The 115,343-nt window shown below is 41.5% G+C and carries 107 protein-coding genes and 4 pseudogenes (1 of these 111 cut by a window edge); 56 read left to right on the forward strand and 55 right to left on the reverse strand.

Translation table 11 applies throughout. From position 1 onward, the window contains the following. A protein-coding gene (locus myaer_RS02775; RefSeq protein WP_046660868.1) for a 1-acyl-sn-glycerol-3-phosphate acyltransferase crosses the window boundary here: on the forward strand, positions 1-559 show its 3' portion. Its footprint begins 815 nt before the window's first position; the window shows 559 of its 1,374 coding nt (coding positions 816-1,374); its start codon lies beyond the left edge, outside the window; the stop codon is at positions 557-559. Positions 560-945: 386 nt separating this feature from the next. Then, positions 946-1,407, forward strand: coding sequence for an Hsp20/alpha crystallin family protein (locus myaer_RS02780; RefSeq protein WP_046660869.1), 462 nt, complete (start codon positions 946-948; stop codon positions 1,405-1,407). A 102-nt stretch (positions 1,408-1,509) separates the two neighbouring features. On the opposite strand, the gene myaer_RS02785 is transcribed toward myaer_RS02780, so the two are convergent. The 3 genes from myaer_RS02785 to myaer_RS02795 all read right to left on the reverse strand — a co-directional run bounded on the left by myaer_RS02785 (position 1,510) and on the right by myaer_RS02795 (position 3,646). Next, positions 1,510-2,724 (reverse strand): DUF790 family protein, encoded by a 1,215-nt coding sequence (locus tag myaer_RS02785; protein ID WP_046660870.1) that lies wholly within the window; start codon positions 2,722-2,724, stop codon positions 1,510-1,512. A 77-nt stretch (positions 2,725-2,801) separates the two neighbouring features. Next, the gene (locus tag myaer_RS02790) at positions 2,802-3,146 is read right to left on the reverse strand and encodes a hypothetical protein (RefSeq protein WP_046660871.1); all 345 of its coding nucleotides are present in this window, start codon (positions 3,144-3,146) and stop codon (positions 2,802-2,804) included. Between the two features lie 305 nt (positions 3,147-3,451). Next, positions 3,452-3,646 carry a hypothetical protein gene (locus myaer_RS02795; RefSeq protein ID WP_046660872.1) on the reverse strand — a complete coding sequence of 65 codons (195 nt, stop codon included), beginning with the start codon at positions 3,644-3,646 and terminating at the stop codon, positions 3,452-3,454. Positions 3,647-4,005: 359 nt separating this feature from the next. Between myaer_RS02795 and myaer_RS02800 the strand changes: the two genes are divergently transcribed. From myaer_RS02800 to myaer_RS02810, 3 genes are all read left to right on the forward strand, one after another. Further along, positions 4,006-4,356 (forward strand): STAS domain-containing protein, encoded by a 351-nt coding sequence (locus myaer_RS02800; protein WP_046660873.1) that lies wholly within the window; start codon positions 4,006-4,008, stop codon positions 4,354-4,356. 292 nt (positions 4,357-4,648) lie between these two features. After that, positions 4,649-5,578, forward strand: a complete 930-nt coding sequence (locus myaer_RS02805; RefSeq protein WP_046660874.1) for a CoB--CoM heterodisulfide reductase iron-sulfur subunit B family protein — start codon at positions 4,649-4,651, stop codon at positions 5,576-5,578. A gap of 22 nt (positions 5,579-5,600) precedes the next feature. Next, a complete protein-coding gene (locus tag myaer_RS02810) occupies positions 5,601-5,933 on the forward strand; it encodes a BON domain-containing protein (RefSeq protein WP_046660875.1) in 333 nt (110 codons plus the stop codon). Positions 5,934-6,147: 214 nt separating this feature from the next. Here the strand turns inward: myaer_RS02810 and myaer_RS02815 are convergent, their stop codons facing one another. Continuing rightward, positions 6,148-7,335 carry a glycosyltransferase gene (locus myaer_RS02815; protein WP_046660876.1) on the reverse strand — a complete coding sequence of 396 codons (1,188 nt, stop codon included), beginning with the start codon at positions 7,333-7,335 and terminating at the stop codon, positions 6,148-6,150. 151 nt (positions 7,336-7,486) lie between these two features. Here myaer_RS02815 and myaer_RS02820 point away from each other — a divergent pair, with 151 nt between their 5' ends. From myaer_RS02820 to myaer_RS02840, 5 genes are all read left to right on the forward strand, one after another. Continuing rightward, positions 7,487-8,710, forward strand: coding sequence for an NAD(P)/FAD-dependent oxidoreductase (locus myaer_RS02820; protein ID WP_046660877.1), 1,224 nt, complete (start codon positions 7,487-7,489; stop codon positions 8,708-8,710). Between the two features lie 30 nt (positions 8,711-8,740). Then, a complete protein-coding gene (locus myaer_RS02825) occupies positions 8,741-9,955 on the forward strand; it encodes an S-layer homology domain-containing protein (protein ID WP_080949703.1) in 1,215 nt (404 codons plus the stop codon). Between the two features lie 183 nt (positions 9,956-10,138). Then, the gene (locus myaer_RS02830; RefSeq protein ID WP_080949704.1) at positions 10,139-12,358 is read left to right on the forward strand and encodes a heavy metal translocating P-type ATPase; all 2,220 of its coding nucleotides are present in this window, start codon (positions 10,139-10,141) and stop codon (positions 12,356-12,358) included. A gap of 90 nt (positions 12,359-12,448) precedes the next feature. Beyond that, a complete protein-coding gene (hemE, locus tag myaer_RS02835; RefSeq protein ID WP_046660879.1) occupies positions 12,449-13,513 on the forward strand; it encodes a uroporphyrinogen decarboxylase in 1,065 nt (354 codons plus the stop codon). Positions 13,514-13,932: 419 nt separating this feature from the next. After that, on the forward strand, positions 13,933-14,880 hold the full coding sequence (locus myaer_RS02840; RefSeq protein ID WP_046660880.1) for an NAD-dependent epimerase/dehydratase family protein: 948 nt from the start codon (positions 13,933-13,935) through the stop codon (positions 14,878-14,880). A 189-nt stretch (positions 14,881-15,069) separates the two neighbouring features. Here the strand turns inward: myaer_RS02840 and myaer_RS02845 are convergent, their stop codons facing one another. Both myaer_RS02845 and cysC read right to left on the reverse strand, forming a co-directional pair. Next, positions 15,070-16,797 (reverse strand): ABC transporter ATP-binding protein, encoded by a 1,728-nt coding sequence (locus tag myaer_RS02845; RefSeq protein ID WP_046660881.1) that lies wholly within the window; start codon positions 16,795-16,797, stop codon positions 15,070-15,072. Between the two features lie 560 nt (positions 16,798-17,357). Then, positions 17,358-17,903 (reverse strand): adenylyl-sulfate kinase, encoded by a 546-nt coding sequence (cysC, locus tag myaer_RS02855; RefSeq protein ID WP_046663584.1) that lies wholly within the window; start codon positions 17,901-17,903, stop codon positions 17,358-17,360. Between the two features lie 210 nt (positions 17,904-18,113). Here cysC and myaer_RS02860 point away from each other — a divergent pair, with 210 nt between their 5' ends. Together myaer_RS02860 and myaer_RS02865 are read left to right on the forward strand one after the other, a co-directional pair. After that, positions 18,114-20,282, forward strand: coding sequence for a transglycosylase SLT domain-containing protein (locus myaer_RS02860; RefSeq protein WP_046660882.1), 2,169 nt, complete (start codon positions 18,114-18,116; stop codon positions 20,280-20,282). A 55-nt stretch (positions 20,283-20,337) separates the two neighbouring features. Beyond that, the gene (locus myaer_RS02865; protein WP_046660883.1) at positions 20,338-21,168 is read left to right on the forward strand and encodes an energy-coupling factor transporter transmembrane component T family protein; all 831 of its coding nucleotides are present in this window, start codon (positions 20,338-20,340) and stop codon (positions 21,166-21,168) included. Between the two features lie 9 nt (positions 21,169-21,177). Here myaer_RS02865 and coaE read toward each other — a convergent pair whose 3' ends face one another. Further along, positions 21,178-21,759 (reverse strand): dephospho-CoA kinase, encoded by a 582-nt coding sequence (gene coaE, locus myaer_RS02870; RefSeq protein ID WP_046660884.1) that lies wholly within the window; start codon positions 21,757-21,759, stop codon positions 21,178-21,180. 61 nt (positions 21,760-21,820) lie between these two features. Beyond that, the gene (purC, locus tag myaer_RS02875; RefSeq protein WP_080949797.1) at positions 21,821-22,546 is read right to left on the reverse strand and encodes a phosphoribosylaminoimidazolesuccinocarboxamide synthase; all 726 of its coding nucleotides are present in this window, start codon (positions 22,544-22,546) and stop codon (positions 21,821-21,823) included. Between the two features lie 336 nt (positions 22,547-22,882). Between purC and myaer_RS02880 the strand changes: the two genes are divergently transcribed. Next, positions 22,883-23,179 (forward strand): DUF7219 family protein, encoded by a 297-nt coding sequence (locus tag myaer_RS02880; RefSeq protein ID WP_046660886.1) that lies wholly within the window; start codon positions 22,883-22,885, stop codon positions 23,177-23,179. Between the two features lie 87 nt (positions 23,180-23,266). Here myaer_RS02880 and thrS read toward each other — a convergent pair whose 3' ends face one another. Beyond that, positions 23,267-25,066 (reverse strand): threonine--tRNA ligase, encoded by a 1,800-nt coding sequence (gene thrS / locus myaer_RS02885; RefSeq protein WP_046660887.1) that lies wholly within the window; start codon positions 25,064-25,066, stop codon positions 23,267-23,269. Positions 25,067-25,200: 134 nt separating this feature from the next. Here thrS and myaer_RS02890 point away from each other — a divergent pair, with 134 nt between their 5' ends. Further along, the gene (locus tag myaer_RS02890) at positions 25,201-26,121 is read left to right on the forward strand and encodes a metal ABC transporter solute-binding protein, Zn/Mn family (RefSeq protein ID WP_046660888.1); all 921 of its coding nucleotides are present in this window, start codon (positions 25,201-25,203) and stop codon (positions 26,119-26,121) included. 302 nt (positions 26,122-26,423) lie between these two features. On the opposite strand, the gene myaer_RS02895 is transcribed toward myaer_RS02890, so the two are convergent. Together myaer_RS02895 and myaer_RS02900 are read right to left on the reverse strand one after the other, a co-directional pair. Beyond that, positions 26,424-27,515 carry a CobW family GTP-binding protein gene (locus myaer_RS02895; RefSeq protein ID WP_046660889.1) on the reverse strand — a complete coding sequence of 364 codons (1,092 nt, stop codon included), beginning with the start codon at positions 27,513-27,515 and terminating at the stop codon, positions 26,424-26,426. 102 nt (positions 27,516-27,617) lie between these two features. Further along, on the reverse strand, positions 27,618-28,055 hold the full coding sequence (locus tag myaer_RS02900; protein ID WP_046660890.1) for a DUF4079 domain-containing protein: 438 nt from the start codon (positions 28,053-28,055) through the stop codon (positions 27,618-27,620). A 4-nt stretch (positions 28,056-28,059) separates the two neighbouring features. Between myaer_RS02900 and myaer_RS02905 the strand changes: the two genes are divergently transcribed. Further along, complete coding sequence (locus myaer_RS02905) at positions 28,060-30,696, forward strand: M1 family metallopeptidase (RefSeq protein ID WP_103672688.1); 2,637 nt, start codon at positions 28,060-28,062, stop codon at positions 30,694-30,696. Between the two features lie 283 nt (positions 30,697-30,979). Here myaer_RS02905 and myaer_RS22625 read toward each other — a convergent pair whose 3' ends face one another. The 4 genes from myaer_RS22625 to myaer_RS02925 all read right to left on the reverse strand — a co-directional run bounded on the left by myaer_RS22625 (position 30,980) and on the right by myaer_RS02925 (position 33,214). Continuing rightward, a complete protein-coding gene (locus myaer_RS22625; protein ID WP_080600724.1) occupies positions 30,980-31,066 on the reverse strand; it encodes a PEP-CTERM sorting domain-containing protein in 87 nt (28 codons plus the stop codon). Between the two features lie 115 nt (positions 31,067-31,181). Next, positions 31,182-31,547, reverse strand: coding sequence for a DUF5615 family PIN-like protein (locus myaer_RS02915; RefSeq protein WP_046660891.1), 366 nt, complete (start codon positions 31,545-31,547; stop codon positions 31,182-31,184). Further along, positions 31,547-31,837 (reverse strand): DUF433 domain-containing protein, encoded by a 291-nt coding sequence (locus tag myaer_RS02920; RefSeq protein ID WP_046660892.1) that lies wholly within the window; start codon positions 31,835-31,837, stop codon positions 31,547-31,549. Before myaer_RS02920 ends, myaer_RS02915 begins: the two co-directional genes overlap by 1 nt. Positions 31,838-32,020: 183 nt before the next feature. After that, the gene (locus tag myaer_RS02925; RefSeq protein ID WP_046660893.1) at positions 32,021-33,214 is read right to left on the reverse strand and encodes an HAF repeat-containing PEP-CTERM protein; all 1,194 of its coding nucleotides are present in this window, start codon (positions 33,212-33,214) and stop codon (positions 32,021-32,023) included. 454 nt (positions 33,215-33,668) lie between these two features. Between myaer_RS02925 and myaer_RS02930 the strand changes: the two genes are divergently transcribed. The 3 genes from myaer_RS02930 (at position 33,669) to myaer_RS02940 (ending at position 36,892) form a co-directional block, all read left to right on the forward strand. Beyond that, the gene (locus tag myaer_RS02930; protein WP_046660895.1) at positions 33,669-34,094 is read left to right on the forward strand and encodes a DUF29 family protein; all 426 of its coding nucleotides are present in this window, start codon (positions 33,669-33,671) and stop codon (positions 34,092-34,094) included. 310 nt (positions 34,095-34,404) lie between these two features. Continuing rightward, positions 34,405-35,529, forward strand: coding sequence for an IS4 family transposase (locus myaer_RS02935; RefSeq protein ID WP_235614767.1), 1,125 nt, complete (start codon positions 34,405-34,407; stop codon positions 35,527-35,529). Positions 35,530-35,593: 64 nt separating this feature from the next. Next, positions 35,594-36,892: an AAA family ATPase gene (locus myaer_RS02940; protein WP_419178819.1), complete on the forward strand. Its 1,299-nt coding sequence runs from the start codon at positions 35,594-35,596 to the stop codon at positions 36,890-36,892. Between the two features lie 72 nt (positions 36,893-36,964). Here myaer_RS02940 and myaer_RS02945 read toward each other — a convergent pair whose 3' ends face one another. From myaer_RS02945 to psbA (myaer_RS02965), 5 genes and pseudogenes are all read right to left on the reverse strand, one after another. Beyond that, positions 36,965-37,252, reverse strand: a complete 288-nt coding sequence (locus myaer_RS02945) for a type II toxin-antitoxin system YafQ family toxin (RefSeq protein ID WP_046660898.1) — start codon at positions 37,250-37,252, stop codon at positions 36,965-36,967. 2 nt (positions 37,253-37,254) lie between these two features. After that, positions 37,255-37,461: a hypothetical protein gene (locus tag myaer_RS02950; RefSeq protein WP_080949705.1), complete on the reverse strand. Its 207-nt coding sequence runs from the start codon at positions 37,459-37,461 to the stop codon at positions 37,255-37,257. Between the two features lie 175 nt (positions 37,462-37,636). Then, positions 37,637-37,843, reverse strand: a pseudogene (locus myaer_RS02955) (type II toxin-antitoxin system YafQ family toxin); the annotation flags it as partial. Positions 37,844-37,848: 5 nt separating this feature from the next. Continuing rightward, entirely contained in the window at positions 37,849-38,064 is a 216-nt protein-coding gene (locus myaer_RS02960; RefSeq protein ID WP_002799384.1) for a hypothetical protein, read from the reverse strand. An 89-nt stretch (positions 38,065-38,153) separates the two neighbouring features. Continuing rightward, positions 38,154-39,236: a photosystem II q(b) protein gene (psbA, locus tag myaer_RS02965; RefSeq protein WP_002731626.1), complete on the reverse strand. Its 1,083-nt coding sequence runs from the start codon at positions 39,234-39,236 to the stop codon at positions 38,154-38,156. 185 nt (positions 39,237-39,421) lie between these two features. On the opposite strand from psbA (myaer_RS02965), the gene cynS reads away from it, so the two are divergent. Then, entirely contained in the window at positions 39,422-39,859 is a 438-nt protein-coding gene (gene cynS, locus myaer_RS02970; RefSeq protein WP_046660900.1) for a cyanase, read from the forward strand. A gap of 576 nt (positions 39,860-40,435) precedes the next feature. Here the strand turns inward: cynS and myaer_RS02975 are convergent. Continuing rightward, on the reverse strand, positions 40,436-40,870 hold the full coding sequence (locus tag myaer_RS02975) for a hypothetical protein (RefSeq protein ID WP_046660901.1): 435 nt from the start codon (positions 40,868-40,870) through the stop codon (positions 40,436-40,438). 88 nt (positions 40,871-40,958) lie between these two features. Next, positions 40,959-41,345: a hypothetical protein gene (locus myaer_RS02980; protein ID WP_052734156.1), complete on the reverse strand. Its 387-nt coding sequence runs from the start codon at positions 41,343-41,345 to the stop codon at positions 40,959-40,961. A gap of 453 nt (positions 41,346-41,798) precedes the next feature. Here myaer_RS02980 and myaer_RS02985 point away from each other — a divergent pair, with 453 nt between their 5' ends. Next, positions 41,799-43,169: an ATP-binding protein gene (locus tag myaer_RS02985; protein ID WP_046660902.1), complete on the forward strand. Its 1,371-nt coding sequence runs from the start codon at positions 41,799-41,801 to the stop codon at positions 43,167-43,169. 238 nt (positions 43,170-43,407) lie between these two features. Here myaer_RS02985 and myaer_RS02995 read toward each other — a convergent pair whose 3' ends face one another. Together myaer_RS02995 and myaer_RS03000 are read right to left on the reverse strand one after the other, a co-directional pair. Next, complete coding sequence (locus myaer_RS02995) at positions 43,408-45,219, reverse strand: sodium:solute symporter family protein (RefSeq protein ID WP_046660903.1); 1,812 nt, start codon at positions 45,217-45,219, stop codon at positions 43,408-43,410. Between the two features lie 43 nt (positions 45,220-45,262). After that, the gene (locus myaer_RS03000) at positions 45,263-45,631 is read right to left on the reverse strand and encodes a hypothetical protein (protein WP_046660904.1); all 369 of its coding nucleotides are present in this window, start codon (positions 45,629-45,631) and stop codon (positions 45,263-45,265) included. Between the two features lie 153 nt (positions 45,632-45,784). Here myaer_RS03000 and myaer_RS21500 point away from each other — a divergent pair, with 153 nt between their 5' ends. Beyond that, positions 45,785-45,958 carry a hypothetical protein gene (locus myaer_RS21500; protein ID WP_002739017.1) on the forward strand — a complete coding sequence of 58 codons (174 nt, stop codon included), beginning with the start codon at positions 45,785-45,787 and terminating at the stop codon, positions 45,956-45,958. Positions 45,959-45,969: 11 nt separating this feature from the next. Here the strand turns inward: myaer_RS21500 and myaer_RS03005 are convergent, their stop codons facing one another. Continuing rightward, entirely contained in the window at positions 45,970-46,572 is a 603-nt protein-coding gene (locus tag myaer_RS03005; protein ID WP_046660905.1) for a chromophore lyase CpcT/CpeT, read from the reverse strand. 239 nt (positions 46,573-46,811) lie between these two features. On the opposite strand from myaer_RS03005, the gene myaer_RS03010 reads away from it, so the two are divergent. Beyond that, positions 46,812-47,960, forward strand: coding sequence for a substrate-binding domain-containing protein (locus tag myaer_RS03010; RefSeq protein WP_046660906.1), 1,149 nt, complete (start codon positions 46,812-46,814; stop codon positions 47,958-47,960). Positions 47,961-48,420: 460 nt separating this feature from the next. Here the strand turns inward: myaer_RS03010 and myaer_RS03020 are convergent, their stop codons facing one another. Further along, positions 48,421-49,650 (reverse strand): site-2 protease family protein, encoded by a 1,230-nt coding sequence (locus myaer_RS03020; RefSeq protein WP_046660908.1) that lies wholly within the window; start codon positions 49,648-49,650, stop codon positions 48,421-48,423. Positions 49,651-49,713: 63 nt separating this feature from the next. Here myaer_RS03020 and ruvA point away from each other — a divergent pair, with 63 nt between their 5' ends. The 4 genes from ruvA (at position 49,714) to myaer_RS03040 (ending at position 52,329) form a co-directional block, all read left to right on the forward strand. Next, entirely contained in the window at positions 49,714-50,343 is a 630-nt protein-coding gene (gene ruvA, locus myaer_RS03025; RefSeq protein ID WP_046660909.1) for a Holliday junction branch migration protein RuvA, read from the forward strand. A 541-nt stretch (positions 50,344-50,884) separates the two neighbouring features. After that, on the forward strand, positions 50,885-51,370 hold the full coding sequence (locus myaer_RS03030) for an allophycocyanin subunit alpha (protein WP_002739012.1): 486 nt from the start codon (positions 50,885-50,887) through the stop codon (positions 51,368-51,370). Positions 51,371-51,449: 79 nt separating this feature from the next. Further along, a complete protein-coding gene (gene apcB, locus myaer_RS03035; RefSeq protein WP_002738786.1) occupies positions 51,450-51,935 on the forward strand; it encodes an allophycocyanin subunit beta in 486 nt (161 codons plus the stop codon). 190 nt (positions 51,936-52,125) lie between these two features. Beyond that, positions 52,126-52,329 carry a phycobilisome linker polypeptide gene (locus tag myaer_RS03040; RefSeq protein WP_002739162.1) on the forward strand — a complete coding sequence of 68 codons (204 nt, stop codon included), beginning with the start codon at positions 52,126-52,128 and terminating at the stop codon, positions 52,327-52,329. Positions 52,330-52,381: 52 nt separating this feature from the next. Here myaer_RS03040 and msrB read toward each other — a convergent pair whose 3' ends face one another. Beyond that, complete coding sequence (msrB, locus tag myaer_RS03045) at positions 52,382-52,798, reverse strand: peptide-methionine (R)-S-oxide reductase MsrB (protein ID WP_080949706.1); 417 nt, start codon at positions 52,796-52,798, stop codon at positions 52,382-52,384. A gap of 276 nt (positions 52,799-53,074) precedes the next feature. On the opposite strand from msrB, the gene psbA (myaer_RS03050) reads away from it, so the two are divergent. From psbA (myaer_RS03050) to myaer_RS03070, 5 genes and pseudogenes are all read left to right on the forward strand, one after another. Further along, positions 53,075-54,157 (forward strand): photosystem II q(b) protein, encoded by a 1,083-nt coding sequence (psbA, locus tag myaer_RS03050; RefSeq protein ID WP_002731626.1) that lies wholly within the window; start codon positions 53,075-53,077, stop codon positions 54,155-54,157. 89 nt (positions 54,158-54,246) lie between these two features. After that, the gene (locus tag myaer_RS03055) at positions 54,247-54,462 is read left to right on the forward strand and encodes a hypothetical protein (RefSeq protein ID WP_002799384.1); all 216 of its coding nucleotides are present in this window, start codon (positions 54,247-54,249) and stop codon (positions 54,460-54,462) included. A gap of 5 nt (positions 54,463-54,467) precedes the next feature. After that, positions 54,468-54,674: pseudogene (locus tag myaer_RS03060) on the forward strand (type II toxin-antitoxin system YafQ family toxin); the annotation flags it as partial. A gap of 199 nt (positions 54,675-54,873) precedes the next feature. Then, positions 54,874-55,080: a hypothetical protein gene (locus tag myaer_RS03065; protein ID WP_002799381.1), complete on the forward strand. Its 207-nt coding sequence runs from the start codon at positions 54,874-54,876 to the stop codon at positions 55,078-55,080. Positions 55,081-55,082: 2 nt separating this feature from the next. Next, positions 55,083-55,370 carry a type II toxin-antitoxin system YafQ family toxin gene (locus myaer_RS03070; RefSeq protein ID WP_012264535.1) on the forward strand — a complete coding sequence of 96 codons (288 nt, stop codon included), beginning with the start codon at positions 55,083-55,085 and terminating at the stop codon, positions 55,368-55,370. Positions 55,371-55,442: 72 nt separating this feature from the next. Here the strand turns inward: myaer_RS03070 and myaer_RS03075 are convergent, their stop codons facing one another. Then, positions 55,443-56,807 carry an AAA family ATPase gene (locus myaer_RS03075; RefSeq protein ID WP_046660910.1) on the reverse strand — a complete coding sequence of 455 codons (1,365 nt, stop codon included), beginning with the start codon at positions 56,805-56,807 and terminating at the stop codon, positions 55,443-55,445. A 248-nt stretch (positions 56,808-57,055) separates the two neighbouring features. Here myaer_RS03075 and myaer_RS03080 point away from each other — a divergent pair, with 248 nt between their 5' ends. From myaer_RS03080 to myaer_RS03090, 3 genes are read left to right on the forward strand one after another with little or no spacing between them, the layout of a single operon-like run. After that, positions 57,056-57,856, forward strand: a complete 801-nt coding sequence (locus tag myaer_RS03080) for a vWA domain-containing protein (protein WP_046660912.1) — start codon at positions 57,056-57,058, stop codon at positions 57,854-57,856. Positions 57,857-57,873: 17 nt separating this feature from the next. Then, positions 57,874-59,499 carry a PP2C family serine/threonine-protein phosphatase gene (locus tag myaer_RS03085; RefSeq protein ID WP_046660913.1) on the forward strand — a complete coding sequence of 542 codons (1,626 nt, stop codon included), beginning with the start codon at positions 57,874-57,876 and terminating at the stop codon, positions 59,497-59,499. Then, positions 59,496-60,827, forward strand: coding sequence for a protein kinase domain-containing protein (locus myaer_RS03090; RefSeq protein ID WP_046660914.1), 1,332 nt, complete (start codon positions 59,496-59,498; stop codon positions 60,825-60,827). Before myaer_RS03085 ends, myaer_RS03090 begins: the two co-directional genes overlap by 4 nt. A 26-nt stretch (positions 60,828-60,853) precedes the next feature. On the opposite strand, the gene myaer_RS03095 is transcribed toward myaer_RS03090, so the two are convergent. Both myaer_RS03095 and myaer_RS03100 read right to left on the reverse strand, forming a co-directional pair. Then, positions 60,854-61,276 carry a DUF29 family protein gene (locus myaer_RS03095; RefSeq protein ID WP_046660915.1) on the reverse strand — a complete coding sequence of 141 codons (423 nt, stop codon included), beginning with the start codon at positions 61,274-61,276 and terminating at the stop codon, positions 60,854-60,856. A 54-nt stretch (positions 61,277-61,330) separates the two neighbouring features. Continuing rightward, positions 61,331-62,233, reverse strand: a complete 903-nt coding sequence (locus myaer_RS03100; RefSeq protein ID WP_046660916.1) for a hypothetical protein — start codon at positions 62,231-62,233, stop codon at positions 61,331-61,333. A 177-nt stretch (positions 62,234-62,410) separates the two neighbouring features. On the opposite strand from myaer_RS03100, the gene psbA (myaer_RS03105) reads away from it, so the two are divergent. The 4 genes from psbA (myaer_RS03105) to myaer_RS03120 all read left to right on the forward strand — a co-directional run bounded on the left by psbA (myaer_RS03105) (position 62,411) and on the right by myaer_RS03120 (position 64,951). Next, the gene (psbA, locus tag myaer_RS03105) at positions 62,411-63,493 is read left to right on the forward strand and encodes a photosystem II q(b) protein (RefSeq protein ID WP_046660917.1); all 1,083 of its coding nucleotides are present in this window, start codon (positions 62,411-62,413) and stop codon (positions 63,491-63,493) included. Positions 63,494-63,602: 109 nt separating this feature from the next. Continuing rightward, positions 63,603-64,190, forward strand: coding sequence for a Uma2 family endonuclease (locus myaer_RS03110; RefSeq protein ID WP_046660918.1), 588 nt, complete (start codon positions 63,603-63,605; stop codon positions 64,188-64,190). 63 nt (positions 64,191-64,253) lie between these two features. Then, the gene (locus tag myaer_RS03115; protein ID WP_046660919.1) at positions 64,254-64,517 is read left to right on the forward strand and encodes a hypothetical protein; all 264 of its coding nucleotides are present in this window, start codon (positions 64,254-64,256) and stop codon (positions 64,515-64,517) included. Beyond that, positions 64,514-64,951 carry a putative toxin-antitoxin system toxin component, PIN family gene (locus tag myaer_RS03120; RefSeq protein ID WP_046660920.1) on the forward strand — a complete coding sequence of 146 codons (438 nt, stop codon included), beginning with the start codon at positions 64,514-64,516 and terminating at the stop codon, positions 64,949-64,951. Before myaer_RS03115 ends, myaer_RS03120 begins: the two co-directional genes overlap by 4 nt. A gap of 40 nt (positions 64,952-64,991) precedes the next feature. On the opposite strand, the pseudogene myaer_RS22420 reads toward myaer_RS03120, so the two are convergent. Then, positions 64,992-65,171 (reverse strand): annotated as a pseudogene (locus tag myaer_RS22420) (ATPase); the annotation flags it as partial. A gap of 110 nt (positions 65,172-65,281) precedes the next feature. After that, positions 65,282-67,519, reverse strand: coding sequence for an MASE1 domain-containing protein (locus tag myaer_RS03130; protein ID WP_046660921.1), 2,238 nt, complete (start codon positions 67,517-67,519; stop codon positions 65,282-65,284). 257 nt (positions 67,520-67,776) lie between these two features. Here myaer_RS03130 and myaer_RS03135 point away from each other — a divergent pair, with 257 nt between their 5' ends. Further along, positions 67,777-68,409, forward strand: a complete 633-nt coding sequence (locus myaer_RS03135; RefSeq protein WP_046660922.1) for a response regulator — start codon at positions 67,777-67,779, stop codon at positions 68,407-68,409. A gap of 19 nt (positions 68,410-68,428) precedes the next feature. Here myaer_RS03135 and myaer_RS03140 read toward each other — a convergent pair whose 3' ends face one another. Next, positions 68,429-69,106 (reverse strand): alpha/beta hydrolase, encoded by a 678-nt coding sequence (locus myaer_RS03140; protein ID WP_046660923.1) that lies wholly within the window; start codon positions 69,104-69,106, stop codon positions 68,429-68,431. Positions 69,107-69,244: 138 nt separating this feature from the next. Here myaer_RS03140 and myaer_RS03145 point away from each other — a divergent pair, with 138 nt between their 5' ends. After that, the gene (locus myaer_RS03145) at positions 69,245-70,138 is read left to right on the forward strand and encodes a ferritin-like domain-containing protein (protein ID WP_002800898.1); all 894 of its coding nucleotides are present in this window, start codon (positions 69,245-69,247) and stop codon (positions 70,136-70,138) included. A 163-nt stretch (positions 70,139-70,301) separates the two neighbouring features. After that, complete coding sequence (locus myaer_RS03150) at positions 70,302-71,366, forward strand: pentapeptide repeat-containing protein (protein ID WP_046663589.1); 1,065 nt, start codon at positions 70,302-70,304, stop codon at positions 71,364-71,366. A 7-nt stretch (positions 71,367-71,373) separates the two neighbouring features. Here myaer_RS03150 and myaer_RS22260 read toward each other — a convergent pair whose 3' ends face one another. Next, positions 71,374-71,499, reverse strand: a complete 126-nt coding sequence (locus tag myaer_RS22260; protein WP_268807309.1) for a hypothetical protein — start codon at positions 71,497-71,499, stop codon at positions 71,374-71,376. A 305-nt stretch (positions 71,500-71,804) separates the two neighbouring features. On the opposite strand from myaer_RS22260, the gene myaer_RS03155 reads away from it, so the two are divergent. The 6 genes from myaer_RS03155 (at position 71,805) to myaer_RS03180 (ending at position 75,395) form a co-directional block, all read left to right on the forward strand. Continuing rightward, positions 71,805-72,140, forward strand: a complete 336-nt coding sequence (locus myaer_RS03155) for a hypothetical protein (RefSeq protein ID WP_046660924.1) — start codon at positions 71,805-71,807, stop codon at positions 72,138-72,140. Beyond that, entirely contained in the window at positions 72,137-72,748 is a 612-nt protein-coding gene (locus myaer_RS03160) for a class II aldolase/adducin family protein (protein ID WP_046660925.1), read from the forward strand. Before myaer_RS03155 ends, myaer_RS03160 begins: the two co-directional genes overlap by 4 nt. Positions 72,749-72,854: 106 nt before the next feature. Then, positions 72,855-73,058 (forward strand): hypothetical protein, encoded by a 204-nt coding sequence (locus myaer_RS03165; protein ID WP_080949707.1) that lies wholly within the window; start codon positions 72,855-72,857, stop codon positions 73,056-73,058. A gap of 169 nt (positions 73,059-73,227) precedes the next feature. Next, complete coding sequence (argH, locus tag myaer_RS03170) at positions 73,228-74,616, forward strand: argininosuccinate lyase (protein WP_046660926.1); 1,389 nt, start codon at positions 73,228-73,230, stop codon at positions 74,614-74,616. Positions 74,617-74,716: 100 nt separating this feature from the next. Beyond that, complete coding sequence (locus myaer_RS03175) at positions 74,717-75,172, forward strand: NUDIX hydrolase (protein ID WP_046660927.1); 456 nt, start codon at positions 74,717-74,719, stop codon at positions 75,170-75,172. Positions 75,173-75,212: 40 nt separating this feature from the next. Further along, a complete protein-coding gene (locus myaer_RS03180; protein ID WP_103672887.1) occupies positions 75,213-75,395 on the forward strand; it encodes a hypothetical protein in 183 nt (60 codons plus the stop codon). Between the two features lie 698 nt (positions 75,396-76,093). Here the strand turns inward: myaer_RS03180 and myaer_RS03190 are convergent. The 5 genes from myaer_RS03190 to myaer_RS03210 form a co-directional block, all read right to left on the reverse strand. Continuing rightward, a complete protein-coding gene (locus tag myaer_RS03190) occupies positions 76,094-77,101 on the reverse strand; it encodes a DnaJ C-terminal domain-containing protein (protein WP_046660928.1) in 1,008 nt (335 codons plus the stop codon). 70 nt (positions 77,102-77,171) lie between these two features. Beyond that, a complete protein-coding gene (locus tag myaer_RS03195; protein ID WP_002801244.1) occupies positions 77,172-77,822 on the reverse strand; it encodes a TVP38/TMEM64 family protein in 651 nt (216 codons plus the stop codon). Positions 77,823-77,994: 172 nt separating this feature from the next. Further along, positions 77,995-80,364, reverse strand: coding sequence for a glycogen debranching protein (locus myaer_RS03200; protein ID WP_046660929.1), 2,370 nt, complete (start codon positions 80,362-80,364; stop codon positions 77,995-77,997). 477 nt (positions 80,365-80,841) lie between these two features. Then, positions 80,842-83,085: a Piwi domain-containing protein gene (locus tag myaer_RS03205; protein WP_046660930.1), complete on the reverse strand. Its 2,244-nt coding sequence runs from the start codon at positions 83,083-83,085 to the stop codon at positions 80,842-80,844. 3 nt (positions 83,086-83,088) lie between these two features. Beyond that, on the reverse strand, positions 83,089-83,880 hold the full coding sequence (locus tag myaer_RS03210) for a PD-(D/E)XK nuclease family protein (protein WP_046663590.1): 792 nt from the start codon (positions 83,878-83,880) through the stop codon (positions 83,089-83,091). Between the two features lie 196 nt (positions 83,881-84,076). On the opposite strand from myaer_RS03210, the gene myaer_RS03215 reads away from it, so the two are divergent. Beyond that, positions 84,077-84,433, forward strand: a complete 357-nt coding sequence (locus myaer_RS03215) for a helix-turn-helix domain-containing protein (protein WP_046660931.1) — start codon at positions 84,077-84,079, stop codon at positions 84,431-84,433. Between the two features lie 5 nt (positions 84,434-84,438). Then, positions 84,439-85,104: an ImmA/IrrE family metallo-endopeptidase gene (locus tag myaer_RS03220; protein WP_046660932.1), complete on the forward strand. Its 666-nt coding sequence runs from the start codon at positions 84,439-84,441 to the stop codon at positions 85,102-85,104. A 40-nt stretch (positions 85,105-85,144) separates the two neighbouring features. Here myaer_RS03220 and myaer_RS03225 read toward each other — a convergent pair whose 3' ends face one another. The 4 genes and pseudogenes from myaer_RS03225 to myaer_RS03240 form a co-directional block, all read right to left on the reverse strand. After that, the gene (locus tag myaer_RS03225) at positions 85,145-86,140 is read right to left on the reverse strand and encodes a LysR family transcriptional regulator (protein ID WP_002801237.1); all 996 of its coding nucleotides are present in this window, start codon (positions 86,138-86,140) and stop codon (positions 85,145-85,147) included. An 876-nt stretch (positions 86,141-87,016) separates the two neighbouring features. Then, a pseudogene (locus tag myaer_RS03230) lies at positions 87,017-87,399 on the reverse strand (transposase family protein); the annotation flags it as partial. Between the two features lie 178 nt (positions 87,400-87,577). Continuing rightward, entirely contained in the window at positions 87,578-88,132 is a 555-nt protein-coding gene (locus myaer_RS03235; protein WP_002747783.1) for a YqeG family HAD IIIA-type phosphatase, read from the reverse strand. Positions 88,133-88,248: 116 nt separating this feature from the next. Further along, a complete protein-coding gene (locus tag myaer_RS03240; RefSeq protein ID WP_046660933.1) occupies positions 88,249-88,872 on the reverse strand; it encodes a class I SAM-dependent methyltransferase in 624 nt (207 codons plus the stop codon). A 119-nt stretch (positions 88,873-88,991) separates the two neighbouring features. Here myaer_RS03240 and hemH point away from each other — a divergent pair, with 119 nt between their 5' ends. Next, positions 88,992-90,155 carry a ferrochelatase gene (gene hemH / locus myaer_RS03245; RefSeq protein WP_046660934.1) on the forward strand — a complete coding sequence of 388 codons (1,164 nt, stop codon included), beginning with the start codon at positions 88,992-88,994 and terminating at the stop codon, positions 90,153-90,155. A gap of 90 nt (positions 90,156-90,245) precedes the next feature. On the opposite strand, the gene myaer_RS03250 is transcribed toward hemH, so the two are convergent. Then, on the reverse strand, positions 90,246-90,497 hold the full coding sequence (locus tag myaer_RS03250; protein WP_002739055.1) for a hypothetical protein: 252 nt from the start codon (positions 90,495-90,497) through the stop codon (positions 90,246-90,248). Positions 90,498-90,647: 150 nt separating this feature from the next. Here myaer_RS03250 and myaer_RS03255 point away from each other — a divergent pair, with 150 nt between their 5' ends. Next, positions 90,648-92,066, forward strand: a complete 1,419-nt coding sequence (locus tag myaer_RS03255) for an ATP-binding protein (protein WP_046660935.1) — start codon at positions 90,648-90,650, stop codon at positions 92,064-92,066. Positions 92,067-92,284: 218 nt separating this feature from the next. Here the strand turns inward: myaer_RS03255 and prfB are convergent. Both prfB and myaer_RS03265 read right to left on the reverse strand, forming a co-directional pair. After that, a protein-coding gene (gene prfB / locus myaer_RS03260; protein ID WP_103672689.1) for a peptide chain release factor 2 occupies positions 92,285-93,392 on the reverse strand; the annotation gives its coding sequence in 2 pieces (ribosomal slippage) (positions 92,285-93,319 and positions 93,321-93,392; 1,107 coding nt in all). 265 nt (positions 93,393-93,657) lie between these two features. Then, positions 93,658-94,794 (reverse strand): DUF3747 domain-containing protein, encoded by a 1,137-nt coding sequence (locus myaer_RS03265; protein ID WP_046660937.1) that lies wholly within the window; start codon positions 94,792-94,794, stop codon positions 93,658-93,660. A 160-nt stretch (positions 94,795-94,954) separates the two neighbouring features. Between myaer_RS03265 and murD the strand changes: the two genes are divergently transcribed. Both murD and myaer_RS03275 read left to right on the forward strand, forming a co-directional pair. Further along, on the forward strand, positions 94,955-96,304 hold the full coding sequence (murD, locus tag myaer_RS03270) for a UDP-N-acetylmuramoyl-L-alanine--D-glutamate ligase (RefSeq protein WP_046660938.1): 1,350 nt from the start codon (positions 94,955-94,957) through the stop codon (positions 96,302-96,304). 164 nt (positions 96,305-96,468) lie between these two features. Beyond that, positions 96,469-99,096: a glycoside hydrolase family 10 protein gene (locus myaer_RS03275; protein ID WP_046660939.1), complete on the forward strand. Its 2,628-nt coding sequence runs from the start codon at positions 96,469-96,471 to the stop codon at positions 99,094-99,096. A 168-nt stretch (positions 99,097-99,264) separates the two neighbouring features. Here the strand turns inward: myaer_RS03275 and rpsU are convergent, their stop codons facing one another. The 6 genes from rpsU to sufB form a co-directional block, all read right to left on the reverse strand. Next, on the reverse strand, positions 99,265-99,447 hold the full coding sequence (gene rpsU / locus myaer_RS03280; protein WP_002738938.1) for a 30S ribosomal protein S21: 183 nt from the start codon (positions 99,445-99,447) through the stop codon (positions 99,265-99,267). 172 nt (positions 99,448-99,619) lie between these two features. Then, positions 99,620-101,125, reverse strand: a complete 1,506-nt coding sequence (locus myaer_RS03285; protein ID WP_046660941.1) for an RluA family pseudouridine synthase — start codon at positions 101,123-101,125, stop codon at positions 99,620-99,622. A gap of 34 nt (positions 101,126-101,159) precedes the next feature. Beyond that, on the reverse strand, positions 101,160-102,422 hold the full coding sequence (locus tag myaer_RS03290) for a SufS family cysteine desulfurase (RefSeq protein WP_046660942.1): 1,263 nt from the start codon (positions 102,420-102,422) through the stop codon (positions 101,160-101,162). Positions 102,423-102,477: 55 nt separating this feature from the next. Then, the gene (gene sufD, locus myaer_RS03295) at positions 102,478-103,803 is read right to left on the reverse strand and encodes a Fe-S cluster assembly protein SufD (protein WP_046663591.1); all 1,326 of its coding nucleotides are present in this window, start codon (positions 103,801-103,803) and stop codon (positions 102,478-102,480) included. A gap of 243 nt (positions 103,804-104,046) precedes the next feature. After that, positions 104,047-104,817: a Fe-S cluster assembly ATPase SufC gene (sufC, locus tag myaer_RS03300; RefSeq protein ID WP_046660943.1), complete on the reverse strand. Its 771-nt coding sequence runs from the start codon at positions 104,815-104,817 to the stop codon at positions 104,047-104,049. Between the two features lie 197 nt (positions 104,818-105,014). After that, positions 105,015-106,457 carry a Fe-S cluster assembly protein SufB gene (sufB, locus tag myaer_RS03305; protein ID WP_046660944.1) on the reverse strand — a complete coding sequence of 481 codons (1,443 nt, stop codon included), beginning with the start codon at positions 106,455-106,457 and terminating at the stop codon, positions 105,015-105,017. A gap of 223 nt (positions 106,458-106,680) precedes the next feature. Between sufB and sufR the strand changes: the two genes are divergently transcribed. After that, entirely contained in the window at positions 106,681-107,319 is a 639-nt protein-coding gene (gene sufR / locus myaer_RS03310; protein ID WP_012265479.1) for an iron-sulfur cluster biosynthesis transcriptional regulator SufR, read from the forward strand. 46 nt (positions 107,320-107,365) lie between these two features. Here sufR and myaer_RS03315 read toward each other — a convergent pair whose 3' ends face one another. The 3 genes from myaer_RS03315 to purD form a co-directional block, all read right to left on the reverse strand. Next, positions 107,366-108,922 (reverse strand): type II CAAX endopeptidase family protein, encoded by a 1,557-nt coding sequence (locus tag myaer_RS03315; protein WP_046660945.1) that lies wholly within the window; start codon positions 108,920-108,922, stop codon positions 107,366-107,368. A gap of 105 nt (positions 108,923-109,027) precedes the next feature. Beyond that, entirely contained in the window at positions 109,028-110,254 is a 1,227-nt protein-coding gene (locus myaer_RS03320; protein WP_046660946.1) for a glycosyltransferase family 4 protein, read from the reverse strand. Between the two features lie 208 nt (positions 110,255-110,462). Then, positions 110,463-111,728 carry a phosphoribosylamine--glycine ligase gene (gene purD / locus myaer_RS03325; RefSeq protein ID WP_046660947.1) on the reverse strand — a complete coding sequence of 422 codons (1,266 nt, stop codon included), beginning with the start codon at positions 111,726-111,728 and terminating at the stop codon, positions 110,463-110,465. Positions 111,729-112,426: 698 nt separating this feature from the next. Here purD and myaer_RS03335 point away from each other — a divergent pair. Together myaer_RS03335 and myaer_RS03340 are read left to right on the forward strand one after the other, a co-directional pair. Further along, entirely contained in the window at positions 112,427-113,791 is a 1,365-nt protein-coding gene (locus myaer_RS03335; RefSeq protein ID WP_046660948.1) for a UDP-N-acetylmuramoyl-tripeptide--D-alanyl-D-alanine ligase, read from the forward strand. A gap of 7 nt (positions 113,792-113,798) precedes the next feature. Beyond that, positions 113,799-114,749 carry a hypothetical protein gene (locus myaer_RS03340; RefSeq protein ID WP_046660949.1) on the forward strand — a complete coding sequence of 317 codons (951 nt, stop codon included), beginning with the start codon at positions 113,799-113,801 and terminating at the stop codon, positions 114,747-114,749. Positions 114,750-115,343 lie beyond the last annotated feature (594 nt).

Raw genomic sequence — 115,343 nt, forward strand, 5'->3', positions numbered from 1 at the left:
GCCTGTAGTACCTGCCAATGGCGATGATCCAAACGAAACCCTAGCCAAACGTTTAGCCAATTTATTAGATGTGGCCCTACAAACCGCAGAAAAGTATTTTAATATTTCTCCTAATGGTAATGTGATCGATCGCTGTCGTCGTTTGGAACAAGCAGGATGGGAACGCATTTATCGGGAAGAATTAAAACCCACTCATTCTATTTCTCCCCTTGAATTAGGATTAGCTGATCGCCTGGCCGATGAAGCTAATTTAAAAATGTGGCACATGAGAATTGTGGAAAGTTTTGTGTCAGTAACTGGTTATTATGTCAAGGAAAAACCCACTGTAGAAAGATTTGCCGAGACAATTTTATTACTCTGGGATTTAGTGACAAGAATTAAAGGAGGTAATCCCTTTTTCCGTCCCCAAATTGGTCAACAAAAAGCGATAATAACTATCGGTAAACCTATTTCCGTATCCGATCGCTATGGCGATTATAAAAGTGATCGACGCTCGGCCGTAGCACAATTAACCCAAGATTTACAAACCAGTTTAGAAAGTTTAATTATTCATCAGTAGATAATTAGGGTTTGCTGAAAAAGTTTGTTGGTGGAGTCAGTTATCAGTTATCAGTTATCAGTTATCAGTTATCAGTTATCAGTTATCAGTTCACTGAGAAAACACCCCACACCCCTAGGGTTAATTCATAGTAGGGTTAATTCATGGTAGGGTTAATTCATGGTAGGGTTGATTCATGGTAGGGTTGATTCATGAATCAACCCTACCCACACCCCACTTCCCGACGCAAAACTTTTTCACCTAGCTCTAGTATAGGAGATAGTACGGGAATCTGGAAAAACTCAGTACCGAAAACCCTACCCCGGTCAGAGAATCTTTTATCTATCCTAAAAGTGTAGAGATAAACCAACATCTCTAGCGTTAAGAAAACTTCGGAGGTGACTTATATGGCACTTATACGTTGGGAACCTTTCAGAGAAGTAGAAGGCCTACAAAAAGAAATGAATCGCTTGTTTGACCGTCTTGTGCCGACTCATTTGGGTGATGGTGAAAAAATGGGGTTATCCTTCATCCCAGCGGCGGAAATGACCGAAACGCCAGAGGCAGTTCAGCTTAAACTGGAAATACCTGGTATGGAAGCCAAAGACCTCAACGTGGAAGTAACAGCCGATAGTCTGACCATTAATGGTGAAAGAAAATCGGAAATTAAAACCGAAGAAGAAGGATTTACCCGCACTGAGTTCCGTTATGGTAAATTCCATCGAGTTATTCCTCTACCGGTTCAGGTTGATAATACTAACGTGACCGCTGAATACAAAGATGGTATTCTCAATCTCACCCTCCCGAAAGCGGAAGAAGAGAAAAATAAAGTGGTGAAAGTGTCCATCAGTCCTGCCATTGCTCAATGATGTAGCACTCATTGTCTGGTCTTGAGCGAAAGAGTTGACCTAGTCTGATTAAACCAAAGCGGGAGTATTAAATCATACTTCCGCTTTTAGCTTCCTAACCTTTTAATTTAAAACTTCTAACACTGCTTGGGGTGATAATTTATCTTTAAACCAGATAACCTGAGCGGGTAGATTTTGGAATTTAACTCCAGCTTTTTCGAGATTTAACCGTTCCGATACGGCTAAAATTAGATTATTTGCTTGGGCCGATTTAACCTGTAAAAATTTCTTTTGTAGGTATTCTGGTCGCCAATAACCAACAATTTCTAGGAGAAAAACGCGACCATCGGGATGCACTAAACGGAAATCGGGAATCATCACTCCTCCGGGTAAAGGCACTAAATCCACTTCCCTTTCTAACTGCCATTCAGTTTTTAACTGTAACCAACGTTTAGCGAAAGATTCCTCTAACATACTATCGTAGGGTTTACCCGGGGAATAGTGGGACACCAGACCACAGTTATCCTCTAAATTGAACTGTTGTTTTTTAATAGTTCCTGTGTAGGAATCTTTGTACTGTAATTGTGCCTTCAGATTCCAGTGAGTAACATGGAGTAAGGCAGGAATTAATTTAGCGATTTCAATGCCATAACGACTATTAGCTTTAAATAAACTGGTGGGACCATCGATAGTAATAGTAAATCCCGTGTCGGCATCCCCTTCGATATAAGTCATTAAACGAAATAGTTTTAGATAGCGAAAGAGATATTTATATTCCCCCGGATCGTTGCGGTGGACGTTGATAATTAAATAACTGGCCCGATAAAAAATCCCTTGAATTTGGGAGAGGTTAAAACGATGAATTAGGTTTTCGGGGGTGGGAGCATCAAATTGAGTGAGAATTTTATTCTCTGCTAAATCAGCATAGAGTCCTTTTTCTAGAGCCACTGGAAAAATTTCTTGATTTAATTCTTGGCTGAGTTGCTGGGCAATTTTTCCCAGAATTAGCGATCGATTTTGGGGAATAGGAACAAAGTTGGCCGCTTGTTCAAAAACTCTTTTTCTTAATTCCTGCGGTTCTAAGGGACTAATAATCTCAAAGGTGGCAAAATGATTGGTTAATAGGTGAGCAAATCCCCGTTTAATTTTATAATCGGGACTGTCTCCCTCCAAGATTAGGAGTTTTTGGCTTAATTCTCCCTTAGTTGCACCGATACTTTCCTGAAAACAGGTGATTTGTTCTTTGGCGATCGCCAGATAATCGCCAGCGAGGGGTAAGCGTTTAGGAATAATTGTCTCGCCATTTTGACGGGAAATCAATAAATCGGTCGGTAACATGGCAAGCTAGAGAGGAATAATCAGATGGGGAGAGGTGGGACGACAAGGAAAGTCGAAACCCCAAAAATCCCCCGCTTCTAACTATTTTGGTCGATATAACGCTCTAAATCTTCGATCACACGGGTTAATTCTGCTTCTGTGGTTAAGCGTAGGCGATCATCACGAACCGTTAGCAAAACTTTAGCCGAAAAAGGATTCGGATAAATATTGGGATTACAAAACACTTCCAGAAACACATCACCAGTGTGCTGATATTCCAGCGGTTTTTGGGGTTGGGGTTTACCCCCACTAGAGGCATTACTGGCGATCGCTTTTAGGCGATCGAGTAAAATGTTAATTTCCCTTTGCAAATCCAGAGCAGCACTGGGACTGAAACGAAAAGTAACGGAACCTTGCAAGAGATTAAGAGTTAAAGGAATCATGGAAAAAATCAGGTTAGGAGAAGGCCTGAAGTCAATTATATTAATTTGTGGAAATTTGGGGAAATTGGGTTTTGGGGGATTGTTCAGTCATCAGTAATCAGTAAACAGTAATCAGTGAGGTTCTTCGTTACTTGGTCTGGTTCGATCGGGTGATCGCTAAATGTCTTTCTCTATAATAGTTTCATCCCTTATAACCCCGTCCATTCCATAACAGGAACCGAAAGGCCATCAGTGAACTGAAAACTCACCACTGATAACTGATAACTGATAACTGATAACTGATAACTGATCACTGATCACTGAAGTTACCGACGCGGAACGAGATTAATCCGGCCTTCGTCCATTTCATCCATGAGTAACTCTAGGGCCTCGTAATCCACATCGGAAACGTAGCCAAGACGAGCGAGGAGTTCATTAATTCCATTCTCGATTTCTGGCGTGATTTGACGATAATATAGGGCTTTTTCCACTAATTGGCGGATAGTCGGCTGGGTATCCACAATTTTCTTACTCTAGTTCGATAAATCTAGTTTCCGTATCCTGCTTTACTTTATTTCAGCAAAAATACCGGTAGAATACTGGGTCATCGTCAGTCATTCGGGATTAGAGCTTAAACCTAGCGACTTTACCCTGATGTTCCCCCTAGTAAGCCTTGATAACTGTTCCTCTCTAGCGCCTGGATTATAAGGTTAACCTAAAAGTGGTTCCTACCTACAGGGGTCAAGATTAAAAAAAGATTAATCTTTTCAGGAGAGAGAAAATTGATCAAGACCGGGGTTGCAAAATCAGAAAGTTAGGACATAATAGCGGTATCTGATTTCCAGTTAAAAGGTTCATTTATGAATTTAAAAGCCAAGCCATGAAAAGTCGCGTAAAAGTCCCAGAAATAGCTCTATTTGAGCCAAGTGGCTATATTACCGCCGCTAACGTCCTAGAATTTCAAGAGCAGCTCACCAATCTGGTTAACCAGAGTAGCTCTGTCACTTTTCTCGTGGATATGAGTAGGGTGGAATTCCTCGACAGCGCCGGATTAATGGCTTTAGTTACCGCCTTTCGTCTGGCTCAAAGTCAAGAAAAATCCCTCAATATTTGTTCTATTCCACCTTCAGTCAAGATTATCTTTGAATTAACCCAACTGGACCGGGTTCTCTCGATTTTCCCTAGCCGTGCGGACTTTGATGCTGTCATCACCCTCCCCCAAGCGGCGTAAGCCGACAAAATAGCGTTTCTCGCCGTAATTTCTCGGCTACAATCTGAATTCTACCCGTAAATCACCTCTTGACCGGGCAGATTGCCATTTACATTACCGACTCCTCAGGACAACAATTTTTCTCAAGGAGAGCCATTATACTGTTGAGATGGCTCTCCTCCTTTTGGGATATTATTTCGGGGGGCAAACTACCATACACTTGTTGGGAGCAGCTCACAAAAGACTGTCTATTAAGAAATTCCATGACTTTAGTAATGACAGGGGGGAAGGGGGCCAAGATGGTAGATAGGTAATGAGTAGTAATTTCCTAGAATCCATGACAGTCAACAATCTCCAGTATGCTTATTTTCCCGGTTGTGTCGCTCAAGGTGCCTGTCGGGAACTATATTTATCCACGGCAGCCCTGACGGAAGCTTTGGGGATTAATTTAGTCGAACTCAAAAAAGCTGCCTGTTGTGGTTCGGGAACCTATAAGGAAGATTCGCAACTCTTGGAAGATGCCGTCAATGCGCGCAATATTGCCCTAGCGGAAGCCCTCAATTTACCCCTATTGACTCACTGTAGCACCTGTCAAGGAGTGATCGGTCATGTGGATGAGCGCTTGAAGGAAGCAAAGCATAATAATCCCAATTATGTTGAGGAAGTTAATAATTATTTACAGAAAGAACATTGTTCCCCCTACCAAGGTACGACGACGGTTAAGCACCTACTCTGGGCAATTGTCGGCGATTATGGCTTAGATAATCTGGCGGCCAAGGTAGTCCGTCCCTTATCAGGCTTAAATTGTGCCGGTTTTTATGGTTGTTATCTCTTGCGGGCCCAGGATACTCTCCCCTACGATAATCCTTTTCAGCCGGAATCTCTAGAAAATGTCTTTCGGGCCGTGGGGGCGAATCCGATTTATTATCAAGGACGCACCCAATGCTGTGGTTGGCCCCTGTCCAGTTATGCCACCACCCAATCGTTCCAAATGGCAGGAAAACACATTTTAGAGGCCATGGCAGCGGGGGCCGATTGTTTAGTCACCCCTTGTCCTTTATGCCATCTTAATCTTGATTCCCGACAACCGGAAGTGGCAAAAGTGATCGGTCGAAGTTTAGGTTTACCTGTGTTACATTTTTCCCAATTAGTCGCTTTAGCGCTCGGAGTCAGTCCTGATCGTTTAGGATTAGATCGACACATAGTTTCGACCAAATCCCTCTTAAAGAAATTGGGGTTTTAGAACTCAATCAGGAGTGTTAGCAATGGATTGGTTAAAAAGAATTTTTGGCTTAGATAAACCGGCCAATGCCTCTAGTGCGATCGCAGGTAAAGCTGCTGCTGCGGGTATTCCCCCCGAAAGAGTCGGATTAGACGGAAAATACGACGAAAGCGGCCTAGCTAAACGAGTAGTTTTAGCTTTTGACGAGACACCGGATTTAGCTGATGAAGACAAATTGTGGGTCGCTCAAACTGGCAGTAAAGTTGTACTAAAAGGCAAGGTTGCCAATCAGGCGACTTTAAATAAAATGGTGGCCATTGCCAGTAAAGTCCCTGGGGCAACCAGCGTCGATACCAGTCAAGTAACTATTGGGTGAAGTCGAACGGCTATATAGCAGTAATAGTAGGTTGATTCATGAATCAACCTACAAAGCACGACGTTTTGAAAAATTTTCAGATATTTATTCCGAGAAATCGACTAAAAACGTTGCCAGATAAGGATTTGAGAGAATGACATAAGAGAGAATGAAACAACCCTAGGGGGCAGGGGGGATCAAACCTAAAATCCATTTTTAATTTAATTATAACCAGCTAATTAGGATAAACTCGCCCTTTCCAACCTCCCCCTTGACCGCGCCAATAACGGAGGGCAGAATCCACAGTCATTAAACTATAAAAGAGGGCAATTAGGGGTAAAGTTAAAGCCCGCAGAGGGGATAATTTATATAGTCTTAAAGTCGGGCTATAGGAGAGGGCGATTAGTAATAAGGTGACGGCGCTAATTATAATAATTGATCTTTCTTTTAAGACCAATCCCCAGATTAAGCCCAAGGGGGCAGCTAAATAGGTTAAAAACATCCCGAAAATTGTCCCTATTAACCAAAGTATTGAGTAATTTAGTTGTGTAAAGGCGGTGCGTGCTACCATATTCCAAATGCTGGCTAAATCGGGATAGGGACGGAGACTATAGGTGGTTTCTGTTAATCCTAGCCAGATAGATTTATCGGTATTTTCGGGGTGATTTTGTAGATATTTTTTAACGGCAATTGCCAAGGAACAATCATCAATCAAAGCTTGTTTAAGAATCTCAATACCGCCAATTTTTTCTAGTGTATCTCGGCGAATTAAAATGCAACCCCCGGCGGCGGCTGCTATCGGGGAGTTAGGGTTATTAACTAGGGCAAAAGGATAGAGTTTCTCGAAGAAAAAAACAAAGGCAGGAATAAGAAATTTTTCCCAAAAACTGTCACAGCGTAGCAACACCATCAGGGAAACTAAAGCTTGTTTTTCTTGTACTGCTTTAGTAACTAATTGGGTTAAATTATCTGGTGCGTGGGCAATATCGGCATCGGTGAAGAGAAAATAATCGGGTGCAAATTTCTCGGTAGCCTCTGTTATTCCCTGTTTCATTGCCCATAATTTACCCGTCCATCCTATCTCTAAAGGTTGTCCATAAATAATAGTTATCTGGTCAGATTTATGAGATTGATCAGCAATTTTTTGAGCAACTTTTCCCGTACCATCACTGCTTTGATCGTCAATTAAAATAATGGAAAATTCTCCTTGATAATCTTGGTTAAAGAGGGAAGCTAAACTGATGGGTAAAACGTCGGCTTCGTTTCGTGCGGGGATAATTGCCGAGACTTTTGGATAATTTGTTAAAGGAGAAGTGACAGGATTAATTTTTTGGTTAGATAGCCAAAATTGTCCCCTAGCTAAGATTAAATATAACCAAATTATCAACGATAGAGAGGTAACTAATAATAAGAAAAATGTCATAAGATAGTCAGCTTTCGATGAGGAAATAGGGAAAAGGTCAAAAAGAGGATCAAATTTAGATGCACAAAAGCTTAACCAGTTTGGGGTTTAATAGAGGGCAATTTAGGGTAAAATAAAAGCAAGTTAGCAAGATTAACCGAGGGAGTAAATCATGGATTATGATGTAGTAATTATTGGGGGGGGACCGGCGGGAGGTCACTGTGGCAGATTATTAAGTGAAAAAGGTTATCGTGTTCTTTTAGTGGAACAACATTCTAGTTGGCAAGATAATAACTTTTCTAGTGCCGCTTCTCCCCTAGAAATTTTAGAACAATTCAATCTCCCCGAAACCGTAGTGGCTAGGTTTTGGAAAAATATCGAAATTATCTCCACTAGCATACATCATTTTTGGTCATCAGCGCAACCTTTAGGGGTAGTTTTTGATTTTGCCAAATTGCGAGAGTTTTTAGCGGCGGAAGTGCTGCGTTGGGGGGGAGAAGTTCGTTTAGGTTGTCGTTATCTGAAATATCAACAGACGGAGGATCAGCTAACTGTTTTCTTGAAATCAAAAGGCGAGAAAATCGAGACAGTTACTACTCGTTTATTGGTTGATGCTACTGGATACGCTAGAGCAGTTATGTATAAATATAGACGAGAAAAACCTGATTTTTTAAAGGGTTTAGGAATTGAATATTTAATTGCTGTGCCAGAAGGAGATTATCAAAAATATCAAGATAATTTAGTATTTTTTCTCGGTCATAAATGGAGTCCTAAAGGTTATGGCTGGATTTTTCCTATGGATAATCAGCAATTAAAAATAGGAGCTGCTTGGTTAGAGGGAGAACATCCTTATATTGATGAAGTTAAGCCTTTAAAAAGTTATATTACACAAATTATTCAAACCTATATGAATCTCTCTAAATATGATATAATCGACATTCATGGTTCTATTTTAGAATATTCGCTCAATCTGCAAGATATTTATTATCAAGAACCGAATATTATAGCGATTGGTGATGCGGTTTCTACGGTTAACTTTTTAGGAGGGGAAGGTATTCGCCATGCTATGAAAGGAGCCGAAATTGCTTGTCAATACATGGAGGAATATTTACAGGGAAAATCGAGTAGTTTTGTCGCTTATCAACAGAGGATGCAAGAATATTTTCAACCAAAATGGAATTTATCCGATCGCCTCAGTCGCAAAGTTTATTTAAAATATAGTGATGCGCGTATTGATCAAGGATTATCCTATCTCAAGCACCTTTCCACTCAGGATATAATCGACATTTTATTTTACTACAAATTTGAAAAATACACAAAAGGTTTAGGAGGATTTCTCCTGGGGAAATTACGTCAATGGTGGCGCAGAATTTTCCCTAGTCAAAAACCTGAGTAAATAGGCTAGGATAAAGCTAAGGAAACAATATTGGTAAAGACCGTGAGTAAGTTTATTCGCTACAGTACAATGATCACTCTGCTGGGCATTTTAGCAGCCTGTAGTGGCAATCCTGCCCTAGAAAATCGTCTGGCTGCCGATCCTAATCTACAAACAAATCCAATATCAGAAAACTCTCCTAATAACAAGCAATTACCCACAAATTTTCCCGCAGAAATTCCTCGATATAGTCAATCAGAATTATTATCCGTGCAGACAAATCCTGATAATACTGGTGGACAAACCCGTTGGCAATCCAACGATCCCAGCAATGCGATCGAGGCTTTTTATCAACAGGAATTAGTTAATAATAATTGGGAAATTATTACTCCCTTTTCTGGGGAGGGAGTCAATAGTACCCTAACGGCCCGTCGAGATAATTTAGAATTAACTATCACCATAACTGCCACTTCTCCCAATACCGAATATAGCCTCGATTATCGTCCAACGGGAACCCCGATTGCTTCCCCTAGTCCTTCCCCTATTTCTTCCCCTATTTCTTCCCCTTTACCCAATCTTAATCCCACCAGTTTTAACGATCTCGAATCCTTACCTAATCCCTTAAAAAGCCACATTCAAGACTTAGCTAGATTAGGAGTATTAACAGGTAATAACAATCAGTTTAACCCTAATGATACAATAACGCGCCGAGAATTTGCTCGCTGGTTGTTACAGGCTAATAATGCCATTTATGCTAATGTAGCGGGTAAACAAATCCGTTTAGCTACTCCCAATAGTTCCCCAGCTTTTAGTGATGTTAAAAATAACGATCCCGATTATATTTATATTCAAGGATTAGCGGAAGCGGGGTTAATTCCCTCTCCTTTAACGGGAGATAGTAGCGCCCTTTTATTTCGTCCCAATGCTCCTTTAACCCGGGAAGATTTAATCGCTTGGAAAGTGCCATTAGATATTAGAAAAGCTTTACCGAGTGCCAATCTTGATACGATTAAAAATACTTGGGGTTTTCAGGATACTAATAAAATTAACCCGCAGCTGGTGCGCGCTCTTTATGCCGATTTTCAAAATGCCGAACAAGCCAATATTCGGCGAGTTTTTGGTTTTACTACCCTATTTCAGCCAAAAAGACCAGTAACTCGCGCTGAAGCTGCCGCTACTTTATGGTATTTTGGTTTTCAGGGTGATGGTGTTTCTGCTGCCGATGCTTTGCAGGGTCAAGATACGCAACAGAGTGGGGTTAATTGAAATTTGTCCATAAAAATTAAGGGTGTGTTAGGAAAATACAAGCACTCTTTTTGACATTTCTTCATATCTATTCAGAAAAATTAACAAAGGATTCTTGACCCTGCAGCTAGGGGAATATTTTATCCTAAAGATATAACTCTGCTGCAGGGGATTTTCTTGCTGACTTCCGCTGCTATTAAAATTATGACCCATCAAACTCTCAAACTCGCCGGGATGAGTTGCGCTGGTTGTGCTGATTCGATCGAACGGATAATTAAATCTATCCCCGGAGTGATTCGATGTCAAGTTAATTTTGGCATGGAACAGGTGGATGTGGACTATGATCCCAAGCGTACCGATCTTAACACTATTCAAGCAAAAGTTAGTGATGCCGGTTTCCAAGCTACACCGATAACAGAAATTAATCTCGAATCCAGGCCAGAAAAAGAACTTCTCACCAAACTATCGATCGCTATTGTTATTAGTATTATACTTTTTATCGGTTCTTTGCCGATGATGACGGGTTTATCTCTATCTTTTATTCCCCACTGGTTACACGCTCCCTTATTCCAATTAATTCTCGCTACTCCCGTCCAATTTTGGTGTGGTCAAAGTTTTTATAAAAATGCTTGGAAAGCCTTTAAAAACCGCACTGCCACCATGGACACTTTAGTAGTTTTGGGAACCAGTGCCGCCTATTTTTATTCCCTGTTTTTAACCTTCGGGAGCGATTTTATCGAAAAACAGGGGTTTGATTCCCATGTCTATTACGAAGCATCAGCTATCGTCATTACTCTGATTTTACTCGGTCGTTTCCTCGAAAAACGTGCCAGAAAAGAAACGGCCGCCGCTATTAAACAATTAATGGGATTACAGGCAAAAACTGCTAGGGTAATTAGGGAAGAACAGACGCTAGATATACCAATAGAAGAGGTGAAGGTAGGAGATATAATTTTAGTGCGTCCGGGAGAAAAAATTCCCGTCGATGGCATAATTATCCAGGGCAGTTCTAGCATTGATGAATCGATGGTGACAGGGGAAAGTTTACCCGTGCGAAAAACCGTCAATCAACAGGTAATCGGTGCGACAATTAATAAAACCGGTAGCCTACAAATGCAAGCGTTACGGGTGGGAAAAGATACGGTTTTAGCTCAGATTGTCCAATTAGTACAAACCGCACAAGCATCAAAAGCACCTATACAAAGATTAGTCGATCGAGTGACCGCTTATTTTGTGCCGGTGGTGATGATTATTGCGGTAATAACTTTCTTATTTTGGATTCTCCGCACGGGTAATCTCACCCTCGCTTTGATTACAATGGTGGAAGTCCTAATTATCGCTTGTCCCTGTGCGCTAGGATTAGCTACACCTACCTCGATTATGGTGGGAACAGGACAGGGAGCAAAACAGGGAATTTTAATTAAAAATGCCGAAAGTTTAGAATTAGCCCATGGCATCACTACCATTGTCCTCGATAAAACGGGAACTCTCACCCAGGGTAAACCAACGGTGACGGACTTCTTGACTCGCGAGGGGGTGGGGGATGGACGGGAATTATCGCTGCTGCAGTTAGTCGTATCGGTGGAGAATCATTCTGAACATCCGTTAGGAGAAGCAATAGTTAAATATGGGCGGTTAAACGCCATTAAAACCCTAGAAGTAACCGAATTTGACTCAATAACTGGGGCAGGAGTGCAGGGAAAAGTCGGGTCGGATTTCGTGCAAATCGGTACACAACAATGGTTAGAACGTCAAGGAGTTGAAACAAAAGTTCTTAAAAAAGTCGCCCACGATTGGGAATGGCAGAAAAAAACCGTGGCTTGGATAGCGGTTAACGGGGGTTTAGAGGGGGTGATCGCCATTTCCGACGTTTTAAAACCTTTTTCTTCCTCAGTGGTCGCCAAGCTCAAAAAAATGGGCTTAGAGGTGATGATGATGACGGGGGACAACCTCGAAACCGCAGAGGCGATCGCCAGCGAGTTGGGTATCCGGCGCTTTTTTGCCGCACTCCGTCCCCAAGAAAAAGCCGAAAAAATTGAATATTTGCAGAAAAAAGGGAAAATTGTCGCCATGGTTGGAGATGGCATCAATGATGCGATCGCATTGGCGCAAGCGGACTTAGGTATTGCCATTGGCACAGGGACCGATGTAGCGATCGCCGCCAGCGATATAACCTTAATTTCGGGAGATTTACAGGGAATTGTGACCGCTATTGAGTTAAGTCGGGCAACAATGCGAAATATCAAAGAAAATCTCTTTTTTGCTTTTATTTATAACCTGATTGCCATTCCCATCGCTGCCGGAGTCCTCTATCCTTTTCTGCTCAATCCGATTATTGCCGGCGCTGCCATGGCTTTAAGTTCCCTTTCCGTGGTGACGAATGCCTTGCGATTGCGTCGAATTCACCCCAGGGTGGGGAGATAATTTTCGTTAACAATTCTTAAGGAAAAACCAGAAAAATTAGCTGTACGGGGGATGATACCGTAGAAAAGGCAATAGAATAATCATCCTGATATGACTGACTCCCCTGAAATACCTTATTTATTACGCGCTGCCAAAGGAGAAATCTTACCCCGTCCTCCCGTGTGGATGATGAGACAAGCAGGACGTTATATGCAGATTTATCGAGAATTGCGGGATAAATACCCCAGTTTTCGGGAAAGATCGGAAAATGCCGATTTAGCGATCGAAATCTCCCTGCAACCTTGGCGCGCTTTTCAACCGGATGGGGTGATCATGTTCTCCGATATCCTCACTCCCTTGGCGGGAATTGGTATTCCCTTTGATATTATCGAAAGTAAGGGGCCGATTATCGATTCTCCCATTCGTACTCAAGCGCAGGTGGACCAACTTAATCCCCTCGATCCCGATCAGTCTTTACCTTTTATCAAAACGATTTTAAAAACCCTGCGTCAAGAGGTGGGAAATAAATCCACTGTCCTCGGTTTTGTCGGAGCGCCTTGGACTTTAGCAGCATACGCAGTGGAAGGGAAAGGTTCTAAAAGTTATTCTGTGATTAAAGGGATGGCTTTTTCGGAACCCTCGGTACTGCACCAATTTTTAGATAAATTAGCGGATATGATCGCCACTTATGTCCGTTATCAAATCGATTGTGGGGCGCAAGTGGTACAAATGTTCGATTCTTGGGCGGGTCAATTAACTCCCCAAGATTACGATGTTTTTGCCTTACCCTATCAACAAAAAGTAGTTCGTTTGGTGAAAGAAACCCATCCCGATACACCGTTAATTCTCTACATTAGTGGCAGTGCCGGCGTTTTGGAAAGAATGGCTCAATCGGGGGTTGATATTGTCAGCGTCGATTGGACCGTCGATATGGCGGAAGCGAGACAGCGTTTAGGTAAATCGATGATGGTTCAAGGTAATATCGATCCGGGGGTTTTATTCGGTTCCCAGTCCTTTATTCGCGAGCGGATTCTTGATACTATTCGTAAAGCGGGTAATCAAGGTCATATTCTTAATTTAGGTCATGGTGTTTTGGTGGGAACTCCTGAAGATAACGTGCGTTTCTTCTTTGAAACTGCTAAACAAGCGGATAAATTATTAGCAGTTCACGCCTAGGATGTCGTGATCAAGGTTTAGGGAATAGGGGTTAGGAGGTAAGGAAATCGTCTCTAACACCCAACACCTAAGAGTGCATCTCATAATTGTAAATCTACTAAGTTGGGATTCTCTGATAACTTCTGTTGAAAAACTGTGCTTTCTAGGTTGTTTGTTTCCAACCCAGACTCTTGGGGGGTTCTACCCCCCAAACCCCCCGTCGGGGGACGAAGCGCCTCCCCCGAACCCCCCGCGCATTAGTTTTTTTGTGGGATACTTACACGCAGCTGCTGATATATTTGTAATAATTTAAGAGTCACTGACCATTACTCATTTTTGATATTTCTGCAAAGTTTAGATGCACCTCTCCAAAATCCAAACTCTTGATTCCCTTTTTACTTTCAAACTGTCCCCTAAATTCTGCCGTATCAATTAAAATAATGAAAAAAATATTTCTAACGGGTGTGAGTGGCTGTATTGGGCATTATATCGCTGAGATTTTACTGGAAAATCCCGACTATGAATTATATTTTTTAGTGCGTAATGCCGAGAAGTTAAAATTTAGTTACGAAGGGCGATCAAATGTTCATATACTTTTAGGCGATATGGAAAATATCGAGGTATATGCCGAGCTTTTAAAAACAATGAATATAGCGGTTTTAATCGCTACCAGTTGGGGAGGAGAGGAGGAAAGTTATCAGATTAATGTGGTAAAAACCCTAGAATTAATTAGTTATTTAGATGCTCAAATCTGCGAGAAAGTCCTCTATTTTTCTACTGCCAGCATTCTCAATCAAAATAACCAACTTTTGCCCGAAGCTGGGGAAATAGGAACTAATTATATCCGCACCAAATATATTTGTTATAGCAAATTTACTGACCTAGAAATTGCCGATAAAATTATCACTTTATACCCCACTTTTGTCTTAGGTGGTGACGAAAATAAACCCTATTCTCATATCTATGGTGGTTTACCGGATGTGTTGAAATATATCGGTTTAGTGCGTTGGTTTCAAGCTGATGGCAGTTTTCATTTTATCCATGCCAAAGATATAGCTCAAGTGGTGAATTATTTAATCGAAAATCCCGCACCAGAAAGCAAAATTGTCCTAGGCAATCAACGCACAACAGCTAACCAAGCAGTGGAGGAAATCTGTACTTATTTAAACAAAAAAATCTACTTTCGCATTCCTTTATCTTTAACCATTGCTAACTTTTTTATCAAAGTTTTTAACTTGCAGATGGAAGCATGGGACCGCTTTGCCATGAATTATCGCCACTTCACCCACATTAAAACCTATACTCCTGACGATTTTGGTTTAAAAAACTATTGTTCCACCCTCGATGATGTTTTAACCTTGCGAGGAATTCCCCGAAAAAAACCCTAAGTAGAGGGAACAGAAAAATATCGGCTCTCCCAGCTTTGGTGGGTAAAATGTATTCTAAGATACATTTCTCAAGAGCGAGGGGGTGGAACGAACCACAAAGACACAAAGGACACAAAGATCGATCGATCCTATGTCAATTAAACTTATCACACAGAACCTAGAAGAGCCCAACTCTTAATGCCAAATAGACTAATCTTGAAATTGTCTAGCATGAAATTGAGCGTAACGACCATTAAGATTTAATAACTCCTCGTGATTACCCACCTCAATAATTTCACCCTTTTCTAAAACTAAAATACGGTTAGCTTTTCTGACAGTTGCTAATCGGTGAGCAATAACAAATACCGTGCGCTCCGTCATAATTCTTTCTAAAGCTTCCTGCACTAAAGCTTCCGATTCCGAATCGAGCGCCGAAGTCGCTTCATCTAAGATTAAAATTCTCGGATTAGATAAAACCGCTCGCGCGATGGCGATTCTTTGTCTTTGTCCACCCGATAAATTAACACCCCTTTCTCCCACATAGGTATAGTAACCCTGGGAAAGTTCACCGATAAATTGATGAGCGTTGGCGATTTTTGCCGCTTTTTCCACCTCTTGCAGATTAAAATCTCCCTGACCAAAAGCGATATTTTGGGCTATAGTACCAGAAAAGAGAATATTTTCCTGTAAAACTACGCCAATTTGTCGCCGGAGACTTTTTAAAGTCACATCACGAATATCCACCCCATCGATTAAAATCTTGCCGGCAGTGGGGTCATAAAAACGCAATAAAAGATTAACTAAAGTGGTTTTTCCCGCTCCCGATGCTCCTACTAAAGCAATCATTTCGCCAGCGTGTGCAGTAAAATTAATATTTTTTAAAACCTGTCTGTCCTCATTGTAAGAAAAATTTACTTGACAATATTCAACTTCTTTGCTATGGAGTTGCAGATCGATCGCGTTGGGTTTTTCCGTAATTGTTGGCAAAATAGCTAACAATTCAAAAATCCGATCCATGGAGGCTTGACCCTGTTTAAATTGATTATAATTACTGGTAATATGGGCGATAGGATCGATTAACATTGCCACCGCTGCCACATAGCTAACAAAGTCAACACCAGTTAAATTCTTTTGGGAAATTTGCCAACCCGCAAGGAAGAATAAAAAGATAACTCCCATCGCTTGCAAAAATCCCACCACGACGTATTGTAAAGCTTTGGTGGATTCTGATAGGTATTGAGCGCGGCGATTTTCCTCCGCTTCTTGGGCAAAAAGCTCGGTTTGATAATCTTCAGCTGCGAAAGCTTGCACCACACGAATACCGCCAAAAACTTCGGTTAATAACGAAGAAAGATTAGATATTTTCGCCTGAGCGCGACGAGCATATTGTAATAATTTTTCACCAAAAAATCCCACCAAAACTCCTAACAAAGGAGCGATAATAATGACAGCGATTGTCAATTGCCAGTTAACAATAAACATATAGGCAAAGACGACAATTAACTGTAAGGCTGAGGGAATAAAATCATGGAAAAATTTGTTAATTACTTCCCCAATGCGATCGATATCTTCCGTTAAACGATAGGATAAATCACCGGTTTTTGCCGTTTCAAAGTAATTTAAGCCGAGGGTTTGCAGGTGTGCATAAACTTTTTTTCTTAATTCCAGGGCAATTTTTAAAGAAGCTTTTGCCATCAGGGAATCTTGCCCATACTGAGACATTCCCCGCAGCAAAAAAACCACTGCCCCCACCCCCGAAAGTGTGGCCAATGCTTGCACATTTCCCTCACCGATATATCTGGCCATTTGTCCAGCTAACCAAGCTAAAATCGGCCAAAATACCGTAAATCCGATCGTACAGATGAACGCCAAAATAATTGTTTGGGTTTGGGGACGGAGATAGGGAATGAGGTTCCAATAACTAGAGCGAGATTTCAAAATAATTTATCGCCTTTAAATATGTAGGTAGGTGTTAAAAACTGTCGGCACCCCCCTTATTAAGGGGGGATTAAGGGGGGATCAAAGGCAAAATCTATCTTCTCTTCAATTATAAATACTTACTTATTAAGTAGGTAGGCACAATTATTTGTAGGATGGGTTAGCGGTAGCGTAACCCATGCGGGCGTTGGGTTTCATGCTTCAACCCAACCTACGTTCATTTTATATTTAATTCCACCCACCTACTTAAGTATTCCTGCAAAATTAATTTGCTAGTCGAGACAGTTATCAGTTATCAGTTATCAGTTATCAGATTTAAGTTTTAAGTGAGCAGTATTAAATAGAAGTTTCCTACTGTCTTTTCACTGTTTACTGTTTACTGTTTACTGATCACTGTTTAGACAGTCTTGCACTTTAGCCAGAGATCTAATTAACTTTGCTTAGGTACTGAAAAAAAGGAGATTGACTAACAAATTGGCTTAAGGGGTTAATCGGGGAGTAGAGACGTTTTTAGTCCACGTCCCTACGATGTTTTTCAATAATACAAAGTTATGATGCGATTAAACCGCCACAGCTTGATGAATGTAGCCTAATTCCGTCAATTTGTTCCAGACTTTGGCGACACTTTCCTCTAAAGTCTCTAAATCGGTGCGGCATTCCACTTCTGGGTTAAAAGGTGGTTCATAGGGATCATCAATTCCCGTAAAAGACTTGATTTCGCCAGCACGCGCTCTTTTATATAATCCTTTCACATCGCGCTCCTCACAGACGCTTAAGGGAGCATTCACGAAAACTTCGACAAAACTGCCAATTTTACCCCTTACTTCCTCGCGAATCTCACGATAGGGAGAAATAGCTGAAACTAGGACAATCACACCGTGACGGGTGAGCAAATTAGACACAAAACCAATGCGACGGATATTTTCATCGCGATCCTCTTTACTAAATCCTAAACCTTTGGTTAGGTTCGTCCGTACTATATCGCCATCGAGAACTTCAATGGAATAGCCTTCAGCGATTAATTTTGCCTCTAATGCCTCGGTAATCGTGCTTTTCCCCGCACCGCTCAATCCCGTTAACCAAACCGTCACGCCGCGCTGTTTCATAGCAATCATTAATAATACTTAAATCCTGTTTAGCGTACCATATCTCAGGGATCAGTGATCAGTTACCAGTTATCAGATGGGAGTTTTCAGTTCACTGATTACTGATTACTGCTTACTGATAACTGAACAACCCCCAACCTGATTGAAACAAACAACCTGTCACCACGATCATTGATAATGTATGTTGAGCTACTGTCTTGAATTAAGGTAATGTTTAAGAAATTCCCCCCTCACACCCCGCTCCTTCTTGGACTAGGTTCTGGGGTTGCGCTTTTTACTCTCACCAGTCTCTTTCTCTTTCACCCGAAAATTCTCGCTTGGCTCGATCGCAATAGTGCCTCGCTTCCTAGCCAAGATCCTAACCAACCCTCTGCCGTGGTTGATAGCGCTTTCTTACCACAAACCGAGCGAGATGTCAAGTTAAAAGATGTGGCCGATGCCAATGCGCCCTCTTTAGATCGTAGTCGCGCCCGCTATCTCCTGGCTATGGATTTATTGAGAAAATATGAAGGGGGTCCGGCTTTAAAACAATTAGAAGGCTTAGAAAAACAATATCCTGTCCTCGCTCCCCAGATTCTCCTCAAACAGGGACGAGCCCAGGAATTAAGCAATGATAGTGAAAGAGCGCGAGAAATTTGGCAAAAATTAATTAAAACCTATCCCCAATCGCCCGTAGTGGCGGAAGCTTACTACTCTTTGGGCAAATACGACCCCAGTTATCAGGAAAAATTGCTCAAGGAATACCCCCGACACCCGCGCACTTTGGCTTTAATTCGCCAACGTCTTCAAGAAAATCCCGATCAATTTCCCCTATGGTTACAGTTAGCCAAGGCTAATCCTTTTGATCCTACCCTCAATCAAGCCCGCGATCGTTTGGTGAAAGACTACGCCGAGCAGTTGACTCCAGCGGATTGGGCAATGATTGGGGCGGGTTATTGGCAGTCTGGATTGTACGAAAAAGCCTATAAAGCCTACGCTAAAGCCACTCCTAGCCCCGAACAAGCCTATCGTTACGCCCGCGGGCTACAAATTGCCAAAAAACTGCCAGAAGCTCGCAGCGCCTACCAAAAATTAATTAAAACCTATCCCCAGGCCCCAGAAACCGGTTTAGGATTACTGCGACTCGCCCAGATTTCTCCTAACCGCGATGCCATAGCATATCTCGATCGCATTGTCAAGCAATTTCCCGATCGCGCTCCGGAAGCTTTGGAAGCGAAGGCCAAATTACTCAACTCAACTAATGCCCAGGCCGCTAGTCAAACATGGCAGACTTTATTAAATAAATACCCAAAATCCGACGAAGCCGCCGATTATCGCTGGTTAATGGCCCAAAGAGCCGCTAAATCCGGTGATTACGCCAAGGCGTGGCAGTGGGCGCAGCCAATTGCGGTTAATAATCCCGATAGTCAAACTGCCCCGAAAGCGGCCTTTTGGGTGGGAAAATGGGCGCAAAAACTCGGCAAAAACCAAGAAGCAAAACAAGCTTTTACCTACACTATTTCTCGTCATCCCCATTCCTATTATGCTTGGCGCTCGGCGGTTTTATTAGGTTGGGACGTGGGGGATTTTACCACTGTCCGCTCCTATAATCCTACCACCGTCAAACCCGCCACTCGTAACGATCCCCCCGCTGGTTCGGAAGCTTTCAAGGAATTATATCGAATTGGTGAAGATACGGATGCTTGGAATCTCTTCCAAGCAGAAATTGTCGATCCTTGGAATTTAACCGTTGACGAACAATTTAACCTCGGTGTCTATAAACTCTCTCGCAATCAAAATTTAGAAGGAATTAACCTGATTTGGCGCTTGCGAGAAAGAGATACCCCAGAGGAAAGGGAAGCATGGAAAGCCCTGCGACAAAATGATAAATACTGGCACGCTTTATTCCCCTTTCCCTACTACAATAGCATCCTACAATGGTCAAAAGATAGACAATTAAATCCCCTGCTCGTGACGGCTTTAATCCGGCAAGAATCCCGCTTTGAAAAAGAAATTCGTTCTCCTGTGGGGGCAGTGGGATTAATGCAAATTATGCCCGATACGGGTAAATATATCGCGGGTAATACTGGCAATAAAAGTTATTCTTTAACTAATCCCGAAGATAACATTATGATGGGGACATGGTATCTCGATTATACCCACGGCAAATTCGCTGGAAATTCACTTTTTGCCGTGGCTAGTTATAACGCCGGACCTGGGGCAGTTTCCAAATGGAAACAGCGTTTTGATTTTAGCGATCCCGATCAATTTGTCGAGAATATTCCCTTTAGAGAAACTAAGGGTTATATAGAATCGGTGTTTGGTAATTATTGGAATTATCTCCAGATTTATAACCCCGAAATTCAAGAGCAAATGAAGAGAATTACTAACCCTTCCTAGGGGATTGATGGGGATGGGTAATTAACTCATTCCCTTACTAACTTTTTTCTTAATTATGCAATCATTTAACTGGCAAACCGTCGATCAAGATTCTCCTTTTACTCGCCTAGATTTTCGGACAAAATTAACCATGATGATCGTGGTTACTCTCATCGCTTTTACTTGGGAAAGTCCCCTCGCTGGCGGTTTACTAACTCTTATTGTCGCTTTAGCTTGTCTCTGGGCGGGGGTAAAATGGTCTTATCTCCTCACCATTTTTAAATTCATGGCTCCTTTTTATCTATTCTTATTAATTACCATGGGATTTTTTAATGTGGAACAGGTAAAAGCTTTAACGGGAAAAACTGAATTAACTCCCTTATTAACTATCGGTTCTGCTCAAATGACTGTCGAGGGAACCCTCTACGGTTTAAATGTGATCTTTAAAACTCTCACCATGGTTTTAATTATTCCCCTCGCTATTTTTACCACTGATATAAATCAGATGATGGTGAGTTTAACTAAAGCCAGAATTCCCTACAAAATAGTCTTTATTTTTTCCTCTACCCTGCGTTTATTTCCTCTCCTAGTAGAAGAATCTCGCTCGATTATTTCTGCTCAAAGATTACGAGGATTAGCAATAGAAAAAATGGGTTGGTTACAAAAAGGAAAAATTTATGCTTCTATCGCTGTACCTTTAATTTTAAACGCTATGGCTAAATCGCAAAAATTAGAGGTAGTTCTACAGGCTAAGGCTTTCTCTGGTGATCCCGATCGCACATTTTTACAGGAATCAATCTTAACCAATAAAGACTATTTATTAATTATTGGCTTTCTATTTTTATTGGTTTTGGCAATTATTCTCTATGTAAAATTCGGGGTGGGAAAATTTGCCTGGTTGTTTTAAGATTAATCCCTATTGTATAGCTCGATCGATCTGGGGATATAAAGCTTCTAAATCCCCGGAATTGTCCAAAACAATATCAGCTAAGGCAATTTTTTCGGCTAAAGGCATTTGATTATTAATCCGAGCGATCGCTTGTTCCCTAGTTAAGTTATTTCTAGTCATTAAGCGTTGAATTTGTTGCTCTAAACCGCAGGAAACCACCCAAATCTCTGTGACTAAATAGGTTAATTTGGCTTCAAATAATAAAGGTATGGAAAAAACAACTATCGGGGCTTCTAACTGCTCTAAATGCCGCTTAAAACATTCTCTAACGTAGGGATGAATCTGACTTTCTAACCAGATTTTTTCCTCGGGATTATTAAAAATAATCTCTCCTAACTGTTGGCGATTAAGGGAATTATCCTCAGTTTTAACTTTTCTGCCATAACGCACAAAAATTCTCTCTAAAATTGCCGAACCCTTTTCCACTGCTTCCCGGGCATAAATATCCGCATCAAGGACGGGAATTTTGTAGATATTTTCTAAATAATTGGAAACCGTGGATTTACCACAGGCTATTCCCCCTGTTAACCCGATAATTCTTCTCGACATAAATTATTAAATTGCTAATCTCAATTAAGGTGCGTTACGCGCTCGCTAACACACCCTAAAGTTATAAACTCTCTATCTGTTGTAAAACTCTTGCTTGTACTTGTTGATAGGCAGTTTCCACATCTCCTAAATCGCGACGAAAACGATCCTTATCGAGAATACGCGCTTGGGCATCCTCTTGGGTTTTATCCCAGAGACGACAGGTATCGGGGCTAATTTCATCACCTAGATAAATTTTGCCCGTTTTATCAACTCCAAATTCTAACTTAAAATCGACGAGAATAATCTGGCACTTATCAAAAAATTCCTGTAGATATTGATTGATTTGCAGGGCTAAATCTCGTAACTGATTGACTTGCTCCTCGCTGGCAATATCGATCACTTTTATGCGATCGGGCGTTAACAAAGGATCGCCCAAAGCATCATCCTTGAGGTAAAATTCTACGAGAGGAAAAGGTAAAACTTTCCCCTCCTTTAATCCCGTTTGCTTGCACAAACTCCCAGCGGCGATATTTCTGACTACTACTTCCAAGGGAATGATTTTAATCGCCTTGACGCGCATTTCCCTAGAACTAGGGCGATCAATATAATGGGTAGCTATTCCTAGGGATTCTAACCATTGAAATAGGGCAGTGGAGACAGTACAGTTAATTTCTCCTTTGCCGACAATTTGCCCACGTTTTTGGGCATTAAAAGCGGTGGCATCGTCTTTGTAATAAGTAAGGAGAATATCGGGATCATCGGTTTGATAGAGAATTTTGGCCTTGCCTTCATAGAGTTTTTCCATAGTTATCATCCTCGGCAATTGATAAACGAAAATCGATGGTTAATCAGATAGCGGCAGCAGCAAATTTTGGCGATCAACCTAGACAAAAAATTTATATCATCGGGGAGATGATTGTTGAAAAAAATAATGTATAATTGCTGCTTAAAGATAACTGTCAACATTTTGCGACCGAATCTTAACCTATAACCAAAAAGTGTCACGATTTAAGTGTCAATTTTTGGCGAATCAGCAAAGTTTCTACTTAAATCCTCAATGATAGCCAACAACTGATATTATCTCCCATTACCATTACCGAAAAATCTAAAGAAATTCCGCAAAATTACCCGCCGTCGCCCTATGAATCAGAATCCTCCTAACGATGATAACCCGAATCTCCCCGATCGCCGCAAGGAGAATTTTCTCTATCCTCGCGCCCCCTACTATGGAGAATTTAAGCCAGAAAACTTGCTATTTAACGCCAATTTACAGGAATTTGCCCAAAAAGTCAGTTTTATTTGTAATCTGGAAACCGGGGGCAAAATCAGTTCTCTAGAAGCCTACCAAAAAATTAAAGCCCTCTGGAAAGACTTAAAACAGAGCAAAAAAGGCCTAGGCATTGGGGAAAATCCCTTTAAAAAAGATGATGATACCTAAAGGGTAATCAATAAAAATCTCCTGGGTTGATCAAAAATACTGGGACAGAAATATTTTCTGTCCCCATAGAATTAGATAAGCAAACGCTTAAAAATTACCGTGATTTTGGATGGCACTTTCTAATTTTGCCACCACTTCCTCGACGCTAATTACTCCTAAATCGCCCGTGGCACGGGTGCGAATACTTAAACTATTACTTTCCATTTCCTTTGCCCCCACCACTGCCATCACGGGGATTTTTGCGGTTTCAGCATTGCGAATCATTTTACCCAAACGTTCGCCACTGGTATCGGTTTCGGCCCGAATTCCTAACAATTGCATTTTCGCTGTCACCTCTTTAGCGTAATCCAATTGACTATCACTAACCGGTAATAATCGTATCTGGACAGGGGCTAACCAAAGAGGAAAATCCCCCGCGTATTCTTCGATTAAAATACCGATTAAACGTTCCAAAGAACCAAAGGGGGCGCGATGAATCATCACCGGACGTTTACGATTACCATCTTCGGCAACGTATTCTAGTTCAAAACGTTCGGGTAAATTATAATCTACCTGTACCGTTCCTAACTGCCATTCTCTTTCGAGGGCATCTTGGAAAATAAAGTCTAATTTTGGACCATAAAAAGCCGCTTCTCCAGGAGCCTCAAAATAATCCATCCCCAAAGTTTGCACCGCTTTTCTAATCGCTGATTGTGCCTTTTCCCAAGCGTCATCGGAACCGATATACTTATCCGATTCGGGGTCACGAAAACTCAATCGCGCCTTAAAATTCTTTAATTGTAAACTCTTAAACACCGTCAAAATTAAATCAACAACGCTTAAAAATTCCTTGTCTAATTGTTCGGGAGTGACAAACAAATGGGAATCATCGACGGTAAAACCGCGAACTCTAGTTAATCCTCCCAATTCTCCCGATTGTTCGTAACGATAAACTGTCCCGAATTCCGCCAAACGCATCGGCAATTCCCGATAGGATCTCAAATCACTTTTATAGATTTGAATATGAAAAGGACAGTTCATCGGTTTAAGCACAAATCCTATTTCCTTACTAGCAGATTCCTCATCGTCTGCCATCATGGGAAACATATCTTCTTTGTACTTTTGCCAGTGACCGGAAATTTTAAACAAATCCACGCGAGCAATATGGGGAGTAACTACGGGTAAATAACCGCGTTTTAACTGTTCTTTTTTCAGAAAATCTTCTAACAAAGAACGAATTAAAGTTCCTTTGGGTGTCCATAAAGGCAATCCAGGACCGACAGAATCAGAGAAAATAAATAAACCTAATTCTTTGCCTAATTTCCGATGGTCACGTTTTAGTGCTTCTTCCTTGCGGCGCTTGTATTCGGCTAATTGTTGGGGATTTTCCCAAGCTGTGCCGTAAATGCGCTGTAATTGGGCTTTATTTTCATCCCCGCGCCAATAAGCACCCGCTACCGTCTCTAATTCGATCGCCTTCGGGTCTAGTTCACTTGTATTATCTAGGTGCGGACCGGCGCACAAATCCCACCAAGCGTCCCCAAGATGATAAAGGGTGATGGGTTCTTGAATTCCCGCCAGAATTTCCAGCTTATAGGCTTCATTAATCGCTTTAATGCGCTTTTCCGCCTCTTCCCGAGAAACTTGCTCGCGAATCACTGGCAGTTTTTTATTGATAATTTTGACCATCTCTTTTTTGATTTCCTTGAGATCCTTATCGGTAAAAGGTTCTGGCACATCAAAATCGTAGTAGAATCCAGTTTCAGTCCAAGGCCCGATAGTAACTTGGGCTTTCGGGAATAATTTCTGCACCGCCATGGCCATCACATGGGAGGTGGTGTGACGAATGCGCTTGAGGTGGTCGGATTCGCTGGTTTTCGGGAGTTTAATCGGGGCTTGGTTATCCATGTCTTTTGAATTTACACCTTCTCTATTCTCTATTTTAATGGTAAAAGGAGTCTTTAGTCAGGAAAAAAATCAAGATAGATATCAATGCCATTTACCCTCATCTCTAACCCCTAAACCCTCATCTCTATTTCCCGATGAAAAAACTAATTTTATCCTGTTTATTTTTGGGATTGGTTGCTTGTAATCCCTCGGTTAATACCACCGATAACCAAAAACCCAAGGTAATCTCCACTAGCACAATTATCGCCGATTTAACCGCACGAGTGGGCGGTGAAGAAATTGACCATCAAGACATTTTAAAACCGGGGGATGATCCCCACGTTTATGAACCAGTTCCCGCCGATAGTGTCGCTTTAGAAAAAGCCGATTTAATTCTCTATAACGGTTATAATCTCGAACCGGGGTTAATTAAAATGATCAATTCTACGGGGATTAAGGCGAAAAAAGTGGCCGTGGGAGAAGCAATCAAGCCTTTACAACTGGCAAAAGAGGGGCAGAAAGTCCCCGATCCCCACGTTTGGGGTTCGGCGAAAAATGGGATAATCATGGTGGAAAAAATCCGAGATCAATTGATTGAATTAAGTCCCGAAGATAAAGGGATTTTTACTGCAAATGCCGCCCAATTAATCGCAGAATTAGAAAACCTTGATCGCTGGATTGCTGCGGCTATTGAAACTATCCCCCCTTCCCAAAGACAATTAGTCACCACTCATGACGCTTTTCAGTATTATGCTCATGCCTATGGTTTAAAAGTAGCGGGAACTTTAATTGGTATTAGTACCGAAGAACAACCTAGCGCCCAAACAGTGAAAAATCTAGCCGATGCTATTAAAAATCTCCAGGTTGCTGCTATCTTTGCCGAGACCACTATTAATCCCGCTTTAATTACCACGGTAGCGGAAGAAGCGGGGGTGAAATTAGCACCACAACAATTATATTCTGATTCGATCGGCGCGGTGGGTACTAGGGGGGATAGTTATGTAAAAATGCTGAAAGAAAATACGCGCTCGATCGTAGAATCTTTAGGGGGAAAAGTACCTCAAGAAGGTCAATAGACCTCTTGTAAAAATCAAAAAATTGTCCTTAGAGTCAGGAGTTAGGAAGGCAGAAATACCGACAATCAGCAATTATCGGTGACTTTTAGATGATGACAAATGGATCAGCAGCTGCCTGTAAGCATCCCACCGAAAAGCTAATGCGCGGGGGGTTTGGGGGCGGCGCCACGCCCCCAACGGGGGGTTTGGGGGGTAGAACCCCCCAAAAGCTTGGATTGAGGGAAAAAATCGAAAGTAACGCCCGACTTTAGCAGAGAGTTTCCCCTTAAAAATCCCAACTTAGTAGATTTACAAAGCGGGGTTTATTTCCCAAATCCTTTACCGCGATTGACAGCAGGTAAACTGAGACAATTGTTAATCTGTTCTTTTAGGGTTTCATGATCGAGATTTTGACCGATAAGAACTAGCTGATTTTTCGGACTACCTTTCCATTCGTCATCTTCGAGAGTGAAACGTTTACCACTAAGGTGGAAAATATGACGTTTAGGACTTTCATCAAACCAGAGAATACCCTTAGCGCGGAAAACGCTTTCCGGTAACTGATTATCGAGGAAATATTGGAACTTCCGAATCGAAAAAGGTTGGTCACTAGCAAAGGAAATAGAAGTAAATCCATCCACCTCTAAATGATTGGAATGGTCGTGATGATCATGATCGTGATCATGGTCGTGATCATGATCGCAATGGTCGTGATCGTGGTCGTGGTGATCATGGTCGTGGTGTTCTTCTTCTGTGTCGAAATATTTATCCGATTCAAATAGTCCGACGCTGAGAATTAAGGGTAAAGGGACTTGACTTTTGCTAGTACGAAGAATTCTCGCTCCTTCCTTCATGTCCCGGATTCTTATTTCTAAAGAATCCACATCCCCTTCATCCACTAGATCGGTTTTATTGAGAACAATAATATCACCGTAGGTGATTTGACTTAAGGCCGCTTGCGAGTTGAATAAATCGAGACTGAAATTGGCACAATCCACCATGGTGACAATGGAATCTAAACGGGTCATTTCGCGTAATTCCGTCCCTAAAAAGGTTAAGGCTACCGGTAAAGGATCGGCTAATCCTGTGGTTTCTACGACTAAATAATCGATTTTTTCGGGACGTTCGAGAATTTTATAAACCGCTTGAATTAAATCCTCGTTAATCGTGCAGCAAATACAGCCATTATTTAATTCTACCATGCTGTCATCACTGCTGATAATCAGTTCGTTATCGATACCGATTTCACCGAATTCATTGACAAGAACAGCAGTTTTTAATCCCTGTTGATTGCTGAGAATATGATTGAGAAGAGTAGTTTTACCACTACCCAGAAACCCAGTAATAATTGTTACCGGTAGCCCTTTTTTTGGCACTGACATCGTGTTAATAGCTTGTGATTCGACGGTTTGCATAATGATTTGGGGGTGAGTATTCTGTCACTAAAAAGCGATTTGTCGGGATGAGATGGCTAGTTTTTCTTGATCAAACAGTCTCCACTCGATCGCCGACTATTTTTATTGTAGATATTTTTGGACTACATCCCATCCTGTTAGGGTAACAAAAAGAAAACCAAGAAACAATAAAAGATTAGTGCCGATGTGGAGAGACCGCGCTAGAGGTGGACGAGTTGTAATGTTCAGGCCGCTAATTGCCGAAACAAAAACCAGAAAAACCACCGATAAACCCGCTATCAGGTGGGAAGAGTGGCCTAAACTGCCATAATGACCGATTGTTCCCACTAATCCGATTCCCAGCAGAATTAAGACCAAAGCAACCATGATCAGGCCGCTGAGGAGATGAAAGGATCTTAACCATTTTGGTCGAGATTGGCCCGCAAGTCGTCGATAACCCATGTTTACCCCCGAAACTGCCAGTAAAAAATAGGCAAAGAGGGCAAATCCCATCGACCAAGCGGCAATTTTCCATAACCAGAGAAAGGAGGGGAGATTCATAGGGGTGGGATTATTGTTAGCAAGGAAAGGGACGACCGATCGTGTTAATTTAAGTTTACCGGACAAAAATCAGCAAGTTAGGGCTAATATGTCTCATCTCACCATCGACACGGAAAATAATCAGCGTCAACCCTTTGAATTACCGGGGGCTAAACCCCATTATAACCCCGATCGACCCGGACAAGTTAATCATATTTTTCTCGATTTAATTATTGATATTCCCCAACAAAGTTTTCAGGGCAGCTGTCAGATTACCCTCACTCCCATTCGTCAGGGAATTAGCAGTTTAACTCTGGATGCGGTGGATCTAAATATTAATTCTGTGTTTATTGAAGGTATCAGTCAACCCTTTGACTATGATCGTTCTCTCCTGACCATTCATCTGTTACAACCCACCACCGATAAACCGATTATCCTGACGATTAACTATCAGGTTAAGCAACCACAACGGGGATTATATTTTATCGGACCTGATGAATATTATCCCGATAAACCGATTCAAGTTTGGACCCAGGGAGAAGATGAAGATTCTCGCTTTTGGTTTCCCTGTTTTGATTACCCCGGCCAATTAGCCACCTCCGAAATTCGGGTTAAAATTCCCCAACCCTATATCGCTATTTCTAACGGAGAATTAATCTCGGTGGCAACCGTTGGTGAAGACAGAATTTATCACTGGTCACAAAAGCAAATTCATCCTACCTATTTAATGACTCTTGCGGTGGGAGATTTTGCCGAATTATGCGACTCATGGAATGGTGTTCCCGTTACTTATTATGTGGAAAAAGGACGGGAAGAAGAGGGACAAAGAAGTATGGGTAAAACTCCCCGCATGATCGAGTTTTTTAGCCAAAAGTTTGGTTATCCCTATCCCTATCCTAAATACGCGCAAGTTTGTGTAGATGATTTTATCTTTGGTGGGATGGAAAATACTTCCACCACAATTTTAACCGATCGCTGTTTAATTGATCAAAGAGCCAGCATCGATCATACTTGGACAGAAAGCTTAGTTGCCCATGAATTAGCTCATCAATGGTTCGGTGATTTAGTGGTGATTAAACACTGGTCTCACGCTTGGATTAAAGAGGGAATGGCTTCCTATTCTGAGGTTTTATGGACAGAATCGGAATACGGAAAAGCAGCTGCTAGTTATTATTTATTAGGGGAAGCAAGAAGTTATTTAGAAGAAGATACTTCCCGCTATCGTCGTCCGATTGTTACTCATGTTTATCGAGAAGCTATCGAACTTTATGATCGTCATCTCTACGAAAAAGGTGCTTGTGTTTATCACATGATCCGCTCTATTTTAGGGGAAGATTTATTCGCAAAAGCGATTCATACTTTTGTGCGGGATAATGCCCATAAAACCGTGGAAACTGTGGACTTATTACGGGCGATCGAAAAAGCGACCGGCTACAATTTATTATTCCTCTTTGATCAGTACGTTTATCGCGGTGGTCATCCCGATTATAAGGTCGCTTACAGTTGGGACAATGAGAATAATTTAGCCCAATTAACTGTCACCCAAACTCAGGATGAAAAGGAACTATTCGACTTGAAAATTCCCGTCGCTTTTGCCTATCTCAACTCTGAAGACCTTACCTACAATCTGCGGATTCACCAAAAAGAACAAACTTTCTATTTTCCCCTAGCACAAAAGCCCGATTTTGTCAAGTTCGATCGGGGTAATAATTTCCTCAAAACCGTCACTCTTGAGTATCCCATCGGCGAATTAAAAGCGCAATTACAACAGGATCCCGATCCGATTTCCCGTATCTATGCAGCGACGGCCATTGCTAAAAAAGGCGGTTTAGAAGCGATCGAAGCTTTAGGGAGAGCCCTAGAAAATGAGCCTTTTTGGGGGGTGCGTGTGGAGGTGGCCAAACAGTTAGCAACTCTTCGGTTAGATCAGGCGGTTACTGCTTTAATTAAAGGTTTAAACGATGAAAAAGCACAAGTCCGTCGGGCAATTGTCGAGGGATTAAGTGAAATTAAAACCTTAGATAGTTATAATGCGCTTAAATCCCTATTAGAAACTGGAGATGCTAGTTATTATGTGGAAGCGGCCACGGCGCGAGGATTAGGCTCCATGGCCGTGGGACAATTGCAAAATAAAGAAGGGGAAATTATTGACCTGCTCAATCATATTTTACAGTCAAGAAAGGGGTGGAATGAGGTAGTAAGAGCGGGCGCAATTGGCGGTTTAAGCCAGTTAAAAACCTCGCCGGCGGCTTTGGAGTCAATTTTGACCTACACGGCTTTAGGCACGCCTCAACCCCTGAGATTAGCCGCTATCCGCGCCCTGGGAGCGATTTCTTCGGGACAAACCACCGACAAATTAACCGTAATTTTGGAACGTTTAGAAACTATTGCCAAGGAAACTTTTTTCTTGACGCAGGTGGCAGTGTGTAACGCTTTAGGACAGATAGAAAATGCCAAAGCTATCGCTATTTTACAAGCTTTGAGCGATCGAACTCCCGATGGTCGCGTGCGTCGTGTAGCGGAGGAAGCAGTACAAAAAGTCCAGAAAAAATTAGGTTCCGACAAAGCAATTCAGGAAATTCGCGAGGAATTAGAAAAAATGAAACAGGAAAATCAGGAACTTAAAAGTCGTTTGACCAAATTAGAGGCGAAAAATAGTTAGTTAACCTGAGTGATCAGTTATCAGTCAATATCAATACTTATCAGTCAGTGCAACAGAAAGCTGGTTTCTGGTAAATATCTAAATTAAAGCTCAGATTTTTTGTTAAGAAACCCGCTTTCTCCGAGCTTGTTGAGTGAGAACAGAGTAGCTCGATCGATACATCCGAACAACAAAAAAGCACCCCCTTTCGAGGATGCCCTTTTATCTAATGATTGAGATGCTAACTGATTGAAATGCCCAAAAATAGGGAGTTTATGGACTTTCCCATTAAAGTCAGGTTAGATTATGACCATTTCTTAATTAAAAAACCCACCAAAGAAAACAGGCCTAACCCTAAAATAGAACTAGGCTCCGGTACTAACGAAATCATTAGTTATAGTCATTTCAGATAAGTCTGATACACTCTAGACCGACAAAACCCTTATGAACTCTGGGATTAATATTCTCAATTTTAATTGAAATGGCTATACCTTACTGACCGCCTTCTATTCTAGATAATCCCCTAAAAAGACGAGTTTATTCTTGATATCTTCGGCAGAGCGGGTAGCGATTAAATTAGCAATAGCTTTTACCTGTTCTCCCACGGAATATCTTTGTTTCGCGGCCACAATAATTCCCGTATGGCTGATCGAGCGCGTCATATAGGATTTATGCAATCGACAAAAATCGCCTACATTAAAAGTATAAATTACCCGACCTTGCTGGGTTGCCCAAACCAGTTGATCGGGATCGGGTAGCTGAATGTTTTTCGCTTCCCAAGTGGTAATTACATCAATCTTCAGATTCCGCAAAGCTTCCACGACCGAGCGTTGACCCGCATCTTCATCAAGGTAGAGACGGATTTGACTCATTAAAATTCACCGGCTCGATATCGTGATTCCCAGTCTTCACAATCGGCTCGGTAAGCATCGATATCGGCCTCTATCTGTTCTTTATTCGCGTGATAATACGCTAGAGCGCTATAAATTTGAGCCAGACTTAACTGAGGATACTCCTTAGCGATCGCTTCGGCACTCATTCCCGTTTTATGATCCATGACTAAACTTTGAATCGTGATTCTAGTTCCCGCGATCCGGGGACGAGCATTACAAATATCCGGACTAGCCACAATAAATTCGCTAATATCGATGCCTGTAGCCATATTTTCGCCTAAAGAAGTCCCTTTTATTGTAGCTCGATCGATACATCCGAACAACCAAAAAGCACTCCCTAAAATTAGAGAATGCCCTTTTCTTTAATGATTTAGACCCTAACTGATTGAATTGACAAAAATAGGGAATTTATAGCCTCTGCGGAGTAGAATTCTCATCAAAGTCAGGTTATATTATGACCGTTTCTTCCTCAAAAAACCCACCAGAGAAAACAGCCCTAACCCTAAAATAGCGCTAGGCTCCGGTACAGTTGGATTGGGGGGTTCAGTTTGTCCATCTAAACGAGCGATCCAAGCTTCATAATTACCACTAGGGTTAATTCCAGTACCTACAACCGTTAACCCATCAGCAGCAATTGCCGTCGCAGCGCTTAAAGTCCAACCCGTTAAATTTAAACCATAGTCATTAGTTAAAACCTGTTGTAAGCTCCGCATCCCTTGGGTACTATTCCAGATAAATGACTCCTGACCATTAGCACTTTCACTGTAACCAACCAGAACAGACCCATCTGCTGATATTCCAGTAGCATAGCTAGAGAAAATACCCCCCGGTAAGTCCCCTAGTCCGGCCATTCCCGTTGCTTGTGTCCAACGAAATGCTTCCCAACCATTAGCACTATTGCTACCACCACCAACAACAGAACCGTCGGCTGATACTACATTAGCAATGCTACTAAAAGTCCCTCCCGGTAAGTCCCCTAGTCCGACCATCCCCGTTGCTTGCGTCCAACGGAATGCCTCCTGACCATTAGCACTCTGACTGTAACCAACAACAGTAGAACCATCGAATGATACTCCCTGAGCCCAGCTAAGGGAACTACCTCCCGGTAAGTCCCCTAGTCCGACCGTCCCCATTGCTTGTGTCCAAAGAAATGCCTGAGGGCCAATATCAGTATTGCTACCACCAACAACAACAGAACCATCGAATGATACTCCTGAAGCAAAGTTATCGAAACCCCCCCCCGGTAAATCGCCTAATCCAACCATCCCTGTTCCTTGTGTCCAACGGAATGCGTTCAGAAAATTATTAGTACTAACGCTGTAACCAACCACAACAGACCCGTCTCCCGATACTTCGGAAGCCAAGCTCCCGAAATCACCTCCCGGTAAGTCCCCTAGTCCGACCATCCCCGTTGCTTGTGTCCAACGGAATGCCTCCCACCCTATATATGGATTACCAGTAGCAGCACGGTCGCTAAAACCAACAACAACAGACCCATCTGCTGATACTCCTGAAGCACCGCTAGAGAAACTACCCCCAGATAAGTCTCCTAACCCCTGAAAAGAGGCGGCTTCTGCGGGGAAAGTGACCCCGATCGCACCCAATCCGATCCCTAAGCTGATACAATTAGCTAGTATCTTGTTCATAACCTGATAAGACTCCAAAAAACTGAGTGATTCTTACAATCTAGATGTTCACTTTGGTTTTGTCTGTGGGAATTTGTGGCCATTTTGGATTTTCTGATACAATAATTTTTGTGGGATAAAGTGGGATTTAGTGGCAAAAAGGAGGGCAAGGATCATAAAAAAGGCTAAATTTGATTTTTAGGTTCGATCCCCCCTAGCCCCCCTTTTTAAGGAAGGAACCAGACTCAAAGTCCCCCTTTTTAAGGAAGGAACCAGACTCAAAGTCTCCCTTTTTAAGGAGGGAAACAGACTCAAAGTCCCCCTTTTTAAGGAGGGAAACAGACTCAAAGTCCCCCTTTTTAAGGGGGATTTAGGGGGATCGAACTAGCGAAGCTTATAACTAGCAACTTGGGTTAATTTAAATGCGGAACAAATTACTAAATTAAGAGGTTAATCAGTCAAAAAAAGGCAAAAAATGGAAGAATTATTAGAGTTAAAAAATCTATTAATAGCTGGCAATGTTCCCGATGCCTTGATTTTGGTAGAGGAAATGACAGAAATGAGCAAAGATGATAAGCTCAATAAGATTTTTAGCTTTAGTATTATTGTCCTATTACATCTGATTAAACAGCAAGCAGAAAAACGCAGTACCCGCTTATGGGAAACCTCTATTTCTAATTCTGTTCGACAGATTCAACGCATTAATCAACGACGTAAAACTGGAGGAAATTATCTAACACCAGAAGAATTAAAAGAAACCTTAGATGATGCTTATTATTCCGCTTTAAGACAAGCGGCATTAGAAGCTTTTGAAGGTATATATAAACCAGAAGAAATTGAGGCTATGATCGATAAAAATAAAATTATTAATCAAGCATTGGAATTAATATTAATCGATTAAGTAACAGGTGACAGTCGGAAACAAATCAGGAGGTTTAAATGTCAGAAATAAAATAATTTGGCAAATATTTATAAAAAAACGAGAAAAATAAAATCTGTTCCCTTATCCCAAATAGCAATACAAACGTTCTATTACTTACTTATATGGATATTCAAACCCTTTTAGAATGGACAGATAAACCTGACAGGGGGACAAGCAAGCTGAAAAGCTTATGTAGCATAAAATACAGACACAGACTCCAAAAAAAGATAAGTCATATTTACCATATATGACCTAAATAACGAAAATGATAAGTGAACTATACCAGAAAGTGTTAGAAAATGAACTGGGACGAGCCAGATATCTACTGTTGTTAATGATAGTTGGAACCTTGCAAATACTAAAGCAAGCTAAGTTAGAGATATTAGCTGAAGCCTTACCAATACCAATCCTGTTTGAGAGTCGGAGAAAAAAACTAAAAAGATTTTTAAAGCTGGAAATTCTGAATATTGAAAAAATCTGGTTTCTCTGCCTAAAAGAGATGTTAAAACAGCAGCAGAGATTCACAACAAAAGGATTAGCGTATATTGCCATAGACCGGACAAGTTGGGGAGCAATAAATATCTTGATGGTGAGTCTAATTTATGACAAGAGAGCCATCCCAATCTATTGGGAGATATTAGATAAAAAAGGAAGTAGTAATCTCGAAGAACAGCAGCGAGTATTAGAAAAAACATTGACCGTGCTATCAGGTCATAAAATAGTGGTGTTAGGAGATAGAGAATTTTGCTCGGTCAGTCTTGGAAAGTGGCTTCAGAAGCAGAGTTTATACTTTTGCTTAAGACAAAAAAAAAGTACAAATGTCAAGACAAAAGAAGGAATTTATCAAGAAATGAGAGAGTTAGGTTTAAGTCCAGGAACTCAACTATTTTTGAATGATGTCAATATTACAAAAGAGCAGGGATTTGGACAGTTTAACTTAGCTGGTAAGTGGAAAAAAACCTATGGGGGTTTTCAAACAAAAGAACCTTGGTATATTCTGACAAATTTTGTGGATTTAGAGACGGCAATAATTGCCTATCAAAAAAGATTTGATATTGAGGAGATGTTCCGAGATTTTAAGTCGGGAGGCTATAGCTTAGAAGGTTCTCAATTAGCACCCCAATACTTATCAAAGCTGATAATTGTTATAGCTATCGCCTATACAAGTGCCACACTACAAGGTAAAAAAATTAAGGATATGGGAATCCAAAAATATGTCACAAGACCTGAAAAAAGATATAAAGGTCAACGCAGACACAGCAGTTTTTATGTGGGTCAACATCTCTATCATTGGCTCCAGCTACATCAAATGTTCCAAAAAAATATAGAAGAGCTAATGCAAATTAGCCGCTATCGGTTGAAGGATTACATCAAGGGACAAAGAGCTATATCGCTTGCTCTATCTACCTTCTAGCTGGCTTGTCCCCCTCCCAGCAGATAAACAGGTATTAGACAAAACCGGTAAACATCTTGATTCGTTGCAAGAATCCATCTTACAGGGTATTTGGGAACATCAAGATTACGAAGAAATTGCCAAAGATAATCAGCGCAGTTATGACCATATAAAAAAAGAAGCATGGAAGTTATGGCAACTGTTATCAGATGTTTTTCAAGAAGATATAAAAAAGTCTAATGTTCGTTCTATTTTAGAAAATAAAGCTTCATCTACTATTTATCACTTTGTTAACCATCATGGTAATAATATTAGTAATAACCATATAAACATCTGTAGAGAAAATAACCCCTATTCAGAAAAAAACTTAAAAAAGTCTTCAAATTTTCCAGATAATGATCATCTATCCCCCATAATTGACTTAACAAAAGCTCCTGAATTAAGGTGTAACTATGGACGTAAGTTAGAACTATCTACCTTAAAAGAATGGCTAGATAATAAAACTCGATTAATTACTATTTATGGGTTAACTGGAATCGGAAAAACAGCTTTAACCCTTAAATTAATTTCAGAAATTGCCCCACAATTTGATTATATTATTTATCGCAGTCTGGAAAATATTCCTCAATTAATCGCTCTCAAAGATGATCTAAAACAGTTTTTCAGCCAATCTCTATCAACCCCCTTACCTGATATAATAGATTATCTAAGCTCCTATCGTTGTTTAATTATTCTTGATGATGTGCAGAATATTTTTAAACTGGGGGAATTAGCAGGTAAATATTTAAGCGACTGTCAGGATTATCATAAATTTTTTCAGCAAATTGCTACCACATCTCATCAAAGTTGTTTGATTTTAATTAGTTGGGAACTTCCCAGAGATTTTGTTACCTTAAAATCCGATAAAATTAAAACTTTATACCTACAAGGTTTAACAACAGAATTTGAAAAAATATTCAAAGAATACGGTTTAAAAAGTGAGGAAAAATGGACGAAACTGAGGGAACTTTATCAAGGTCATCCTAACTGGTTAAATATCATCTCCTCAACCATTATTGAGCTATTTGATGGAGAAGTATCCTTATTTTTAGAACAAATGAAAAATGAAATTTATTTAGGAGATATAGAAGACTCGATCGAATGTCATTTACAGCGTTTATCCGCAACAGAAAAAAAGGTGATGCACTGGTTAGCTAATCAAACTGAAGCGGTAGAAAAGTTTCCCAAAACTGCTAATCTTGACTTATCTACTTCTGAATTTTGGGCAACTATTCAGTCATTAATGAGACGCTGTTTACTGGATAAATTACCATCAGAAACCTCGTCCTATTTTCCTATTAATCCTGTGTTTAAATCCTATCTTCAAAGAAATCCTAACGATTAGAAAAAATTGATATTATTCTAAATATATGTGTACCGCAACGCAGAAACCCGCAGGATCGCTTTCCAGTCTATACTATTTTCTATACACCTGATCGTGACTACCAATATCAATTAACAAGATGATAACTTCTAAATATTCTCCATCTTCCGAAAAACTAAAAATAATTCGACAATCGTAAGCGACAGTACAAGACCATAACTCTTCTAAATTACCACTTAACTTATGGGTTTTTAAAGACAGTGTAAATGGGTCTTCTGCCAGTTTTCTAAGTACATCGAAAGTTTTAGGTTTTAACTGGGGATTTTTCTTGATTAGCTTCTTAAACGAACGCTTAAACCCATCACTCCATATTAGATCCATTGTTAATCCTCATTCAAATCGGCAATCAAATCTTCTACGGTTCCCTTTCTGGCCGTTCCAGTAGCGATCGCCTCTTTCAATTCCTTAAAATTAGCTAAAATTTCTCTTTCTCTTGCTTTAGCTCTATATTGACACAAAATCTCTAACAATGACTCCTGTTCATCCTCTGATAAATTCTCAAAAGATTTGATCATTTCTTGCAAAGTCATCATTTTACCTCTTAACTCTCGATAAAAACCTGGAATCTCTTATTCTTTGTGTGATCAGTTTAACTTACATAGGAGCGATCAATCTTTGTGTCCTTTGTGTCTTTGTGGTTTGCTCCACTCGCTCGTCACCAGGACTGTATCTTAGAATACATTTTACCCACCAAACCTAAGAGAGCCAAATAATCCGACAATCATAACCACAAGAACAAGCTTTAAGTCCCGATAATTCCCCTTTTAATGAATGAGTTCCCAAGTTCAAAAAATAAATATCTTCCCTCATTTGTGCCAATGTTTTCTCAATCGCTTTCTGTCGTTGAGGATTTCTGAGAACAAACTTACGGAAAGTCCGCTTAAATTTAGGCGTTAAAACCAGTTCTCTCATAATATCTATTCTAAAGTTTCTCTCAATTCTCTCAGAACAATTTCTAGGGGTTGAGGTTTAAATTCTCTTTGATGAAAAGCATTAATTGACTCCCTAGCATCCCTAGCAATTTCTTGACGACGAATATCAAGTAAACGATTTTGTAAAATTTCTAATAACATTTCCTGTTGTTCTAAAGATAGTTGCTCAACAGTATTTAAAGCTTGTTCTAAACTGATCATAATTTAACCTCAAACTCAAAAAACCACCTTCTATTCTAACAACAAAAAAGCACCCCCTCGCGGGAGTGCCTTTTCGTTCAGACTAGGAATTAACCATTGATAGCGGGAGCGGTCAGAGCTACGGGAGCCTGTTCACCACTAGCTAAGTCTAAGGGGAAGTTGTGAGCATTACGCTCGTGCATTACTTCCATACCGATACCAGCGCGGTTTAACACATCAGCCCAAGTACCGATTACACGACCTTGAGAATCGAGAATCGACTGGTTGAAGTTGAAACCGTTGAGGTTAAACGCCATGGTGCTAACACCCATTGCCGTAAACCAGATACCGATTACCGGCCAAGCACCTAAGAAGAAGTGCAGGGAGCGGCTGTTGTTGAAAGAAGCGTATTGGAAGATTAAACGTCCGAAGTAACCGTGAGCGGCAACGATATTGTAGGTTTCTTCCTCTTGACCGAATTTGTAACCGTAGTTCTGAGATTCGATTTCAGTGGTTTCACGCACTAAGGAAGAAGTTACTAGAGAACCGTGCATCGCGGAGAACAAGGAACCGCCGAACACACCAGCCACACCTAACATATGGAAGGGGTGCATCAGAATGTTATGTTCTGCTTGGAACACGAACATAAAGTTGAAGGTTCCAGAGATTCCTAAAGGCATACCATCAGAGAAGGAACCTTGTCCGATGGGGTAGATTAAGAATACAGCAGTAGCGGCGGATACAGGTGCAGAGTAAGCTACACAGATCCAAGGACGCATTCCTAAACGGAAAGACAGTTCCCACTGACGACCGAGGTAGCAGAAGACACCTAGTAAGAAGTGGAAAATGACTAACTGGTAGGGACCACCGTTGTATAACCACTCATCTAAGGAAGCAGCTTCCCAGATGGGGTAGAAGTGGAGTCCAATCGCGTTAGAAGAGGGAACAACCGCACCAGAGATGATGTTGTTTCCGTAGAGTAGAGAACCAGCTACAGGCTCGCGGATACCGTCGATATCTACGGGAGGAGCGGCGATAAAGGCGATGATGAAGCAGGTGGTGGCGGTGAGCAGGGTGGGGATCATGATCACACCGAACCAACCGACATAAAGACGGTTGTTGGTGCTGGTGATCCACTGGCAGAACTGCTCCCACAGGGAAGCGCTCTCGCGCTGTTGTAGAGTTGTAGTCATGGTTGGATAATTTCTGTATGTATTAGGTTGTCAAGGTTCGTTGTTTGACATGAGTTAATACTATCGGCTTTTTATAGTTATGTAAAGGGGTTTTAAGGAATATTTTTTTATCAATGTCATAACTTTTACTTATATAATTGATGTTCATGTAAACTAGATGCAGACAAATTCTGCAAAAATAAGCGATGATACCCGAAATTACCGCAAAACTATTGGAAGCGAAGAAAGAAAAAGGCCTCAGTTTCGCTGACCTAGAAGCGATTCTAGGGAGAGATGAGGTGTGGATTGCCGCTGTTTTTTACCGGCAAGCGAGCGCCTCCCCAGAGGAAGCAACGAAAATTGTGGCAGCTTTGGGACTGGGAACCGAAATCATCCCATTCTTAACCGAGTATCCTGTCAAGGGATTGGGTCCGGTTGTCCCCACCGACCCCCTGATTTATCGTTTCTATGAGATCATGCAGGTGTATGGAATGCCCCTAAAATCGGTAATTCATGAAAAATTCGGCGATGGTATTATGAGTGCGATCGATTTTACCCTCGACGTGGATAAGGAGGAAGACCCTAAAGGCGATCGCGTTAAAATTACCATGTCGGGTAAGTTTTTATCCTATAAGAAGTGGTGAGTCCGGCTAAAGTCAACGGTAAGGAATTTCTATTCCTTGCCGCTCTTGCTATTTTTCTTAACAAAACTTAACAATTGACGGCAAAATTTTGCTTGCTTTTTTTGGCAGATTTTGGGACAATATTTTAAAAATAGTTTAATAATAATGGAAATATAACCACCTAGCTATAATCACAAAAGTCCCATTATAAGAAAATCATAACCCAAGCCGCCGCAAAAGTCAAGGGATCTCGCCTAATTATGCTGTGAAACTTCTAATTCCTTGATCGGTGAGGGTTTGGGGAATTATGAATTATGAATTGGGGAGTGGGAAGACAGTAAACTGATAACTGCCAATTCAGACTTGAATTGGCGATGTTATATTGAACATTTTCAAGAAGAAGGCGCACCGCAAAGCGGATCTCTGCGATATCGCTGTTTTTTTACCGCTTATGAAACTAACATTATTGTTCCTTTAAAATCTTTGAGGATTGAGGTAGAGATGGCAGATGTTTATAACAAAGTAATCTTTAGTTAAAGCCTTAAATATGGAGCTTTTGTTATCATTAGAATACATAAATATTCGTCATAAAAAAAATTAGCGTAGGCAATGATTAATAGAAAAACTGAATACTTGTGCAAGTTGTTGTGAACAAGTTACCTCCGCTATTCGGCGAAGATTAACCATAACGATAGCTCCAAAAAACATTATATTAACAAGAAATGGTGAATAGGGAACTCCGAAATATGAAGAAGCACAAGATAAAAAAAGATGTGCCACAAAATATGATACTATAACAAGCAATAAATCAGTTAAAATTGCAGATATATCTAAACTTAAGCCTAGTACATGTGTTATGGCATAACTTAGAAGAGTCAAGCTAGTACCTAATAAAAGTAGTCCTGATATTGCTCTAGGCTCTTGTTCAAAAAGTCCCCAAAATCCCAAATAAATCGCCGTCAATGAAAACCCAACGGAGACAGCTTTTACGATCCCATCGTAAACATTTCCCAAAGCATTTCCCCAATCCATAAAAAATTATCCAGCTAACTTTACCAATTTATGAAATTATCAAAGTATCAAAAATATTGGGTAAATTTTAACAATTTGTGTGCTAGATTTACTCACCGAATAATTTACCATGTACAGCATTTACAAACGCTTCTCCTTCTGATTTTTGCCATGGCCATCCAGTGACAGGAGTTGCTGTTCCTCCGGCCGTAACCACGTTTACCGTTGGAGAACCCCACATCAATAGAATACCAACAATCAAGGGAATAATACCCACTACTACAGTTATCAAAACAATTCCTAAAACAATAAGGAATAGTCCCCCAAAAACTTTCCTATCCATTTCATATCGAACTGCAACAACTTGCTTGAGAGGAACATCTTCTCTTCGTCCACCACGAAACCAGCTTTTCTTCGCCATATAGGTAAGTCTTTTGTTCGTTACAATACCAAAACAGTTGTCAACTAAGACATTTTCTTTAGAACTTGATGTCATTTTTTCCTCCCCATTTGATTTGTGTACTGGTTGAGCGTGCGGCCTGGGCTACATTGCCTAAAGCCACCTTAAGCATCCTGACTGTGATATGCTAGAACCTGTACTATTTCACATTTTCTTTACATTGGCTAAATAAAGCCTTGAAACTGCTTAATTACTTAGGATACATCGTAGTCTTGAGTTTAGTCAGTCGGAAAAGTCGGAACTTACAGCCAAACAATTGATCTGAAATATCGGAAATATCAGCTAAAATAAGTAAAAAACTTAGGTTCTTCCGAACTTACACTGTAGAAAATTCCTCAAGTTCCCTCTCTGCCCAGCAATGCTCTAAAGTTGATAAATATCAATCTAACAAAAACTCAAAGCTTTAGTATATAAGCTTTACAAGCATGAGTTGTTGATAGTTTTACATGACAGGTTCGGTAGAGCCAAAACTTACCTAATCTATAGTCCATGTTTCAAGCTAATCTATCTAATACGGTGTTAAATCTCTTAGATGAGTTGGTTTTTGCCAAAACAGATCAACATCTAGACTATCTTCAAAAAACTATCTTGCAAGGGACTTTAGAAGGTTACAAATACTCAGAAGTTGCCAAAGAATCTCATCTTAGTGAAGGTCATATTCGAGATAGTGCTTCAGAATTATGGAAAATTTTGTCAGAAGTTTTAGGGGAAGATATTACTAAATCAAATATTAGAGCAGTTTTAAAGAAACATAGCTTTATAAATAATAATATGGGACGAGATTTAGTCTCTTTTAATAATGTTCATATTTGTGATCATAATCCATTTTCCCTCAATAATAATAATTATCACTCTGAAATCCAGCGCGATCAACCTTATTTAGATTTAGGTCATATTCCTGAAATAACTCAATTTTATGGAAGAATTACCGAATTAAATAACCTGCAAACTTGGATAGTTGCGGAGAAATACCGTTTGGTTACTGTGTTAGGTTTAAAAGGAATTGGTAAAACCACCCTTTCTTTGAAACTGGTTGATAAAATCAAAAATAGTTTTAATTATGTTATTCGCAGAAGTTTGTATTTTTGTCCAAAATTAGATGAACTTTTAAGTGAAATTTTACCCTCTATCAATCCTCAATTAAAGCTCTCTCAAAGTCTTGACAAGAAATTAAATTTATTCTTAGAGTTAATAAAAAGCCATCGCTGTTTGATTATTCTTGATGATTTACAAAGTCTATTTGATTCTAAAAAACTAGCAGGTAATTATCAAAAAGAGTACCAAGATTATCAACTATTGTTTAAAAGCATTGCTGAAGTCAATCATCAATGCTGTTTACTGTTGTTGAGTCAAGAAAAACCTATTGATACGACTTTTTATGGGCAGAAAAATAAATTCATTAAAACATTAATCATAGAAGGTTTAGGAGAAGATGCCATAGAAATTTTGCGCCATCATAATCTATTAAATGAAGACAGTTGGGAAGCCTTAATTAAATGTTATCAAGGTCATCCTCTTTGGTTAGAATTAGTTGCTAGTTTTATTCAAGAGACATTTTTAGGTAAGGTGGCTGACTTTTTGGAGATTAAATACCCGATTGCCGAAGAAACTTTAGAGCAGACTTTATTAAGTATTTTGCAAAGTTTAACAGAATCAGAGAAACTAATGTTAACAGAATTAGCAAATTTTAATCAACCTATTTCTATTAAAGAAATGATCGACCAAACTTCTCTAGCTTATACAGATTCTTTGAAAGTAATTCAATCTCTAATCAGACGAATAATAGTGGCAAAAGATGAAAACGCTCTATTATGTTTGAATCCTGTTTTTAAAGCTTATGTAATTAATCATCAAATCTAGGGCTGAGTCGAAAATTTTATCGCAATCATAATAGTTTACGAAATTCTACGACTGTCAAATAGTTACACCTGCATTTTAATTTCAGGAATTTCCCCATCTTGCCAGCGTTTTTCCAAGGCTGCAAGATACTCATTGCATCTTGTATATTAGTTAATGCCTCTTCCTCAGTATATCCCTACTGCACACTTAAAACTCAAATCTGATAACTTATAACTGATAACTGATAACTGATAACTGCCTAACCTAAATCTCGGTCTTTAGTGACAGTAATTTCCTTAGATAAATGGCGATACCAAGTAAAATAGAGACCGATGGAAAGCAAAAGAAAAACCAAAGCCAAAATCTTCAAACTTTGCCACTGCTTGATGATTAAAACAATCCCCATCATAAAGAGGACTAATTGCCAAGGAACGGTAAGAAAAGCGGCGATGATATCCCGTTGATTTTCCGCTTTAATTTTTGCCTGTAGGTTAGGTTTAACACTGTGACGGACTTCTCCCCAAAAGCCAAAAGGTCGGGTAACATTATAGAAATTTTCCATGACTAAACTATCAGTGGGAGGAGTTAACAAAGTAGCGATAATACAGCCAGCTAAAGCGAACAAACTCGGCACAAGAAAGAGAATATATTCCTGATATTGACTGTGACGGAAGAAAGGTAAAATTATCGCTTGTGAGGCAATAGCCGCAATCATTCCCGCTAAAGTTCCCACAGCAAAACCATAACCATTAAAGCGCCACCAATACCAACGTAATAGGAGAGGAACTGCTAATCCCACCCCTAATCCCGTGGTTAACCAACCCCAAATATCATTGACATTTTGGATATTAAAACTCAAAACTAAGCCAATTACTACCACAAAAATCGAGGCCAAACGACCTTGAAAAACTAACTCCTGTTCTCCCGCATTCGGTTTCAAAAAAGCTTGATAGATATCTTTGACCCAATAGGCAGCACTAGCGTTAATAACTGCGTTAAAAGTGGACATAGCCGCCGCTAAAAAAGCAGCAATTAATAACCCTTTCATCCCCACCGGAATGTATTGAGTAATAACCGTGGCCAGAATTCTTTCCGGATCTGTAATCGTGCCTTCGGTTAAACCGTAGTGAATGCCTAAAACCGCAAAAGCTGTGACTAGAGGCCAACGGAAAGAAAGCAGAACAATCCAGAATAAAGATAATAAACCAGCATCTCGATCGCTTTTGGCGGCTAGGTATCGTTGTAACATATAACCACCGCTGCCGCTGCAACCTTCGATGATGGTTTTAACTAAATAAAAGAAAATCACCCCACCAAACAAATTAAAGATGGCATAATCTCCGGGTAAATCCAAAGTCAGGGAGGGAAAAATACTAGCCCATTCGCTTAAATTCCAAGTTTTTGGCTCCGTTGCCCCTGGAATGGCCACCGTGAAACTATCGGGAAGATTAACGGTAAAAAAGGCGACTGCCGATACATAAATTACCGCCACAAAAATCAGAAACCCTTGAAATAAATCGGTAATTACCCCACCATAAAAACCACTGGCCACCGTATAAATCAAGGTTAGAAGAATTAATATCACCGAAGCAAGACGATCATCCATACCCAGAAACTGCCCTAAAAATTTCCCCCCCGCAACGGAGAAATAACTCATCGCACCGATAGAGAATAAGAGAGTGGCGACGGCGCTGATAATTCGGGCAAAATTCCCCTGTTTTCCAGTTCCAAAGCGAAATTGCATCCATTCCGCCATGGTCATAACTTGGGCCCGGCGATTCCATTTGCCCATAAAAGCCATGAGAAAGGCCATAATTAGGACAACACCGCCGCGGATTTCGATAAATAGTCCTTTGGGTCCGACGGCGTAAATTAGGGCAGAAATGACCATAGTTCCCGCTAAATCGGTGTTAGCTGCCATTCCCGACACCCCTAACATCCACCAAGGCAAATTGCGATTACCTAAAAAGTAGGATTCTAGACCTTGAGAAGCTTTTTTCTCGGCTATAATCCCGATTATTAGGGTTGCTGCCAGATAAAGCAGCACAATTACATAATCAATTAACTGCATAGTTGATATCAATTTAACTTTCGATCGTTATAGCATCAATTGACTACGATTTCTGGCTAACGGTTTCTTTTTCTAAGATTTGCACCCGTTGCTCTAGCTTTTTTAAATCTTCCTTTAATTCAATTACTAAAGTGGCTAAACGCTGGAATAGTGGGTCACTTTCCCCGACCACTTCCCCATTTACTATACCCGTTCCCGATCGCCGTTGGGGAATCGGAGCGGCATTTTCCCTGCGGATGGTTATTCCTCGGACTTGACTTTCAAGGCGCTCGACTCGATTGCGGAGACTCATTAACTCCGATCTTACCGCCGTATCCGATTGTGCTTTGCTGGCATTAACAAAACTCAGTATTAGCAAAAGAGAGATAATCAGGGTTAAAAAGCCATAAAAAGAGATTTTAGCTAATTTCATCGATTTTACCCCCTATCTATCTGACCCGACTTAATGTTAAGAAACGTGGCTAAATCTAAAGCTTGATTGCAATTCCGCCTCCGGGTGATTAGTGGCTCAAAAGAGGATGATAAGGTAAAAAGCACGATTTTGTCGAAATTTGGCCTTATCTCTATGTATAAAAACTCAGATAAAGATTTTCTCGGAGCAGCAATCACAGCCGGTTTAGGTGCGGGAATCGTCACTTCTTTTGCCGTCAATCAAGGACAAGACATCGGTACAGCTTTAGGAATTACCGCTTTAGCGGCTGTTTGCGGTGTTATCTGCCGTCATTTTGACCTAATGTGATGCAATCTTCCTCACACCTCCAATTCTGCCGAAAAATCCCGTTTTTTCTCGTATTGATAGGGACCGAGCAGAGCGCCCCAAATTCCCTTACCGGTGCTGGGATCTAGACCTTTATCGTAGGTTTTTAGGCTATGACTCGTCACCTCGAAACCCAAAGACACCTGATAGGTTGTCCCCTCATAGGTGAATTGACAGTGCTGTTCCGGTTGCGGTTGGGCGATAAACTGGTATTGATTATCAGCGAGAGTATGGACTTGAACCGCTAAAGTGCAAGTAGGCAGGAAAGTTAGGTCTTCTAAGCTAATTTTTCGCAAAATATCGGGATTTTTGCCCGCACCTTGCACGGATTTCAGGTCATTAAACATATAATGCCTAACCTCTAACCCTGCCGATTCCGAGCGCGTTAATCGCCACAGTCGCGGTCGGTAGGGTTGGTCTAAATTGATTATACTGGCCTGTTCGGCAAAAAGAGCGATGCTGTCTTCCCGAAACAAAGGCAGCGGACGCAACCATAAACGCAGGTGAACGTACCACACCGGTTCTGCTTGCGCTTGCCGTTGATTTTCAAATTCACCCGCGAGATACCGACCGAAAGTGATTAATTCAGGGGTCATAGCTCAAAAAATTCTCCGTATTGCCTCAAAATTAATCATAACACCCAGAGAAATAACTTTTTTAACAAAAATGACCTTCAGTCCACCGGAACCCGCTTAAACTGGGTTATTGCCCCTTGATTGTACCAATATTCCCAGCCAGCGCTTGAGGTCAAATTTACCGTTAAAAATCGTCCTATAATAATTCAAGGCTAGAAACTGACAATTATTAATGTTGAAGTTGAGAATCGGCGGGCGATATGTTAAACAGACGTTCTTTTTTGCAAGGATTAGGTACAATCGCCTTAGCGGGGGGTTTAAATGGCTGCGCTTCCGGAAGCGGCGAGCCGAGCATTGTTCTCCTGTCCGGTTCGATTCCGCCGCGATTACTAACAGATTTTCAGAAAACTATTGCCGAAAAAAAAGTCAATTTTCAGTCGGAAAGGCAGCTGAAAGAGCTATTAAAATTGTTAGAAAAATGGTTAAAAAATCAGGGGCAACCGGCCTCACAATTTCCGATTCCTATCCCTTTTAGGGAACAGAACCCAGCTATCGGTAATTTAGTCACCCTAGGGGATGCTTGGCTAGGAAAAGCGATTACTAACGGTTTAATTCAACCTCTAGATACTTCTCAACTCTCTAATTGGTCAAAACTGCCCCCCCGTTGGCAAGAAAACATGACTCGCAATGGCCAAGGACAACTGCAAACAGAGGGAAAAGTCTGGGGTGCGCCCTACCGTTGGGGAATGACAGTAATTGCCTATAATGAGGAAAAATTCGCTCAATTTGACTGGCGACCACAGGATTGGTCTGATTTATGGCGACCAGAATTAACTGGTAAAATTGCCCTAATTGATAATCGTCGCGAAGTCATCGGTTTAACCCTAAAAAAATTGGGTTATTCTTATAATTCCAGTGATTTAAAACAAGTTGCGCGACTAAAAGACCAGCTATTCACTTTACAAAAACAGGTAAGATTTTATAGTTCTCAACATTACTTACAACCCCTGATACTCGGTGATGTCTGGCTGTCTGTGGGTTGGTCTAATGATATTTTACCAGTGAGTAATCGCTATAAGAAAATTAAAGTTGTTGTCCCCAAATCTGGCACTTCCCTCTGGTCAGATGTGTGGGTAAAACCAGTTTTAACTACTCCTAATTCTCTTGTCCAGCAATGGATTGATTTTTGTTGGCAACCAGAATCCGCTACTAAAATTTCTTTATTTACCTCCGGATTATCTCCCCTAATTCTCACTGAAAATCCCGACCAAATTTCCCCAGATATTAGAAATAATCCTTTACTTGTCAATCCGGAAGCGATCAAAAAAAGCGATTTTTTAAACCCTTTATCGCCAGCAACCGAGCAAGAATACGAGCAATTATGGCAAGCAATGCGACAGTTAGTATAGTCAGGAGATACTAGACAAAATTCTGCGGGTTGTCTCTTTGTGTCCTCTGTGCCTCTGTAGTTTAAAAAATGCTTATTGCCTGATCTCGAAATCAGACCAAAAAGGAATAGTTTTAAAGCAACAGGAGATACTAGGCAAAATTCTGTGAGTCGGAAACTTAACACTGATAACTCATAAATTATACTTTCCTGAAAACCATTTGTATATAAGGTATAAAATGCTCGCATTAACTACAAGACTAAGAAATTCAGAATATCTGTTTGCTTGTAAATTTGATGATGATCCTCCGAGCATTGCTTGTATATGGTTATTAACTTCTGGAGCAATTAAAGTTATATAAGCGGCGACAACAAGGATAAATCCTAGCAGATAGCGATTAGACTGATTCATCAATATTAAGGTGAAAAATACATTTACCCAACTGATGACTGATAACTGATAACTGATAACTGATAACTGATTAAGCGGTTTGACTTTGGGTTTCTTGGGCGAGAAAAGTAAGGATAGAAGCTTTCTCAATTAGCCCCAAAACTGTGCCGTTTTCTTCCACCACTGTCACTTGAGATAAATTTTCGCCTTCCAAAATTTTCACCACATCTAGGAGGGAAGTATTAGACAAAACCAGTTTAAGACTTTCGCTAGTTTGTAATAACTGGCCGATATTTACCTGGGTCCATTGGGAAGTGGGAATCGTTTTCAGAGCCTCTACATTAATCACCCCTAATAGTTTACCTTCGCTATCGGTAACTAGGAATTTAGACCATTGTTGTTTACCGATAACATAATTATTAGCAAACTCGCGCAGGGTTAAATTAATCGGCACTACAGGACTATTAGGAGAGATAACATCTTTAGCGGTGTAGCGACTTAGGAAATCTTGAACCTTAGCTGATTGAGCGGAAAAGCCAGCATTTTGTAGAAGGAAAAAGCCAATTAATAGCGTCCAAGCACTGCCAAATTGACTGATTCCGAGAATTGATAGCGCACCGATGACAATCGCTAACCAACCAAAAAATTGACCGAAACGACTAGCGAATAAAACCCCTTTATTGGGATTACCCGTTACTTGCCAAACGATGGCTTTAAGGATATTACCACCATCTAAAGGTAAACCGGGGATCAGGTTAAATAAACCTAGGGCGAGGTTGATATAGGCAAGCAGAGAAAGAATCGCCGCCATCGGCCCATTTAAGCTAATATTGAGACCAATAATTAGGAAGATACCGAAGAGCAGTAAACTAACTAAAGGGCCGGCAATTGCTACTAGAAAAGCTTCTAGGGGAGTTTTCGATTCTCTGCCGAGAGTTGCCAACCCACCGAATAAAAAGAGGGTAATTGATTTGACTTCAATACCTTGGGCGATGGCAACAAAACTATGACCTAATTCGTGGGCAACCACGGAGGCAAATAGGAGAATAGCGGCAAAAAATCCTAAGAGCCAGGGCAGGATTCCCGTTAACTGGGGAAACTGACTTAAATCTCCTCCATAGGTTAAGGTAATTAACCCCAGAACAAAGAACCAAGAAGGATTAATATAAAAGGGAATTCCAAAGAGATTCCCAACTCTAATGTTGCCATTCATTTTGTATCTTCTCCAATTATCGGGGACTAACGCCAAGAAGATTAGGTTATCAATTACGCCATTCACTTCTGTTAACAATTGTAACAAAAATGAAAATCTCTCCAGCATTCCTTCAGGGAGTAAAAACCGTCATTGCTGTGGTTCGGTTATTTTCGTAGGAGAATTAAATCAATGATTAATTATTTACGCGGACAAGCGATCGAGGTGATCAAAACCCCTAATAACCGACTGATCTTGATTTTAGACGTAAACCAGATCGGTTACGAAATCCAAATTCCCTCGCGATTAGCCCTAGACATCGGCAAAGATAACAATGATAGTTGTCAGATTTTTACTCACCTACTCCTTCGCGAGGAGCAGCCTTTATTGTACGGTTTCGGCACCGCCCCAGAGCGAGATCTGTTTCGTCAACTGCTTGCCGTCAATGGAGTTGGGGCGCAATTAGCCCTAGCTTTAATCGATACCTTGGGGATTGAGGAACTTGTGGTGGCGATAGTGACAGGAAATACCAAAATTTTGAGCAAAACCCCCGGAGTCGGCTTAAAAACAGCAGAAAGAATCGCTTTGGAGTTAAAAACTAAATTGGCAGCATGGCGACAGCTAAGAGAAGCGACGACGACAACCACGGCAATACTGCCGGCAGCGGACATCCTCGAAGATGTGCAGATGACCCTTTTAGCTTTAGGATACAGCCAAGAGGAGATCGATCGAGCTATCGCAGTCCTCAGTCAAGATGCTTTATTTAGTAAAAATACTCAGCCAGAAGACTGGATTAAAGGGGCAATTAATTGGCTAGGCTAAATCAGGAGATAGGAGACAGCCTTTTCAGTTATCAGTTATCAGTGATCAGTTATCAGATGCGAGTTTTCCGTTCACTAGACATCTCCAAAAATTATAACCCAATCACAGCTTGTTTTTGGTCTGTGTACTAATTAAGTAGTTCGATGCCCAAAATGTATATCTATCGTTGCTAATTCAATTTCACTGAAAAAATATGAGGCAATTAAAATCATTTTTATTTGGGTAGATTCCTTAACTAGAGAGACTTTTAGCCTTGAGATAATGTTAGATCGAGGTTCACTGATTACTGATTACTGTTTACTGTTCACTGACAAATCGCTCCCCATTTCCCCACTCCCTTGTGAGGGCAAATGTTAAAAAGTATTAAGAAAATAGTGAGAAGGTGAACCAGATGCCGCAAAATAGTTGCGTTAGGTCGCTCTAGCTAGGGAAGTCTTGAGACGCTGAGGCGGAAACGAGATAACTTAAGCGTAGTGACCACAACTGCTATAAAATGTCAGATTAAGTTTATTAATCTCACTTAGTTGGGAGGAATCCATCAATGAGTATCGTCACGAAATCGATCGTGAATGCTGATGCTGAAGCTCGTTACCTCAGCCCCGGCGAACTAGACAGAATTAAAGCCTTCGTTGGCAGTGGTGCCGCTCGTTTACGCATCGCTGAAACCCTGACCGGCGCTCGCGAAACCATCGTCAAACAAGCTGGCGATCGCTTATTCCAAAAACGTCCTGACATCGTTTCCCCCGGTGGCAACGCTTACGGCGAAGAAATGACCGCTACCTGTCTGCGTGACATGGACTACTACCTACGTTTAATCACCTACGGAGTAGTTGCTGGTGATGTCACCCCGATTGAAGAAATCGGTTTAGTCGGTGTGCGTGAAATGTACAAATCTTTAGGAACCGACATCGGTGCCGTAGCTCAAAGCGTTCGCGAAATGAAAGAAGTTGCTACCGGTCTTATGTCTTCTGACGATGCTTCTGAAGCTTCTTCCTACTTCGATTACGTGATCGGCTCTATGTCGTAGAATAATTCCTTTGTGAATCGTTCTAGACACACCCCTCGTAAACCTCTTAAGATTAAGCAAAACCCAAGGAAGAACCACCATGCAAGACGCAATTACTTCTGTTATCAACTCTGCTGACGTTCAAGGCAAATACCTTGACGCTTCTGCTCTCGGCAAACTGAAAGGCTACTTCGCCACCGGTGAACTGCGCGTGCGCGCCGCTAGTGTCATTAGCGCCAACGCTGCCGGTATCGTTAAAGAAGCTGTGGCTAAGTCCCTGTTATACTCTGACGTAACCCGTCCCGGTGGTAATATGTACACCACCCGTCGTTACGCCGCTTGTATCCGTGACCTCGACTACTATCTCCGTTATGCTACCTACGCTATGTTAGCTGGAGATCCTTCTATCCTCGACGAGCGCGTTCTCAACGGCCTGAAAGAAACCTACAACTCTTTAGGTGTACCCATCTCCTCCACCGTTCAAGCTATTCAAGCGATGAAAGAAGTCACCGCTAGTTTAGTTGGTGCTGATGCGGGTAAAGAAATGGGGATTTACTTCGACTACATTAGCTCTGGCTTAAGCTAGAAGTAACGAACTCGGACAAAATAGGGTTCGGGAAGCCGAGGATGAGTGCTAGGTCTTTAAAGGCTGAATCTGGCCAAGATAGGTTTTGACGAGCTAGTATTGATCCTTGACTCCCGACCTTTGTTATTTTAGGAAAAAGCCTTCGTTAGTTTAAGCGACAAGTTTTTCAGCGATTAGGAGAAATCAATCCATGCGGATGTTCAAAATCACCGCTTGTGTTCCTAGCCAAAGCCGCATTCGGACACAACGGGAATTACAAAATACCTATTTCACCAAACTCGTTCCCTACGATAATTGGTTTCGTGAGCAACAACGCATCATGAAAATGGGCGGCAAAATTGTCAAAGTGCAGTTAGCTACTGGCAAACCAGGGACTAATACAGGTTTACTGTAATTGGCTGCCACTGGAACTTTAAAAAAGAGGTCTGGAAAGACCTCTTTTTGCTTTAGGGATTTTTTTCAAACTGCAAAGCGGCAGAGTTGAGACAATAGCGTTTTCCCGTCGGGGGTGGACCATCATTAAAAACGTGACCGAGATGAGCATCACAGGTGGCACAAACAATCTCTGTCCGCACCATGAAAAAACTAACATCTCGTTCGTACTTAATATTAGCCTCGTTAGCAGCAGTCCAGAAACTCGGCCAACCAGTACCCGAATCATACTTGCTGTCAGAAGTAAATAACTCCGTACCACAGCAGACACATTTGTAAATACCTTTTTCTTTATTATCGTGATATTTACCAGTAAAAGCCCGTTCTGTTCCCTTTTTGCGGGTAACTTGGAACTGTTCGGGAGTTAGCTGGGCCCGCCATTCCGCCTCGGTTTTACGAACTTTTTCTACCATAGTCATCACAACCGCCATTATGATTAAATTTCTCTTTTTAGTCTAACCTGAGTTCGAGATCTGGGTTTTTTTCATAAATATGAAGTATGACCTGATTTGGCATCGGCTTCTGATGACGGACTCCCAAAAAGGAAAAGTTGGTCAGGGAACCCTATAAACTTAGCATAAGCCCACCTTATCACCCCGACAAGTAATACTGAATGTCAAACCCCTTTACAAACCGTTACAAACTCTCTAAGATAGAGACATCATCAATCAATCGTACCTCGATAACTTAATAGGAATCATAAACCAATGACCACCACTCTACAACAGCGCGAGAGCGCTTCCCTGTGGGAGCAGTTCTGTCAGTGGATCACCAGCACCAACAACCGTCTTTATGTCGGTTGGTTCGGTGTCATCATGATCCCCACCCTGCTCACCGCCACCACCTGCTTCATCATCGCCTTTATCGCCGCTCCTCCCGTAGATATCGACGGTATCCGCGAGCCTGTAGCTGGTTCTCTACTCTACGGAAACAACATCATCTCTGGTGCAGTTGTTCCCTCTTCTAACGCGATTGGACTCCACTTTTACCCCATCTGGGAAGCTGCTTCCTTAGATGAGTGGTTATACAACGGTGGTCCCTACCAGTTAGTCATTTTCCACTTCTTACTAGGTGTCTTCTGCTACCTCGGTCGTCAGTGGGAACTGTCTTTCCGTTTAGGAATGCGTCCTTGGATCTGTGTAGCTTACTCTGCACCTGTATCCGCCGCTACTGCTGTATTCTTAATCTATCCCATCGGACAAGGTTCTTTCTCTGATGGTATGCCTTTAGGAATCTCTGGAACCTTCAACTTTATGTTCGTGTTCCAAGCAGAACATAACATTCTGATGCACCCCTTCCATATGTTAGGTGTTGCTGGTGTGTTCGGCGGTTCTCTGTTCTCCGCGATGCACGGTTCCCTAGTAACTTCTTCTTTAGTGCGTGAAACCACTGAAATCGAATCTCAGAACTACGGTTACAAATTCGGTCAAGAGGAAGAAACCTACAATATCGTTGCCGCTCACGGTTACTTCGGACGTTTAATCTTCCAATACGCTTCTTTCAACAACAGCCGCTCCCTGCACTTCTTCTTAGGTGCTTGGCCGGTAATCGGTATCTGGTTTACGGCAATGGGTGTTAGCACCATGGCGTTTAACCTCAACGGTTTCAACTTCAACCAGTCGATTCTCGATTCTCAAGGTCGTGTAATCGGTACTTGGGCCGATGTGTTAAACCGCGCTGGTATCGGTATGGAAGTAATGCACGAGCGTAATGCACACAACTTCCCCTTAGACTTGGCTAGTGGTGAACAGGCTCCCGTAGCTCTGACCGCTCCCGCTATCAATGGTTAATTCCTAGTCTGAACGAAAAGGCACTCCCGCGAGGGGGTGCTTTTTTGTTGTTAGAATAGAAGGTGGTTTTTTGAGTTTGAGGTTAAATTATGATCAGTTTAGAACAAGCTTTAAATACTGTTGAGCAACTATCTTTAGAACAACAGGAAATGTTATTAGAAATTTTACAAAATCGTTTACTTGATATTCGTCGTCAAGAAATTGCTAGGGATGCTAGGGAGTCAATTAATGCTTTTCATCAAAGAGAATTTAAACCTCAACCCCTAGAAATTGTTCTGAGAGAATTGAGAGAAACTTTAGAATAGATATTATGAGAGAACTGGTTTTAACGCCTAAATTTAAGCGGACTTTCCGTAAGTTTGTTCTCAGAAATCCTCAACGACAGAAAGCGATTGAGAAAACATTGGCACAAATGAGGGAAGATATTTATTTTTTGAACTTGGGAACTCATTCATTAAAAGGGGAATTATCGGGACTTAAAGCTTGTTCTTGTGGTTATGATTGTCGGATTATTTGGCTCTCTTAGGTTTGGTGGGTAAAATGTATTCTAAGATACAGTCCTGGTGACGAGCGAGTGGAGCAAACCACAAAGACACAAAGGACACAAAGATTGATCGCTCCTATGTAAGTTAAACTGGTCGCAACGCGCTCGCTACGCGAGATCACACAAAGAATAAGAGATTCCAGGTTTTTATCGAGAGTTAAGAGGTAAAATGATGACTTTGCAAGAAATGATCAAATCTTTTGAGAATTTATCAGAGGATGAACAGGAGTCATTGTTAGAGATTTTGTGTCAATATAGAGCTAAAGCAAGAGAAAGAGAAATTTTAGCTAATTTTAAGGAATTGAAAGATGCGATCGCTACTGGAACGGCCAGAAGGGGAACCGTAGAAGATTTGATTGCTGATTTGAATGAGGATTAACAATGGAGCTAATATGGAGTGATGGGTTTAAGCGTTCGTTTAAGAAGCTAATCAAGAAAAATCCCCAGTTAAAACCTAAAATTTTCGATGTACTTAGAAAACTGGCAGAAGACCCATTTACACTGTCTTTAAAAACCCATAAGTTAAGTGGTAATTTAGAAGGGTTATGGTCTTGTACTGTAGCTTACGATTGTCGAATTATTTTTAGTTTTTCGGAAGATGGAGAATATTTAGAAGTTATCATCTTGTTAATTGATATTGGTAGTCACGATCAGGTGTATAGAAAATAGGATATACTGGAAAGCGATCCTGCGGGTTTCTGCGTTGCGGTACACATATATTTATAATAAGATAAATTTTTTCTAATCGTTAGGATTTCTTTGAAGATAGGATTTAAACACAGGATTAATAGGAAAATAGGACGAGGTTTCTGATGGTAATTTATCCAGTAAACAGCGTCTCATTAATGACTGAATAGTTGCCCAAAATTCAGAAGTAGATAAGTCAAGATTAGCAGTTTTGGGAAACTTTTCTACCGCTTCAGTTTGATTAGCTAACCAGTGCATCACCTTTTTTTCTGTTGCGGATAAACGCTGTAAATGACATTCGATCGAGTCTTCTATATCTCCTAAATAAATTTCATTTTTCATTTGTTCTAAAAATAAGGATACTTCTCCATCAAATAGTTCAATAAGGGTTGAGGAGATGATATTTAACCAGTTAGGATGACCTTGATAAAGTTCGCTCAGTTTCGTCCATTTCTCCTCACTTTTTAAACCGTATTCTTTGAAGATTTCTTCAAATTCTGTTGTTAAACCTTGCAGGTATAAAGTTTTAATTTTATCGGATTTTAAGGTGACAAAATCTCTGGGAAGTTCCCAACTAATTAAAATTAAACAACTTTGATGAGATGTGGTAGCAATTTGCTGAAAAAATTTATGATAATCCTGACAGTCGCTTAAATATTTACCTGCTAATTCCCCCAGTTTAAAAATATTCTGTACATCATCAAGAATAATTAAACAACGATAGGAGCTTAGATAATCTATTATATCGGGTAAGGGGGTTGATAGAGATTGGCTGAAAAACTGTTTTAGATTATCTTTGAGAGCAATTAATTGAGGAATATTTTCCAGGCTGCGATAAATAATATAATCAAATTGTGAGGCAATTTCTGAAATTAATTTAAGGGTTAAAGCTGTTTTTCCAATTCCACTTAACCCATAAATAGTAATTAATCGAGTTTTATTATCTAGCCATTCTTTTAAGGTGGATAGTTCTAACTTACGTCCATAGTTATACCTTAATTCAGGAGCTTTTGTTAAGTCAATCATGGGAGATTTATTATTATGTAAAGAATATGATCGGTTTTGGTTATCATTAGTCGTTTGAATAATTTGACCACCAATATTGATGTTATCAATTTGTAACAAACAATTCCCCGAATGATAAGCTTGAGAAACCCGATATTTTCTTTCTAACTTGGATCGTAAATTATCTTTATTAACATCTTCGTCTAATACCTTACCCAACTTTTTCCATAAGTTAGCAGCCTCTTTTTTAATATGAGATTCACTACAACCATTAAAAGATTGAGCAATTTGCCAATATTTTTGACCTTGCCAAACCCCTGTCAAGATTGCTTCTTGTACTGGTGTCAGATGAGACTCCACTTTCTCAAACATTAAATCATCAACATATTGCAAAACTTGGTCAATATTATTCATTTCTGGTTAAAAAATTAGAGGGGTAATCAAATATATTATACCAAACGGAACTAAGACTGTACCGTAACCTACCTATAAATTGTGTACCAAAGCCTACTTTTGTACTAAAATCAAGCGCTACAATACTGAGATGTTAGGTAAATCAAGCTAATTAGTCCTATTTGCTTGCTAGATTGTCATCATAGCCCATTTTGCGGTGACATGATCATCTTTTCCCTTTCAAAAATCAATGAAGTAATCTTTAAGTTATGTATCAAGAACTACTGAGTAGCGCCAAGCCTGGATTTATCCTGATTATGATTGATCAGTCAGCTTCAATGTCAGATAAATACGCCAATTCAAATAAAGCAGATTTTGCCGCATTAGCCGTTAATCGAGTCATCGGAGAAATTATTACAGCTTGTTCATCGGGTAATGAGATTAAAGACAGATGTTTTGTGGCGGCGGTTGGCTATGGAGCAGGTATTAATGTACTATTTCTAGATAAAGCCTCAGAGTTGGCTAAAAATCCCAATACAACAACCCTTAAGAGAAAAGTCTCTGATGGTGCAGGTGGGTTGGTTGAAGTGGATGAAGTAATGCGAGTGTTTGTGAAACCGACTGCAAGTAATGGAACACCAATGGCTGAAGCCTTTAAACAGGCTTATAATGGGGTAGAAAAATTTATTTCTAATCATCCCGATAGCTTTCCACCCGTTGTTATTAATATAACCGATGGAGAACCTAATGATTTTAATGCTGCTACTACTGAAGCGAAAAAACTAGCACAACTTAAAACAAGTGACGGTAACGTGATTGTTTTGAATGCTCATATTTCTAACGCATCAGCAGGGAAAATAGAGTTACCTAGTGACAATGCTGGTTTTAACAATAATAAATTTGCTAACTTTTTGTTTGATATTTCCAGTGTGCTTCCTGATCCTCTTGCTGAGAGTGCCAAAAATGCGGGTTTTAATGTTCAACCTAATGCCAGAGGTTTTATCTTTAATGCTGATGCTGAAGCACTGATTAAACTTCTTCAATTTGGTTCTCAAGGAGCATTACGCTAAAGTTATTGTCATTAATTATGGAATCTCATCATAAAGTTTCAGTCATCCGTCGGTTCAGTGATAGAACTCATAAAGAGATGGAAACCATTAGCGGTTGTCAAGATAATTTTAGCTATAATGAAGCTAAGAATTGTTTTGCGATCGCCGATGGTGCAACTCAATCATTTTACTCAAGTATATGGTCAAAACTTCTTGTTGATTATTTTTGTGAAAATCCCCAGATTGATAAAAACAATTGGCAAGAATGGCTTGAACTAATTCAGCAAAAATGGTTAGAAGAAGTTAGAGCAGAATTAGAAAAAGCAAAAAGCGGTAATAATTTTGCCTGGATTGAGATTTACAATGGTTTGGAACGTTCTAAATCAGCAACATCTACCTTTATTGGGTTACAATTTATTGAAAATCAAGCAAAAATCTCAATTGTTGGCGATAGCTGTCTGTTTATTTTTCAGGGAAATCAATTAATTCAAACCTATTTATTGAAAAAATCAACGAATTTTAATGATAGACCTGGATATTTTGGAAGTCGCTCTAAAAATAATGATGATTATGAGCCAGAGTTTTTAGACATCGAATTAAAATACAAACAACATTCAGATAAGCTTTATTTTGTACTAGCAACTGACGCTCTAGCTGAATATATTTTTAAATATACAGAACAGCAAAGAGATATTTTAACAACTTTACTTACCATTAATTCAGAACAGGAGTTTGAGAATTTTGTAAAATCTGCTAGACATAATGGCACAATAAAAATGAAAAATGATGATGTCACTTTAATGATTTTAGAAGTCAGTGATCGTGAAATCGTCAGTTTGCCTACACAAACCAGAAAAGAAAATCAAAAAAATACTCCTATCATTTCACCTTTAAGTTATGAAACTGAACAGCCTTCTAAAGAAGATCAAAACAATTCTTCAAGCGTAGAAAAAGAACCTAAAGACAATACTCCTGCTGAAAATTTAGAAGATACTTCTGGTTTTGCCAAAATAAGCTCCAATCTACAAACATTATTAAAATTTCTGCCATCTTTACCCATGACGCACCGCAATTTGAGAGGAGTTTCTTCTTCAAGTCCTCAACTGAGAGAAGACAAACCACCCGTAATTAAAGGAATAGATGGAATCCGTAATCTTCTCCTTGTTTTTATTCCTTTAAATATATTCTTAACTATACTCTCCACTGCGACCATATTATATTTTATTTCTCAGACAGCTAACAAAATAAATAGTATAAAAACTGAACAATCAAGCAATTCAAATTCATCTAGTCAAGTCACTAAATATGAACCTAAATATATGAACCTTGAAAAAGGAAATAAAATCTACAAAGATCAAACTTTTCAAGAAATTATTATTCCTGCTTTATCTGACTCATCTCAGGTTTTAATTTTAGAAGAAGGAGACAAATGGATTAAATTTCAGATTGATCTTTATGCTAATCAAGCAATCTTGAATCAATGTTCTACTTGTGCAAGGGATGAAATAGAAATAAAACCCAAGACAAATCTGAGAACTTTGGCTAGTGAATCAGAAAGGGATGTTTTTGGACAATTAAGCGAACCATCAAAGTTTAAAAAACTTGAATTTGATTCCCTTCCCAATTGGTCTAAATTTACATTTGTGGGGTATGTAAAAAAATGAAATATCCGCTTAGAACTGACTATGAAACAGTCGTAAAATACCCTGATAGATTTATATACGATGGTATTTTACAACAAGGAAAGCCTGTTAAGCAAAAGCAAAATCAGAACTTTTTACTGTCTCATAATGGCGGAAAAGCCGTTGTTTATGAAATTCAAACTAATCCTAAAAAATATGCCCTTAAATGTTGGATAGAAGATTTAGGGGATCTAAAAATTCGTTATAAGGCGATTGATGCCTATCTTAAAACAGTTCAACTTCCTTATTTTGTTGATTTTGCTTACCAAGAACAAGGAATTTTAGTCAATGGACAAAGATTTCCCATTATTAGAATGGAATGGGTTGATGGTATTAGCTTTAAAGACTTTATATCTAGTAATATTAATAACCCGACTTCTATCCGTAACTTTGCCGAAAAATTCTTAGAAATGGTTAAAATTCTTCATCAAAATAATATTTCTCATGGAGACTTACAACACGGTAATATTATAGTGCGTAAAAATGGTGATCTATGTTTAATTGACTATGATAGTTTATATGTTCCTCAATTAAGCAACGCAACCGACAATATTAAAGGACTCCCTGGTTATCAACATCCTAACAGAAATAAGTTATCTAAATTAAGTCCAAAAGCTGACTATTTCTCAGAAATGGTAATTTATTTATCATTGCTTGTTTTATCAGAAAATCCCAACTATTGGCAACAAATACAACAAGAAGAAAGGCTACTATTTTCCGAAAAAGACCTAATTAAACCTAATTCATCCAAGATTTTCAAAGAACTTAAAAATCTTTCTCCTGAGATTGTGTATTTTACCCAAGAATTAGAGAAATTTTGTCAACAATCAAATATTGAAAACCTACAAACTCTTGAAAATTTAGTCAACAATTACACAGGAGTTAAATGGAGTTTTGTGCCTCCTACTAACCCTATTCCAATCGTTACTTCACCTGTTCCTGTAGTTAATAATCCTACTAATTGGGGTTTTACATCTAATAATTCTACTCCATCCCCATACCCTCCTCCCTCAAGTCAAGGATGGACTTTCTCCCCTAACGGAGTTCAAACTCAAACCAGTCCAAAAAATACAACATCTTCAGATCCCTGGACAAAACTTGAAACCAATTCATCAAGTGCTTGGGATAAATTTGACACGGGTAAAACACCACCTCCAACAGATTGGGATAAACTCCATCAACAACCTCGAAAAGAAGCACCAGTACCTATTCCAGATGAAAACATTTGGGATAAATTTGATAATATTTGGAAGAAACTTACAACATCTGTATCATCTATTTGGAACAAAATTTTGAACTGGTTTAATTAGCTATCTGATTATTCTGTGCAGTTCTCCTATCCTAAAATCAACTCCATTGCTTGATTAATAATTCGATTTTTATCAACCATAGCTTCAATTTCTTCGGGTTTATATATACCTTCAAAAGCTTCTAATGCCCCTTGTCTTAAAGCCGAAGAATAAGCATCATCTAAGGTTTCTTTTAATTCTTCTATTGTTAGATAATTTCCTCCAGTTTTACGTCGTTTATTAATGCGTTGAATCTGTCTAACAGAATTAGAAATAGAGGTTTCCCATGAGCGGGTACTGCGTTTTTCTGCTTGCTGTTTAATCAGATGTAATAGAACAATAATACTAAAGCTAAAAATCTTATTGAGCTTATCATCCTTGCTCATTTCTGTCATTTCCTCTACCAGGAGCAAGGCATCGGGAATATTTCCTACCAAAAGTAAATCCTTTAATTCTAACAATTCTTCCATATTGCCCCTATTATCAATTCAGTCGTTTTTTGAACCAAGCCAGATATAATTAATTTATTCAGAGATGAATCGTCTGATTAAATCTTCCCGTGAAGACTCCAATAATAAACGACTAGACTCCATCGGTGATAACTTAAGCAACTCATCAATGACTTTTATTAAAGACTCATCCAATTCTCCAAACCTCACTTGCATTAAATTTTCAATAATTTGTCGTTGTCCTTGTTGAAGTCCTTGTTGAAGTCCTTCTTGTTTGGTCGCCTCTTTCCACTCTAAATAAGATTGAGATAAAGCCATAAATACCTCCCTATCTTCTGATTCTAAAAGATTGTTAACTTCAACACTCACACGCCAACTAATCAATAATTCCATGACATTTTGACGGAAGGAATCGCCGGAAGGCAACTCAAGCAACTCTCTTACCGCCTGGCTTTGGGTTTTCCCCCGTCCCAACAATCTTAACAGTAAAGTGTCTGGGGTAATAGGTAACTGATTAATCGCTATAATTGCCGTTCGGTGAGAAGGAGATAAAAAATAAATCCCTTCTGTCCAGTTTTCCAGTTCTAACTTAGCATCAAAACTCTCTAGTATCTGGAAACTAATAGAAGTAGCCAAAATCCATAATCTAGGTAAGTCATCCTCATTTAACTCAGTTTTTTCCCGTTTCCCTTTCCGTTGAAGTTCAGCAAAAATCGAAAACAGTTTTAAGATACAGTTGCGAATTTCCGTTCGATTGGGAGCATTGCGAAAAGGCTCAAGCAAAGTGCTTGTGGTCACCATTTGCCCTAAAAGACCCAAAAATTGAGCATTTCCCCGCATATTAGAGTCAGGAGAGAAGAAAACATCCACCTGACGGGTTTCATCCGCCACTTCCTTGCTAACTTCCACCCTTCCCAGAGGAGACAGCAATTCTTCTAGGTATTGTTTGGCAAATTGATCGTGAGGTTGTCGAGTCATATCTTCAATCTTAGACCAGAAAAGACCCAACCGCACCCGACCCGTTTCATAACGTCAGCTTATCAATGGCATAAGTAACAATATCGTCAAACCCCTTTACAAACCGATACAAACTCTCTAAGATAGAGACATCATCAATCAATCGTACCTCGATAACTTAATAGGAATCATAAACCAATGACCACCACTCTACAACAGCGCGAGAGCGCTTCCCTGTGGGAGCAGTTCTGCCAGTGGATCACCAGCACCAACAACCGTCTTTATGTCGGCTGGTTCGGTGTGATCATGATCCCCACCCTGCTCACCGCCACCACCTGCTTCATCATCGCCTTTATCGCCGCTCCTCCTGTAGATATCGACGGTATCCGCGAGCCTGTAGCTGGTTCTCTACTCTACGGAAACAACATCATCTCTGGTGCGGTTGTTCCCTCTTCCAACGCGATTGGACTCCACTTCTACCCCATCTGGGAAGCTGCTTCCTTAGATGAGTGGTTATACAACGGTGGTCCCTACCAGTTAGTCATTTTCCATTTCTTACTAGGTGTCTTCTGCTACCTCGGTCGTCAGTGGGAACTGTCTTTCCGTTTAGGAATGCGTCCTTGGATCTGTGTGGCTTACTCTGCACCTGTATCCGCCGCTACTGCTGTATTCTTAATCTATCCCATCGGACAAGGTTCTTTCTCTGATGGTATGCCTTTAGGAATCTCTGGAACCTTCAACTTTATGTTCGTGTTCCAAGCAGAACATAACATTCTGATGCACCCCTTCCATATGTTAGGTGTGGCTGGTGTGTTCGGCGGTTCTCTGTTCTCCGCGATGCACGGTTCGTTAGTAACTTCTTCCTTAGTGCGTGAAACCACTGAAATCGAATCTCAGAACTACGGTTACAAATTCGGTCAAGAGGAAGAAACCTACAATATCGTTGCCGCTCACGGTTACTTCGGACGTTTAATCTTCCAATACGCTTCTTTCAACAATAGCCGCTCTCTGCACTTCTTCTTAGGTGCTTGGCCGGTAATCGGTATCTGGTTTACGGCAATGGGTGTTAGCACCATGGCGTTCAACCTCAACGGTTTCAACTTCAACCAGTCGATTCTCGATTCTCAAGGTCGTGTAATCGGTACTTGGGCCGATGTGTTAAACCGCGCTGGTATCGGTATGGAAGTAATGCACGAGCGCAACGCTCACAACTTCCCCTTAGACTTAGCTAGTGGTGAACAGGCTCCCGTAGCTCTGATTGCTCCCTCTATCAATGGTTAAGTTCTAGTCTGAACGAAAAGGCACTCCCGCAAGGGGGTGCTTTTTTGTTGTTAGAATTGGGGAACAATGAAAAACGCTGCAAAATGCTTATTCTCAAACAATCATCATTATGACCGCTCTCACTGGAAAATATACTCTTAGTCAATATTTTGAGCGGGAAATACAATCCCAAACTCGCCATGAATATCTGGATGGAAAAATTATTGCTATGACAGGAGGAACACCGACTCATAATCGCATTATTAGTAATTTATTAGTGGCTTTATATACTGGACTAAAGAATCAACCCTATGCCGTTTTTGTCACCGATCAGCGTTTATGGATACCTGAGCGTCAAATAGCTACCTATCCTGATATTATGGTGATGCCTGAACCTCTCACTTATCAAGAAGGACGCAAAGATACTTTAATTAATCCTGTTTTAATCGCTGAGGTTTTGTCTGCTTCAACGGCAAATTACGACAGAGAAGAAAAGTTTGCCGCTTATCGAACCATTGCAACTTTTCAGGAATATTTATTGATTTCTCAGGAAAAATGTTATATTGAACATTTTCAAAAGGAAGGCGCACCGCAAAGCGGATCTCTGCGAGATCGCTGGTTGTTTACAGCTTATGAATCTGATAGGATAATTCATTTAAACTCTTTGCGGGTTGAGGTGGAGATAGCAGATATTTATAACAAGGTAATCTTTAGTTAAAGCTTTAAATTTGAAGCTTTTGTTATCATTAAACTAGACTAATCTTGGTCAGGAGTTAATTTTATGATATCCCCTCAAATTATTGAACTTGAACAAAAGTTACGAGACTGTTCTCTTGAAGATAAAAAATGGTTATTGGAGCAGTTACACAAGCATTTAGAAGGTTTAAAAGAAAATGTAAATAGAAAACAGGCCAAAGATTTGATTATGGAAACATTAAATGAGGTTCAAAATATGCCCGATAATTGTTATCATGAAGTTTGGCAAAAATTTGATGACGCTTGTGTGAGAATTTCAGGAAACTTAGAAGAATCTGATTTACTATGATGTTTGCTCAAGATTCACCTCTTGTTATTCTTGATACTTCGGTTTTTCTTTCAGCTTTGTTAAGTAAAAATCCTAACAGTGCGCCTTGTCAAATTATTCGTTATTGGCGAGAGGGTAGATTTAAGTTAGTTATTTCTCCTCAATTATTGGAGGAATTGGTTGAAAAACTATTACTGAAAAATATTGACAGAAATTATATTAAGGAGATTTTAACGGCTATTTTTTATACTGCTATCAAAATTCAAGGCATTTATCAAGCAACGCTACTCGATCAGGTTGATCCAAATGATAATAGGTTTTTGGCAGCCGCTTACGAAATAGGTGCTGATTATCTAGTTTCTTTAGATAAAAAAAACATTTTACCGCTAAAGCATTATCATCATACACAAATTTTATACCCAAATTTATTCTTACAAGTCTTACAAAATAGTTAAAGGTAAAAAGGCGATCGCATCTATTTGTCAAGAGATAATCCTAATCGTTAGTATTTCTTTTAAGATAGGATTTAAACACAAGATTAATTGGAAAATAGGACGAGGTTTCTGATTGTAATTTATCCAGTAAACAGCGTCTCATCAACGACTGAATAGTTGCCCAAAATTCAGAAGTATATAAGTCAAGATTAGCAGTTTTGGGAAACTTTTCTGCTGATTTCTTTACCCTCTGATTGTACTTGATTGTCATGAAAAGTGCTGTATCTTAATTCTATATCCCCCAGAGTCCCAGAAGAGGGATAAGCATAATCATCTCACTCTCGTTAAAAATCACTGATTACTGTTGACTAACTCCTGCTTAATCACTCTAGAATTTTGATAGGCAAGGGGTAAAGTAAACCAAAATTGTGAGCCAACCCGCGGGGTACTTTTTACCCCAATTCTGCCGGAGTGAGCCTCGATAATTTGACGACATTGGTAGGAACCTAAACCAATTCCCGTTAGGTGTTGATTATGAAGATTTCTTACATATAAATGGAAAAGATGTTGACATTGTTCCTCATCCATGCCAATGCCATTATCGCTTAAAGTGCAGTAGAGCATATCTTGGTCAATACGAGCATCTAAAGCTAATTGAATCGGTGAAGGATTATGTTTTAAGGCATTATTTAATAATTGTTCAAAAACACTTCTTAGCTGACAAGGATCGGCATCAATAGCGGGTAAGTTATCGGGGAGAAGATTAATAAAAGTAGCTTGATATAAATCAAAATCTTTTTGCCAATCTTTGAGCCAAATTTCCACCTGTTCTTTTAAAGATAGAGGTTGACGATGTAAGATTAAAGGTCGTTCTTCAGCAAAATGATTTTCCGATAAAGCATTAATTAAAGTTAGTTGTCGATCGCAACTACGCACCACCTGATCGAGCATTGCTCGTGAGATAGTTACTTTTTCTGTTTGCCGACACTGTAAATTTTTTAATAACATCACTAATCCCATAATCGAAGTGCGAAGATCGTGGGATACTGCCTGCAAAAAAACCGTTTTCATTTCGTATAAACGCTGAATTTCCCAGACTTTTTCCCGCAGTTCCATGGTTCTGGCTGCCACTTCCCGTTCTAAATTATTATTCAAGCTTTGCACCCTCTGATATAGTTGCGCTTGGCCGATAGCGATACAAACTTGGGTGGCTAACTGTTCTAATAATTTGACCTCGCTTTTTTGCCAATGACGGGGATGGGAATATTGATGGACAACTAAAGCACCTAAATGTTGATTATTAACCGTTAGAGGTAAAACTAAAGAGGATTTAACTTGCAGGTATTCGTAATAACCCTTGAGAGTGGGCAGAGTTTGCACCTTAGCGGTATTATCGGCAATAATTAACTTATCTAAAGAAAATAATTGTCCCAATTCTTCCAGTAATTCTGGTTCGGGAAACCAACCCATCAGCGAGGGAATCTGGGGACGACGGGACTCGGCGATTACCTTAGACCAACCCCCTTCTTGACAGTGGCCGATATAGACTTGATCGGCATCGAGAAAATTTCTGATTTCCTCAACAATGGTATTCAAAACTTGATCTATATCTAAAGATTGATGGACTTTTAAAGCAACTTGTGTTAGTAAATGTTCTCGTTCTAAAGTTTCATTTAAAGCTCGATCGATCTGTTGTCTTTCGCTAATCGCCGCCGATAAAAACAGAGAAGTTGACATGACAATGACTAAAAAGATTTGTAAGATCAGGACACCTCTGGTATAATCGGGAGCCTGTAGGATAAAAGGGCTGATTCCCCCAGCCAATCCCATCAAAGCTAAAATAGATACTAAAAAATTGGCTATTACCGCTCCCCAGGTCTGAAAACGCATAGCAGCCCAAACCACAAAGGGAAAAGGGAGATATTCGAGGTACTGCACCATACTCCAATCGGGGTTAAGAAAATTCTGTTGACCACCAAAAACCACGGAAGTCACCACCGTTAGCAAACTCAGACAAAGTAAGGCCTCGCCAAGGCGTTGGGGTTGCTGGGGTTCCCGCAGAGAGTGACGATGGAAGCAAAAACGCAACAGCAGCGGCGTGGTCATTAAGATCCCCGTACTATCTCCGAGCCAGATAATGCCCCAAGACTGTCCAAATTGCCGCCAATCCCAAGTATTTAGCCAACTACGGGCAAAAGTATCGATAGTGGCATTAACTGCCGAGGCCAATAAGGCCGCTAAAAATACCAGTAAAAGGATATCGCGAATGCGCTGTAAAGTGGCGGAAAATCTCAGATAATGCAAGAATTGCGCCCCTAACAGGGCCGATAAACTGCTGCCGAGTGCTGAAAATAGAGCTATGGGCCAACTAGCCCCTAAAAAGAAGGTAAGAAGCAAATCCCCGATAAAAACGCCTAAAACTAGCCTTTTTCCCCCTAAAAAAACAGCAGTCAAGCCAATACCGGCACTCATCCAAATTGGGGCAGGTCGCGACCCTAAATTTAAGCAGAGATAGCCTAGCCAACCAACACCCAGATAAACTAGGGCAACAAGCACAATTTTAGAGCGATCTGATGAAATCCGTAGCATTTTCAGTTATCAGTTATCAGTTATCAGTTATCAGTTATCAGTTATCAGTTATTAGGTTTAAGTTTTAAGTTATTAGGTTTAAGTTTTCAATTTTCAATAAATTTAGTATCTTTTACTGGTCAGGTCACTGGTCACTGGCCACTGGTCACTGGTCACTGATCACTGTTAATCTATCTCCAGATTGCCTAAACTAGGAGTAGTTCTGCCTCATGCAGATGGGTGAAAACCGTACATTTTCCCGTTAGGACTCAAAGATCATGCGGATTTTAATTGTTGAAGACGATCCTTTAATGCAGTTAGGTTTAGAACAAGCACTCGGTGAACAGCCAGATTTTGAGATTGTCGGTCAAGCTAGTGATGGTCTAGCGGGGGTACAATTAGCCCTATCCCTACGGCCAGATTTAGTGGTCATGGACATCGGTTTACCCCGTCTCGATGGCATTGCGGCAACTAAACAGATTAAGGAGGGTTTAGCTAATGTTCATGTGGTCATGCTCACTTCCCACACTCTGCAACGGGAAGTGATCGCGGCGCTGGCTAGTGGTGCTGATGCCTATTGTATCAAGGGAGCGAGTCTCGATCGCCTTTTGGCCGCTATTGAAGCCGCTAAGGATGGGGCCACCTATTTAGACCCCCAAATTGCCCGTTTAGTCATGGATAATCTCAAACCGCCGGCAGTGCAACCTAATCCCAATCTAGCACTTTTATCCGAGCGAGAAATGGAGGTTTTAAAGTTAATTGTTGAAGGCAAAAGTAACGCTGAAATCGCCGAACAACTTTATTTAAGCACCAATACAATTAAAACCCATGTGCGGGGAATTATGAATAAATTAGCCGTGGACGACCGAGTACAAGCGGCCGTAATTGCCCTGCGATCCGGTATTGTTTAAGGAGAAAATTGCGATTTACTTATCCCAGATTCGAGGCTTCTCTAATCACCTCTAAAACCTCTGAAGCATGGGAAATAGTCGGGACGTGACCGGATGCCAAAACCACTGTCTTTGCTCCCATTCTCTCGGCCAAATTAAACTGTAATTCTGGGGGGACGGCTTGATCTTGACTAGAGACAATATACCAATTTGGCTTATTTCTCCATGCGGGTGTAGTGGTTTTTGTTGTTAGTAAAGAGGCGGATGCTGGGGTTTGGGTGGCATAAATTAAAGCAGCTTTTTCGGCGGGCAAATCATTGGCGAGAATTTTCTCTATTCCCTCTTGAGAAATCCAGATAAACCCCTCTTGTTCTTGAAAATACTGTGATGGGTTTTCGTATTCACTAAACAAATCTACCATCGATTCCCCTGCATCGGGAGCCAGCGCTGCAATATAAACTAAACCGGACACTTTTTCATCGTTGCCCGCTTCTGTGATTACCATACCCCCCCAAGAATGACCGACTAGAATACATTGTCCTTGCATACGGTTTAAAATTCTTTTCGTAGCAGCTACGTCATCCGCTAGAGAAGTGAGAGGATTTTGCACAGCGATCGCTGCGTATCCTTCGGCTAATAACTGGGCAGTTATCTGATTATAACTAGAACCATCGGCCCAAAAACCGTGAACCAAAACAATATTGTTAATTCTGTTCATAAGATTTCTTACAAAACTCGAATTACTGTTGGAATAGGGAAAGCCGTTTACAAAACGATGCAAACCTCAAGCCTTAGACACTCCATCAATTCTTAGGGGTTAGAATACGGAAAGACCTTTACAAAACTATACAAACTCATGACCGTTGCTTACCCTCGTAAATTCAAGAAGACGATGAGCGCTCGCGACATCATGAAGCGTGTCATTAGCGATCGCGAAATTCACCTTGTCACCCTCAACCGCTACCGCTACAACGAACAACGTAGCTGTAAAGACCTCACCGAACTGATCGAAACCTTAGACGGACAACCGCAAGAACTGATACAGGATCTTTCCCACCACGTTGCTGATGAGGCCCGTCATGCCTACTGGTTAACCGATTTATTGATCGAATTGGGGGCCGATGTGGGGAAACCGCCGGGGTTGTCCTATATCGATGAATTTGAACGTCTTCTCGATCAAGATCAATTCCAAGGCGAAGAACAAAGGGAAGATGGACTGATTGCAGCCCTAGCGGCAATTAACGTCACCGAAAAACGGGGATGCGAATACTTTGCCGCCCATATTTATGCTCTCAAAGAAGGGGAACAAACCCCGGAAAATCTCAAAATTCGGGAAACGATCGCCAAAATCTTTCCCGAAGAAGCCGGCCATGTGCGTTGGGGTAATCGTTGGTTAGCCAAAATTGCCCAAAAAAGCCCCGAACATCGGCAAAAAGTCGAAAAAGCTAAGGCCAAATACTCGGCGATCGAACAAGCCGCCTATGAATCGGGTATGGATATCACCCTAGGGGCAGAATTGCGCCGCGTCGGTCATTTAATGGAAATCGCCGCCACTATGCCGCTTTGGGAACGTCCTCAATATCTGATGGAACGTTTACCCCAATCCCTTCTCGACCCGAAATTGCAATTATTCCGGGTAGAAGCGGCTCAAAAAGCCTGGAATCGTGATCCACAAATGTTTATGGAACGCTTTTTGCCGATGTTTTTTAACGCGGACGGCAATATCGGCAAAAAAGAGAAAGTCAACTAATTTAACCTTGATTTTCAGGGGCAATCATTCAGCGATCGCCGAATAAAGGTTCATCGAGGATCGAGAAAATCAGCTATTGTTTTAAATAGGGGTGAGTTCTCAGCTTTAGGGCCAGAGAATCACCACTTTTTTACTGTTTATTTTGGCTTTTCTTTTTTGGATTATGCGTCTTTTAGCTGCCTTCGATCGCTATCCCGATAGTGTATCGTTAACCCTAGAACCAGTAGCCACCGACTCGCAAAAATTTGATTTATATTTAACTTTACACCTACAAGCTCAAATTCAATCTCTCCTCGGCGGGGAAATTAAATGGGGACTGAAAGGAGGAAAATTAGATTTTGTTTTAGTTAATTGTCTCCTAACACCAAATCTTCTTTCTAGTCAAGAGTTATACATAAATCGTATTAATAATCATCAATGGCGGTTATCCTTCAAAAGTCCTCAGTCAATATTTACAGGAGCGATCGAAAGGATTAACCTAGGAACCGTGAGTGTGGAGGAAGAACCTTATCATCTGACGGTGCAATTTTCGGTGACAGCTGCCGATATCTGTATCACGGAAACATCAGGATTATGGAAACACGATATAAGTCCCAATAAACATAGTATTTTAGAGCGAAAGTTAGCATTTTTCCTGATGGACAATCAATTTGCTGCTTTTTTGAGTCGTATTTCTTGGGGGTCATCCCAGGTAGAATTAGATACTATTCTAGTTGAACCGAAAGCGGCAGCATCAGAAAATTTAGAGAAATTGCTAGGACAAATTGAGGTAATTTATGCTGCTGTTACTGATGATTTTCTGGAATTAGCCCAATTAGCTGAACTCAATCCCCTAACGGATTTTACTGGGGCAAATCTCTTAGCAGCAGAATTAAGTGGTATATCTTTAGGCATGGCTAATCTCTATCAAGCGAATCTGCGCGGGGCAAATTTAACCGATGCTGATTTAAGCGAAATTAACGGCAGTCACGCTAGTTTTAAGGGAGCGGATTTAAGCGGAGCCTTATTAGCTAATGCCGATTTAAGTTATGCTGATTTTTACCGTTCTAGTTTGGCTTTAGCTAATTTAATCGGCTCCAATTTAGAAGGAGCTAATTTGGTTGAAGTCAATATCACTCAAGCGAATTTTAGCGGGGCAAAAGTGAAGGGGGCAAAGTTTGCCGATAACGTGGGTATGACCGAGGAATTGCGGGAAAATTTACGCTCGCGCGGGGCTTTCTGCGATTAGTCAACTATTAAGCTTCTATGGTAAATTGATAGGATTCCTGCCAAGTATTGCCGATCACTTCTTCGTTTTCTTCTTGATAATCCTGGTAAACTTTGCATAGTTTTTGACCTACATAGCTATCTTGATCGCACATATTGATCAAGGAAATATTAATTACTTTCTTCTCAAATCTTGTCTCTCCTCATACATTCATTTTCTCTCATTCCCCACGCCTAATTATTATCATTCAAAGATGGGTAAATTAGTATTTATGTCAAGTTTTTAACATTTTTTTCGCAAAAAGTTTAAATTATTTTAAGTAATTTGCCAGTTTATTACAATCTATGTCAAAATGTGATCACTAAACTGTTCCCCAGTTCCGGCCTTCCCCAAAACCAGAGACTTCCTACTGCTGTGGCTAAAAATCGAGTTTAGTATCAAGGAAACCTAGAATTGTCTATGAACACATTTACTCCCCATCAAATTGTTAGTTTATTCTGCAAAAATCGAACTTTATACGGAGAAGTAATTCAGGTGATCGAAAGTCGTTCGGCTCTTTGGGTGCGTCCTCTTTGGTTAATTATAGCCGATAATTTTGAGACAATTGATGTGCGGGAAGGTTCCGATTTAATCCTGCCGATGGACTTATTTAACCCCGCCTTAGACACGGAAGTTTTGCCCTTATTCTCCCAAGTAATTAAAGATAATTATATCGCTAATATTTCCTATCCTCTCCAGGACTTTGTGCAGAAAGTTTGTCAAAATTATCCCGAATATTTTCAGAAAAATATATGATTGATGAAGGTTACGTTAAATACAATTGTACTTGGATTCCTGACCGTCCCTTAATAAGCTCAGAGATTGCAGAATTAAATTCTTGGCGCAATCGCCTCTATCAACTGGGATTAATCGGTCAATACGATAACGGAATCGGTTTTGGGAATGTGAGTCAACGAGGTAAAATAGACAAAGAAATCATTATTTCTGGCACTAACACTGGGGGAATACCGGTATTAAATGAATCCCATTACACCACAGTTATAGACTACGATTGGAGAGAAAATTGGGTCACTTGTCGGGGAACAATCGCCGCTTCTTCGGAAACTCTCACCCATGGAGCGATTTATGAAGCGAATCCCCAGATTAATGGGGTGATTCATATTCATCATCGCCACCTGTGGCAAAATTTAATGTATCGAGTGCCGACCACTCAAGAAAATATCGCCTATGGAACCCCAGAAATGGCCGCAGAAATTATCCGTTTATGTCAAGAAGAGCGTCTAGAGGAGCAACAAATTTTAGTGATGAGTGGTCATGAAGAAGGAATTATCGCCTTTGGGCAAGATTTAGCAAAAGCGGGCAATTTATTATTATCCTATTACCTGCAATCTCAGTCATCTTGAAAGTGACCTCCTTTCCAACTCACCGCCGGGGGGAAAAAATTGGTTTTGATTTAGTCGTTTTCATGTTAACTTGTTCTGTAGATTTTCGTTTTTGAGGAATGCCATCGTGATCGACACCTTCCATCATCTATCCGTCTCGATCGACTTTTCCCCCCTTACCAATGTCTTGATGACTATTTCGGAGCAAGACGTGGATATCATCGAGAATTTCCAGAAATCCTTCTCAAATTTCCTCAACAGTGGGCAAGCATGGGACCTATTAATCGGTTTGATTGTCGGTTATATGTTTCGAGGTTTTACTTCTTATTAGCTTTTCGCCTATCGGCATTCAGCCAGAGTGAGCAATTCTTGCTATTCTTATGTTTGTAGAGTTGGAGATTTTTCTAACCTGAAGCGGTAATGCTATCAGCACCAGATTATCCCTAAAAATTGCCTAGCATATTTTGGTTAACTTTATCCACAATCATCTGACGAAAACAGTGACAGCAAAGAAAACTTGGAGCGATCGCTTTGAAGGTAGTCTCCATCCTACGATCGTAGAATTTAATGCCAGTATTGGCTTTGATATCGAATTAATCGAGTATGATCTCACCGGATCGATCGCTCACGCTAAAATGCTCGCCTATACGGGTATTATCAGCCCCGAAGAAGCTGATAGTCTCGTCTCTGGATTGGAACAAATTCGTCAAGAATACCGCACCGGCAACTTTAACCCCGGCATCGATCAAGAGGACGTGCATTTTGCCGTAGAACGTCGTTTAACCGAGATCGTGGGAGATGTGGGCAAAAAACTGCACACGGCCCGTTCGCGAAACGATCAGGTAGGAACGGATATTCGTCTGTATCTTAGACAACAAATCGATGATATTAGGCAAGAAATTCGCAATTTTCAGCAAGCTTTAGTTAATCACGCTGAAAACCATCTGGAAACCCTGATCCCCGGTTATACCCACCTACAGCGCGCTCAACCGATTAGTTTAGCCCATCATCTCCTCGCTTATTTTCAAATGGCCGAACGGGATCACCAAAGATTGGGGGAAATTCGCGCTAGGACTAATATTTCGCCCCTAGGATGCGGGGCCTTAGCGGGGACGACTTTTCCGATCGATCGTCATTACAGCGCCAATTTACTCGATTTTGAGCAGGTGTATAACAATAGTCTCGATGGAGTCAGCGATCGAGATTTTGCCATTGAATTTATGACAGCCGCTAGTCTGATTATGGTCCACCTGAGCCGTTTGAGCGAAGAAATGATTCTCTGGTCTTCCCAAGAATTTAGTTTTATCACTCTCACCGATAGTTGTGCCACGGGATCTAGCATTATGCCCCAGAAAAAAAATCCCGATGTTCCCGAATTGGTGCGCGGCAAAACAGGGCGGGTTTTTGGGCATTTACAGGCGTTATTGACCTTAATGAAAGGTTTACCCCTGGCCTATAACAAAGACTTGCAGGAGGACAAGGAAGCCTTATTTGATGGCGTTAAAACCGTGCGGATTTGTTTGCAAGCGATGACGGTACTTTTAGCCACCGGGATTCAATTTAAAACCGACCGATTAGCTAACGCGGTGGCGGAAGATTTTTCTAATGCGACGGATGTGGCGGATTATTTAGCCAGTAAGGGGATTCCCTTCCGAGAAGCTTATAATTTAGTCGGGAAAGTCGTTAAAAGCAGTTTGGCAGCGGGTAAGTTATTAAAAGATTTAACCCTGACTGAATGGCAAGAATTACATCCAGCTTTTGAGGCCGATATCTACGACGCGATCGCTCCTCGTCAGGTGGTAGCGGCCCGTAATAGCTATGGTGGCACAGGTTTTGAACAAGTGCGATCGGCTTTAATTCAGGCTAAAGCCATTCTCAATCATGATTGATATTGTTGGGGGTTGGGGGATAGGTGTTAGGCAATAGGCAATAGGCAAAAGTCCTAACTCCAGCAATCCCGTCCCCTTTTTTTACTTTTTAGCTTTATATATGGGTCGTGTTTGGCATTTTATTAAAAGTGTGATGGGAATTATCTTTCGTCATCCTGTAACTGGGGTGACAATAATTCCCCGGCTTGCTGACGGTAGAATTGTTTTAATCAGACGCAGAGACACCGGCAAATGGGCCCTACCGGGGGGAATGGTCGATTGGGGGGAAGATATTTTTAATACTGCTCAAAGGGAATTAAAAGAGGAAACAGGATTAAATTTAGTCAGTTTAGGGCGTTTAGTCGGGGTTTATTCCTCTTTTGAGCGTGATCCGCGCATTCACTCCATTTCGGTGTTAATTGAAGTGACGGCCGCAGGGAATTTTCAGATCAAAGATACATTAGAAGTTAGCGAGGTGAGAGCTTTTAGCGTCGAAACTTTACCTCTAGGCAATCTCAGTCACGACAATGATCGCCAACTAGAAGATTATCTCAGGGGTGCCACTGTAGTGGCTTGATTTTGTCCTATTTGTCAACAGTTCCCTTAAACGTGACCCCATGCTAGAAATTGTAGCTGGGATTTTGCTGAACAGGTGGTTATTTGGGCCGATGATCGCCGTAATGGTGATTTTGATCAACGCCGGACCAGGACTTGATCGAGAGAAATTAGCAGCCCAGGGAACCGTCGCCCTAGGTTTGGGGTTGCTGCGGGCGGCTTATTTTAACCTGAGTTCGGGATAACGCTATCTTAACCTCAGTTCGGGTTAAGGCTATTTTCTTACTCATTCCACAAAAGAATAGGGTTTACAGCGAACGAGAAAATTAGGGTTTTAGCTTATCCCGAACTCAGGTTAACTACTTATAAACCCCAGAGGCGGTAAACAGTAAACAGTGACCAATCACTAACCACTGATAACTGATAACTGATATGAAGATATAGATAACATTATTAATGGAATTTGCCACCTAGCCAACCATCATGAAATATTTTATAAGTGGCGACCATTAGCCAAAGATAAAGATGATAATTTTTTGATAGATTTAGCCCTTAAATGTCAAGCAATATTTATAATTAGTTACAATCAAAGAGACCTAAAACCAAAAGCATAAAAGCAATAAGGGGGGAACTGACAATTTTTAACACCTAACTAACCTCAGTTCCAGTTAAGGCTATTTTCTTACTCATTCCACAAAAGAATAGGGTTTACAGCGAACGAGAAAATTAGGGTTTTAGCTTATCCCGAACTCAGGTTAACTACTTATAAACCCCAGAGGCGGTAAACAGTAAACAGTGACCAATCACTAACCACTGATAACTGATAACTGATAACTGATAACTGATATAGCGTTTCTCATCAAGATGAAGTATAAGCTAGTCTGATCCTGTCTCCTGACTCCCCAAAACGAAGACTTCGTACCTCACTATTAAGATATAGGGACTAAATTTGTACCTGTCTGAGATGACGACGGGGATCGGTGCTACGCTGAGATTTAATTTTCTCGTATAATTCCCGTTCGATCGCCGTTAATTCTTTGGGAGTATCGATGACAATTTTGACTAATTGATCGCCGCGTTGTCCTTTATTATCGATCCAACCTTTGCCGCGTAAGCGCAGGGATTGGCCGGAACGAATACCGGCGGGAACTTTTACCGTCACCAGGCCATCGGGGGTAGGAACTTCGATCGCTGTGCCTAAAACCGCCTCATCGGGGGTAATCGGGACTTCACAGGTTAAATTATCGCCTTCAAAAGTAAAGAAAGGATGGGGTTCTAATTCCACATCGAGAAATAGATCTCCCCGTTGTTTACTCAAGGGATCGATTAGTCCTTTACCCCGTACCCGGAGACGATTACCGGTTTTGGTTCCTGGGGGGATTTTGATATCGATCATTTCTCCGGCTAAATTAACCCGTTTTTGTACTCCTCGTAAAGCTTCCCCAAAACTCAGACGCAGTTTAGCGGTGGAGATGCCAGAAGTGACGGATTGCGGTGGAGTACGAGAGCCGGCAAAGTCGTTAAAATTGCTAAAATCGCTAAATCCTCCCCCCGGAGTCCCGTAGGAATGGGAACGGGGGCGAGTACCGCCGGGGCGACCCATGCGACCGAGTAGTTCGTTGATAAAATCATCAAAGGTGCTGTACTGGCTAAAGTCAAAACCGTCCGAACCGAAGTCAACCCCCGGATTACCACCCGGCCAATTTGATCGCCCGGCCTGTTGCCAATATTGTCCAAATTGATCGTATTTTTGGCGTTTTTCGCTATCGGAGAGGACTTCGTAAGCTTCGCTAATTTCTTTAAAACGTTCTTCGGCACTTTTATTGTTAGGATTGCGATCGGGGTGATATTTGACGGCTAATTTGCGAAAAGCTTTTTTAATTTCTTCGGCGCTGGCAGTTTTACCTACTCCCAGAACGGCATAATAATCTTTATAATCTGCGGCAGGCATCGATACGCTATCTCCTTAGCAATGAGGATTCAGTCGGGATATTCCTAATCTAACTTAATTTTATCGCTGATCACTGAAAGGGAAATTGCCGACGACGACGATACCAAGTTCCCACACCTACTAACAGAGCAATAAGGGTAAAAGCCACCATCAGGGGCAATATATCGCCTTTTCCTAAAGATTTCAAGCCCGCACCCATCATAACAAAGGGTAAAATTCCGGGGACAGTGCCTAATAAAGTACCGATGAAATAATCGCGAAAACGGATAGAAGTTAATCCCGCAACAAAGTTAACGATACCGTAGGGAATAATCGGTAATAGACGGATAGCAAACATATAAAATAGGCCGCCTTGCTGCATTTCTGCATCGATCGCTTGCCATTTTCCCTGAAATTTTTTGGCGGTATATTCCCGGCCGATAGTACGGGTAAAAGCAAAGGCAACTATAGCGGCCACCAAAGCGGCGATCGTTGTCCAAACTGTTCCCATAACTACCCCAAAGATCGCCCCACCACTGAGGTTTAAGGGGGTAGAAGGCAGGATTAAAATTGTCCCGATCGTATAGAGAATAATATACAAAATGGGGGCCATAATTCCCATTTGTTTTAACCAGATCTGTAATTGTTGGGAGTCGATACCACCGAGCAGATAAACTCCGATCGCCGTGGCGATAATACAAATTACGGTTAGGATAATAACACTACTTTTAGTTTTAGACATTTAACGGCAATTTTGGGCTAAGTTCGGGTTGCAAAACATAAGATGCAGCCGGGGTCAATATTTCCCTATTGCCAAAAATATAGCAGAAATCGGCATAGGATCGATCTCGATCTCAATATTAGCCAGCTGCCCGATCGGTCCCCAAATTACCACCGATATCGGTGTGGGTAGTTCAGTTAATCTCCTCGCAAACCACGATCGAAAAACCATTGACTTTATAGTTATCGGCAATTACTGTCCCTTGATCCACAGACCAACAATTATAATCGGTTTCCGCCCAAGCGGCCGTGTCAATAATTCTTACCCAACGATAATTATTGGATGGGGAGGGAAGACGAAAATCCACCGGCAGATGATACATATTAATTAACACCAAAAAATCGTGATCACCGACGGCACTACCATCAATTAAAAACCAAATACAGCGATCATCGGCAGTTAAATCGCTAACCCCATCGGGTTTCTTAAATAAATAGGTGACATCATTACCCGCATCGAGAACCAGATCGCCGTAGCGGCACTGTTTAAGTGCTATATGATTGTTTCTTAAGTGAGCAATATAAGCGGCAAAAATAAATAAAGGATTGCGTTCTTCTTGATTAGTTCCCGTGCCAAAATTATTGTGATAAGCTTCCCGATAACCCGTGGGCAGTAGATGGGGTGAACGGGTGGCAATCATATCATAATTATTCCAAGTGGCCACACTATCAATATTGTAGGGATTATTATTACCATTTTGGCTGCGGCCAAATTCATCGCCCCAGACAGTCATCGGCACACCGCGAGACAAAAATTGAATCGTCCAAAAGTTGCGTAATCTTTGGCGACGTAAGGCCTGATCGCCCCCAGAATCCCAAGAATCGTTATTATTATTGCCGCCATCGGAAGGACCAAAGGGCCAGGGAGTGAGGTTATTTTTATGGTTATAACTGACCAAATCCATCAGGGTAAAACCATCGTGGGCAACAATAAAATCGATCGATTTTTGTGGTCCGCCTTGGTCGTTAAAATTGTGATAATCTCCGTTCACCTGTTCGATGAATTTAAAAGTATTACCATCTCCCTTTAAAAAACGCCGAATTGCATCGCGATAACGGCCATTCCATTCTCCCCAACCCGTCGGGAAATTCCCCACTTCGTAACCCCAGCTATCCCAAGCTTCGGCGATCATTTCGGCATCGTATTTCTTGCCTAATTTCTCGATCTTTTCTAACAAAGTATGTTTAGGGAAGAATTGTTTTTGTTTGCCCCGATCTTCTCGTTGATGACTAGAAGGAGTTCGGCCGAGGACGGGGGCCAGATCAAAACGAAAACCATCAACTGCCATGGTTTCTAACCAATAGGTGAGGGAATCAAGAACCAGATTACAGGTGACAATATGGGAAAAGTTTAATTGATTTCCGCAGCCGGTGGCCCCATCGACTAGATAATGTTCATCGGTGAGTTGATAGTATTCCACCACATCAAAACCACCAAAACTAACAAATCCGGTGACATCGTTGCTGCCCCAATTGCCCCCTTCTCCGGTGTGATTATAGACCACATCGAGATAAACTTCCATGCCTTGGTCGTGGAAAGCTTTGACCATGGCCTTAAATTCTCTGGTGGGTCCCCCGGGGGAGCGATCATAAGCATAACGGCGATCGGGGGCGAAATAACCAAAGGTCATGTAACCCCAATAGTTACCGCTGGGGCGATCGTCGGGGTTATTATCGTTAGCGGTTTCCTGGACTGGTAAGAGTTCGATCGTGGTAAATCCCAGCGCTTTCAGGTATTTGGCCATATAGCCGGCTCCTGCATAAGTTCCTCTGTACTGGTCGGGAACGTTGGCCACTTCCTCAAAACCCCTAATTCCCTTGAGAATATCTTCTAAACGACTAGCGGAGGGGTGATTGCTTAAACCGCGCACATGGGCCTCATAAATGATCGCTTTTTCCGCACCCAGACGGGGACGAATCCCGGTGGAAGTTCCATCCGGTGCGATCACAATGCCTTTGGGCGACCATTTACCCGTATCGTATTGCCGCCGGATCACTCCTTTGTAGTCCCCTTCTCCCGTGGCATACATTCCCGCATTTTCTCCGGCCGCGATCATGGCCGGGGTTTCAAGGTCGTGGGAAAGTTCTCGCGCGTAGGGATCGAAGAGGACTTTATTGGGGTTAAAACGATGGCCGAAATCGTCCACATCTGCCCGAAAACCAGCGTTACTGTGGCCTCTTTGCCATTTTTGATCAAATTGCCAATTGGGACCCCAACAGCGAAAAGCGTAGTAGCTGCCCTGGGCAATACCGGCGATTTTTGCCCGCCATATATCATCATTTCGGTTTTTTGTCAACCAGTAATCATACTTAGCGTTTTCTCCCGTCGGGCGATCGTAGATTTCCAGAAGAATCTGACTGGCATTTCTAGAATAGACGGCAAAGGTGACACTATCGCCCCGATAATGCGCCCCGAGGGGATAGGTGGCATCGGCCCAGAGATGGCTATCTAGGGGGGCATAATTACCAGATTGGGGATGATTTTGACCGATCGCTGGTATCATAAATTGGCGGGATAATATCGCCTTTGATGATAGACATTTTTCGCTCAAAGAAATAAGAAAAAAATCTAAAGCTTGCTCCCCCAGAAAAACAAGTTGTGTAATTTAACCTAGAGATAAATTTTCGGCTTGTCAACATCAATTTTCTCGGTGTAAGTCCTTCTTTGAACACTCGATTTTCTGCCGTCAGTCAACTAATTTGGTTAACTAAATCACTGACTAATTCATCTAAGTAGGTAGGCACAATTATTTGTAGGATGGGTTAGCGGTAGCGTAACATAATCGGGCGTTGGGTTTCATGCTTCAACCCAACCTACGTTCATTTTATATTTAATTCCACCCACCTACTTAGATGGTGTAGATTGCTATGGGAATTACTAAGTACCTAAGCAAAATAAAGCTTTTGCCTTGTGCCTCTTGCCTTGTGCCTATCTTCACTAGAAAATTTATTTTGCACGACTACTTACATAATTTTTCTCTCTAAAGCCAGAATTGACAATCATCTTCTAATAAACTAGGATAAATTCCTTGTAAGCGTCGATAAGCAATAATATCCGCTCCATACAAAGGGATAGGTAAACGGGGATCTTTGAGAGAACCATAGTGAAGTAAAGTTAATTTTAACGTGGTGTCAACTAACTGTTTTAAATTTACTTGCTCTCCTAATTCATGAACTTTTAAGCGCAAGGGACGAGGAACACCAATTTTTTCAGAAACTTGGGACGTTATCAGGATAACTTCCCGATTTGATAAAGCTAAAGCTAATCCTTTGGAGGGAGCATTTATCTGTTTTTGCTGAAGATTATAAAGTCTAGGAATGCCAGTCTTATAACATTCTACGAGAATAAATTTAGCATTAATTGCTCTAGCTCTTGCCAGTAAATTTTCAACCTCCTTTCCTTGAAATTTACCATCTCTGTAAATGAGAACTGTCTGATTTTTTAGTTCAGCTTGCGGTAAACAATTTTCCAGAATCCGTTGAGGAATTTCTTCTCCCTCGGTTAAACTATCTTCTACCCGACAGCGAACAAATTCTCCCTGTTTGCCATATAGTCGCACACTTGCACAAACATTGAGACTCCCCGGCAGATTTTTTTTAGGCATCCTTCCCACATCTAAACCAATAAAATAATCGGCAATTTCTAGAGGTTCAGCAAGGACATAGGGTAAATTTCCTAATTTGGCTAGGATCCCTGGGACAACTTGATGGAGAATATTATTATAGTTGCTCTTATTATTTAAAGTTTTCTCATAAATCATTTGAGTTATAACTCCACGATCCAGAAACTTTTTTTTAATCCAGGAATATAAACTCCCTTCTTCAGTATTATCCGCATTGCGATCAGACTGGGGAAGAAATACTAAGGCAATATCTACAGGAATTTCTCCTCGAATTAATTGATCAACTGCTTCTTCCAGTCTAGCTCTTTTTTCGGATCCTACACCTTCGACAGAAAAATTTATTTGATTCTCTGGTGGCAAAATAGTCTCAAATTTATAAAGTTCTAATCGCTTTTCTAATTGTTCTCTAAAATCTCCTACTTTAAAACTATCTGGTTTGAGAATAGCTAAACGAATTTTACGAGCAGGATCCTCATATTCTCGATGACGTTTATATACACCACCCTTCGATAATCCTTTGAGAGTTTCTCTTTTTTCTCCCCTTTCTCCCTTACCAAATAAGATGGGAGTTTGCTCAAGAGAAATAGAAGGAGTCCAAAAGACTTCGGGGTATTCTTGGCTGTTAATACTTCTTTCTCTTAACTGAAAACCAAAGTTATTCAAAGTCTTTTGTGCTTCCTGTTTATACAACTTTAATAGTTTTTGTCGTTCAGCATAGAAAATTTTTGTTTTCTTTAATAAGTCTCCGTAATTAACTTGAAAAAAACTCTCATCCTTATCTGTCATACAGGGTTTTAAAGCTGCCAATGGATAAATATAATCCTGGGGATTTTTTCCAAATTGTACCGCAACTACTGGTTGATCCCGATGAGCTTCTTCTAATTTTCTTCGACTAATTGAACCCGTAGCTTTTGTTAATAGATACTCTCTTTTTTCCCCAATTGTACCCGCTATTCTAATAATTTTAGCTGTCCCATTAGTTTCTATAGTTTTAACCTTTAAACCTACTAATAATTTAGCAGCATCTTGTCTATAGGGGTGATTTTCATAAAATTGTTCTAAATCTCCACTATAGACAATACTACTGTCAACAGTTAAACAAATAGCCGGATCGGTGTCATTGATGATTTCTGCCCAAAAATCAACTTCTCTCCTTACCTGTACTTGGTTTTCACTTATCTCACTATCTTTAGGAAAAACTATTGGATAGGAAAATTTACCAAATATTTTCAGAATTCTAACTGCTAATTGTGCTGTAACTAAAGCTGTTATCTGAAAGTCTTTTAGCCAATGAATAGAATAATAGTGATCGCCAATATCTTCTCGTAAAACCTCTTGAATATCTGATAAAGCTTCTTTCCACTGTTGTAGAGAAGGAATAGATTTTTCATCTTTAGCTAATACCCAAAAACAATTATCTTCAAAAATAACCACCACAGCAGGAAACTTATGACTGAATTGCCAACTAAAACGATTGCCTATTTTTTTAGTAACTTGATGATTAAACTTAAAACAATTCAAACAACTATTGTTGAGAGTTAAGGAACTAATTTCACTCAAAAATATTGGAGAGTTGGCTGTGTTAGCTACTGTGTAATTCATGATCTAAACCTCCTTATTTGCATAATCACAAATCGATGTAAAAGGACAATAACGACAGGCATAGCCACTTTGGGGCGGGAAAATATGATAAAAATCTTCGGGGTGATTTTTATATTTTTTTAGTTGTTGCTGATGTTTTTTGGACAGGAAAGCTAGTTCGATTTTAACTGCTTCTATTGCCTCGGAAGACAGGGAGATATTTTCTGAGCTTGTTTGGGTTTCTAAATTGTAAAAAGAAGCGACAATTTTTTCCTGAGGATAAAGGTAACTAGCCGCCAGTAAATAAACATGAGCCTGACGACGATCAAAATTAGATTGACCAGTTTTCAAATCTAAAATATGTATAGTGTCATCAGCTTCTCTAAAAATACAATCAAAGGCAGCGGACAAATTAAACCGATAGTTACCCTGCTCGATAACAATAGGTTCTGGATAACCTTCATCGCCTCTAGATAAATTAATAATCTCTTTATTCAATAAAATTGGTTGTTGATAGTAATTGTTTAAAATTACTAAAACCCTGGCTTGAATTTCTGGAGATTCTTGATTTAATTGCAGGATTTCTGCCACTTGTTCCACCCCATCAGAACCGGATAATCTCGCCGGCTCTTGATGAAACTCAAAAACTCCTCGTTGTGCCAACTTACCAATTTTTTGCGACTGATTATCTTGCGATAGTAATCTTTGAACTTCTGGTTCTTTGTTTCGCGCTTTTTCAAACCCCCGTTTTGTCTGACAATGCCAATTCTCATAGCCAATCGCTGGTTTAAGCGATCGCCAAAGACTATAGCTCATTGGAGGATGCCAAGGCTTTTTGGGAAACTGACAGGACACAATTTTTCCCCTCGGTCAGGATAATGCTAGGATGACACGGCAGTGTTTGCTCTGGTGTTGACTAAAATAATCAACACCAATAAACTAACTCTAGCCTATGTTGACTGAAATAGTCAACCCTTGATATAATTTTTTTTGAGCGATTGAGAGAAAAGCAGTGTCAGAAACATTTGGACAGGTTATCCGCAAAGCTCGTCGAGAGGAAGAATATAGTCAGAGAGAACTAGCTAAGTTGATTGGGGTGGACTATACCTATCTATCGAAGCTAGAAAATGATCATGCGGGTTATCCTCCTAGTCAGCAAGTTATTGAGTCCTTAGCGACTCATTTAAAATTAAATGCTCAAACCTTAGGGGAATTGGCGGGACGAATTAGTTCAGATGATCAAAAAGTCTTCAAAGAATTAGTTCAAAAATACCAACAAATGCCGATTTTATTGCGTCGCATGAAAGACAATCCTAATTTTGCTAAAAAAGTCATTTCTGAGGCGACAAAATTAGAACCAGAGGAGTAGATATCTTGGATATTATTAAACCCTATAGTTTTATTCCCAAAACAGAGATTGAAGCTCAGGCAGACAATATTCTGAAGAAAGTAAAAGCTCATCGTCGTCGTCCCTTAAAAAATTGCGATATTGCGGAAGCAGCGGCCGATCATTTTGATTTGGCTATTGAATGGACGGATATAAAGCCAGATAAAGAGGGAGAAATCGCCGCAATGATTATTCCCATAGAAAAGAAAATTATTCTCAATGAAGATGTAAAATTCTTAAAAGATTCCCAAAATTCATCCCTAGCAAAAGAAGGTTTTAAAAATTCGAGTTTAGCCCATGAAATTGGTCATTTTGTTCTTCATATTAATCAAACGGCCGTCTCTAACTTTTTCGAGCGAATCAATCAGGGAGATTCCTTAGGGACAATTCAACCTTTTCTGTGTCGGACAGTTGATTCTAGCCAAAGAATTGAATGGCAAGCTCAATATTTTGCCAGTTGTTTACTAATGCCGATGAGTGAGTTAGAGAAAGCCATCAAGGGACGTGACTTGACCAAATGGGGTCTTCTGTATGCGATCGCCGACGAGTTGGGAGTAACTATTACTAATCTTAGAAGTCGTTTAGAAAGTCTCCATTGGATTAAAGTCGATAAAAAAGTAATTTATCGGGGCAGTAATTTTCCTAAGAGATAGCTTCAATGTTCCGAGGGAGATTTTGCCCATCTTGATCGACTTATTTACTAATAATTTCGGCGGTTTGCGAGTTAGGAATCGGTTCAAAGTTGTGGTCGTCAGCCAGATATTCTGGATAGGTGGAGAATTGGGGTAGTATTTCTAGGGTAAAAGCTTCGGCAGCTTTTGATCGATAACGATTCGGGTTAATAATTACCGACAAAGTGCGTCGTATTTCCACGTCTTTAATTCGGGTAGCGTGGATAACTCCCATTTGTAGTTCTTTTTCGATCGCTGTCACCGAGACAAAAGCCGCCCCTAAACCCGATTGTACGGCATTTTTAATCGCCTCGATCGAGTTAAGTTCCATCTCCACTTTTAAGCGTTTGGTATCGATCTCGCAACGAGTTAAAACCTTGTCGATGACTTTGCGAATCGTCGATTGGGAATCGAGGGTGATAAATTTTAGTCGATATAAATCCTCTTTTTGAATCATTTCTACCTTAGACAGAGGATGAAAAATAGGCAGGACTAAAGCCAGTTCATCTTCTGCGTAGGGGATAATCCGCAGGGTTTCTTGTAATTCGGCGGGAACTTCCCCCCCGATAATGGCTAAATCCACTTGACCGTTAGCAACGCTCCAAGAGGTGCGACGGGTGGAATGAACTTGTAGCTGTACGGATACTTCTGGATATTTTTGCCGAAAAAGCCCGATCATGCGCGGAAGAAGATAGGTTCCCGTGGTTTGGGAAGCACCGACGATCAGGGTTCCCCCTTGCAGATTTTGTAGATCTTCGATCGCCCGACAGGTTTCTTGACAGAGAGTGATAATTTTTTCGCCGTAGCTTAAGAGTAGGTGTCCCGCTTCTGTTAATTGAGCTTTCCGACCGCCTCGGTCAAATAAAGGCACATTTAGCTGTTTTTCGAGGTTTTGTACCTGAAGACTGACCGCCGGTTGGGATACATACAGGGTATCTGCCGCCCGTTTAAAGCTTCCTTCGGCAGCGATCGCTTTGAGAATTCTCAGTTGGTCTAGGGTGAAAGGAATGTCGGTCATAGAAAGCCTCAAAAAGAGCGACAGGAGAAGGGGAGGGCAATAGCGACAAATCTTAAGCCAGTGCAGATAAATACACTGAATTGACAGTACCACACCACGGGGATCAATGCTTCAGCTAGTTCGATGATCGGTTATTTTAGCTGTCAGCCTTGAATTAGTTATCAGTTATCAGTTATCAGTTATCAGATGCGAGTTATCAGTTCACTGATTAAGCTGTTGACTATAGCGCTTTTCACGTTACTGAGGTATCGACAAGTTTTGCCAACAAAGGGTTTAAGCCCCTTGCCCATGCCTCATTCTGATGAAAACTGCTATATCTAAATTACTCGTTAAGATTGCAGGGGAGCAGGGAGCAGGGAGAGGCAGTTTGAGCATTTGTACTAAAATTTTTAATACGCAGTTTAAATTCAGTACAGCTTACTAGAACTCTTGCAAATTAATTAGGGCTTGCTGAATAAATCTAAAAACCTTGTTGGATAAGAATTTTAGACTTTTTTCCCATCAAAAAGTGCCAGACATTGGGGTGATCGGGGGGAAGTTTAGGCACTTTTTCCCTGAAAATTAGGTAATTGACCCCCTGAAAATCGCTAAAACCCTACACCCTACACCCTACACCCCACACCCTGCCCCCACGAAAAACTTTTTGCCGCAAACCCTAATTATATGTTATAATTATAGACTAACTAATTTTCCCCAAAAAATAGCCAATCAGTACATTAGTTCTGAATAAAAATTTGAAGTTTAACTTTTAACTCAAAACTCTTTAGAGATGCTTTAATTTGGTTATCAAAACCTCTTTATTTAAGCAGCACAAACCATCTCAATTATAAAAATTGAGAATAAATTATCCTTGACTTGATTAATGTTTGGCAACTTTTAAGAAGCCTCTGTACTTATCCCTAACTCATAATTATAAATAGCCGCTAACAAGTTAACTATTAAACCATATCTTAGACGACTATTTCGATATTTACAGGATAATATTTTCAAGATTTTGAGTTTACTGTTTATAGGTTCAATGATAATTTTTTTTGGGGCTAAAGCCTTGTTATACTACTTTTCTAAGCCTGTGAATTTCTATTTTTCGGTGTATAAATATTACTATGATATTGAGATATTCCCTGGTAACTACTGTCTTCTATGCTGGTAGCTAAAGGATGAAAACGAACTCGACTTTTTTTAAATAAACTAAAATCATGACCGCTGCCTTTGATCCGGAAGACACAGATCATTTCCTCCGTATTTTGATCAGCGTATATGTTTTTTGAAAAGCAGAGAGGAGGCAATCGGGGCATCCCCACTGCGCTAGGCTGAGAGTGGGGAATTCCCGTGCCATATTTTCGTTAAGGTCTTTATCTCGGCTGACCTCATTTCAAATCATCTATAGTATTTTCTACTTTTCGCCATTTACCTCTATACTTAAGTATTTTTTAATATTTACTTTTGTGAGGATTGGTCAGGTTTTATGAAGTAATGCTGCGGATGGAGGGAAACGCCGAGAATTTGTGATATCCACACCTCAAAATCGTGGATTGGATAAGCTGCCCCCCCCGTCAAGGGATTTACCATTGGTTTCACCAGAATGGTAAACATTCCCAGACGATTTCCCGCTAAAACATCGGTAAACAAGCGATCGCCAACCATAGCAATTTGTTGGGGGGGGAGACTCATGGCTGCCATCGCTTGCCGGAGTTTGCGTCGAGAGGGTTTCACCGCACCGAGAAGGTAGGGAAGTTGTAAATTATCAGCGATCGCACCGATGCGATTTTCACTCAGATTATTGCTGACCAACCAAATCGGTAGATAAAGACGCAAGGAATCGACCCAACGCTGTAAATCGTCAGAAACCGTCGTTTCCTGGAGGGGAACAAGGGTATCGTCCACATCGAGAATCAATCCCTTAATCTGATGCTGACTCAAAATCTCCAGAGTGAGACCGAGAATCGTATCCCCTAAAATTAAATCGGGTTGTAGAATTTTTGCTCTAGTCATTAACTTCTCAAAAATAACTGGCAGCGAGTTGATCGAACTCAGCTTGCTCAAAAAACCGTTGCCCTATTTAGTATAATTGACCGACTGCCTCTGAAAATACTGCCCGGCCCATCCCTTCACTTGGCCGCTTGAATCACCTGTAAACTTCCACCAGCGTATAATTTTTGTTGACAATCACGAAAACCGATCGCCTGTAAAGATCGGATCAGGTCCCTATCGATAAACTGCCAAGCGGTATCGGTTTCAAATAATTGCAAAAATAGGGCTAAAGAAGGCCAAAAAAGCGGGTTAGTGGGTCGATGAAAATCCACGAGAGCAAAAATTCCCCCCGGTCTGAGAACTCGATACACTTCTTTAAGGATTTCCTGTAACTGCTCTGGTTCCATTTCGTGGAGAGCGGCGCTAGTATGCACAAGGGCAAATTCTCCAGCATTAAAGGGCATTTTTTCGGCTAATCCCTCCACATAATGCGCTTGCGGCACCGCTAAACTAGCTCGCTCCAGGGCCCGGGGAGAGACATCTAAACCGGTACAGCGATCGGATAGGGGGACTAAATAACGGGTGGTTTGACCTGCACCACAACAGAGATCGAGGATAGGGTCATTTTTAGCGATTTTTAAACCTTCTAGGGCCAATTGCCGAAAACGAGACTCCCCACCCACCGCTAGGGCAGCCAGACGGGAGATACCATCGTAAAGCCATTGATATTGATAACTGAGGGGACGTAAAATTGTAGCCAAGATCAACCTCCAAGATTTGATTAAGTTCTCTGTAGCCTGTAATTTGTTTTAACGGTTCCACCGATATATTGTTAAACTTGGTAAAGAATCTGAAAATTTAAAAATTATCTGTTAACACTATGGGTCGCGTTGGCGTTTTATTATTAAATTTGGGTGGGCCGGAGCGGTTAGAGGATGTGCGTCCTTTTCTATTTAACCTTTTTTCTGACCCAGAGATCATCCGTTTACCGATCAAAGGATTACAAAAACCGTTAGCTTGGTTAATATCGACGCTAAGAGCGAGTAAATCCCAAGAAAATTACCGTCAGATCGGCGGTGGCTCCCCTTTACTCAAGATTACGGAAGCACAGGCCACGGCACTGCAACAACGTCTCGCGGAAATGGGCCGCGAGGTGAGCGTTTATATCGGGATGCGTTACTGGAATCCCTTCACCGAAGAAGCGATCGAGCGGATTAAACGGGATCATATCAAAAAATTAGTTATTCTTCCTCTTTATCCCCAATTTTCCATCAGCACCAGTGGTTCCAGTTTTCGTGTGCTGGAGGAAATGTGGCAGCAGGATCCCTATCTGCGTTTGACGGAATATACTCTCATCCCCTCTTGGTACGATCATCCCACCTATCTGAGCGCTATGGCGGATCTGATTGCGCGAGAATTAGAGCAGTGTCCTAATCCTGACCAAGTACATATCTTTTTTAGCGCCCATGGTGTCCCCCAAAGTTATGTGGAGGAAGCGGGAGATCCCTATCAAAGGGAAATTGAAGAATGCACTAGGGCGATCATGCGTACGCTCAACCGACCCAATCAGTACACTTTAGCCTATCAAAGTCGCGTCGGTCCGGTGGAATGGCTAAAACCCTATACTGAAGATGCTTTAAAAGGGTTGGGAGAGCAGGGAATTAAGAATTTATTGGTCGTGCCGATTAGCTTTGTCTCGGAACACATCGAAACCCTGCAAGAAATCGATATAGAGTACCGAGAAGTGGCGGAAGAAGCGGGAATTGAACATTTTCAGCGAGTACCGGCTCTTAACACTCACCCGATGTTTATCGAATCTCTCTCCCAGTTAGTGGTCAAATCCCTAGAGGAAAACCCCACCACTTTCGAGCAAATTACCCATCCGAAAGCGAATATGAAAATGTATCCCCAGGAACGTTGGGAATGGGGAATGACAACGGCAGCCGAGGTGTGGAATGGTCGATTAGCGATGATCGGTTTTCTGGCAATTATTATCGAATTAATTACCGGTCAAGGACCGTTACATTTTGTTGGTTTATTATAACCTCGATCTTCGCTGCCATTGCTTTTGACGGTAACTACCAAAATAAGGTTGGGTTTAACTATATTTAACCCAACCATTGGCGATTTTATCTTAGGACATCATATTAGCAGAACGAACATTAACGTTAACTTCTAGCCTGCCATTGCCGAGCATATCTAACCCAGTGACGCTAAACAGATTAGCTTTAATCCCCCTTTCCTGAAAATTAGCTTGTAATTCTTTGATGAGAACCTCTTCCACTTTCCCCTCATCATCTGCTAGAGCTTGGACGATTTTAGCGGCAAAAGAGCCAATTTTTGCGCTTAATATTTCTTCCACATTGGTAATCTCGATAATAACCATTGATTTTTCTTCTTAGTAGAGGACAAATAGCTTCACCAGCCAATAAGAACAGAATTTGCGAGAAAATAGAACTGCTCTCATCTTAGGAATCAGTATAACCTGCACTGTTCCCCCCCAAACGTAAATTCCCACCCAGAAGGAGATTACTGCATGATAAACCTAGAGACCCTAGAAGGTTGGTTAAATGCTCCAGTGGAAAATGAGCGACTAGAATTTAAACAGGCTAAAAATCAATTTGATACAATCAAACTGTTAAAATATTGCGTCGCCCTTGCTAATGAAGGAGGTGGCCATTTTATCTTAGGTGTTACCGATAAACGTCCCCGTAAAATTGTTGGTTCACAAGCCTTTCCTACACCCGAAGAAATTAACAGCATTAAATCGCTAATCGTTCAAAAACTTCGCTTGCGCGTGGAAATCACCGAATTGGCCCACCCTGATGGTCGTGTCTTGGTTTTTGAAGTGCCAACCCGTCCCACAGGACAACCTATCGCCTTTGAAGGTGCTTATCTAATGCGAGCAGGGGAAGACTTAGTATTCATGACACCTGATCGGCTTAAGCTCATCTTTGCTGAAGATCAACAAGATTGGTTTTGTCAATCCGCTCGCTCTCATGCCAGTCCAGATGAGGTTATTGACCTACTCGACACCCAAACCTACTTTAAATTGCTCAAGCTTCCCTATCCTAGCCATCGTGATGCTGTTTTAGAAAGATTACAAAGCGATCAACTCCTTGACAAAACATCAAAAGGTTGGACAATTCCTAATTTATCTGCCATCCTTCTGGCCAGACAACTTGAGAGCTTTTCCCCTACCTTAGCGCGTAAAGCACCACGAGTGATTATCTATGAGGGAACAGGTAAAATTAAAACTCGACTGGAACAGACAGGAACTAAGGGATATGCTGTGGGTTTTGATGGTTTAGTTAATTTTGTCCACGATTTAGCCCCTCAAAATCGCGTCATCGAGGAGGTTCTTAGGGAAGAAGTGAAAATGTTTCCTCCACAAGCTTTGCGAGAACTGATCGCCAATGCTTTGATTCATCAGGACTTTCTCGCTACAGGCGCTTCGGTGATGATTGAAATGTATGATGATCGAGTAGAAATCTCTAACCCTGGTATTCCTTTTATCAAAGTAGAACGCTTTATAGACGAATATCGCTCCCGTAATGAGCAATTAGCTGACATAATGCGTCGTTTTGGCATTTGTGAAGAAAAGGGCAGTGGTATTGATAAAGTTATTTCCGCTGCCGAGAAATTTCAACTTCCCGCACCAGATTTTAGAGTAGGTGAGATCCGAACAACTTCTATCCTATTCGCTCATCAGGATTTTGGCAAAATGAGTCAATCTGACCGTATTCGCGCTTGTTATCAGCACTGTTGTCTCCTCTATGTCGATAATCAACGGATGTCTAACCAAACCTTACGAAATCGCTTTTGTTTAAATGAATCAAAAAACAATACTGTTTCTCAAGTGATTGGGGCAACTAAAGAAGCAGGACTGATTAAACTTGACGAATCTGAATCTAAATCAACTCGTTATGCTCGTTATCTCCCCTTTTGGGCCTAGACTAGCCTTGAGCGAAGTGTACACTGAGCTTAGTCGAAGTGTGGAAATGCTAAAAAGTGCTTCAACGCAAATCCATTTTAGGGATGTCAAATCGGCGAAACCCTTATACAGCGAGCAAAAAAGTGCTTCAACGCAAATCGACATTTTTCCAAGAGGAGATTTTATCATCGCGTCCACACGGGAGTGGGACTTGTGGACGACAACGGCGATACATTTCTTTAAACTGCACCCCCCAAACGTAAATAGGCTTCAATAAAGCTATCTAAATCCCCATTCATTACCCGGGTAACATCGGTGGTTTCCACATTACTGCGGAGATCCTTAACTAATTGATAGGGATGAAAAACATAGTTACGGATTTGATTGCCCCAAGCGGCCTCCACCATATCGCCGCGAATTTCGGCGATCGCTTGAGCCTGTTGTTCCCGAGCGATAATTAACAATTTCGCTTTTAATAAAGCTAGGGCTTTTTCTTTATTTTGTAATTGCGATCGCTCTTGGGTACAACGTACAGCGATACCTGTGGGAAGATGAACCACACGCACGGCAGTTTCCACTTTATTAACATTTTGTCCACCTTTTCCCCCCGATCTAGTGGTGGTAATTTCTAAATCTTTATCGGGAATTTCTACCCTCACCGCATCATCGCCCAAAATTGGCATCACTTCCACCCCGGCGAAACTGGTTTGACGTTTACCATTAGCATTAAAAGGGGAAATTCTGACTAACCGATGGGTGCCTTTTTCTCCTTTCAGATAACCGTAAGCATAAGTTCCGGCAATCTCAATTGTCACCGATTTAATTCCCGCCTCATCTCCTTCTGATATTTCCGCTAAAGTGACTTTATATCCCTGTTTCTCGGCCCAGCGAGAATACATTCTCAGGAGCATTTCTGTCCAATCTTGGGCATCGGTTCCCCCGGCCCCCGCATTAATCGTTAAAACTGCTCCTTTTGCGTCGTAGGGACCATTTAAAAGCTGTTGCAATTCCCAGCGATCGAGGTCATGCTGTAAATGAGTTAAATTGTCCGTCGCTTCTTCTAGTAAAGTTCGATCGGATTCTAATTCTAATAACTCGATAATTGCCTTAGTATCTTCTAATTGTTCACACCAACCCTGATAGGTTTCTAAAGAAGATTTACATTCGTTTAGTTCTTGCAGGGTTTTTTGAGCAGTATCGGGATTATCCCAAAAAGTGGGGACGGCTGCCACCTGTTCTAAGTCTTTAATTTTAGCCCTTAAAGTGGGTAAGTCAAAGATAGTCCTGGGTTTTACCCAGGCGCAATCCTACTATCTCGATACCTTTTTTTAGTTCTGATATTTCCATGTTTTCAGTTATCAGTTATCAGTTATCAGTTATCAGTTACTCTAGAAGTCAGGAGTCAGGGGAGTCAGTCCCGATGAAAAAATTTTCACCCCCACAGAGGAAAGAGGTTTCCTTCCCTACACCCCACACCCTACACCCTCTTTCAAGTCAGGAGGCCGGAGTTGAGAGTTAGGGTTTTAGGGTTTTGGGGTTTTAGTTGAAATTCCCCCATTTTCCCATTTCCCCTATCGACTCTCTGTTGCCCGTTCCGCAGTTCCAGCGTTCCCTAAAATGGTACGATCGATCCGCGCAGGGGAGCAAGACTTTGTAAAGCGTTTTCAGCCTTATCACGACTACTAAACGCGCCTATTTGCCAGACGCGACGACCTTGGTGGGAAGTGGGGAAAGCGTCGGGATAGAGAGAACGAACTTTGCTGCGATCGCTCTCGTTTTTAGCTTCAATTACTACTTTAAAGCCTTTGCGGCCACTATTGCTAGTATTGCCACTACTGGGATTAGCAGCGGGTCGATTAAAAGTGATTACATCTGATAAACTTCTCTGATTGCCTAGGTTGCGCGGTGGCGGTGGTGGTACAATTGCATTATTATTCTGAGCATTGGCTTGCCCTGAGCCAAGTCGAAGGGGAGGAGTCAGGGGAGGTAAATTAGAGGTAACTGGGGGTGCTGGGGTAGAATTTTGCTCTGGTACTGGATTAGTGACCACTGGCTCAGGATTGCTCTGTACTGCTGTTTCTGCAGCGGTAAAGGTATATTCTCGCACTTCGGGATCACCGGGAGGGTTAACGGGTGTTTCTGCTTTGACGGATTCTCTGGGGAGGGAATAACTATTACCCGCGAGTAATTCCGGGGGAGGATTGAAATTGGGACTATCGGCAGTTAGATAGATATGACTGAGATTTTGACCGGCTAGACTGCGTTTAGTAAAGCGCCAGCCATCGATGAGATAAATTTGGATTAAACCGGTCCCTAAACCTTTAGTCCGTCCAATAATTACCTCCGATTGCCTGGGATTGCGGGGGGTTCCTACGAGGACTAATTCCCCGTTGCGTTGTACGATACGCAGCAGGTATTCTAAACCGTAATCTTTGCCCTGAATGCGAAGGGAATAACCGTTACTGTCGGTGGCCCGTTCACAACTGCCGGTAAAATCGAAATCGAGCAGCAGAGGCTGAACAATGGTCGGTTCTGTGCCATTTACCGCCCAACATTGGCGTTTTCCCTGGATTTGTTGCAAAATCAGTAAATCGTATTTACCGTTACCGTAGGGTCGGGCAATAGCGATAAAATCCTCTTGATTAACTTCTCGTTGTTCAAAGAGAGTTGCTTGACTGGGTGTCGTCAGGAGACAACCCCCCAGAAGTGAAAACAGTAGGGTAAATTTTAAGGATGATTTTAGATTCATAAATAGGGAGCGTTGTTATAGAGATTGTACTTGCATTTATTTTATCGATCTAGACGTAAGCGAGAGAATTTTGTTTTCTTGGAAGATAGCTATTACTCGACCTAATCCACAGTAGGATAGAGATTGCTAAAAATTGACTCTTGAGTAGAGTGGCAACAAGATGGCGAAAGCGGCGATTATTGGATTGGGAAGATCGGGAATAGCGGCGGCAAGATGCTTAAAACGGGATGGTTGGCAGGTGACATTAAGCGATCGCTCCGATTCTCCCAGTTTACAGGCAACCAAAACCAATCTGGAAAGCGAAGGAATTATTGTCAATCTTGGTCAAAATCTCAGTCTAGGGGCTTCGGACTTGCCCGATCTTATCGTGGTTAGCCCCGGGGTGCCTTGGGATGCCCCGATTTTAATTACTGCCAGAGAAAAAGGCATCGATACGATCGGAGAATTAGAATTAGCTTGGCGTTATCTGCAATCTTCCCCCTGGTTGGGTGTTACGGGAACTAACGGCAAAACCACCACCACGGCCCTCTGTGCCGCTATTTTTCAAAAAGCGGGGTTAAATGCTCCTTCCTGCGGTAATATCGGCTATGCTGCCTGTGAATTGGCTTTAAAAGCCGATAAATACGATTGGATTATTGCAGAGATTAGTAGTTATCAGATCGAGTCCAGTAGGGATTTATCGCCGAAAATCGGCATCTGGACAACTTTTACCCCCGATCACCTCAGTCGTCATCAAACCCTGGAAAATTATTATCAGATTAAAGCCTCTTTACTGCAAAGAAGCGATCGCCAAATCCTCAATGGTGATGATCCCTATCTGCGTCAAATCGGTGTTAGTCAATGGCAACAAGCTTACTGGACTTCTGTTCAGGGCAAAGAGGCGCTTTTGGGCGATCCTAGTCGTGGTGTTTATCTGCAAGATAACTGGATCGTGGCTTTTGGGGAGTTAATTGCCCCGGTTAATCTCCTGAAAATGGTGGGTAGTCACAATCAGCAGAATTTGCTTATGGCTGTGGCCGCCGCTAGATTGGCAGGAATCGAGAAAAAAGCCATTACCGAAGCGATCGCTACTTTCCCCGGGGTTGCCCATCGCCTAGAGTATGTTTGTACTTATAAAGGACTAGACTTTATTAATGATAGTAAAGCAACTAACTACGATGCCGCCGCAGTGGGCTTAAAATCTGTCCCTAGTCCGGCGATTTTAATCGCGGGGGGAGAAGCGAAAGCCGGGGATGATCGGGCTTGGATCGCTGAAATTAAGGCAAAAGTCGCCACTGTGCTGCTTATTGGTGACGCTGCCGCCGATTTTGCCCGTCGTTTACAGTCGGCAGGTTATCAAGATTATGAATGTGTAGAAACGATGGACAGGGCAGTTCAACGCGCAGCCGAACTAGGACTAGCAAAAGCCGCTAAAGTGGTGTTATTATCGCCCGCTTGCGCTAGTTTTGACCAATACCAAAGTTTTGAACATCGCGGCGATCATTTTCGGCAATTGTCTTTACAGTTGTAGGGAGATGGGGGAAGTGGGAAGTGGGGAAGTGGGGAAATTCAACTAATACCCTAAAACCCTGTTGCCGACGACTAAGACGCAATTTTTGTTCCCCAAGATACTATTTTTTGGCTAAGTTGGGTAAGATCAGGAGGAGTTAACCAAAAAAATTAAGAGAAAAAAACGTGCTGGGATCGTCTTTCCGTCTTGATCATCTTTTTAAAAAGCGCCTCATTACCTGCCTTTTCTCCTGTGTTGCTGTCTTGCTACCGATCCCAGTTTTAGCGACACCGGTGGCAGTGTTAAAAAGTCAGGAAAATGCCAATCAATGGACAGCTATCACTGATCGTTTGCAAAATGTCGGGGTTAATTACTGCATTCTCCAGAGTAATCAGTGGCAAAGCGACGCGGATTTAAATAAAATTAAGGTTCTAATCATCCCCAACGTCGAGACTATTTCCGGTTTACAAGCTAGTGTCTTGAGTCGTTGGCTGAATCGCGGTGGTAAAATTATTGTCACAGGTCCGGCGGGAAATCTTTCGGAACCTGCGGTGCGTGATCAATTGCGATCGCTATTTGGGGCTTACTGGGCCTATCCTCACTCCCAAGCTTACACCCTGCGACCGACTAATTTAGGTGAAGTGAAAAACCAAAAACCCTTAGCCAGCAGTCTCCTCGGTGGTGTGGTTATCCCGACGGGAGTTAATAGCCAAACCGTCGCCGTTTGGGGAGCGCGCAACAATCCCCCCGCCGTTGTCCTCAATAATAACTCGATCTTTCTCGGTTGGCGCTGGGGCAGCGATGCCGTCGCTAATCTCGCCCTCGATAGCGCTTGGCTAGAAACCGCCCTGCAACGCTACGGCATTAATCGCAGTTCTTCTCTTAACACAATTGCGCCCTATTGTCAAGGAAACTCAACAATAGTTAATAATATTAATAATACACCAACAGCGACCGCGCCCCGTCCCCCTCTACCCCAGATTTCAGAAAATCCCCCCAGTGAAACGGCGAGATTAAGTCCGAATACCGAGGCAATTCCCCCCAGAGCGAGCCTAACTCCTCAACAAATTAGCCAAATGACGGCGGAATTACAGGGATTAATCGGGCGTTATGGAGCGACTCTCTTAGCTTTAGAGGCCAGTAATAGTAATATATCCAATACTGATAAATCCTTAGCACAAGCATTTCATAATCGTGCGAAAAACTCCCCCACCACAGATACAGCCAGACGATTCCGTTTAGCCCTAGAAAATGCCCAAGGAGCCTTAAATAATTTTCAGAATTTAATCGCTCAGGGGGACTATACCCAAGCGCGGGAATTTTGGTTACAAGCGCGGCGAAATCTTTGGGATCATTATCCCACTAATCGACAATTTGCCCAACCAGAAATACGGGCAATGTGGTTAGATCGAGGCACGATCGTAGAAGCTAAAAATGAGGAGGATTTAGCTAAAGTATTCGATCGCATGGCGGCAGCGGGTATTAATGTGGTCTTTTTCGAGACAGTTAATGCTAGTTATACTATTTATCCCAGTCAAGTTGCCCCCGAACAAAATCCTTTAACTAGAGGTTGGGATCCCCTCAAAGTTGCCGTTAAATTAGCCCATGAACGCAATATGGAAATCCACGCTTGGGTGTGGGTTTTTGCGGCGGCTAATCAAGCTCATAATAAGGTATTAGAGCAACCGTTAGATTATCTCGGTCCAGTTTTATCGCGTAATCCCGATTGGGGAGCAACTAATAAAAGTGGTGGTTCTTTTGATTATAGTCAAGGCACGAAAAAGGCCTTTTTTGATCCTGCTAATCCCGACGTACAAAACTATCTTTTATCTCTTTACGAGGAAATTGTCAAGAATTACGACGTGGATGGCTTGCAGTTAGATTATATTCGCTATCCCTTCCAGAATCAAAATTCTAATCAAACCTATGGTTATGGTAAATCCAGCCGTTGGTTATTTAAACAAATGACGGGAGTTGATCCCATTACTTTAAATCACCGGGGTGCTTTATGGGAACAATGGACTAGCTTTAAAATCCGTCATGTTGATACTTTTGTCTCGCAGGTTTCTACTCGCTTAAAACAGATTCGCCCCCACTTAAAAATATCGGCGGCGGTGTTTCCCATAGAACAAAAAGAACGATTATATCGTATTCAACAAAACTGGGAAGAATGGGGACAAAATCAATGGATAGACCTGATCTTTTTAATGACTTACGCTCTTGATACAGGGACTTTAGAAGAGAAAACCCAGTCTTTATTTGATCGCAAAATTGCAGGAAATGCTCTGATTGTACCCGGTATCCGTCTGTTAAAAGTACCCGATCAAGTCACCATCGATCAACTACAATTTATTCGCAATCTTCCCACTTCGGGATTCGCTCTTTTTGCCACAGAAAATCTCAATCCCAACCTACAAACAATTCTTAATCGCATTCAGGGATCGATAATTACGAAAAAAGCTGAACCTTTACCCCACCGTCAACCCTTTAAAACGGCAGCGGCGCGGTTTAATTCTCTGCGTCAAGAGTGGAGTTTTTTAATAGTGAATAATCTATGGGCAATGGAGGAGCGAACCTTAAAAGCTTGGGGTCAAGAAGTGGACGAAATGGCTAATCTATTAGAACAATTAGCTACTAATCCCAGCCCTCGCAATTTGACTTTAACTCAAAATGCTTTAAAGCGATTTAGCTATCAATTTAAATCTGTGATGTCCAGACAAAAAGATTTATCTGCCTATCAAATACAAGTCTGGGAAAATCGCCTCGCAACCCTACAAAGTCTCCTAAGTTATGGTCAAAGGGTTGAGTTTTAAGTAGTCGTGCAGAATTAATTTCCCAGTCGAGATAGGCACTCTGGCAAGAGACAGCTGAGGGCTGTTTTATCCCTACTCCCCTGGTCCCTAATCTGTTTCCCAGCCACCAAAACCCGATCAAAATAAAAGACAGCCAGAAGCCTTTATTCAGCTTCTGACTGGTGGAATTTAACGACGACGGGTTCTTTGTCGTCTTCGGGCTACTGCTTTACGCTTTCTCTTTTCTTGAGGGGTTTCAAAAAATTGATGCTTTTTGATATCCGCATAAATTCCCGCTTTCGCTACCTGTCGCTTAAAACGACGTAGGGCTGATTCGATCGCCTCGTTCTGACCAACTACCACTTGGGTCATTAACCTAATTCACCTCCTGTAATTGCTCTCTGCCTAAAAAATGCCAACTTCTCATTATAGCACAATCTAGCGTAAAAAGCGATCAAGGCGGCCTTTAATTAAGGAGAAATTTAACGGGAGTCCTCTTGCTCCATTTAGATAGCTAATTTGTTGCTGTTAGCAATTATAGCTCTCAAAAGGGAGTGGGAATGATTAGATCAAGTTTAGTTTCGGTCTGAGGATGACGAAAAGATAATTGTTTAGCGTGCAGGTATAAACGGTCAGACTGCTTACCATTGTACAAAAGATCGCCTAAAATTCCTATACCTAATCCCGCTTGACTATGAACACGAATTTGATGGGTTCTTCCCGTGTAGGGAATAAATTCGAGGCGAGAATAATTGCCTTCTTTACCGATAACTTTAAAATAGGTTTGACTAGCTTTTCCCCGTTGCCAATCCACAGTTTGATAGGGTCGATTTTGCGGATTTCCCCAGAGAGGTAGGTCAATTATGCCCGATTCTCGCTCAACAACTTCTGATAATATAGCTTCGTAGATTTTCTCCACTTCTCGCCGTTGAAATTGTTGGGATAAACAACGATAAATATCTAAACTTTTAGCTAGTAATAATATACCAGAAGTTTCTCGGTCTAAACGATGAACTGGAATGACATTTTTTCCCTGACGACGAAACCGATTGACCACAGCATCTTGACTATCTTGATAACGTCCTGCTACCGATAATAATCCTGCGGGTTTATTAATAGCAATTATTCCCTCGTCTTCGTAGATAATTTCTAGGGATGAACGTAAACCAGAGAGTAAAAAACCCATGAGAGGTTGACATCTTTCTTGACAAGCGCCATAAAATTCTCCCTGTTTTCTATCTCGATTCGATTCTCCCCACCAAAATTCGGCCATGGCGACAGGTTTTAATCCTTTCATGGCGGCATAATTTAATAATTTCGGGGCGCAACATTCCCCTGTTCCCGTCGGTAACAAATTACTGCCCATCAATTTAGCTAAGGAGAGAGATTGTCCAGAAAAGTTATTTAAACAGTAGGATTGATACAGCAATTCCTGTAACTGTTTGGAGAGTTTCCTACGCTGTTGCTTAAGTTCAATAATTCTCTGATTGGCTACGTTTATTTTATCAATTAAGGGGTCTAAAACTTGTTTTTGTTCCTGTTTTAATTGCTTTCTTGCTCTTTTTTCCTGACGACTGATATTATTTAATTTTTCTAATTCTTCTGGCTTTAAATTTCCTAAATTTCTTAATCTATTTCGTTCCTGTTTATGGTTTTGATGTTGTTGCTGTAAAGCTTGTATTTTGCACTCAAAATTTGCTTGATTGAGTCGATATAAATTATGTTCGGGAATTGATTGTAGGGTGATAATTTCCTGTTTAATTGTTTCTAAAAGTTGCAAAACTCGCTTTTCTTCCAGCATAATTTTTTCTCTCCCCACTAGGGACGGAACCCAGCCAGCAGCTTCTCCCTGTCCAGAAAAAGCTTTTAAAATTTCTATTTCGCCAGCGGCATTTTCTCCTAACAAAATCCCATACATTTTACCTTGAGGATTGGTGATAGTTGTCATCAAATCTTGGGCGATTTTTTCAGCCAAAAGAGTGCGGGGCAAGCGCAATAACTCGCCCGTTTCGGGACAAATTCCTTGATAATAATAAGTAACTTCCTTCACTCTTTAAGAACAGGAAAAGGGGCTAGAGATACCCCTAAGAAAAACAATTGGCAAAGAAATCAATAGTTTCCTGTAAAGCGACAATAAAGCTATCAATTTCTTCGCGGGTATTATAAAAATATAGACTTGCCCGCGCGCTGCCAGAAGCATCAAAAAGGCGGTGTAGAGGTTGGGTACAGTGATGACCAGAACGAATAGCGATTCCTTCGTGGTCTAATAAAGTAGCTAAATCACTAGCATGAATCCCTTCCACATTAAAGGCGGCTAAACTAGCCCGACCTTGGCCCGTTAAACTAGGTGGCGGCCCGTAAATTCTTAAACCCTCAATTTCTCCTAATTTTTTGAACAAATAGGCGGTTAACTCTTCTTCGTAGGCATGAATATTATCCATCCCTAAACCCATTAAATATTCTACCGCAGCACCGAGGGCAATCGCTTCGCCAATAGCGGGGGTTCCGGCTTCAAATTTGTGGGGCAGTTCCGCACAGGTAAAATGGTCTAAATAGACTTCCGCAATCATTTCGCCACCACCAAAAAAGGGCGGCATTGCCTCTAAAATCGCCTCTTTGCCATACAAAAATCCAATACCGGTGGGGGCGCACATTTTATGACCACTAGCCACCAACCAATCACAATCTATGGACTGCACATCAATGGCTAAATGGGGGACACTTTGACAGGCATCAATTAATACTTTCGCACCGACTTGATGGGCAAGGCTGACTATTTCGGCAACCGGATTAATACAGCCTAATGTATTAGAAACATGGAGGACAGCAACTAATTTAGTTTTGTCAGATAACAAGGATTTATATTGTTCTAAATCAAAGCTTTCTTCGCTGGTTAACTGCACATATTTAATCACTGCCCCCGTCTTTTGGCAGACGATTTGCCAGGGGATTAAATTACTGTGGTGTTCCATAACCGAGAGAATAATTTCATCCCCTGCTTTCAGGGTATTTAATGCCCAACTGTAGGCGACTAAATTAATCGCTTCCGTGGCGTTGCGAGTATAGACAATTTCCTGACGAGAAGCGGCATTAATAAACCTAGCCACCTTATCTCTGGCCCCTTCGTAGGCTTCCGTTGCCCGGACACTTAAAGTATGCGCCCCCCGATGCACATTGGCGTTATCTTTTTCGTAATAGTTTCGCAGGGTTTCTAATACTTGAATGGGTTTTTGGGAAGTGGCGGCACTATCGAGGTAGATAAGGGGTTTATCGTGTACGGTTTGATGGAGGATAGGGAAATCGGCGCGGACTTTTTGGGCGAGGGTTTTTTCTTGGATAATTGTCATTTTAGTCAGGAGTCAGAGGGGTACTTTGGGCGGGTTGACACCCACCCCGGTAGAGTTATTCCACACTGCGACAGGCGACGCATTGCCCCAATCTTTGGCGGAGGGATTCTAGAGGAATTTTAGCTAAAATCTCGGCCGAGAAAGCATCAATTAACAAACTGCGGGCGGTGTCGGCGCTTAAGCCCCGGCTTTGCAGATAGAATAAATCATCGGCTTCCAGTTGGCTAACGGTTGCCCCGTGGGAACATTTGACGTTATCGGCGGTAATTTGTAATTCCGGTTTGGTGTTGACTCGTGCCTTGTTAGAAATTAACAAATTCCGATTTAACTGGGAGGCGTTGGTTAATTGGGCGGGTTTGGGAACAAACACTTTACCATTAAAGATGGCGTGAGCGCTACCATCAACGATACATTTATGCAGTTGCTTGGTGATGCCGTGGGGATGGTTGAGATAGATGGCGCTGTGGGTATCGGCGGTTTGTTGTCCGGTAATCATGGCTAATCCGTGCAGATTTGTCTCGGTTTGTTCGCCTTTTTGCAGGACATCGAGGTTATGACGGCAGAGTTTAGCTCCTAGATTTATCTCGTTGAGAGTGTAACGGCTATCGTGCGCTTGTTCAATTATCGTGCGTCCGATGTGAAAACCATCTCCCGATTCCCGTTGTACTCTGGTATGGATGACCTCGGCGTTGGCTTCGAGGTAAATTTCCGTGACAGCGTTGGTGAAATAAGAGTAATTTACAGGTAAATCGGAGCAATGTTCGGCTAAAGCTCCGTAATTCTCGATAATATTGACACTAGCTCCTGTTTCCGCCACGATTAGGCTATGGGGCTGATAAAAGCGGGGAATTTCCTCCACAACGGTGATAAATAGGAGATGTATCGGGGTTGTGACGACGGTGTTAGCGGTGACGTGAATTACTGCCCCATCGCTTAGTCCAGCTTGGTTGAGTGCGGTAAAAAATTCGGGTGTTTTTTCTTTCCCTAGATAGTTGACAAGAACATCTTTTTGTGCATTGGCGAGATTGCCGACGCTGACACCGGGGGGTAAAGCGGAAATATCGGACAATTCGGGCTGATAAATGCCGTTAACGAAGACTAGGTGGCTGTTTTTGGCTTCGGGCAGTAAAAAAACAGCTAGGGCATTTTTATCGATTGTAACGGTTTGGGGGGCGCGAAAATCGATCGCCCAGAGTTGACTTAAATCGGTAAATTGCCATTCTTCATCTTTTCTGCCAGGGATGGCTAATTCTTGAGCTTTACTGGCTCCCGATTCTCTTAATTCGAGAATTTTACCGTTATCGATAGTGGGAACCGTTTCTCGCGACAATTTTAACAATAATTCTCCTGATTGTTCAGGTTTCGTGATTATGGCTGTCATTGGTAAGAGGGGGTGGGGTTTGGGGGTTGGGGTGTAGGGTGTAGGGTGTGGGGTGTGGGGTAGTGGGGTAGTGGGGTAGTGGGGTAGTGGGGTAGTGGGGTAGTGGGGTGTGGGGTGTGGGGTGTGGGGTGTGGGGAAGGAAACCTCTTTCATCTCTGGTGGTGAAAATTTTTTCATCGGGACTGACTACTGATAACTGATAACTGATAACTGATAACTGATAACTGATAACTGATAACTAGATTATTTAACGGCTAATACTTGTTCGTCGAGGAAATCGTAGCCAGTTCTTTCTAATTCGAGGGCTAATTCTTTACCGCCACTGGTGACAATGCGCCCATCGTACATAACATGAATAACATCGGGTTCAATGTAGTTGAGCAGACGCTGATAGTGAGTGATAAGTAAAAAAGCGTTATCGGGAGTAGCTAAGTGATTGACTCCCTGGGCAACAATTCGCAAAGCATCGATGTCTAAACCGGAGTCAATTTCATCGAGAATTCCTAAAGTAGGTTCTAATAAAGCCATTTGTAGGATTTCATTACGTTTTTTCTCACCACCGGAGAAACCTTCGTTTAAACTTCTGCCAAGAAAGCTAGGATTCATCTGGACAACTTCTAGTTTTTTCTCGACTAATTCCTCAAAGTCAAAACTATCTAATTCTTCCGAGCCTAGATGTTTTTGTCTGGCATTATAGGCAACGCGAAGAAAATCAAGGTTACTAACGCCGGGGATTTCTAGGGGATATTGAAAAGCGAGAAAGATCCCCATGAGCGCTCGTTCATCAGGTTCTTTTTCTAAAAGGTTTTCGCCTTTATAAATTATTTCTCCCCCAGTTACTTCATAATCGGGATGTCCAGCGATTACTTTGGAAAAGGTGCTTTTTCCTGAGCCATTGCGCCCCATAATTGCGTGGGTTTCACCTGCTTTAATTTCGAGGTTAACTCCTTTAAGAATCTGGTTTCCGTCAATACTAGCGGTCAGATTTTTTACCGATAAAATTACTTCACTCATGGGATGTTTTTCTAGAACAAAAATATTAGTTTTGGTGGTTGACGGCGAATCATCAATTGATGGATAAATTGTCTTAGCTTTTGGTGGGTTACGGCTATCGCCTAACCCACCCTACTTTACTACTTTACTTAACCCGCCCTACATTACTTAGCTTTTGGTGGGTTACGGCTATCGCCTAACCCACCCTACTTTACTGATTATCCGACGGTTCCTTCTAGCTTGAGACTGAGGAGTTTATCGGCTTCGGCGGCGAATTCCATCGGTAATTTACTGAGGACATCCTTACAGAAACCACTGACTAACATAGAGACAGCATCTTCCTCGGAAATACCCCGTTGTGCGAAGTAGAATAATTGGTCTTCACCGATTTTAGAGGTAGAAGCTTCGTGTTCTACTTTAGCACTGTTGTTATCCACCTGAATATAGGGAAAAGTGTTAGCTTCGGCATTATCTCCAATCAGCATAGAATCACACTGGGAGTAATTTCTTGCTCCCTTGGCTTTCGGTCCCATTTTCACTAACCCGCGATAGCTATTTTGGGAGTTACCCGCCGAAATTCCCTTAGAAATAATCGTACTCTTGGTGTTGCGGCCGATGTGAATCATTTTCGTACCTGTATCGGCCTGTTGTTTATTATTAGTTAGGGCAATTGAGTAGAATTCCCCAACGGAATTATCGCCGACTAAGACACAACTGGGATACTTCCAAGTAATTGCTGAACCGGTTTCCACCTGCGTCCAAGAAATCTTAGAATTAACTCCTTTACACAGACCCCGTTTAGTGACGAAATTGTAAATACCTCCCTTCCCATTGGCATCGCCAGCATACCAATTTTGTACCGTCGAATATTTAATATCCGCATTATCGAGGGCGACTAATTCCACAACGGCGGCATGAAGTTGATTACTATCGTACATCGGAGCGGTGCAACCCTCTAAATAACTTACCGATGCCCCTTCTTCAGCGACAATTAAAGTTCTTTCAAATTGTCCCGTCTCACCGTTATTAATCCGAAAATAGGTGGACAATTCCATCGGACAGGCGACACCTTTGGGGATAAAAACAAAGGAACCATCGCTAAAAACGGCCGAATTAAGAGCGGCAAAATAATTATCACCCACGGGGACTACAGTACCGAGATATTTTTGTACTAATTCAGGATGTTCCTGTAAAGCTTCCGAAATAGAACAGAAAATAACCCCCTGTTCTGCTAGTTTTTCTTTAAAAGTTGTGGCGATAGAAACGCTGTCAAAGATAGCATCGACGGCCACGTTAGAAAGGCGTTTTTGTTCCGAAAGGGGAATGCCTAATTTTTCAAAGGTTTCGATTAAAGTGGGGTCAACTTCTTCAAGACTGTTGAGTTTTGCTTTTTTCTGTTTGGGTGCAGAATAGTAGATAATATTTTGATAATCAATGGCAGGATAGGAAACGTGCGGCCAACTGGGTTCGGTCATCTTTTGCCATTGATGGTAGGCCCGGAGACGAAAATCGAGCATGAATTCCGGTTCCTTCTTTTTCGCCGAAATTAGGCGAATAATCTCCTCATTCAAACCGCGGGGGATGGTTTCCGATTCGATATCGGTGATGAAACCGTACTTGTAGGGTTGGTTAACGAGGTTTTTAACGGTGGTTGCACTCATGGGGGTTAGTGTTCTCTCTACGCGGTAGGCAGGGGAGGCAGTTAAACAACAATAAAGTTGTTTAAATTGATTATATAATAGATTAACAACAAAGCTGTTGTCAAAGTCACGGAAAATTTGAGAGGATGCTGGTAAACCTCTGTTATTCAGGTTACTCTGGAAGGGTAATTGGCCGCTCCTTGACCCTCAGCAATTGTACGCTAAAGCCTCTGTTTTTGGTATCATGACCACGACTCAACCCGCCTCGACGAAAGACGATATTCTGCAATATTTGCTCAAAAACGGTCAATCTACTGCCCAAGACTTGGCTGAGGAGTTAAGTATTAGTCCGCAAGCGACGCGCCGCCATCTTAAGGATTTGGAGGAGGAAGGACTGATAGAATATTTTGCCGTACAAAATAAGATAGGACGGCCCCAGCACATTTATCGCCTCAGTCGTCAAGGTCGTGGCCGTTTTCCCCATAATTACGATAATTTCGCCGTTTCTTTCCTCAATACTCTCGTGGAGACGGTGGGAGAGCAACAGGTGGGGGAAATTCTCAAAAAACAGTGGCAACGCAAAGCGGCAGAATATCAATTGCGCCTCGGCAAGGGGTCTTTAGGGGAAAGAATGAGAAAATTGCTGGAAATTCGCCAAGAGGAGGGTTATATGGCAGAATTAGTGGCACTGGAAGCAGAAAATAGTTATGTCCTAGCCGAGCATCATTGCGCTATTGCTGAGGTGGCTGGTTCCTATCCCAGTATCTGTGGCCATGAATTAGAAATGTTTGCCATGCTGCTTCCCGATTGTACGATCGAACGGACTCACTGGATCAACCAAGGTGAGCAACGATGTGGTTATCTAATTAAGTGCAAGGGTTGAAAGGGGGAGATTAGTTATCTCTAGACTAAGAGACTTTTGACCTCACCTAACCCGCACCGCTGCCCAATAAAAATAAACTTAACAGGGTGCCACCATTCCAGAGACTATGAACCAACATCGAGGATAATAAATTTTTCGAGCGGGTGTAAACAAAGCCAAGAACACAACCTAGGACGGTTAAAGGCAGCACTTCTGACAAATTTTGGTGAGCAAGGGCGAAAATCAAACTACTAAGCGCAATCGCACCCCAGACGGGTAGATAACGAGTCAAAGAAGCTAGTAAAAAGCCGCGAAAGACAATTTCCTCGAAAAAAGGAGCGGCAAGGGAAGCAGTAAAGGCAAAACAGAGCAAAGCGAAGGTATTCTGGGATTCTAGGGCTAAAGTCAGCAGCGGGTTACTACCCCCCTGTCCTTGCCAAATTAGTTGATTGAGCAAAGAAACGATAATAACCAGGGGTAAAGCGACAAAATAGCCAGCTAATCCCCAGAGAAACCAAGGACTAAAGAGGTTAAAACGAAACCAATCGGGAGGTAAAGGGCGAAAAGGCTTAATAGCTAGGTATAAAACCGATAAACTGCTCACTGTTAAGGCTAAATAACTAACTACAACGTATATTGCTTTAGCTTCTAGACTGAATTTTTCGGGATTGAGACTCAAGAAACTCGATAAAATCCCGAAAATTACCGGTAAAACAATTTGTCCGACGAAAAAGAAACCGATAATTATTCCCCACCAGAGGGTTTCTCCTCCCCACTTAGTTTGCCAAGCGAGACTATCATCTAAAAAGAGCAGCGCTCGCTGTTGGCGGAGCAGCCACTGCACTAATAAAAAGACCAACAGCACAACACCGATTAAACCGCCGATAAGAGGCAAGAAAGCCAATAAAATTAGTTTAATTAAGGCATTAGCCACCACTTCACTCTGTTCTTCCTCTAAAGCGAGTAAATCCTCTTGACGATTTTCGAGACTATATAATTTTTCCAGAATGGTATAACGAAACCATCCTTTAAAATTGCGCTCGATTCTCGCTTCAGCATCGGCAGCAATTTCGGGGGGTTCACTGTACAATCCCTCTAACAGCAGCGCATTTTGTAAAACAGCAGGTTTATAGTTCTCAAATTCTGATTTTTCCTTGATGTCTTGCCAGATTTGCCTTGCCGCATCCAAGTCACCTTGACTAGCTTGAATGAGACTTAATTTTAGCTCTAAATCCTTGAGGGAGTTGATGTCGCGCTCAAGGGATTTTTTTTGTTCGGGATTAACTGCTGATTTTTTTAGTTCGGTGATTGTTTTTTTGGCACTTTTCTGGGCTGATAAATACTGTTCCTCGGCGGTGCTGTATGGGTCTTGACCGATCAGGGAAGTTTGAATTAATTTAAGATTAGCAAATTCTTCGCTATTAGGGTCAGCATCGCTGCTGAGAGTCGTAGCTTGTAGGTTGAGATTGGTTTGATACAGTTGAATATTCGATTGGATTTGGGGTTGATTAACGCTAGAAATCAAAGCTGTAACCACTGGAGTTAAAGCAATAATTGTTAAGACAAAAGTGATCGCTTGTTTGAGACTTTGCCAGGGGAGTTTTTTTGAGAAATTATCGAACATGAAAATAGTTAAGTGGGAGTTAGGGGTGAGTTGATGGGGTGATGGGGGTTGGGTAATAGGTGTCGGGGAAAATTTTCCCTATCCCTAATCCCTATACCCTAGTTGTTAACTAACTACTTGAGAAAAAAGCTTTTCGTATTGATCTAAAGTCTTTTCAAAGGCATAATTTTCCTCCGCGTATTGTCGTCCCTTTTCTCCTAGTATAGTTGCTAAATCTGGGTTTTTGTATAGCTTTAAAATAGCTGTAGCTAATGCCTCTGGATCTTCGGGATTAACCACCAAACCACCACCACTGCGCTCGATCGCCCTAGCGGCGGTTCCATCGGCGGGAACAGAAGCAATAATAGCACGGCCACTAGCTAATAATACCTGAATTTTGGACGGCATATTAAAGGAAATAACGTTATGTTTTTGCATCACCATACCCACATCAGCAGCGGCTAACATTTCTGGTAATTTTTCCCGGGGTTGAAAGGGTAATAAAAGCACATTACTGGCCCCCTGTTGTTGGCGATACTTTTCTAGGCGCTCAAGGGCCTCTTTTTTGCCAACAATTACCACTTTAATCTCAGGAATATTAACTAATTGAACCGCAGCATCGATCAGGGTTTCTAAGGGTTGGGTTAGGGCAATATTCCCAGAATATAAAACAATAAACTTGCCCTCAAGATGATTTTCTTGGCGGAAATAATTATGGTTTTTCGGCAGAGGTTTAATAAAGCTGACATCCACCCAATTGGGAATCTCAATAATTTTCTCACTCGGCACATTTTTAGTTAGGAGATTTTTGGTAAAACCATCGGCAATAACTGAGATTTTGCTGGCAGTTTTGTAGGCAAATTTTTCAAGACTACTAAAAACCTTAATCATTTTCTGGTTAGTTAATAATCCCACATGAACTGCCGCATCGGGCAGAATATCCTGTAAATTTAGAATAATCGGCACCCCATATAATTTACTCAATAAAGCGGCGGGAACGCAAACGGGTAATCCGGGGACAGTTAAGAAAATTAGATCGGGTTTTTCACCTTTAAGAGCCTGAAAGAAACTCAAAAAAACAAAGCTCAACTCAAATAAAATACGATTTTTTAGACTTCTTTGGGGGCGGATCCAAACGTAGGAACGTTGAATTTTAACACCATTTCGTTCTTCTTCTAGATAGATTTTTCCTCGGTATTCGGGATCGATTTCACTATTAGGATACCAAGGAAAAGCCGTCAAAACCCTAACTTGATGACCTCTTTTAACCAATCCCTCCGCCAATTCTGTCATTAGGGGAGCAATGCCGATCGGTTCAGGATAATAATTATAAGAATAGAGCAGAATTCGCATAGGGATGGTAATTTGGTTGGGCGATTCAGTTTCATGATTTTATCAATAGTTACTGGTTTTTTGACAAATCAGATTCGCCTTTGTCAGGGATTACCCTAGAAAGAGGTGAGCATTCGGTCAGAGAGGCGGAAAAAAGGGGAAATTGGCTAATAAATTAATCCTCAAAACCCCTAACTATTCCCCCTTCCCCCTGCCTCAATACTGACCCTTATTTTTCCCTTACCCGGTGGCCGATATCACGACGATAATAGATGCCCTCAAAGTGTATCCTGTTCACCGATTGATAGGCAAGTTCGATCGCCTGATTAAAATTAGACCCCATAGCAGTGACACCCAAAACGCGGCCGCCATCGGTGAAGATATCGCCGTGTTTTAAAACCGTGCCAGCGTGGAAAACGATCGCTCCCTCGGTTTCAGCGGCCTTAATTCCCGTGATTAACTGGCCTTTTTCGTAGTGGTCGGGATAACCGGCAGAGGCAGCCACCACACAAACAGCACTACCGGACCGCCATTGTAAAGAGGGGAAATCAGTTAATTTTTGTTGAGCGCAAGCCAGCAGTAGGGGTGCCAGGGGAGTTTCCAGTAGGGGTAAAACCGCTTGGGTTTCGGGATCGCCAAAACGACAGTTAAATTCGAGAACTTTTGGCTCTCCGGCGGGGGAAATCATTAAACCCGCGTAGAGGACTCCCCGATAGTCAATGCCGCGTTTTTGCAGGGTGGCGACGATGGGGGCGAGGATGTCTCTGTCCACCGCTTCGATCATGGCGGCGGTGGCGATGGGTGCGGGGGCATAAACTCCCATACCGCCGGTATTTTTGCCGGTATCGCCTTCACCGATGCGTTTGTGATCTTGGGCGGGTAGCAGGGAACGAAAGCTGATCCCATCGGTGAGGGTGAGGATAGACACTTCTTCCCCTTCTAGGAATTCTTCCACCACGACTTTAGTAAAGCCACTGGTAAAAAGATCATCGATCGCTTCTAGGGCCATATCTACGGTTTCGGCGACAATTACCCCTTTTCCTGCGGCTAATCCGTCGGCTTTCACCACGATGGGCGCTCCTTGCTCTTGGATATAAGTTTTTGCTAATTCTGCATCGGTAAAGGTTTCCGAGGCGGCGGTGATCACTCCGGCTTCGCTCATTAATTCTTTGGCCCAGGATTTGCTCGATTCAATTAGGGCCCCGGTTTGTGTGGGGCCAAAAACCGTTATTTCTTGGGACAGAAGATAATCGGTAATGCCGAGGGAGAGGGGATATTCTGGACCGACAACCACCAAATCGACGCTATTTTCCTGGGCAAAGCGACTAATTTCGGCAAAATCCTCCATTGTTATCGGGATATTTTCACATTGAGGTAAAATTGCCGTTCCCCCATTACCCGGAATGCAGAACACTTGTTCAACTTCGGGTGATTGCAGCAGTTTCCAAGCCAGGGCGTGTTCTCGACCACCACTGCCGATAACGATAATTTTCACGGATAAACGCAGCCTAAATGACGATGGTTTAATTATCCCCTAGCTCCGGGGTGTCATTGGCTAGAAGTTGAGATTACTTAACTTTTTAATCCTCGCTCCCCACCTGTTGAGCAATAACCCTGGCCCTAGTCCTACGGAGGTGATCAGATAAGGGATTTGCGTAGGAATAATATCCCAGCCAGAAAATCGCTCTGTAGAAGAACCAGACCAGCCAGATGGCACATTATCAAAGCGCAAGTCCCTAACACCTCGAAGGCTCTCCCCCTACTTAGGGTGATCAGCAAACCTGAGCGATCGGAGGGCGCAAGCATTGCGCCCCTACAGTAACGGATTTTGTCCACAATGTAGGGGCGAACTGCGTTCGCCCAAAAGGTACATTATCAAAGCGCAAGTCCCTAACTGCTGTAAAGGAGTCAATTGTGATTAGATAGTAGATGCGCCCTTCTTAGGCTGTTCCTATTTTGGGTCATTCTACGCCATCGAGTTGGCTCTCTCGGACATTGGCTGAAAAATATTCACAATATTAGATTATGGGCGCAAGCAGTTCGATAAACTCACTGACCACGTTGCGTCCTTACATTGCACCCGGTGCGATTGAGAGAGCCAAGAAACATCGATTTTATCTGCTCTAAGTCCCCGTTAAACATCAATCTATCCTCTAGATTATTCGGAATTTACTCTAAGTATTTTTATTGTCTATGCCCTGTCATTTATCCCTCAATCAACTAGCTCAATTATTATCCTTTCAAGATAAAGCTGACATAAGTTTTAGTCCCGATATTTTAGTATCTGGCATTAATACTGATAGCCGTAGTATTGAGCCTGGACAAGCATTTTTAGCCTTAAAAGGTGATAATTTTAATGGTCATGATTTTATCGATATGGCTATCGAAAAAGGAGCGGCGACATTGATTGTCGATCAGCCAGTTTCGGTAAATTCCTCTAGTAATATTCCTGTATTCCTAGTCCAGAATACCCTAGAAACCTATCAGCAATTAGGCCATTGGTGGCGGAATCAATTTACTATACCCGTGATTGCTATTACGGGATCGGTGGGGAAAACCACCACTAAAGAATTAATCGCCTCCCTATTAGCAACCCGGGGAAAGGTACACAAAACCCTGGCTAATTATAACAATGAGATCGGAGTGCCGAAAACTCTCCTCGAACTGGATGAAACTCACGATAGTGCCGTAATCGAGATGGGAATGCGGGGACGAGGAGAAATTGCCCTGCTCGCTCAAATCGCCCAACCGACGATCGCAGTGATTACTAATGTGGGAACTGCTCACATCGGTCGTTTAGGGTCGGAAACGGCGATCGCAGAAGCGAAATGCGAGTTATTGGCCGAGTCTCCTTCTGGTAGTATAGCTGTTCTTAACTACGATCACCCTTTACTTACTGAAACAGCTAAACGGGTATGGCAGGGGGAAACAATTACCTATGGCTTCTCTGGCGGCGATATAGTCGGGGAATTACTGGATTTAACTACTTTACGAGTCAATGGACTAGATTTTAACTTACCTTTATCTGGTCGTCATCATGCTTTAAATTTTATGGCAGCCTTGGCTGTAGCGAAAATTTTAGGCATCGATTGGACTTCTTTGCAACAGGGAATTAAGGTTAATTTACCCAGTGGTCGGGCTAAACGTTACCAATTAGAGCCGGATATCCTACTCCTCGATGAAACCTATAACGCGGGTCTAGAATCAATGTTAGCGGCCTTGGATTTACTGAAAGCTACCCCCGGTCAGCGTCATATTGCTGTTTTAGGCACGATGAAGGAGTTAGGGTCTTTTTCGGAGCAATTACATCGTCAAGTGGGTGAGAGGGTGCAAAAACTAGGCATAGATCGCTTGTTTGTCTTGGTGGACGACCCCGAAGCTAAACTTATTGCTGAGTCCGCTACTGGGGTCGCTTGCGAATGTTTTCAAACTCACGCAGATTTAATTAATCGTTTAAAGGAAGTGATCGAGTCAGGCGATCGCATTTTATGCAAGGCTTCCCATTCCGTCGGTTTAAATCGGGTGGTGGAGGAGTTAATCAGTGATATTGGGGGTTAGGGAATAGGTGTTAGAGAATAGACCATTTTTTGGCAAGAATAGCCGATTAAAAACTGTTTTTTCGGGTATTTTAGCCCTAGTTTTCTTTTTTTCGGCCGTGCAAGTCTCTTTTGCTCAACAATCGAGACGACTGGAGACTTATCTCCCAGATCTCAGTGGTTTAGCTTGGGTGGAAGGAGATGTTTTTCTAGGGGTTCACGATGCCAAAAATAAGGGCAAAAACAGTGATCCATCTCAAGCAAGGCTGAGTCTTTTACAGCTACCTACAGAGGAAAAACCGCTATTCTGGCAGGTTTTAAGGGTAGATTGGCCAAATCCAGAGGGATTGAGTAACGATCTCGAAAGTATTACTCATATTCCAGAAACTAATTTATTTTTGTTGGCTGAAAGTGGCGAGAAAAAACCTTTTCAAAGACTGTTTTTAGCAGCATACAACCAGCAACAAGTCAAGATAGTTGAGCAAATAAATTGGCCGATCGCGGTGGAAAATGTAGAGGCGATCGCTGTTAGTCGGCAAGGCGATCGTTATCTATTTATCTACGCAGAACGGGCCGATAGTCAAGAGAGTACAAGGATTCGCTGGACGGATATCTCGTTCAATCCCTTAAAATTCGGGGAATTTCAGTCGGTAACTTTTCGGAGTCCTTTTGGTAGCGGTAAAAATATTCGCCCCATCTCCGATTTAGCCGTAGATAAGCAAGGTAATATCTACATAGCTTCTGCTTACGATCCAGATAATGCGGGAGTGTTTAGAAGTGCTGTTTACCGTATTGGTCAAGTTACAGCCGATAATAGCCTAATTCTTGCCCCTAATCCCCAAAAAATTGCAGAAATCGACGGTGCTAAAGTGGAAGCGCTGACTACCAGAGAATCTCCTAGAGGTGAAGTAGAAGTCTTTATCGGTACGGATGACGAGAATTATGGCGGTTTTCTGCGACCTTTGCTCTTAGATAATTAGGGTTTGCTGTACTGAATTTAAACTGCCTATGAGAATTTTTAGTACAAATGCTCGAACTTTCTCTCCTTGCTCCCTTCTCTCCCATAATTACTCGCAGCTAGAAATCCGCTAGACCGCAGCATAATTTGTGCTTTTTGTCAAAAAAACTTTTTTTTTGCAATAAAACTACACAAAAAAAAGATAATCGTTGTGGGTGAAATTGACTCATTTAGCTATCTTAATTAGGATCACCTTCTAGGTGTGGCAAGGGTTTCAACCGTTGCTGCCCAAAAAAGCACAGAAAAACCCATTATGAAATTCAGTAAAATCGCTGTAACCAGCATAACATCGTTGTTAAATAAAAATCTTTCTCAATTAATTTTTAAGAATTTGTAAATATTGCGGAATGTTAATTTAAATATTCTCAAGTTTGTGGAGTTAATCAATAATTTTTGCTTATCTTTGTCGGAAAATAGGACTCTTGCAAAAATTCAACATCTACCATTGGGTTAGGAGACAGTTATCAGTTATCAGTTATCAGTTATCAGATGTGAGTTTTTAGTTTATTGTTTACTGAAAAAGCTCCCCACACCCCACACCCTACACCCCACACCC

Source organism: Microcystis aeruginosa NIES-2549, assembly GCF_000981785.2.
GTDB lineage: Bacteria > Cyanobacteriota > Cyanobacteriia > Cyanobacteriales > Microcystaceae > Microcystis > Microcystis aeruginosa_C.

Excerpts from the sequence above, each read along its gene's own strand:
- myaer_RS02800 (WP_046660873.1), top strand. The coding sequence starts at position 4,006 with ATGAAAAGTCGCGTAAAAGTCCCAGAAATAGCTCTATTTGAGCCAAGT.
- myaer_RS02930 (WP_046660895.1), top strand. The coding sequence starts at position 33,669 with ATGGAAGAATTATTAGAGTTAAAAAATCTATTAATAGCTGGCAATGTT.
- myaer_RS03040 (WP_002739162.1), top strand. The coding sequence starts at position 52,126 with ATGCGGATGTTCAAAATCACCGCTTGTGTTCCTAGCCAAAGCCGCATT.
- myaer_RS03010 (WP_046660906.1), top strand. The coding sequence starts at position 46,812 with ATGTTAAACAGACGTTCTTTTTTGCAAGGATTAGGTACAATCGCCTTA.
- coaE (WP_046660884.1), bottom strand. The coding sequence starts at position 21,759 with ATGTCGAGAAGAATTATCGGGTTAACAGGGGGAATAGCCTGTGGTAAA.
- myaer_RS03100 (WP_046660916.1), bottom strand. The coding sequence starts at position 62,233 with ATGACTCGACAACCTCACGATCAATTTGCCAAACAATACCTAGAAGAA.
- myaer_RS03205 (WP_046660930.1), bottom strand. The coding sequence starts at position 83,085 with ATGAATTACACAGTAGCTAACACAGCCAACTCTCCAATATTTTTGAGT.
- myaer_RS03210 (WP_046663590.1), bottom strand. The coding sequence starts at position 83,880 with ATGAGCTATAGTCTTTGGCGATCGCTTAAACCAGCGATTGGCTATGAG.
- myaer_RS03335 (WP_046660948.1), top strand. The coding sequence starts at position 112,427 with ATGCCCTGTCATTTATCCCTCAATCAACTAGCTCAATTATTATCCTTT.
- myaer_RS03080 (WP_046660912.1), top strand. The coding sequence starts at position 57,056 with ATGTATCAAGAACTACTGAGTAGCGCCAAGCCTGGATTTATCCTGATT.
- myaer_RS02915 (WP_046660891.1), bottom strand. The coding sequence starts at position 31,547 with ATGAGTCAAATCCGTCTCTACCTTGATGAAGATGCGGGTCAACGCTCG.
- myaer_RS03225 (WP_002801237.1), bottom strand. The coding sequence starts at position 86,140 with ATGACCGACATTCCTTTCACCCTAGACCAACTGAGAATTCTCAAAGCG.
- myaer_RS03075 (WP_046660910.1), bottom strand. The coding sequence starts at position 56,807 with ATGAATAATATTGACCAAGTTTTGCAATATGTTGATGATTTAATGTTT.
- psbA (WP_046660917.1), top strand. The coding sequence starts at position 62,411 with ATGACCACCACTCTACAACAGCGCGAGAGCGCTTCCCTGTGGGAGCAG.
- myaer_RS02805 (WP_046660874.1), top strand. The coding sequence starts at position 4,649 with ATGAGTAGTAATTTCCTAGAATCCATGACAGTCAACAATCTCCAGTAT.
- myaer_RS02880 (WP_046660886.1), top strand. The coding sequence starts at position 22,883 with ATGAATCAGAATCCTCCTAACGATGATAACCCGAATCTCCCCGATCGC.
- myaer_RS03145 (WP_002800898.1), top strand. The coding sequence starts at position 69,245 with ATGACCGTTGCTTACCCTCGTAAATTCAAGAAGACGATGAGCGCTCGC.
- myaer_RS03000 (WP_046660904.1), bottom strand. The coding sequence starts at position 45,631 with ATGAAATTAGCTAAAATCTCTTTTTATGGCTTTTTAACCCTGATTATC.
- myaer_RS03020 (WP_046660908.1), bottom strand. The coding sequence starts at position 49,650 with ATGCTGGAGAGATTTTCATTTTTGTTACAATTGTTAACAGAAGTGAAT.
- hemE (WP_046660879.1), top strand. The coding sequence starts at position 12,449 with ATGACTGACTCCCCTGAAATACCTTATTTATTACGCGCTGCCAAAGGA.
- myaer_RS21500 (WP_002739017.1), top strand. The coding sequence starts at position 45,785 with ATGTATAAAAACTCAGATAAAGATTTTCTCGGAGCAGCAATCACAGCC.
- psbA (WP_002731626.1), bottom strand. The coding sequence starts at position 39,236 with ATGACTACAACTCTACAACAGCGCGAGAGCGCTTCCCTGTGGGAGCAG.
- myaer_RS03155 (WP_046660924.1), top strand. The coding sequence starts at position 71,805 with ATGAACACATTTACTCCCCATCAAATTGTTAGTTTATTCTGCAAAAAT.
- myaer_RS03195 (WP_002801244.1), bottom strand. The coding sequence starts at position 77,822 with ATGTCTAAAACTAAAAGTAGTGTTATTATCCTAACCGTAATTTGTATT.
- sufB (WP_046660944.1), bottom strand. The coding sequence starts at position 106,457 with ATGAGTGCAACCACCGTTAAAAACCTCGTTAACCAACCCTACAAGTAC.
- myaer_RS02780 (WP_046660869.1), top strand. The coding sequence starts at position 946 with ATGGCACTTATACGTTGGGAACCTTTCAGAGAAGTAGAAGGCCTACAA.
- myaer_RS03180 (WP_103672887.1), top strand. The coding sequence starts at position 75,213 with ATGCTAGAAATTGTAGCTGGGATTTTGCTGAACAGGTGGTTATTTGGG.
- myaer_RS22260 (WP_268807309.1), bottom strand. The coding sequence starts at position 71,499 with ATGTGCGATCAAGATAGCTATGTAGGTCAAAAACTATGCAAAGTTTAC.
- myaer_RS03135 (WP_046660922.1), top strand. The coding sequence starts at position 67,777 with ATGCGGATTTTAATTGTTGAAGACGATCCTTTAATGCAGTTAGGTTTA.
- myaer_RS02890 (WP_046660888.1), top strand. The coding sequence starts at position 25,201 with ATGAAAAAACTAATTTTATCCTGTTTATTTTTGGGATTGGTTGCTTGT.
- myaer_RS03130 (WP_046660921.1), bottom strand. The coding sequence starts at position 67,519 with ATGCTACGGATTTCATCAGATCGCTCTAAAATTGTGCTTGTTGCCCTA.
- myaer_RS03030 (WP_002739012.1), top strand. The coding sequence starts at position 50,885 with ATGAGTATCGTCACGAAATCGATCGTGAATGCTGATGCTGAAGCTCGT.
- psbA (WP_002731626.1), top strand. The coding sequence starts at position 53,075 with ATGACCACCACTCTACAACAGCGCGAGAGCGCTTCCCTGTGGGAGCAG.
- myaer_RS02815 (WP_046660876.1), bottom strand. The coding sequence starts at position 7,335 with ATGACATTTTTCTTATTATTAGTTACCTCTCTATCGTTGATAATTTGG.
- myaer_RS03140 (WP_046660923.1), bottom strand. The coding sequence starts at position 69,106 with ATGAACAGAATTAACAATATTGTTTTGGTTCACGGTTTTTGGGCCGAT.
- apcB (WP_002738786.1), top strand. The coding sequence starts at position 51,450 with ATGCAAGACGCAATTACTTCTGTTATCAACTCTGCTGACGTTCAAGGC.
- thrS (WP_046660887.1), bottom strand. The coding sequence starts at position 25,066 with ATGGATAACCAAGCCCCGATTAAACTCCCGAAAACCAGCGAATCCGAC.
- sufR (WP_012265479.1), top strand. The coding sequence starts at position 106,681 with ATGACCACGACTCAACCCGCCTCGACGAAAGACGATATTCTGCAATAT.
- myaer_RS02830 (WP_080949704.1), top strand. The coding sequence starts at position 10,139 with ATGACCCATCAAACTCTCAAACTCGCCGGGATGAGTTGCGCTGGTTGT.
- myaer_RS03095 (WP_046660915.1), bottom strand. The coding sequence starts at position 61,276 with ATGGAAGAATTGTTAGAATTAAAGGATTTACTTTTGGTAGGAAATATT.
- myaer_RS03160 (WP_046660925.1), top strand. The coding sequence starts at position 72,137 with ATGATTGATGAAGGTTACGTTAAATACAATTGTACTTGGATTCCTGAC.
- myaer_RS02785 (WP_046660870.1), bottom strand. The coding sequence starts at position 2,724 with ATGTTACCGACCGATTTATTGATTTCCCGTCAAAATGGCGAGACAATT.
- myaer_RS02860 (WP_046660882.1), top strand. The coding sequence starts at position 18,114 with ATGTTTAAGAAATTCCCCCCTCACACCCCGCTCCTTCTTGGACTAGGT.
- myaer_RS03090 (WP_046660914.1), top strand. The coding sequence starts at position 59,496 with ATGAAATATCCGCTTAGAACTGACTATGAAACAGTCGTAAAATACCCT.
- myaer_RS02960 (WP_002799384.1), bottom strand. The coding sequence starts at position 38,064 with ATGATCAGTTTAGAACAAGCTTTAAATACTGTTGAGCAACTATCTTTA.
- cynS (WP_046660900.1), top strand. The coding sequence starts at position 39,422 with ATGATACCCGAAATTACCGCAAAACTATTGGAAGCGAAGAAAGAAAAA.
- hemH (WP_046660934.1), top strand. The coding sequence starts at position 88,992 with ATGGGTCGCGTTGGCGTTTTATTATTAAATTTGGGTGGGCCGGAGCGG.
- murD (WP_046660938.1), top strand. The coding sequence starts at position 94,955 with ATGGCGAAAGCGGCGATTATTGGATTGGGAAGATCGGGAATAGCGGCG.
- myaer_RS03290 (WP_046660942.1), bottom strand. The coding sequence starts at position 102,422 with ATGACAATTATCCAAGAAAAAACCCTCGCCCAAAAAGTCCGCGCCGAT.
- myaer_RS03315 (WP_046660945.1), bottom strand. The coding sequence starts at position 108,922 with ATGTTCGATAATTTCTCAAAAAAACTCCCCTGGCAAAGTCTCAAACAA.
- myaer_RS03175 (WP_046660927.1), top strand. The coding sequence starts at position 74,717 with ATGGGTCGTGTTTGGCATTTTATTAAAAGTGTGATGGGAATTATCTTT.
- myaer_RS03265 (WP_046660937.1), bottom strand. The coding sequence starts at position 94,794 with ATGAATCTAAAATCATCCTTAAAATTTACCCTACTGTTTTCACTTCTG.
- myaer_RS03200 (WP_046660929.1), bottom strand. The coding sequence starts at position 80,364 with ATGATACCAGCGATCGGTCAAAATCATCCCCAATCTGGTAATTATGCC.
- myaer_RS03190 (WP_046660928.1), bottom strand. The coding sequence starts at position 77,101 with ATGCCTGCCGCAGATTATAAAGATTATTATGCCGTTCTGGGAGTAGGT.
- myaer_RS02975 (WP_046660901.1), bottom strand. The coding sequence starts at position 40,870 with ATGGATTGGGGAAATGCTTTGGGAAATGTTTACGATGGGATCGTAAAA.
- ruvA (WP_046660909.1), top strand. The coding sequence starts at position 49,714 with ATGATTAATTATTTACGCGGACAAGCGATCGAGGTGATCAAAACCCCT.
- sufD (WP_046663591.1), bottom strand. The coding sequence starts at position 103,803 with ATGACAGCCATAATCACGAAACCTGAACAATCAGGAGAATTATTGTTA.
- myaer_RS03150 (WP_046663589.1), top strand. The coding sequence starts at position 70,302 with ATGCGTCTTTTAGCTGCCTTCGATCGCTATCCCGATAGTGTATCGTTA.
- myaer_RS22625 (WP_080600724.1), bottom strand. The coding sequence starts at position 31,066 with ATGATTTCGTTAGTACCGGAGCCTAGTTCTATTTTAGGGTTAGGCCTG.
- myaer_RS02820 (WP_046660877.1), top strand. The coding sequence starts at position 7,487 with ATGGATTATGATGTAGTAATTATTGGGGGGGGACCGGCGGGAGGTCAC.
- myaer_RS03250 (WP_002739055.1), bottom strand. The coding sequence starts at position 90,497 with ATGGTTATTATCGAGATTACCAATGTGGAAGAAATATTAAGCGCAAAA.
- myaer_RS02920 (WP_046660892.1), bottom strand. The coding sequence starts at position 31,837 with ATGGCTACAGGCATCGATATTAGCGAATTTATTGTGGCTAGTCCGGAT.
- myaer_RS03120 (WP_046660920.1), top strand. The coding sequence starts at position 64,514 with ATGATGTTTGCTCAAGATTCACCTCTTGTTATTCTTGATACTTCGGTT.
- purC (WP_080949797.1), bottom strand. The coding sequence starts at position 22,546 with ATGGAAAAACTCTATGAAGGCAAGGCCAAAATTCTCTATCAAACCGAT.
- myaer_RS03070 (WP_012264535.1), top strand. The coding sequence starts at position 55,083 with ATGGAGCTAATATGGAGTGATGGGTTTAAGCGTTCGTTTAAGAAGCTA.
- rpsU (WP_002738938.1), bottom strand. The coding sequence starts at position 99,447 with ATGACCCAAGTGGTAGTTGGTCAGAACGAGGCGATCGAATCAGCCCTA.
- myaer_RS02900 (WP_046660890.1), bottom strand. The coding sequence starts at position 28,055 with ATGAATCTCCCCTCCTTTCTCTGGTTATGGAAAATTGCCGCTTGGTCG.
- myaer_RS02950 (WP_080949705.1), bottom strand. The coding sequence starts at position 37,461 with ATGACTTTGCAAGAAATGATCAAATCTTTTGAGAATTTATCAGAGGAT.
- myaer_RS03320 (WP_046660946.1), bottom strand. The coding sequence starts at position 110,254 with ATGCGAATTCTGCTCTATTCTTATAATTATTATCCTGAACCGATCGGC.
- myaer_RS03065 (WP_002799381.1), top strand. The coding sequence starts at position 54,874 with ATGACTTTGCAAGAAATGATCAAATCTTTTGAGAATTTATCAGAGGAT.
- myaer_RS02925 (WP_046660893.1), bottom strand. The coding sequence starts at position 33,214 with ATGAACAAGATACTAGCTAATTGTATCAGCTTAGGGATCGGATTGGGT.
- myaer_RS02985 (WP_046660902.1), top strand. The coding sequence starts at position 41,799 with ATGTTTCAAGCTAATCTATCTAATACGGTGTTAAATCTCTTAGATGAG.
- msrB (WP_080949706.1), bottom strand. The coding sequence starts at position 52,798 with ATGGCGGTTGTGATGACTATGGTAGAAAAAGTTCGTAAAACCGAGGCG.
- myaer_RS03085 (WP_046660913.1), top strand. The coding sequence starts at position 57,874 with ATGGAATCTCATCATAAAGTTTCAGTCATCCGTCGGTTCAGTGATAGA.
- myaer_RS02895 (WP_046660889.1), bottom strand. The coding sequence starts at position 27,515 with ATGCAAACCGTCGAATCACAAGCTATTAACACGATGTCAGTGCCAAAA.
- sufC (WP_046660943.1), bottom strand. The coding sequence starts at position 104,817 with ATGAGTGAAGTAATTTTATCGGTAAAAAATCTGACCGCTAGTATTGAC.
- myaer_RS02980 (WP_052734156.1), bottom strand. The coding sequence starts at position 41,345 with ATGACATCAAGTTCTAAAGAAAATGTCTTAGTTGACAACTGTTTTGGT.
- myaer_RS02810 (WP_046660875.1), top strand. The coding sequence starts at position 5,601 with ATGGATTGGTTAAAAAGAATTTTTGGCTTAGATAAACCGGCCAATGCC.
- myaer_RS02945 (WP_046660898.1), bottom strand. The coding sequence starts at position 37,252 with ATGGATCTAATATGGAGTGATGGGTTTAAGCGTTCGTTTAAGAAGCTA.
- cysC (WP_046663584.1), bottom strand. The coding sequence starts at position 17,903 with ATGAAACAGCGCGGCGTGACGGTTTGGTTAACGGGATTGAGCGGTGCG.
- myaer_RS03255 (WP_046660935.1), top strand. The coding sequence starts at position 90,648 with ATGATAAACCTAGAGACCCTAGAAGGTTGGTTAAATGCTCCAGTGGAA.
- myaer_RS03115 (WP_046660919.1), top strand. The coding sequence starts at position 64,254 with ATGATATCCCCTCAAATTATTGAACTTGAACAAAAGTTACGAGACTGT.
- myaer_RS03005 (WP_046660905.1), bottom strand. The coding sequence starts at position 46,572 with ATGACCCCTGAATTAATCACTTTCGGTCGGTATCTCGCGGGTGAATTT.
- myaer_RS02840 (WP_046660880.1), top strand. The coding sequence starts at position 13,933 with ATGAAAAAAATATTTCTAACGGGTGTGAGTGGCTGTATTGGGCATTAT.
- myaer_RS02865 (WP_046660883.1), top strand. The coding sequence starts at position 20,338 with ATGCAATCATTTAACTGGCAAACCGTCGATCAAGATTCTCCTTTTACT.
- myaer_RS02995 (WP_046660903.1), bottom strand. The coding sequence starts at position 45,219 with ATGCAGTTAATTGATTATGTAATTGTGCTGCTTTATCTGGCAGCAACC.
- myaer_RS03235 (WP_002747783.1), bottom strand. The coding sequence starts at position 88,132 with ATGACTAGAGCAAAAATTCTACAACCCGATTTAATTTTAGGGGATACG.
- myaer_RS03055 (WP_002799384.1), top strand. The coding sequence starts at position 54,247 with ATGATCAGTTTAGAACAAGCTTTAAATACTGTTGAGCAACTATCTTTA.
- myaer_RS03110 (WP_046660918.1), top strand. The coding sequence starts at position 63,603 with ATGACCGCTCTCACTGGAAAATATACTCTTAGTCAATATTTTGAGCGG.
- myaer_RS02790 (WP_046660871.1), bottom strand. The coding sequence starts at position 3,146 with ATGATTCCTTTAACTCTTAATCTCTTGCAAGGTTCCGTTACTTTTCGT.